Below are 112,887 nucleotides of genomic sequence, written 5' to 3'. Positions count from 1 at the left end.
GTTCGACCTTGGTTTCGATGACGCCACCAAGCTCGGCCTGTTTCTTCTTCTGCGCCAGGGCTTTCAGCACGGTCTCGATGCCGAACACGGCTTGCTGCGAACCGAACTGGTCGGCGGTAGCCAGCACGCGGCCATCGGCCAGCATCGGCTTGATGGCGTTGATGTTGTCGTAGCCGACGACGAGCACTTTGCCCGTCTTGCCGGCCGCCTTGATGGCGGAAATGGCGCCGATGGCCATGTTGTCGTTACCGCACAGCAAAGCCTTGATATTCGGGTTGGCGTTCAGCATGGCTGCCGCCACCGTGTTGGCAGGGGCGATTTCCCACTGGCCCGATTGCACGCTGACAACCTTGGCACCGGCCGCGTTCATGGCGTCCTGGAAACCCAGGGTGCGCTGCTGCGCGTTGTAGGTGGTGGAGACGCCTTCGATGATGCCGACCGGATCGCCCTTCTTGATCTGCTTGGCCAGGTAGTCGCCGACCACCTTGGCGCCCTTGCGGTTGTCCGGGCCAACGAACGGTACGCTGATGCCCTTCTCTTTCAGGGCGCCTTCGTCGAGCTTGTTGTCGATATTGACGACGATGATGCCCGCGTCGATGGCTTTCTTCAGCACCGGCACCAACGCTTTCGAGTCGGCCGGGGCGATCACCAGCGCGTTGACGCGCGAGACGATCATTTGCTCGACCAGCTTGATCTGGCTCGACGTATCCGTTTCATCCTTGATGCCGTTCGACAGCAGGTCGTACTTGGCGGCATTGGCCTTCTGATGCGCCTTGGCGCCATTTTCCATGGTCAGGAAAAATTCATTGGCGAGCGACTTCATCACCAGCGCCACCTTTGGTTTGGCTGGCGTCTGCGCCATCGCCGGCACGGCGGGCAAGGCACACACGAGGACAGCGGCGGCAATCATTTTCAGGCGAATACGGGATGTCATGGGCGTCTCCAGAGTTGTTGGTCAAGCACGTGTACTGCATGCTTTTTAGGAAATTCGTTGCGCGCAAACGTTTGCGCGAAGCGAATAGTGCCTCAATGCCCCATATCAGTGCAAGCAAAACTGTATGTGCGGTGCAGCAAAAAGAGAGCGCCCAGAGGGAAACATCCAGGCTGATGCGATCAGCCTGGCGAGGGGAAATACGTGGATTCAGGAGTTTGTTGCGGGACGGGCGCTGGCCCACTGCACCGCCAGCACGCTGGCCAGTACCAGCAGCAAGCCCAGCATTGACCAGCCCGTCATGGCCTGGCCCAGCAAGGCCCAGCCCAGCACGACGGCCATCAGGGGACTGAGCAGTCCCAGGGAAGACACGGCCACGGGCGACAGCCTGGCGATGCCGCGGAACCACAAGGCGTACGCCAGCAGGGCGCCGGCCAGGCACAGGTAGGCGTAGGCCAGCACTTGCGGCAGGGACAGCGCCGGCAAGGGCGCATCGGCCAGCCAGGCGACGGGCGCCAGCATCAGGCCGCCGAGCAACAATTGCCAGCCTGTCAGCGCCAGCACGGGCAAGTCTGGCTTCCAGCGCCGCGTCAGGTAGGTGCCGGCCGCCATGCAGGCCGTGCCGCCCAGCGCGGCAGCGATGCCGATCGGTTCCCATACCGTGCGCGGCGACAACAATAAAACGCCCATGCCGGCCACGCCCAGCACGCTGGCACCCAAGGCCAGGCGGGCCGGACGGCGCCCTTCCACGCCCCAGGCCAGGCCCATCACCAGCAGCGGCTGGATGGCGCCCACCACGGCCGCCAAGCCACCCGGCAAGCGGTAGGCGGCCACGAACAGCAGCGCCTGAAATACGCCGATATTCAACGCGGACAGGATCAGCACGCGAATCCAGTCGCGCCGCACGGGCAGGCGCCGCATGACCAGCAGCAACAGCAAGCCGGCCGGCAGCACGCGGATCAGGGCCGCCGTGAAGGGCCGGTCCGGCGGCAGCAGTTCGGACGTGACGATATACGTGGAACCCCAGATCAGGGGCGCCAGCGCCGTGAGCAGAATATCGCCCCAGGCGGGGCGGGCAAAAGAAGAGCTCATGCAACTATCTCGATATCAAGATAAAAAGCCAGTGTGGATGCAAACTATCTTGATGTCAAGACAAATGGGCGTGCACACCGCTGCCTGCGGACGTAAAAAAACCCGGCATGGCCGGGCTCGGGGAAGCAGATCAGGCGGCAAGCTGCGCCGCCTGGATCGTCGCTTAATCGCGCATGCGCCGCAGGGTCGTCACCCGCATGCCGCCCATGCTGATCTGCGCCGTGCTGCCATCGTCGCTGACGATAATGTCCATGGCTGCTTCGCCCGCGCCTTCCGGCGCGATCGTCACGGTATTGCCCTTGGTGGTGAAGGTGGCCTTGGTCGACGTCCCGTTATTGATCACGCTGTCACTTGTAAATTCCAGGACATTGCCCATCGCCGCCTGCCATTTCCCCACCGCCGGGTGGCCGCCAAAGCGGAACGCGCTCTTCAGCTTGTCCAGCATGCCCGCGCCCTGCCCGGCTGGCGCTTTGCCGATCACACCGGTCATGGCCGCCTGGCTCATCTGCGCTTCGTCGATGACTTGCCATTGCTTGTCGACCAGCGCCAGAGGCAACCGCACTTCCATGTCGCCATCCGGCAAGCGCTGCAGGATCAGCGCCCGGTCCGCCGACTTGGCGAACCACGCTGCCTCATCGGTCAATGCCAGGGTGGCCTTGGCCATCGCCACGTGCTGTGCGCCCAGGTCGCGCACCTGGTCGTAGCCGCTGACCTTGGCCACTTTCAAGCCCTTGGCCACGCACAGCTTGTCGCCGCGCAAGGCCGCCTTGCCCGGAGCGGCCAGCGCGTAGACAAATTGCGATTGCGCAACCCAGCCACCGCTGCTTTGCTCCACGGGAGCGCTGTACAGTCCGCTACGCACGAGGATATCCAACCATTGCCGAGTGGAACTGTCGTACGACGCCACGCGGATCTCTTCCTTCTGGTACGGCAAGTTGGTAAGGCACAGCAACTTGTCGCGCGCCGCCTCGTCTGCTGCCAGATGGGCATCGATGGCGCGGCTGAAACTGCCGGCCGAGGCCGCCTCTGGCGCCAGCAGCCACGCCAGCGCGCCACCGGCCACGATGACTGCAGCCAGCACGCCGCCGGCGATCACCACATGGCGCCGCTTCACGCCGGACAGCGCCGGCGTCGCGGCTGGTGCGGATGCCGGTACAGGAGAGGGCGCTGGCACCGGTGCAGGGTTGACGGCCTTGCCGCATTCATCGCAGAAGCGCGCGCCGGGAACATAAGCGGTGCCGCATTTGGTGCAGAAGTGAGCCATGGCGTGCCTTACTTGAGTTTATGCGCGCATTCGCCGCAGAACGCATCGTCGGATGCGACCGGCGCCTTGCAGCTCGGGCATTGCAGGCTGTCAGCCGGCGCAGCGGCAGCGGCTGGCGTGGCAGGGGCAGTCGCCTGCTCGGCCAGGGCACGCGCGCGCTCACGCGCTTCCTCGGCTTTTTTCTTGACCGTGGCCAGGCCGTCGTTCAGGCTCGCTTCCGAGGCGCTGAAATCGACATTGCGCGTCGCGTTCAGGTAAATGATGCACACGCCCTTGGTAAAGATCAGGCCAGGCACGACGGCCGCGGCCGCCAGCAGCAAGCCGCCGCCCAGGCCTGCTGCGATGATGTAGCCGGAGCCGCCGCTCAGACCCGAAGCCAGGGAATACATGTTCATCTGGCCGCCCAGGCCCAGGATGCCAGCGGACATGCCGCTGGTCAGCGACACGCCGGTACCGACCACGCCAAAGATCAGCAGCGCCACAAACGTCGTGATCAGGAACAGCAGCACTTCCAGCAGGATCACGGACACCAGCTTGGTGCGCACGATCAGGTTCAGGCGGGCAATGATCTGGAACACGGTGGCGCCCGACCAGGCGGCAGGGCCGGCCAGCGGCAGCATCACGTAGAACAGCGCAAACACCAGCACGCCCAGCACGATGGCCGACAGCGGGAAGACGAGCGTGTACAGCACGGGGCCGAGCACAGGGATCTTGCAGACGAACAAGATGATGGCGATGGCGATCATGGCCGCCAGCACGATCAAGAATTCAAGGAAGACGACCGCGATCAGGCGGTGGCTCGTGACCAGCGAAACGAGCACGGCATCAACCAGGCTCATGCCAGGCTGGCCTTGCGCGTCGCGCATCAGCATGATGCCCACGGCGTTGGAACCGTAAAACATCACAAGGAAGGCCATCAAGCCACCGAAAAAGGCCAGCAGCGGACTGCTCATGCCGCCGGCAAGCATCGTCAGCACGCCACCGACGAGCACGGCGCTGATGAAGGTCAGCGCCAGCAAGGCAATCGCGCGGAAGTTCTTGATGGCATCGGTCGCTTCGATCAGCGAGCCCACGGCGGAGGAAAACGGAAGAGGTTGAGGTGCTGCGGTGGAAATGGTCATGTCTAGCCTGGATGGGGATAAATCGGGGAACGGGACGGCCGGCATGGCCGCCCCGTGGCAATCAGTGTCAGTAGGCACGCGCCAGTTGCAGCTCGCTCGCGGGCGCCTGGCGCTGGACGATCTGCAGCTTGACGTCCTGGCCACCGACGCGCTTGCTATTCAGGTACAGGGCCGTGCGCACCGGGTAAATGCCCTGCGGTACGCCTTCCGGCATGGGAATCGAGAAGCCGCCCTTGTAGGCGCCGCTGCCGTTATTGCTGCTGACCACCTTGCGCACGGTTTTGATCAAGTCGCCGTTTGGCTTGTACAGGCTCAATTCCTCTTCCACCAGCGGGTTCGGATCGCGCGTGCCGGCCGCCACTTCGATATACGAATTGGTCTGTGCCTTCTGGCCCGGACGCACGGAGGACGGCGTGAAGCCCGTTTCGTATTTCACCAGGGTCGACTGCTCGGGCAGCTTGCCCTTGTTGGCCACCTTGTAGTCGGTCTGCACCTGCTGCGCCGTCTTGACTTGCTGGCTTTGATAATTCAGGGCCACGCAGGCGAGCGCGCCCAGGCTGGCGCCCAGGGCCGCGCCGCGCACGGTGTTGTTGCCACCGCCCAGCAAGCCGCCCACGACGGCGCCGATGCCGGCCAGCATGGCCGTATTGCATTCGCCGCTCGCCGCTTCCGTGCCTGCGGTGGGGGTGCCGGTAGCGCCAGGGCCGCCCGGTGCGGCGCAGCCGGCCAGCATCGAGGATACGACCAGCATCGCCACCAGGGGCTTGGCCATTTGTTTCAAGTTTTTCATGTCATTCTCCAGGAGGGTCGAAATATGAATGGAAGGCAAGCAGCGCCGCTTACTCGATCTGGATCTGCGACAGCGCCTTGTCCTGCGCTTCTTTCGCCTTGCGCTTGATGTCCTGCGCATGGCGGTTGCCCGTGTCCATGCGCAACACGGCATTCGCGTTGGCAATGGCACAGTCGTATTTGCGCTGGCTCATGCAGTGGCTCGCTTCCGACAGGCTGTCCGTGATCACGCTTTCCAGGCCGGTCGTCTGTTTGACAGGCGCCGGTGGCGGGGTCACCTTGACGGGCTTGGCCGGTTTTTCCACGACAGGGGCTGGGGCCGCTGCTGGAGCCGGCTCGGGTGCCGGAGCAGGAGCTACTGCTGGCTCAGGCTCGGCAGCAGGTGTCGCGGCAAGGTCGCCCGCCGTGCCGCCATCGAGCGCAGCGTCATCGATGGCCAGCGGCTGCTCGGCGGCAGCCGTCGCGTCCTCGGCAGCAACCGTCGGTGCGGGGACTGGCGCGGGCGCGGAAGGCTTGCCTGACAGGTAATAGTATCCCCCTGCGGCAGCCACGACCACGACCACCGCGACGGCTGCGGCGATCAGTTTCATGCGGTTGCCACCCGTTTGGCTGTCAGCCGGCGTGTCGGGCACGCTGGCGGGTACGGCAGCAGGTTCTGGCGCCGGTGCAGGGACTGGGTCGGCACGGCGCTTTTCCAGCACGGGCGGCGGCGGCGCAATAGGCTCAGCCACGGGCAGGGGTTCAATGACGGGTTCAATGACGGGTTCAATCACAGGCTCGATGATGGGTTCTGGCAGCGGCGGCGGCACCGCTGCGGCAACGGGCGCCACGGCAAAGCTGAACGCGCACTTGGGACAGAACTTGGCATCTGGCTTGCAATCATGGCCGCACTGGCCACAGGATTTGCCTGGCAGCGGGGCGGCGGCGAACGTGGTGCCACAGGAAGAGCAGAATTTTGCGCCCGGCTTATTCTCGGCCTGGCAGGAAAGGCAGTTCAATTGGCATCTCTTTTCATCTAAACGCTGGGAGTCGCGTACGCTGGCGCTTGCCAGAATGGCAGCATTGTTGCCGTACGGCTAAATATTCAACGAGTATATTTTCAAACACCAAGTTGCCACAAGGGAAAATTGCCTTTTGCTCTATTCAATTTTTAAATATTGGTAAAAATCCTGCTGTTCCCTCATTTTTTGCGCTCCATCCTGGTGCGCAGATGGCAAAAAACCCGGCAACGCTGTATGCGTTGCCGGGTTTTCAGTCGATGCAGGGGACAGTGCCGCTGGCTTACTTGCGTCCGCCCCGTGCCGGTGCGGCATGAGCGCCCTTGGCTGGCGGCTTGCTGCCACGGCCCATCGGCACGGCGGCCGGCTTGGCCTTCGTTTTGATGGTCGACAGGATCGATGGACGCACTTTCGATTCGACGGCGGTCGCCTTCGGCGCGGCGGCCGTGCCGCCCAGGGCGATGCGGTTCTTGCCCGGCGTGACCTTGAACTTGTCCGGCGTGCCGGCGCCATGCGTCTGGCGGCTGCGTTCGCCTGCGGCCAGACCGCCCGACTCGGACGAGGTCCAGGCCGGAATCAAATGCTTGTCGCCATTGCCGATCAAGTCGCCACGGCCCATGTTGACCAGCGCTTCGCGCAGGATCGGCCAGTTGGCCGGGTCCTGGTAGCGCAGGAACGCTTTATGGGTGCGGCGGATCTTGCCGCTGCGGGCCGTTTCCACCACTTCCGAGTCTGCCGTAACCTTGCGCAAAGGATTCTTGCGCGTGTGATACATGGTCGTCGCCATCGCCATCGGCGTGGGCATGAAGGTTTGCACCTGGTCCAATTTGAAATTGTTTTTCTTCAACCACAGGGCCAGGTTCAGCATGTCCACGTCCGTCGTGCCCGGATGGGCGGCGATAAAGTAGGGGATCAAATACTGCTTCTTGCCTGCTTCCAGCGAGAAACGGTCGAACATTTCCTTGAACTCGTCATACGCGCCGATGCCGGGCTTCATCATCTTCGACAAAGTGCCCTCTTCCGTGTGCTCAGGAGCGATCTTCAGCAAACCACCGACGTGATGCGTCACCAGTTCCTTGACGTACTCGGGCGAACGCACGGCCAGGTCGTAGCGCAAGCCCGAGCTGATCAGCACTTTCTTGATGCCGGGAATGGCGCGCGCCTTGCGGTACAACGAGATGAGCTTGCTGTGATCCGTACCCAGGTTCACGCAGATCGACGGGTACACGCAGGACAGGCGGCGGCACGACACTTCGATCTCTTTTTCCTTGCAGGCGAGGCGGTACATATTCGCCGTCGGGCCGCCCATATCGGAAATGGTGCCCGTAAAGCCTTTGGTTTTATCGCGGATATGCTCGATTTCGCGCAGGATCGACGGTTCCGAACGGCTCTGGATGATGCGCCCTTCATGCTCCGTGATCGAGCAGAAGGTGCAGCCGCCGAAGCAGCCGCGCATGATGTTGACGGAGAAGCGGATCATTTCCCAGGCGGGGATGTGCGCCTTGCCATAGCTCGGGTGCGGCGCGCGCGCGTAATTCATGTCGTACACGCCATCCATCTCGTCCATGGCCAGCGGCAGCGGCGGCGGATTGAGCCACACGTCGCGTTCGCCGTGCGCCTGCACCATGGCGCGCGCATTGCCGGGATTCGATTCCAGGTGGAACACGCGCGACGCGTGCGCATACATGACGGGGTCATCCTTGACGACGTCATACGCAGGCAGGCGCACGACCGTCTTGTCGTGCTTTTCCTTGGCCATGGCCAGGCGCTCTTCGCGGCTCATGATGCGGATCGGCTTGATGACTTCGGCCGATTTCGACGCATTTTCCGTGGCGCAGGCGGTCTTGTCTTCCTGCACCATCTCGTACGGGCTGTAATGCGGGTCGACCTTGCCGGGCACGTCGACGCGGGTGGAATTGTGCACGCCCCAGTCGTCGCCTGGCAGCCAGCCGGCCGGCACCATGAAGGCCGTGCCGCGCAAGTCGCGGATATCCTTGATGTGTTCGCCGGCAGCCAGACGGTGCGTCAGGTCGACCAGCGCCCGTTCGGCATTGCCGAAGATCAACAAATCAGCCTTGGAATCGGGCAAGACGGAACGGCGGACCTTGTCCGACCAGTAATCGTAATGGGCGATGCGGCGCAGGGACGCTTCGATACTGCCGATCACCACCGGCACGTCGGGATACGCTTCGCGCGCGCGCTGCGCGTACACGGTGACGGCGCGGTCCGGGCGTTTATTCGGTTCCGCATTCGCCGTGTAGGCATCGTCGGAGCGGATCTTGCGGTCGGCCGTGTACTGGTTGACCATGGAATCCATGTTGCCGGCGGTAATGCCGTAGTACAGGCGCGGCTTGCCGAGAATGCGGAACGCTTCGGCCGACAGCCAGTCCGGCTGGCTGATGATGCCGACGCGGTAACCCTGCGCTTCGAGCAGGCGGCCAACCAGGGCCATGCCGAAACTCGGATGGTCGATGTAGGCGTCACCCGTGACGAGGATGACGTCGCACTGGTCCCAGCCCAGCGCGTCCATCTCGGCACGCGACATCGGCAGGAAAGGCGCCACGGCAGCGCGGGCAGACCGCTTGGGAACGGTCGCAAATAAATTGGTAGGGGAGCTCATAGGGTACGGATTGTACCGGAATTGGCCATTTCCAACCTGACGGCCTGCTTTTTACTGTTGGATTTCAGTACAAAAAACGTTTATTTTTCAATCACTTGGGGAAATGAGGCCCTTCCCCGCAGGAACGGGCCCGACATTTTTCAAGCCTTGCTTAAATGCCCATGTTGGCGAGAATCTCACCGAGCTCACGCAACGCCGGTTCCAGTTTCGGATGCTTGACAGCAAATTTGGCCGACAATTCCTGGCTGCGCTCGGCCAGGCCATAGGTGGTCGACTCTTCTTCCTGTTCCTGCGCGGCGCGCTTTTCCATCAGCAACTTGATGTCGACATCGAGTTTTTGCAGCAAACCATGCAGTTCTTCATCGACGGGGCCGCTGGTTGCTAGTGTCGATTGCAGTTGTTGCAGCGATTCCTTGAGTTTGCTATCCATGTTTTTTCCTGTCAGTCAGTAAATTGCGTGTCCAGGTACAGCTGTTCCACCTTGCTCCTGGCCCACGGGGTCTTGCGCAAAAACTTCAGGCTCGACTTGATGCTGGGATCGCTGATGAAGCAATTGATATCGATGTGCTTGGCCAAGCCGTCCCAACCATAGTGGGCCTGCAGGCGCGTCACGATACCTTCCAGGGTAATGCCATTCAAATCTTGCTGACTCATATACTCTTTCGACTGCCTTCTTGTTTACATCTTACTCAATTCTACGCCGCCGGCACAGAAAGCTTGCGTGCGCCATGTCAACGCAACGCAAGCTTCTGCTGAGGACGTCTTACTTGGCGTTCAAGCCGCGGCGTTCCAGCAATGGTTCCACGGTGGCATCGCGGCCGCGGAAGTCGCGGAACAGCTGCAGCGCATCGACGCTGCCGCCGCGCGACAGCAATTTGCTGCGGAACCAGTCGCCATTCTTGCGCGTCAGGCCGCCGTTTTCCTTGAACCAGTTGACCGATTCCGCGTCCAGCTTTTCCGACCACAGGTAGGCGTAATACGCCGCCGAGTAGCCGCCCGAGAAGCTGTGCGAGAAGTAACTGGTGCGGTAGCGTGGCGGCACGGGCGCGTAGTCGACGCCCGCGTCTTTCAACGATGCCGCTTCAAAGGCCAGCACGTCGGTCGGGATCTGGCTCGGCGCCAGCTGGTGCCAGCGCTGGTCCAGCAAGGCCGCCGACAGGTATTCCGTCGTCATGAAACCCTGGTTGAATTTCTTCGCCGCCGTGACCTTGTCGAGCAATTCCTGCGGCATGGCCGCGCCGCTCTGGTAGTGCTTGGCATAGTTTTGCAGCACTTCCGGCCAGACGGCCCACATTTCATTGACTTGCGATGGATACTCGACGAAGTCGCTCGGCACGCTGGTGCCGGCAAAACGCGGATATTTCACGTTCGAAAACATGCCGTGCAGCGCATGGCCGAATTCGTGGAACATGGTCGTCACTTCATCGAACGTCAGCAAGGTCGGCTGGCCGGCGGACGGCTTCGGAATGTTCAATTGGTTGGCCACCACCGGATGCGTGCCCATCAGCATTGACTGCGACACGTATTCATTCATCCACGCGCCGCCATGCTTGTTGCCGCGTGCATAGAAGTCGGCGATGAACAGGGCCAGCGGCTTGCCGTTGGCATCGAGCACGTCATACACGCGCACGTCCGGGTTGTACACCGGTAGATCAGTACGTTGCTTGAAGCTGATGCCATACAGTTTATTGGCGGCAAAGAAAACGCCATTGTTCAGCACGCTGTTGAGTTCCAGGTACGGTTTCAGCTCGTTTTCATCGAAATTGAAACGTTGCTTGCGCAGCTTGTCCGTGTAGATGGCCCAGTCGGCCGCCGCTACCTGGAAACCGCCCTTCTCGGCATCGACCACTTGCTGCAGGTCGGCCGCTTCGCGGCGCGCGTTGGCGACGGCCGGTTTCGCCAGTTCCGACAGCAGGGTGTTGACGGCCGTCGTAGTCTTGGCCGTCTGGTCTTCCAGCGAGTACGCGGCGTAATTGGCGTAACCGAGCAGGGTGGCCCGTTCGGCGCGCAGTTTGGCCAGCTTCAGCACGATGGCGCGGTTGTCGAACTCGCCGCCCTGGCTGCCCCGGTTCAGCGACGCATCCATCAGGCGCTGACGCGTCTTGCGATCCGTCAATACCGCCAGTGGCGGCTGGCCGCTGGTGTTGACCAGGGCAATGACGAACTTGCCCGTCAAGCCCCGTTCCTTGGCGGCCGTGGCGGCCGTATCGATATCACTGTCCGTCATGCCGGCCAGTTCAGCACGCGTGTCGACGACGATGCTCTTGGCATTCGTTTCCTTCAGCACGTTTTGCGCGAAGGCCGTTTCCAGGCCCGCCTGTTCGGCGTTGTAGGCTTTCAGTTTTTCCTTGTCCGCATCGGACAGCTTGGCGCCGGCGCGCACGAAATCCGTGTGGTAGCGTTCCAGCAAGCGCAGGGATTCGGCATCGAGGCCCAGCTTGTCGCGCTTGGCGTACAGCGTGTCGATGCGGGTAAACAGTTTCGGATTCAGGGTGATCGCATCCGCATGCGCGGCCAGCTTCGGCGACACGTCCACTTCCACCGCTTCCAGCACGGCGTTGGTATTGGTCGACGTCATGTTGCTGAAGATGCTTTGCACGCGGTGCAGCAGCTGCCCCGTGCGCTCGAGGGCCACGATGGTGTTTTCAAACGTGGGCGCCTGGCGGTTGCTGGCAATCGCGTTGACTTCGGCCAACTGGCGTTTCATGCCTTCGGCAAACGCCGGCGCATAGTGTTCATCCTTGATCAGGCCGAACTGCGGCATCTGGAATGGCAGCGGGCTCACTTTGAGCAGGGGGTTCTGGGCGCTGACGGCAGCGGCAGGCGCGGATTTTGCAGTGGCGGCAGCCATGGCGGATGGGGCGGCGTGGGCCAGCATGACGCTGGCGGCGATGACGAGCAGTTGTGGACGGATCATGACATCTTTCAGGAAGCGCGGGAAGAACCGCGATCGCGTCGCGGGCCAGTGGCAGATCATAGCAGTCTGTCACACAGGCGTCATCCAACATGGGCGATCCTGTGGTGCATGACGCCAACTGCGCGGTTTACCACGGTTTTCAAGCGGAATCGCCAAATAAAAATGGCCACCCATTGCGGGGCGGCCATTGATGTTCAGCACCAGCGAGGCCAGTGCTGGGAAGAAATTACTTGCCGTTCAAGCCACGGCGTTCCAGCAACGGCTCGATCTTCGCATCGCGGCCACGGAAGTTGCGGTAAATGTCGAGCGCATCGGCGCTGCCACCGCGCGACAGCAGTTTAGTCCGGAACCAGTCGCCGTTCTTGCGCGTCAGGCCGCCGTTTTCCTTGAACCACTCGACCGTGTCTGCGTCGAGCTTTTCCGACCACAGATACGCGTAGTAGCCGGCCGAATAACCGCCCGCGAACGCGTGCGAGAAATACGTGGTGCGGTAGCGCGGCGGCGCCGGCGCGAAATCGACGCCCGCATCCGTCAAGGCGGCTTTCTCAAACGCCAGCACGTCGGTCGGGATCTGCGCCGGGGTCAGCTGGTGCCAGCGCTGGTCCAGCAGGGCCGATGCCAGGTATTCCGTGGTTTTATAGCCCTGGTTGAAATTGTCGGCCGCCGTCACTTTCGCCAGCAACTCGGCCGGAATGGCCGCGCCCGTCTGGTAGTGCTTGGCGTAGTTTTGCAGCACTTCCGGCCACAGCGCCCACATTTCATTGACTTGCGACGGGTATTCGACGAAGTCGCGCGGCACGCTGGTGCCGGCAAAGCGCGGGTATTTCACGTTCGAGAACATGCCGTGCAGCGCATGGCCGAATTCGTGGAACATGGTGTTGACTTCGTCAAACGTCATCAGGGTCGGCTGGCCCGCTTCCGGCTTCGGAATGTTCAGGTTATTCGCGATGACGGGCTTGCGGTTCAGCAAACTCGACTGGCCCACGTAGGCATTCGCCCAGGCGCCGCCGCGCTTGTTACTGCGCGCGTAAGGGTCGAGCGTAAAGATGGCCAGTTGCGTGCCGTCTTCATTGAAAACGTCGTACACCAGCATGTCGGCCGTGTAGACTGGCAAGTCGGTGCGCTGCTTGAAGGTCAAGCCATACAATTTGCCAGCAGCAAAGAACACGCCACGGGTCAGCACGCTGTTCATTTCAAAGTACGGTTTCAACTGAGTCTCGTCGAAGTTGTAGCGTTCGGCGCGCACCTTGTCGCTATAGAAGGCCCAGTCGGCAGCGCCCACTTTGAAGCCGCCTTTGCCTGCATCGATGACCTTCTGGATATCGTTCGCTTCACGGCGCGCATTGACGACGGCCGGCTTGGCCAGCTCGCCCAGCAGGGCGTTCACGGCGGTCGTGTCGTGCGCCGTCTGGTCTTCCAGCGAATAGGCCGCGTAGTTCGGGTAGCCCATCAGCGCGGCACGTTCGGCGCGCAGTTTCGCCAGTTCCAGCACTTCCTGGGTATTGTCGAACTCGCCGCCACGGCTGCCGCGCGCTTGCGAGGCGGCCATGATGCGTTCGCGCACGGCGCGGTTGGTCAGCAGCGACAGCGGTGCCTGGCCCGTCGTATTGACGAGGGCGATCACGTATTTGCCATCGAGGCCGCGCTTCTTGGCCAGGCCGGCGGCCACTTCGATGGCAGCCGACGACAGGCCGTCGAGTTCTTCGCGCGTATCGACAACGACGGCCGAAGCGTTCAATTCCTTCAGTACATTCTGCGCAAACTTGGTCGACAAGGCGGCCAGCTGGCCATTGTAGGCGCGCAGCTTTTCCTTGTCCGCCGCCGACAGCTTGGCGCCGGCGCGCACGAAGTCCGTGTGGTAACGCTCGAGCAAACGCTTCGATTCCGCATCGAGGCCCAGCTTGGCGCGCTTGGCGTACAGGGTGTCGATGCGCTTGAAGAGTTTGTCGTTGAGCATGATCGCGTCGCTGTGGGCCGCCATCTTCGGCGCCAGTTCGCGCTCCAGGCCCTGGATCGTGTCATTCGTGTTCGAGCCGGACATCACGGAAAACACGGTGCGCACGCGGCTCAGCAGCTGGCCCGAGCGTTCCATGGCGACGATGGTATTGTCGAAGGTCGCTGGCTGCTTGTTATTCGCAATCGCGTTGATTTCCGCCAGGTTGGCGGCCATGCCTGCCGTAAAGGCGGGCGCATAGTCTGCATCCTGCACCTTGTCGAACGGCGGATAGTGGAAGGGCAGGCTGCTGGCCTGCGCAAACGGGTTCGAAGCAGGCAGCGCTGCGGCCGCGGTGGCGGCAAAAACGGCGGCGGCTGGCGCCAGCATCAGGCTGGCGGCGATGACGAGCATTGTTGGACGGGTCATGTCTACTTTCAAGGAACGCAAGAGAGCCGCGATTGTGTCGCGGGCCAGCCTGAAATAATAACAGCCTGACACACTTGCGTCACCAGCAACTACCGATGGTAGCGCGCCAGCCAGTAATGAACGGTTTTCATGCGCCCCGCGTCACGATGCCGATTCAATAATGCGGCGGACGTTCGTTGACCAGCCCGCCATTCGCCTGCTGCGCCCCGTCGCGTACGTGTTCGCCCAGCTTGTGCAGCATCGCTTCGAGCTGGTCGATGCGCTTGCCCTGCTGGTACACCATCTGGTTCAGCGACTCGACCAGGTCTTCCTGCTGCGCCAGCTTGATTTCGATATCGACGAAACGTACTTCCATCTGTTCTGCATTGTCCATGATGCTCACGGTGACTCCTGACTGAAAGCGGCATTTTACCGCCGCAGCGGCGTGAGCCAGGACAAACAAGCGGCATTCTTGCCGAAGCGGTGCCGATTTGTGCCTATTCTCTCCGTATGCCTGAATCAAACCGCTTGACGAATGAGAACAAACGATTACAATGGACGTATCCACTTTGCCTGACCTGATCGACACGCGCAAGACGGCTGAATACCGGCGCTGGGAAGACTCGCTGCATGACGTGGCGGCGGCCGCCATCGATGCGCGCATCAAGCATTTGCAGCACGGTAAAAAGGGCGACTGGCGGCCTGTGGGCGAAGGCGTGTGCGAGCTGCGTTTTTTACAGACGGGACCCGGCTGGCGCGTGTATTTTCACGAGACCAACCTGGGCACCCTGATCTTGCTGCTGTTGGGTGGCGACAAGTCGAGCCAGCGGCACGACATCAAGCACGCGCAAGCGATACTCAAGGACTTGAAAGCCCGGCAGGCGGCCCTGAAGAAAGCGGCGGCGGCATCCACAGGAGCACGAAAAAAATGCACCAACATATCGACCATGACACCTTCGACCTCGACGACCTGGAAGCATTAGGGCTGAGCAAATTCGACCCGACGCAACACCTGACCAGCAAGGCCGCCGTGGCCGCCTACATGAGCGAAATCGTTGCCACCGGCAACGCCGAACTGTTCCAATCCGCCATGAACGACGTGGTGCGCGCCTACGGCATGGGCAAGGTGGCGGCCCGGGCCGACATCACGCGTGAAGGCGCCTATAAAGCCTTGCGCGAAGGCAGCAAACCGCGCTTCGAAACCATTTTGAAGATGCTCGATGCGCTGGGCATGCAGCTGGCCATCGTGCCGAAAACCACGCCCGACGGCGCCGTGGAAGCGTGAACGCCGCTTAGCCCTTCGGCGCGGCCAGCAAGGCTTTCATGCGCGCCAGACGTTCTTTCGGCGAAATCACTTCCGCCTCCGTCGGCACGGCGTCGCCCACGTCGAGTTCCATTTCCTTGATGAAGCGCGACGGGTCGCAATGGACTTGCTCGCCCGCCCGCTTGCGCTTCTTGCACCAGGTGATGTGCAAGGTGCGCTGGGCCCGCGTAATACCCACGTACATCAGCCGGCGCTCTTCCTGGATGCGTGCGGCGATGGTTTCGGCCGGCGCGTCGGGGTCGCCCTTGTGCGGCAAAATCCCCTCTTCCACGCCGACCAGAAACACGTGCGGAAACTCCAGGCCTTTCGACGCGTGCAGGGTCGACATGCGCACGGCATCCTGCTCTTCGTCCTTGCCCTCGAGCATGGTCATCAGGGCCACCATCTGCGTCAATTCCAGCACGTTCTTTTCTTCGCCATCGCGGTCCTTGCCGCCCCGGCCCCGTTCCTTGAGCCAGTTGACGAATTCCAGCACGTTCTGCCACTTGCTTTGCGCTTGGCGTTCCTCGAAAGCATCGTACAGATACGATTCGTAGTGGATTTCCTTCATCATGTCGTCCAGCACTTCGGCCGCGTTGTCGCCGCTGCCGGCCGCACCGGGACGGCTGGCGCGCGATTCGAGGTCGTTGATGAAATTGCAGAAGTCGCGCAGCGGCCCCAGCTGGCGGTCCGTCAGCTTGGCCTCGATGCCGCCTTTGAACACAGCCTGGAACAGCGAGCACTGCCACTGCCCCGAGAACGCGCCCAGCACTTCCAGCGTCGATTGCCCCACGCCACGGCGCGGCGTCGTCACGGCGCGGATGAAGGCCGGGTCATCGTCTTCGTTGGCCAGCAGGCGCAGATAGCTGATGATGTCCTTGATCTCGGCCTTGTCGAAGAAACTCTGGCCGCCCGAAATCGTGTACGGGATGCGTTCCTTGCGCAGACACTGCTCGATGATGCGCGCCTGGTGATTACCCCGGTACAGAATCGCGTAATCGGAAAATTTGTTCTTGCGTTCAAAATGGTCGGCCGAAATCATGATGGCGACCTGTTCCGCCTCCTGCTCGTCCGTCTGCATGCCCAGCACCTTGATCGGCTCGCCCAGGCCATGTTCCGACCACAGCGACTTTTCAAACAGCTTCGGGTTGTTGCCGATGACGGCATTGGCCGCGTTGAGCACGCGCATGGTGGAGCGGTAATTTTGCTCGAGTTTGATCACGCGCAAATCGGGGAAATCCGTTTCCAGGGTCTTCAGGTTTTCCACGGTGGCGCCGCGCCACGCATAGATTGCCTGGTCGTCGTCACCCACGGCCGTAAACATCGGCTTCTTGCCGATGCCCGTCACCATCAATTTCACCAGTTCGTACTGGCACGTATTCGTATCCTGGTATTCATCGACGAGCAGATAGCGCAGGCGGCGCTGCCACTTGTCACGCACGGGGCCGTTGTTGCGGAACAGTTCCACCGGCAGGCGTATTAAATCGTCGAAATCGACGGCCTGGTAGGCGGACAGGGTGGCCACATAGCTGCGATAGATGCGCGCCGCGTTCGCCTCGTCTTCATCCTTGGCTTGCGCCAGGGCCATGTCCGGGTCGATCAAGCCGTTTTTCCACAAGGACATGGCGTTCTGGATGCCGCGGATCACCTGTTTATCCGTGGTAATGGCCAAGTCTTGCACCAGCGAAAAACAATCGTCGCTATCCATGATGGAAAAGCGGTCTTTCAAGCCCACGCCATTGGCTTCCTGGCGCAGGATCTTCACGCCCAGCGAGTGGAAGGTCGACACCGTCAGCTGCTTGGCCTGGCGCGGCTGTTTCAACAGCTTGGCGATGCGTTCCTGCATTTCCAGCGCCGCCTTGTTGGTGAAGGTCAGCGCGGCGATGGTGCGCGGGTCATAGCCCCGGTCTTCGATCAGATGAGCGATCTTTTGCGTGATCACGCGCGTCTTGCCCGAGCCGGCGCCCGCCAGCACCAGGCAAGGGCCGTCGAGGTAGGTAACCGCTTCGCTTTGGGGCGCATTCAGACCGAACTGTGGTGCTTTGGACATCAGGGTATTTCCGCAGGGAACAGCAGCCCATTGTAACAGCGTCGCGCCCGCCTTTTGCACGATGGGCCATGCCTGAAAAACAGGCAATGGCATTGATATATCACCATATGCCGCCATCTTGGCCGATGCAATGCGTGCGGCGATGCCACGCCTGGAGTACCATTCCGCCTATATCGCCCGTGCGCGCCCACTTACCGAATGGCAGTCCCATGAAATTTGAACACCTGATTGAAATCAACGATCCCTTGAACCCGCTGATCGACACCTTGAGCCTGGAACAGGTCTGGCGCGGCCTCGTCTTGCGCGCCGAGTCGCCCAAGCTGTTCGTGCCGCACCTTGATGAATGTCAGATCAGCGAGCGCAGCGATGCCGGTTTCGCGCGCAGCCTGCGCTATGGCGAGCTGGTCATCAACGACAGGGTGGTGCTGATACCGCAACTGCAGGTGCGCTACGAAGTGCCGGCGCAAAAGGACATCAGCGCCTCGTCATTGATCATGACCATCGAGATGCCCGACGAAGCGAGCCTGTGGGTGCGCTTCCAGTACGACGACGGCCACGACGCGGCCACCGATGCGGCCAACGCCCTGTACGACGACTTCCGCCGTTCCGCCTACAAGGAATCCGACATCGACACCGTGCGCATCATGCGCGAACTGGCAGTCGAAGGACGGCTGGATGCGGGTCTGCTGAACTAAATCAAACTCTGGCGCTGCGGCCCCACAGCTGATCAGGGCGAAACTGCAGTCCCGCCTGCTCCGCACTGAGCACTTCGCGGATGGCGTGCAAGTCCACGCGCGTGTCGCGCCGCAGCGGCACCTCGAGGCGCGCGCCACGCGGGCCGATCAGCGACTGCACATGCGGCGTGGTGGCATTCAAGCCCTTGCGCGTGACGACGCCGATTTCCCCATTCAACAGTTTGACGAAGGTGCCGACTGGGTAGATGCCCAGCTCGCGCACCAGCAGCGACGCCAGCGGCGCATCAAGGGTGGCCTTGTCGGCCATCAGCATTTCGCGCAGGGCCATGTTCGGCAGCAAGGGCTGGCGGTAGCTGCGCTTCGAGACGCGCGCGCAATAGCGGTCGGCCAGCATGATCAGGCGGGCGCCGATGCCGATCGCCTCGCCTTGCGTGCCCAGCGGATAGCCGCTGCCATCGATATTTTCATGGTGCTGCAGCACGGCCTGCAGCCAGACGGCGTCCGTCACGCCCGCCGCGCGCAGCAGGTCGACACCGGCTTGCGGATGGGCGCGCAAATAGGCCCGTTCCTGGGCGTCCAGCGGACCCGCCTTGTGCTGGAAATCCGCATGGCGTTCCAGCATGCCCACATTCATGCTCAGCGCGGCCAGCACCACGCTGCGCACGACGGCGTCGTCGAGTTTCAGGGCGCGCGCCAGCAAGGCCGTGATGACGGCCGTGTCGACGCTGTGGCGCACGGCAAAGTCGCCCGCGCCCTGGTTGTGCAGGATGCAGGCCAGCGCCACGTCGGCGTCCAGTGCAACGGCCTCTTCCACCAGCTGCGCCAGCGCCGGCAGGGACAGGGGGCTGTCCGCCTGCCCGGCGGCAATGGCCGGCAAGACGAGGCCCAAGCCTGCCGTGACGAGGTTCAGCATGCGCAGGGCCGATGGCGCCTCCGTGGCCGTGCGCGGCACGTCCGCACTGGCATCGGCGATGACGCCGCGCGCCAGCAGCAATGCGATCTGGTTCTCGCTGCTGATGACATGGCCCAGCCTGGCCAGCAAGCCGCCCGTTTCGCCATGCACGTCCCAGGGCAGAGCCACGCCGAGGGCGAGTTCTCCCGCATAAATGCGCCGAATTTTCACATCGTCTCCGTCATCGCTAGCCGCTACCCTTTTTACCATCAGGAAGTCGTGGGCATGAACCAATTGAAATATTTTTTGCTTTTAATCAATATTTCAATGTGGCAGCGATGATCGCGCAATCATGTGCGCTTGTCTACAAAATTGTTTAAATACAAAAATTTCATCAGACGCCAGGCGAGCAATCGGCGCAGCCGGGCGCGTGTTCCGGGTCTTTTTCCAGGTGCAGCGCCAGTTCGCGCAAGGCCGTGCGCACGCCTTCCTCGATGACGGGGTGGTAGAACGGCATGTCGAGCATGGCCGGCACCGTCAGCTGCGCCTGGCACGCCCAAGCCAGCAAGTGGCCCAGGTGTTCCGCCCGTGGGCCGATCAGCTCGGCGCCGAGAAAGCGCTTGCTGCCAAACTCCGCATACACGCGCAGCAAGCCCTGGTTTTGCAGCATCACGCGGCTGCGGCCCTGGTTGCCAAACGACACGGCGCCCACGGCGAAACGGCCCGCATGGCTCACGCACAATTGCTGGTACGTGGCGCCCACAGTGGCGATCTGCGGCTCCGTGAAGGCAATCGTCAATGGCGTGCGGCGCAAGCCAGGTTTGACGTCAGGAAAGCGCGCCGCGTTCTCCCCGGCGATGCGGCCCTCGTCGGCCGCCTCGGGCAGCAGCGGCAGTTCGTTGTCGGCGTCGCCGGCGATGAAGATGGCGCTTTTGCCGCACTGCATGGTGTGCGGGTCATGCAGGGGAATGCCGTGGCGGTCGAGCTCGATTTGCGCCGTTTCCAGGCCGATCTTGTCCACGTTCGGCGCGCGGCCGATGGCGGCCAGCACATACTCGAACTGCTCGGTTTTTTCCACGCCGGCGCCATCGCTGCTGGTCAGCAGGATGCCGCTGCCGTCAGGCGTTTTTTCCACGTGCGCGACCTTGGTCATGAACCGGATATCGAGTTCGCGCGCCAGCACGGCATCCGCCTCGCGCAGCACCAGCGGATCCGTCAGTTGCGCGACTTTATTGCCGCGCGCAAACAGGGTCACGCGCACGCCCAGCCGCGCCAGCGCCTGGCCCAGCTCCAGACCGATCACGCCGCTGCCGACCACGGCGACCGATTGCGGCAAGTCCGTCCACTCGAACACGGCGTCGCTGGTGATGACACGCTCGCCGGCCGCCTGCCACTCGGGCGGTACGCTGGGCGTGGAACCGGTGGCGATCACCACGCTGCCAGCTTCAACGATGGTGTGTTCATCCACCTGCAAGGTGCCGGGAGAAATAAAACGCGCGTGGCCGCGCAGTTTTTCCTCGTCGGGGATGGCGTTGACGCCGTCGAGCACGAAGCCGACAAAGCGGTCGCGCTCGCTACGCACCCTGGCCATCACTTGCCGGCCATCGATGCGCACGGGGCCCGGGTGCACGCCGAAACCGGGTGCGGCAGCCACGGCATGGGCCGCCTCCGCCGCCGCGATCAAGAGTTTGCTGGGCATGCAGCCGACCCTGGCGCAGGTCGTGCCGTACGGTCCGCTTTCGATCATCAGCACGCGCTTGCCCTGCATGCGCGCCGCCTTGTGCGCCGTCATGCCGGCCGTGCCGCTGCCGATCACGGCCACATCCACTCGTATCGTCTTCATCGTGCTATCCATCCACTGAGGTTGCTCACAGCGTTCGATACTACCCGTTTGCCGAAAATAAGGTTTTACTTTGCAGCAATATATGCATTAGTATAACTAATCATTTTCAAAATTTATAAGCTGAGCTAATGGGATCACTCGATTATCGCGCGCTGGCCGTGCTGGACGCCGTCGCCAGCCATGGCAGTTTCGACAAGGCTGCCCTGGCGCTGGGCATCACCCAGTCGGCCGTCTCGCAGCGCATCAAGGCGCTGGAAGACGCCAGCGGGCGATTGCTGATCATCCGTGGCCAGCCAGCCGTGCCGACGGGCCTGGGCCAGCGCCTGATCGTGCACCACCGCAACGTCAAGCTGATGGAAGCATCGCTCGACATCGACCTGGGCAACAGCGTCAGCATGCCGGAAATCGCCATCGCCATCGATGCCGACAGCCTGGCCACGTGGTTTCCCGACACCTTGTCCGCGCTGCTGGCGCCGCCGCGCTGCCAGCTCGACGTGCGCCTGGCCGACAGCGACAGCGCCTTGCAAATGGTGCGCGACGGCTCCGTGTTTGGCTGCGTGGCAGCCGAGTCCGGCACAGCGATCGACGCGGCGGCCGCCACCAGCGTCACGCCGCTGGGCACCTTGCGCTATGTGTGCGTGGCAACACCCGTGTTTGCCGGCCACTGGTTCGGCGATGGTTTTATTGCCGAGGCAGTGCAACTGGCGCCGGCCGTCGTGGGCCAGCACGGCTTGCTGGCGCGTTTCCTCGCTGAACAATTGAACCTGCGCGAACCGTTTCCGCACCATACTTTACCGGTGGAAGCGGCGCGCCGCGGCTGCGTCCAGGATGGCCTGGCCTACGGCTTGATGCCGCAGCGCCTGGCCGCCCAGGGGCTGGCAACAGACCGTCTCGTGGAGCTGATGCCGGGCAGCACCCTGGATGTGCCGCTGAGCTGGCATGCGTGGACCCTGGACACGCCGTTTACCAAGCTGCTGTCCGAGCAGATCGTCAAGTCGGCGCGCGACTATCTGAACTAACTCAGTGCATTAATTCAAATATCCAGCGGGTCCACTTCCAGCGACCATTTCACGCGCGTCTTCATGGCGCGCAGTTCCGCCAGCCATTCTTTTAAAAACGCCTGCAGGGCCGGCCGCGAGGGCGATTCCAGCAGCAGCTGGGCGCGGTCCACGTTGTAGACGCGCGTCATGCTCATGGGAATCGGGTCATTGATGGTCACCTGCGGGTGTGCCATGCACTCTTTCGCCGCCTGCAGGAACTCGATGGCCGTCGCCAGCTCGGGCGCCTCGGCGCGCAGCAGGGCCTGGAACAGGTAGGGCGGCAGCGCCGCCTGGGCCCGCTCTTCCAGCAAGGTCGTGGCGAAATGGTCGTAATCGTGGTTGACGACGGCGTCGTACAGCGGATGGCGCGCATAGCGCGTCTGGATCAGCACCTCGGATACGCTGCCCCCTTCCGTCTGCGCGGCCCGCCCGGCCCGGCCCGCCACCTGCATCAACTGGGCGAACAGGCGTTCGCTGGCCCGGTAATCCTGCGAAAACAGGGCCGTGTCCGGATTCAGGATGCCGACCAGGGTCAGCTTTTTGAAATCGTGCCCCTTGGCCACCATCTGCGTGCCGATCAGAATATCCACTTCGCCCCGGTGCACGGTGTCGAACGCTTCCTGTGCGCTCCCCTTCTTGCGCGTGGAATCGGCATCGATGCGCAAAATGCGCGCCTCTGGAAACAATTGCTGCAAGCCCTCTTCCACCCGCTGCGTGCCGCGTCCCAGCGGCTGCAGGTCGACGTTGCCGCAGGTGGGGCAATGGCGGGGAATGCGCAGTTCCAGGCTGCAATGATGGCAGCGCAAGCGGTGTTCCGGCTTGTGCAGCACCATGAACGAGGTGCAGCGCGTGCAATTGCTGATCCAGCCGCACGATTCGCAGCAGATGACGGGCGAATAGCCGCGCCGGTTCAGGAACAGCAGCGACTGCTCCCCGCGCTCCATGCGCAGTTTCAAGGCGGCTACCAGATGCGAAGTCAGGCCATCTTTCGGCTTATCGCGCTCCATGTCCAAAATCTTGACGCGCGGCAATACCGCGTTCTTGACGGCCCGCTCGCGCAATTCCAGCTTGCGGTAGCGCCCCGTCTGTGCGTGGTGCCAGCTTTCCAGCGAGGGCGTCGCCGAACCGAGCACAATGGGAATCTGCAATTGCCAGGCGCGCCACACGGCCAGGTCGCGCGCCGAATAGCGCAAGCCTTCCTGCTGCTTGTAGGACGGGTCGTGTTCCTCGTCGATGACGATCAATTTCAATTTCGGCAAGGACGCCAGGATGGCCAATCGCGTGCCGAGCACGATGCGCGCCTGGCCCTGGTGGGCGGCCAGCCAGTGCAGCATGCGCTCGCCTTCGGACAGGCTGCTGTGCAGGGTCGCCAGCATGACGCCGGGAAAGCGCGCGCGGATATTGCCTTCCAGCTGGGGCGTGAGGTTGATTTCCGGCACCAGGATCAGGATTTGCGCATCGTCCTCGCGCGCCAGCACCTGGGCGCAGGCTTGCAGATACACTTCCGTCTTGCCGCTGCCCGTCACGCCATACAGCAGGGTCGGCTTGAAACCCCGGGCGCCGCCGATGGCGTCCGCCGCTTCTTGCTGGGCGGCATTCAGGGCTGGCATGTTCAGCGGCGTGCCGTCATGCGCGTCGGCCAGCTTGCCCAGCTTCTTGATGGCGCGGTCGAGCGCCACGGTGGTCAGCACGCGCAAATTCTTCGGCAGACCCGGCAAGGCCACTTCACCGAGCGGACGCTGGTAGTAATCGGCGGCAAAGGCGGCCAGCGCCAGCCATTGTTCCGACAACGGCGCCAGCTGGCTGCGCACGGCCAGCACATCCTTCAGTTTCGCGGCGGGCACGTCCGTGCTGTCGGACACGCCGACGATCAGCCCCATCACTTCGCGCCGGCCGAACGGCACCAGCGCCAGCTGCCCCACTTGCGGCAACGGCGCGGCAGCGTCCGCGCCGGCGTCCGCGTCTACCGCCGCCGCGTTCCAGCGGTAGTCGAACAGGGCGTTCAAGGGCGTGTCGAGCGCGATTTTCAGGATGCACGACGTCAAAATGCACTGCGACATGGGGGGTGGGCCTATCTCAATAAAAAAGCGCGCCGCAGGGTAAATGGCGCGCGGGATGTCCGGCATCAAGCCAGCGGGCCATGATACTTGTTTCATCCCTCAAACGCCTAACGGCAGGCAGGACAGCGTGTCATCGTGCCTGAAGAAAATTCTGTGGATAACTTTGTGGACAAAGCAAAATTAACTTTCAGAAAAATGTGGATAGAAAATTTCGATCGCCGTCAAGAGCGGCACGCAAGAAAAATTAACCATTTAAAATCAAAGGCTTAAAAATTGATGCCCGGGAGGCTGGAAAACCGGGGGGCATTTCCGCCGCTGTGCATAACTGAACCATTTGTAATTTATTTATACAGAAATCAGCGCCATTTTGAGGCGCCCGAGCGGGAAAAATACCGGTGGCATGCGGCAAAGTTGACAATTGCCGGGCAAGCGTTCGTTTTTACGCACTGAGCGGCGAAACATTGTTCAATTATCATGCAGTGCAACATGCACTTCAGGTGAAACCTGAACATCGGCGCTAAGTATCGGTTAACAAAATACTTTTCAATTTTATCCACAGAATCTGTTGATAACTTTGTGGACAATGAAGGAATAAGGCAGGCAAACGAAAGAATAACCTTATCAATAGCAACAAAGTCCGCCGGACAAGGTATTTTTTATTTCTTAATAATCAAGCACTTGCAGAGCATCCCCGGGCATGGCTTTTCGACTGCCTCTTATTTCCGCAGCAAAAAAAATTGTGCATAAGTCGGTATTTCTTGCTGGGGCGCAGCAAAGAAAAAGGCAGGCTTCCGCTGGAAAGCCTGCCTTTTCCGCCCCTGCGCCAGGGGAAAACGGATACTTACTGGCCGCTACGCATGGCGCGGCTCATGCTGTGCACGGCTTCCACCATGGCTTCCACGGATTCCGGCGGCGTGAACTGGGAAATGCCATGGCCCAGGTTGAATACGTGGCCCGTGCCGGCCGAGGGCGCGCCAAAGGCGTTGAGCACTTTCGCCACTTCGGCGCGGATCTGCTCAGGGCTGGCGAACAGGATGGCCGGGTCGAGATTGCCCTGCAAGCCCACTTTATGGCCCACCAGCTGGCGCGCGCGCGTCAGGTTGACGGTCCAGTCCAGGCCCACGGCATCGGCGCCGATGTCGGCGATCTGCTCGATCCACTGGCCGCCGCCCTTGGTAAACACGATGGCGGGAATCTTGACGCCATCCTTGTCGCGTTTCAATTGCGCCACCACTTGCTGCATGTAGGCCAGCGAGAATTCCTGGTAGGCGCCATCGGCCAGCGCACCGCCCCACGAGTCGAAAATCATCACGGCTTGCGCGCCGGCATCAATTTGCGCGTTCAGGTACTGCGCCACGGAGGTGGCGTTGATCGCCAGGATGTGGTGCATCAGGTCCGGGCGGTTGTACAGCATCTTCTTGATGGTATGGAACTCTTTCGAGCCGCCGCCTTCCACCATATAGCACGCCAGGGTCCACGGGCTGCCGGAAAAACCGATCAGCGGCACGCGGCCATTGAGTTCCGTACGGATTTGCGTGACAGCCTTGAAGACATAGTCGAGCGATGCCAGGTCAGGTACTTGCAAGGCCTTCACGTCCTGTTCCGTGCGCAGCGGGCGCTCGAACTTCGGGCCTTCGCCATCGGCGAAATACAGGCCCAGGCCCATGGCGTCCGGCACCGTCAGGATGTCGGAAAACAGGATGGCCGCGTCGAGCGGGAAACGCTCCAGGGGCTGCAAGGTCACTTCGGTCGCGTAATCGGGATTCTTTGCCAGGCCCAGGAAGGAGCCGGCCCGCTCGCGCGTGGCGCGGTATTCGGGCAGGTAGCGGCCCGCCTGGCGCATCAGCCAGACGGGAGTGTGCTCGGTCGGCTGGCGCAACAGGGCGCGCAGGAAAGTATCATTCTGGAGCGGAGCAAATTGTGGCATGGAAGGCAATCAATAGCTTGGAGAAGCGGTATTATCGCATCCAATCGCCGCCATTTCATTGATTCCGGTGCCGCTTTGCAGCAATTGCCGCGCACAGCGATGACTTTCGTTGTGCCTGCCCTTCCATTATGATGATGCACGCCGCCGCGCGCCCTGACCCTGCCTGGCGGCCCTTGATCCCCTCACTATACGGAGCCCGCATGACCTCGACCGCATCCAGCACCCCTTATGGCATTTGGCCATCGCCGATCAGCGCGGCCATCGTGGCCGCCGGCGCCTCGCCGCTGACGCAGCTGGCCTTGGGCGGTGCGGATGGGACCGACGTGTTCTGGCTGGCCGGGCGCGCCAGCGAGGCGGGCCGCAACACCCTGCTGCGCCAGCGCGGCGCGCGTGTCGATGAATTGACGCCGGCGCCCTTCAATGTGCGCACCCGCGTGCATGAGTATGGCGGAGGCGCGTATGCCGTTGCCGGCGATACCGTGTATTTCTCGCATTTCGCCGACAACTGCCTGTACCGCGTGGCCGGCGACGACGCACCCGAAGCGTTTACCACGGGCGGCAGCACGCGCCATGCGGACTTCGTTGTCGATGCGGCCCGCTCCCGCCTGATCGCCGTGCGCGAGCAGCATCCGGAAGAAGGTCATGCCCTTCCGGAAAACTGCCTGGCCGCCGTCGGCTTCGACGGACGCGAAACGGTGCTGGCGCGCGGCCACGACTTTTATGCGGCGCCGCGCCTGTCGCCGGACGGCAGCCAGCTGGCCTGGATCAGCTGGGACCACCCGCGCCTGCCGTGGCAAGGCACGGAACTGTGGCTGGCCGACGTGCACGCGGATGGCAGCCTCGGTTCGCCACGCCTGATCGCCGGCGGCGCGCGCGAGTCGATTTGCCAGCCGGAATGGTCGCCGAACGGCTTGCTGCACTTCGTTTCCGACAGCAGCGGCTGGTGGAATCTGTACCGCCTGCACGGCGCCAATATCGAGGCGCTGTGCCCGATGGAAGCGGAATTTGCCACGCCGCACTGGACCTTCGGCGGCAGCATGTACGGTTTTCTGTCCGACGACGAGATCGTCTGCACGTATATCCAGGCCGGCATCAGCTACCTGGCGCAGCTGAACGTGGCGGCGGCCAAACTCGAGCCGATTCCCCACCCCTACCAGGAAATCCGCGAACTGCGCGTGGGCCCCGGCTTCGTCGCACTGCTGGGCGGCAGCCCGACCATTGCACTGGAACTGGCGCGCATCGATTTGGCTAATCATGAGCTGGAAGTGCTGGCGCAGTCGATCACGGCGCTGCCCGCGCTCGCTTATCTGTCCGTGCCGCGCAGCTTGAGTTTTCCTAGCAGCAATGGCCGCACGGCGTACGCCTTCTTTTATGCCCCCACCAATGGCGACGTGCAGGCGCCGGCAGGAACCTTGCCGCCCGTCATCGTCATCAGCCATGGCGGCCCCACCAGCATGGCCAGCAATACATTAAAGCTGGCGACGCAGTACTGGACCAGCCGCGGCATCGGCGTGCTTGACGTCAACTATGGCGGCAGCAGCGGTTTCGGCCGCGAATACCGCGACGCGCTGCGCGGGCAATGGGGCATCGTCGACGTGGAAGACTGCATCGCCGGCGCGCGCTATCTAGCCGCCAACGGTCTGGCCGACCCCGAGCGCCTGATCATCCGCGGCGGCAGCGCCGGCGGCCTGACGACCCTGTGCGCGCTGACCTTCCACGACGTCTTCAAGGCGGGCGCCAGTTACTATGGCGTGTCCGACCTGAAGGGCCTGGACAACGATTCGCACAAGTTCGAATCGCGCTACACGGACTACCTGATCGCTTCGCAGCCGCAAGCCGAGGCGCTGTACCTTGAGCGCTCGCCCATCCACCACACGGATAAACTGTCGCGCCCGATGATCTTCTTCCAGGGCCTCGACGACAAGGTCGTGCCGCCACAGCAGTCGCAGCTGATGGTCGACGCCTTGCAGGCGCGCGGCGTACCCGTCGCGTATGTCCCGCTCGAAGGCGAGGGCCACGGCTTCCGCAAGGCGGAAAACATCGTGCGCACCCTGGACGCGGAACTGTATTTCTACCAGCGCGTGTTCGGCCTGCCCGTGGCGGCCGGCGAGCCTCCCGTGCATATCGCCAATTTGCCCGCATGACCGAGCAGCACGCAGAGCAGCACCTGCTGGACGAGTTCGCCGCACTGGAGCAGCATGAACAGATGATCCTGGCCTTGCTGGCGATCACGGGCGAACCGGTGGGCAAGCATGCCGTGTATGAACACTTGCAGCGCGCCAATGTCGTCGAGCCGGACGGCACGCCGTTTTCCCTGCTGGTGGTGACCAACATGCTGCAGCGGCTGACGCGTCTGGCGCTGGCCAGCGAGGTGGTGGGACGGGGCTTTGCCTGCGAAGCGAGGCTGCGCTGGCCTGCCATGCGCGCCGCCATCGAGCACCTGGTGTTTCGCGACCTGTGTCAGGCTATCGAGCTGATCAACCCCGTGCGCCGCAACTGGGATGGCTATGTGGAATTGCGCAGCTACCGGCAAGGCGTGGCGCGCCTGCGCATCGCCCTCTTGCGCAATGACGAGGTGCGCCACGTGGCCGCCATCCTGGCCGCCTGCATGGCGTGCTATGAAGCGCAGCAGCTGCATCCGCTGATCGAGATTTTCGGCCGCCCGTTCGAACCGGAAATGTTGTCTTTCGTCATGCCGCAACTGCAGGATGACATCCTGGCCATACTGCTGGGCAATGCGCCGCGCGAGCCGGCCACGGCGCACGCCATCCGCACGTACGCACGCGCGCACCACGCACGCCAGGCGGCCGCCGGCGACCATATCGGCGCTGCCTTGCCGCTGGCCCTGGCCGAAGATGCCCTGCTATGCGGCGAACTCGACGCGGCCGCCCGCTACCTGGCGGGCCAGCAAGGGCCGCAGGCGCTGTTTGTCGACAGCAGCATCGCCCTGTTGCGCGGCGAACACGCGCACGCCGTGGCGGGCTTCGAGACAGCCTTGAAAGGACTGCGCAAGGAAGCAGGCAAGCGCAAGCTGTGCTTTACGGGCATCGGCGGCCACCTGTATGTACTTGCACTGCTGCGCGGCAACGACGCCAAGCTGCTGAAAAGCGCGGAAACCTATCTCGATATCGCCCTGCACGCGCAGCCGAACCACGACAGCATCGTCTACCAGCAGCTCAATACCTTGCGCCTGTTGCGCGCCGGCGTGCAGCTGGCGGAAAGCATCCCCACGCGCAGCTGGGAAACGGCACTGCAGGCGCAACTGTTCCAGGGCTTGCTGTACTACTGGCTGGCGCTACCGCAATTGAGCGAACGCAAGGACCAGCTGCGGTCGCTGGTGCAGCAAGCGGACGCGGCCGGCTACGACCTGATCGCCGCGCAAGCGGCCGGCTTGCTGGGCTTGATGGGCGACCCGCAGCAGGAGCGTTATGCCACGGCAAAACGGGCGCAACATGGCTTGACGGACATGGCGCCGTGGTTCGAGCGCCAGGAAGCGTGGCAGCGCCAGTTGAGCGCGCTGATCAACCTGCAGCAGAACGCGCCCGCCGAAGCGCTGGGCGGCGTCTCGCGCCTCGTCTGGCTGGTGGCGTTCGACCCGCGCTTCGGCCTCACGGCCGTGGAAGTGCGCGAGCAGAAACGCGATGCGCGCGGCGGCTGGAGCAAGGGCCGCGCCATGGGCCTGAAACGCCTGGCCGAAGAGGCGGGCGACATCGATTTCCTCACGCCGCAGGACGCGCGCGCGGCGGGCAGCATCGCGCCTTTTAAACAATACTATTCGTCGGCACCGCGCTATGAAGTCGAGCTGGACAAGGCTGCCATCTTGCTGGTGGGCCACCCGCTCGTCTTCTGGCTCGATCACCCCGACACAAGAGTGGAACTGATCGCCGGCGCGCCGGAACTCCTGATCAAATCCCACGAGGGGCAGCTGTGGCTGGGCATGCAGCCGCCCCTGCCCGACAACGGCAGCAATGTGGTGGTGCAGCGCGAGACGCCGACGCGCTTGCGCGTGGTACATATCCTCGATGAGCACCGGCGCATCGGCGCCATCGTGGGCCTGGGCCTGTCCGTGCCCCTGCATGCGGAAAAACAGGTGATGCAGGCCATCGGCGCCATCTCCTCCATGGTCACGGTGCAGTCCGATATCGGCGGCGGCGCCGGCGACGCGGAAGCGATCACGGCCGACCACCGCCTGCACGTGCACCTGCTGCCCTACCAGCAAGGCCTGAAAATGCAGATCTTGGTCCGCCCGCTGCTCGACAACGGCGCCTATTACGCGCCCGGCAGCGGCGCCGAAAGCGTGTTTGCCGACGTGGCGGGCCGGGCCGTGCAGGCGCGGCGCGACCTGAATGCGGAACGCGAAGCGCAGCGTCAGCTCATCGGGAAATGTCTGGTGCTGGAAGAGGCGGAAGAAGAGCATGGCGAGTGGCTGCTGGGCCAGCCTGCGCTGGGCTTGCAATTGCTGGTGGAGCTGCAGGCGCTCGATCCCGCCGGCATGGTATTGGCGTGGCCGGAAGGCGAAACCATGCGCGTGTCGAAACGCATCGACAGCGGCCAGATGCGCCTGAACATCAAGAGCGAAAAAGACTGGTTTGCCGCCAGCGGCGAAGTGCAGATCGACGAAGACAAGGTGATGGATTTGCGCGCCCTGCTCGATTTGATGCAGAACAATAAAAGCCGCTTCGTGGCCTTGGGCGACAACCAGTTCCTGGCGCTCAGCGACGAATTGCACCGTCGGCTGTCCGAGCTGGCCGCGTATGGCGAAGCACATGCCGATGGCGTGCACATCCACCCACTGGCCGCCTTCGCGCTGGAAGAGCTGGCCAACGATGCGGGCGGCGTGAAGGCCGACAAATTGTGGCGCGAACACTTGCTGCGCCTGCGCGCCCTCGACGATTATCAAACGCAGCTGCCCAGCACCTTGCAGGCGGACTTGCGCGACTACCAGCTGGCCGGCTACGAATGGCTGGCGCGCCTGGCGCACTGGGGCGTGGGCGCCTGCCTGGCCGACGACATGGGCTTAGGTAAAACCTTGCAGGCGCTGGCCCTGATCCTGGCGCGCGCGCCCAACGGCCCCACCCTCGTCGTCGCCCCCACGTCCGTGTGCATGAACTGGATCAGTGAAGCGCAGCGCTTCGCGCCCACCTTGAACATCAAACTGTTCGGCAGCGGCGACCGTGCCGACATGCTCGACACCCTGCAGCCCTTCGACGTGGTGGTGGCCAGCTACGGCTTGCTGCAGCAGGAAGCCACTATGTTTGCCGGCGTGCGCTGGCATACGATCGTGCTCGACGAAGCGCAAGCGATCAAGAATGGCGCCACCAAGCGCTCGCAAGCCGTGATGGCCCTGCAAGGCGATTTCCGCATGGTGGCCAGCGGCACGCCGCTGGAAAACCACCTGGGCGAACTGTGGAATCTGTTCCGCTTCATCAATCCCGGTTTGCTGGGCACCCTCGACCAGTTTAATTTGCGCTTCGCCGGTCCCATTGAGAAAGATCAGGATAAACGGGCGGCGGCCGGCGCGCGCCTGCGGCTGCGCCGCCTGATCGCGCCCTTCATCCTGCGCCGCACGAAGACGCAAGTGCTGTCGGAATTGCCGTCGCGCACGGAAATCGTGCTGGAGGTGGAATTGTCGCCGCAGGAAACGGCCCTGTACGAATCCTTGCGCCGCGAAGCGCTGGAAAAGCTGGCCATGGTGGAAGGGCCGGCGTCAAAAAAAGCCATCCAGATCCTGGCGGAAATCATGAAGCTGCGCCGCGCCTGCTGCAATCCGCAACTGGTGGCGCCCGAGCTGGGCCTGGCCAGCAGCAAGCTGGCCGCGTTCGCCCAGTTGCTGTCGGGCTTGCTGGAAAACCGCCACAAGGTGCTCGTCTTCAGCCAGTTCGTCGACCATCTGACCCTCATTCGCCAGCACCTGGAGCAGCATGGCGTCAGTTACCAGTATCTCGACGGCAGCACGCCGATGCAGGAGCGCAAGCGCCGCGTGGATGCTTTCCAGGCAGGCGAAGGCGATGTCTTCCTGATCAGCCTGAAGGCGGGCGGCATGGGCATCAACCTGACGGCGGCCGATTACGTGATCCACATGGACCCGTGGTGGAATCCGGCCGTGGAAGACCAGGCATCGGACCGCGCCCACCGCATGGGGCAATTGCGTCCCGTCACCATTTACCGGCTGGTGGCGAAACACACGATCGAGGAAGGCATCGTCGAATTGCACCAGCACAAGCGCGACCTGGCCGACAGTTTATTAGAAGGCAGCGACGCGGCCGCGCGCATGTCGGCCAATGACATGCTGGGCATGCTCCAAGAGGGGTTGAAAAAATGAACGGCGAAGCCGCGTTCCATGCGATGATCCATTTTCCCTGTTGCTCTCCCACGCCATGACCGACTATATCGCCACCAGCGCCGGCCAGCGCGCCACCTTTTTGTGCGGCAAATCCTGGACCGCCTACGTCAGCACTTTCATGATTGCCGTGCTGCTGTTTTTTGCCGCCCTGCCGCTGGCCTTCAAGTACAACGCGCGCGCCGCCTTCGTCGTGCTGATCGGCTCGGCCCTGATCGTCGGCTACCGCCTGCTGACGATACGCAGCTACCAACTGTACTACGACGAGGCGGGCGTGTGGCTGGCCTCAGGTATCTTGCCGTGGAAAAAGAAACTCACGGGCGTGAAATGGCGCGACATGGATGAAGCCGTCTATGAAACGAACTTCTGGAGCTGGCTGTTCCAGTCCTATACGGTGCGCGTCAGCCAGCGCTACACGCAAGATATCGAAATCCACGCCACCGGCATGGCGCGCGGCAAGGATGCCGTGGCGGCCATCAATGCGCACCATCAGGAACTGCTGCGCGACAGCGCCATCGTCGTCTAGCGTCGCGCGCTCCGGCGCAAAAAACTGCGCAGCGACGGCAATTAATGCTAATCTTTGGGCCACCCAGGTAAGCAAGGCCAACCTTTCAATAGTTGTTTGTTACTTGTATTATCAGTTTATTATTCTCTGATGAGGACAAACGGCAAAATATTCAAGAGATAAACTATGCTGATAAAAAATAAAGTTGCGCTCGCCGCATTGATGATGGCATTTACCCTGACACCGGCCAGCGCCGCCAAGAAGCCGCAGAAAAACGGCAAGGCCAGCACCAGCAGCAGCAAGAAAAAAACCGTCGCCAAGAAGGCGGCCGTCGTCAGCGCCGCCACGGCAGCCACGGTCGCGGCCGTCGCCAGCGAGAACAGCAGCGACCGTTCCATGAATAACCTCAGCGGCCAGTTCCTCACGGCCCTGTGGCGCCTGGATCCGGAAAGCGCGATTTCCGTCGGCAAGTACGATGGCGCCGCCAACCTGAGCATTCCCGACGCGGCCAGCCGCCAGAAGCAACTGGCTTTCATCGAAGAATGGCTGGGCAAGTTCGGCAAGCTGAATGCCAGCAAAATGTCGGACAAGCAACGTACCGACCTGGCCTTGCTGACGAATAAACTGCAATCGGACCGCTGGTACCTGACCACCTTCCGCGAATTCGAATGGAATCCCGCCCAGTACAACGTGGCCGGTTCCATCGACTTCATCCTGAACACGGAATACGCGGCCCAGCCGCAGCGCCTGCGCACCTTGCTCAAGCGCATCGCCACCGTGCCGCAATACTATGCGGCCGCGCGCGCCAGCATCGTCAATCCCACGCGCGAACACACGCAGCTGGCCATCGCCCAGAGCGCAGGCGTGCTCAGCGTGCTCGATGACTTGAACAAGACGGCACAGGGCTCGATCCTGACGCCGACGGAAAAACAGCTGTACAACGCGCGCATCGCCGCGGCCCGCACGGCCGTGCAAGGCTACGCGGCCTGGCTGACGGAACAGGATGCCGCGCTGGCGCAGAACGGCAACGCGCGCTCCTTCCGCATCGGCAAGGAGCTGTACGAACAGAAATTTGCCTACGATATCCAGGCCAGCGTGAGCGCCGAACAGATGTACCAGAAGGCCCTGGCCGCGCGCGAAAAGTTGCTTGAGCACATGGACAGCCTGTCCGACGAGCTGTGGGCGAAAACCATGGGCGCCACGGCCAAGCCGGCGGACCGCACGGCGAAGATCGGCATGGTGATCGACAAGCTCTCCAGCAACCACGTGGCGGCCGCCGATTTCGTGCCGGAAATCCGTCGCCAGATTCCCGAGCTGCAGGCATGGGTGACCAGCCACAACCTGCTGACGATGGATCCGAAAAAGCCCCTGGTCGTGCGTGAAACGCCCGCCTACCAGCGTGGCGTGGCCGGCGCCAGCATCGAAGCGCCCGGCCCGTACCGTCCGCAGGACCGCACCTATTACAACGTGACGCCGCTCGACGGCGAAACGCCGGAACAGGCGGAAAGCAGCTTGCGCGAATACAACCACTGGATCTTGCAGATCCTGAATATCCACGAAGCCATTCCCGGCCACTACACGCAGCTCGTGTACGCCAACAAGTCGCCCTCGCTGGTCAAGTCCATCTTCGGCAACGGCGCCATGATCGAAGGCTGGGCCGTGTATGGCGAACGCATGATGCTCGAATCGGGCTATGGCAATAACGCGCCGGAAATGTGGCTGATGTATTCGAAGTGGAACTTGCGCAGCGTCACCAACACCATCCTCGACTACAGCGTGCACGTGCTGGGCATGACGGAAGCACAGGCGCTCGACCTGCTGACCCGCCAGGCTTTCCAGACCCAGCGTGAAGCCAAGGAAAAATGGCGCCGCGTGCAGCTGAGTTCGGTGCAACTGACCAGCTATTTCAGCGGCTACAGCGAAATCATGGACTTGCGCGAACAACGCAAGCTGGCGCTGGGCAACAAGTTCGTGCTGAAAGATTTCCACGAGCAATTCCTCAGCTACGGCAGTGCCCCCGTGAAAGTCATCAAGGAACTGATGAATTAACTCGTACGCATCCTTTCCTTGCAAGGGGCGCCGCGGCGCCCTTTTTGCATGCGTTTGCGCTGCCGCAAAGCACCGGCGTGCCGGTCCACTAAGCTCATGGGAAGGCAGGCGCCATCGTACTCCTCACTGGCAATTGCCGATTTTCCTGCTAGGCTGGATATCAGGAGCGTCCATGCATATGCCCATCCAGTTCGACACCCTCGATGACGCCAAACGCTTCGCCTCGGCCGGCGTGCCCACGCAGCAGGCGGAAGCCCATACCACGGCGCTGGGTGAAGTACTGGGTTCGGCCGTGGTCGTGCATGGCGAGCTGGCGGCGCTGGAGCGCAATCTGCTGGGGGAAATCAAGCTGGTGGCGCAAAATGTCGATGCCAGAGTGGATGCGCTGGAACTGAAATTCGATACCAAAATAGATGCCCTGGAGCAAAAATTCGACGCCCGCCTGGAACGCCTGGACTTGCGCCATGGCGCCGACATGAAACACGTGTACTGGATGATGAGCACCCTGATCCTGCTCAACCTGGGCATCCTCAGCAAACTGATGCTGCAGTAAGCATTCACCAACTTCCCTGATGATAAAAAAGCCGCTGCTCCCGAAGGAGGTCAGCGGCTTTTGCTTGCCAGTATTGTAGACCGTCTAGGACGCTTCTTCCGGCGCCTGGGTTGCCTTGACGAAGATCGGTGCCACCAGCAGGCCCAGCTCGAACAACAGGCACATCGGGATGGCCAGCGAGAACTGACTGACCACGTCCGGCGGCGTGACGATGGCGGCAATCACGAAGGCGCCGACGATGATGTAGGGACGCACTTCCTTGAGTTTCGCGATAGAAACCAGCCCCATGCGCACGAGGATCACCACCACCACGGGCACTTCGAAGGTGGCGCCAAAGGCCAGGCACATCGACATGACGAAATCGAGGTAGTTTTCGATATCGGGCGTTACCGCGATCGACGATGGCGAAAAGTCGCTGATGAAGTGGAAGACGCGGCCAAACACAAAGAAATAGCAGAAGGCCACGCCGGCGATGAACAGCAGGGACGACGAAATGACCAGCGGCGCGATCAGGCGCTTTTCATGCGTGTACAGGCCGGGGGCAATAAACGCCCACATCTGGTACAGCACCCAGGGCAAGGCGACGATGAAGGCGATCACCAGGGTCACTTTCATCGGCACCAGGAACGGCGAGATGACGCCGGTGGCGATCATTTTCGAGCCGGCCGGCAGCGAGGCGATCATCGGCGCCGCAATAAAATCGTAGATATGCGAAGGGCCGGGCCAGTAGAACAGCACGGCGCAGACGATGGCGATGCCGATCGAGGCCTTGACCAGGCGGTTGCGCAGCTCGACCAGATGCGAGATAAAAGTTTCTTCCACCGGGGATTTGCTACTCATGAGTAAAAGGAGGAGGAACTGGCGCGCGGACGGAAGCGCGCCACGCGGGCGGCGGCCGATTGCACGTGCAGCTTGCCGCCATGGCGCTGCTTGTACCAGCCAGGGATGGCGGAATTGCGCACCAGCTTCTTGCGGCGGAATTCGCGCGCCTTGCGGGCCAGGTCATCGTTGGTGGCGCGCAGCATGGCTTCATGGGCATCGTGATGCCCCTCATACGAGCTGGCATCGCCGCGCCAGGCGTTTTCCACCTCGGCCAGGTTGCCGGAAATCGAGTTTTCCACGCCATGCATGGATTTCTCCACGCTTTGCTTGACGGAATGGGCCGCATCCTGCACTTCCTTCTGCAGGTTTTTCAGCTCTTCCATTTCAATTTCGCGCGACACTTCGGATTTCACCTGGTTCAGGTAGCGTTGCGCGCGGCCATACAGGGTACCGGCCATGCGCGCCACTCTCGGCAACTTTTCAGGGCCGATGACTATCAACGCAACCACGCCGATGATGGCGATTTTAGAGAGACCGAGATCGATCATAAGCGGACAAGGGCTGTTACCGGACGAGGCAAGCGCCCCGCCACGCTATCAGAACTTGCTTTTCTCTTTCGTTTCGACGTCGATGGTGCTTTTGTCGGCCACTTGCGATGGCGCAGCAGGAGGGGTATTGGCTGCCGGAGCGTCATCTTCGCCCTTGACGCCATCCTTGAAGCCTTTGACGGCCTTGCCGATATCACCGCCGATATTGCCCAGTTTCTTGGTGCCGAAGACCAGCATCACAATGACCAGAACGATCACCCAGTGCCAAATACTCAATGAACCCATCACATTCTCCTTGCGGGACGGTGCCCGAATAGCGTCGACCAATGCCGGTAGTATACACGTGAACCCGGCGCGCAGCGAAATCAGTGTTGACCGCGCCAGGGGCGGGGACCGCCGTACACATGCATGTGCAGGTGATACACCTCTTGCCCGCCGTTCGGGCCGCTGTTGATCATGGTCTTGAAGCCGCCGGCAGGCGTGCCATCGGCGTCATACGTGACGGCGCAGCCGAACTCGGCAGCGAGCTTCGGCGCCAGGCGCAGCAGCTTGCCCAGCATGTCCGTATGGCTGTCGTCGCAATCGGACAGGCTGGCCACGTGGCGCTTCGGGATCAACAGCAGGTGCACGGGGGCGGCCGGGTTGATGTCCTTGAAGGCCAGCAAGTCCTCGTCCTCATACACGATGGACGAAGGAATTTGTTTTGCAGCAATCTTGCAAAAAATACAGTTATCCACGCACGCTCCAGTAGGTCATTGTTTGTCTGTTTCGCCGGCGTCGCGCAACTCATCCTTGCGTGCCGCCTTTTCTTCCAGGCCGGACAGGCCTTCGCGGCGCGCCAGCTCGTCGAGCACCTGCTGCGGCGTCAGGTCGAACTGCGCCAGCATCACCAAGCTGTGAAACCACAGGTCGGCGCATTCGTACAGGACCTTCGACGGGTCGTTGTCGCGGCGCGCATCCTTGGCGGCCATCACCGTTTCCGTGGCCTCTTCGCCGATTTTTTTCAAAATCGCATCGTCGCCCTTGGCAAACAGGCGCGCGACATACGAGGTGGCGGGGTCGCCGCCGTTGGCCAGCTTGCGCGATTCGATCACGGCGGCCAGGCGCTTCAGGGTTTCACTCATTTGCTCTTGCTTTCCGCGTAAATCGTCTCAGGGTCTTTCAGGACGGGGTCGGTGACTTGCCATTCACCCGTTTTCTCGTCGCCTTCGAATTTCTGGAAGAAGCACGAATGGCGGCCCGTATGGCAGGCGATGCCGCCCGCTTGCTCGATTTTCAGCAAGACCACGTCTTCGTCGCAATCGAGGCGGATTTCCAGCACCTTTTGCGTGTGGCCGGACTCTTCGCCCTTGTGCCACAGTTTCTTGCGCGAACGGCTCCAGTATACGGCTTCGCCCAGCTCCACCGTGCGCGCCAGCGCGTCGCGGTTCATCCAGGCGAACATCAGCACGTCATTGCTGCCCGCTTCCTGCGCAATCACGGGCACCAGGCCGTGCTCGTCCCATTTGACCTTTTTCAGCCACTTGGCATTGCTTGCTACGATGGTTCCGTTTTGCATGTTCTTCTATCCTGCCTATATTTACTGCTGATATTTACGCCAGACGCATGGGAATGCCCTGCTGCGCCATGAACCGCTTGGCTTCCTGCACCGTGTGCTGGCCATAATGGAAGATGCTGGCGGCCAGCACGGCGTCCGCGCGGCCCACCTTGATGCCATCGACCAGGTCCTGCAAGCCGCCCACGCCGCCCGAGGCGATCACGGGAATGCTGACGGCGTCGGACACGCCGCGCGTCAGGCCCAAGTCGAAGCCGACCTTGGTGCCGTCGCGGTCCATGCTGGTGAGCAATATCTCTCCGGCGCCCAGGCTTTCCATTTTACGCGCCCATTCGAAGGCGTCCAGGCCGGTGGCCGTGCGCCCGCCATGGGTAAACACTTCCCACTTGCCGGGCGACACTTGCTTGGCGTCGATGGCGACGACGATGCATTGCGAGCCGTGCTTTTGCGACGCCTCGTACACGAGTTGCGGATTCGTCACGGCCGAGGTGTTGATGCTGACCTTGTCGGCGCCCGCGTTGAGCAGCCTGCGCACGTCTTCCACCACGCGCACGCCACCGCCCACGGTCAGCGGAATGAACACTTGCGACGCGACGGCTTCGATGATGTCGAAGATCAGGCCACGGTTGTCGCTGGACGCGGTAATGTCGAGGAAAGTGATTTCGTCGGCGCCCTGCTCATCATAGCGGCGGGCAATTTCCACCGGATCGCCGGCGTCGCGCAATTCCGTGAAATTGACGCCTTTGACGACGCGGCCATTGGTCACGTCGAGGCAGGGGATGATACGTTTTGCAAGCATGATGGTATCCAGATTGTCGCCAGGCCGGGCATGCACGCGCACACCCGGCCGGGCAGGCTTAAACGGCGGCGTCGGTCAGTTCGTCGGCGCGTTCCTGCGCCTGCGCCAGGTCGATCGTGCCTTCATAGATGGAACGGCCGCAGATCACGCCTTCGATACCTTCGGCCTGGACCGCGCACAGCGCTTCCACGTCGCCGATATTGTGCAGGCCGCCCGAGGCGATGACGGGGATCTTGACGGCTTGCGCCAGCTTGACGGTGGCGTCGATATTGATGCCGCCCATCATGCCGTCGCGGCCGATGTCCGTGTAGATGATCGATTCGACGCCGTAGGCTTCGAATTTTTTCGCCAGATCGATCACTTCGTGGCCCGACATCTTGCTCCAGCCATCCGTTGCCACTTTGCCATCTTTGGCATCGAGGCCGACGATGATGTGGCCCGGGAAGGCGCCGCAGGCGTCGTGCAGGAAGCCGGGGCTTTTCACGGCCGCCGTGCCGATGATGATGTAGGTGATGCCGGCGTCGAGGTAGCGCTCGATGGTGTCGAGGTCACGGATGCCGCCGCCCAGCTGCACGGGGATTTCCTCGATGTCATTTTCCACGGCGAAATCTTGCACCGCCTTCAGGATGGCCTTGACGGCGCCTTCGTTCTTCGGCTTGCCGGCAAAAGCGCCATTCAGGTCGACCAAATGCAGCCGGCGCGCGCCTTGCATCAGCCAATGGCGGGCCATCTCGGCCGGGTCTTCGGAAAATACGGTGGCAAGTTCCATATCGCCTTGTTTCAGGCGTACGCAGTGACCGTCTTTCAGGTCGATGGCGGGAATAAGCAGCATGGTCAGTGTGGTCTAGAGTGAGTGAGAGGCGGAAAAAAAGCCGGAGAGCTAACGTTAAGGTTGCCAGTGAACGAAGTTCTTGTACAGCTGCAAGCCAGCGGCAGCGCTTTTTTCAGGGTGAAACTGTGTCGCGAAAATATTATCACGGGCGACGGCGCAGGCGAACGGCGCGCCATAGACAGTCTCGCCCACCGTGTGCGCCGCCTCTTGAGGTTGAGCAAAATAACTGTGCACAAAGTAAAAATACGCGTTGTCGGCGATGCCATCCCACATGACATGGGACGCCGTTTGCCGCACCTGGTTCCAGCCCATTTGCGGCACCTTGAAGCGCGAGCCGTCTTCCTGCAACTGGCCGTCGAGCTGGAAGCGCACGACTTTGCCTGGCAGCAAGCCCAGACCGGCCGCATTGCCCTCTTCGCTGCCGTCGAACAGCATTTGCTCGCCGATGCACACGCCCAGCACGGGCTTGCTGTCGGCGGCGCGCAGCAGCGCCTCCAGTACGCCTGATTCGCGCAGGCTGCGCATGCAGTCGGGCATGGCGCCCTGGCCCGGCAAGACGATGCGGTCGGCGCTGTCGATGTCTTGCGCCAGTCCGGAAATGCGCACGTCGGCTTCCGGCGCTACGGCACGCAAGGCCTGCGCCACCGAGCGCAAATTACCCATGCCGTAATCCACCACCACAATTTTATTCATGTTTGATCTCGGAATCTACAGTGGTTCGCGGGCGCTTACAGGCTGCCCTTGGTCGATGGAATGATGCCGGCCGCGCGCTCGTCGAGCTCGGCAGCCATGCGCAGCGCGCGGCCAAAGGCCTTGAACACGGTTTCGCACTGATGGTGGGCATTCGTGCCTCGCAAGTTGTCGATATGCAATGTCACGCCCGCATGGTTGACGAAGCCGCGGAAAAATTCCAGGGTCAGGTCGACGTCGAAGCCGGCGATCATGGCGCGCGTAAACGGGATGTGGTATTCGATGCCCGGGCGGCCCGAGAAATCGAGCACCACGCGCGACAGCGCCTCGTCCAGCGGCACATACGCGTGACCGTAGCGGCGGATGCCCTTCTTGTCGCCGATAGCCTTGGCCACGGCCATGCCCAAGGTGATGCCCACGTCTTCCACCGTATGGTGATTGTCGATATGCACGTCGCCCGTCGCTTCGATATCCAGGTCGATCAAGCCGTGGCGGGCGATCTGGTCCAGCATATGGTCGAGGAAGGGCACACCGGTGTTCAGCTTTTGCTGGCCCGTGCCATCCAGGTTGAGGGCGACGCGAACTTGCGTCTCATTGGTGTTGCGCGTGATTTCTGCGGTGCGGTTCATGGGAGGCTCTGGCGATAGGCTAAACGAGGGATGCCTTGAAGGCATCGTAAAAAAGGGAATTTTCTTCCGGGGTGCTGACGCTGATGCGCAGGCAATTGGCCAGCGCAGCATGCATTTTACTCATATTTTTAATTAAAACCCTGCGGGCAAGCAGTTTTGCGCAAACATCGTCGGAATCAGCCACACGAATCAGAAGAAAATTTGCCTTCGAGGGGAAGACCGTTACGCCCGGCAATTCCGCCAGACGCAGCGCCAGATCGTCGCGCGCTCTGTTGAGCAAATCCGCCTGGGCATTCAACACATCGAGGTGTTCGAGCGCGAATTCGGCCGCCGCCTGGGTCAGCACGTTCACATTGTACGGCGGGCGCACTTTTTCAAATTGCGCCAGCAGGGCCGGCGCGGCCGACATGTAGCCGAGGCGGATGCCGGCCAGGCCCAGTTTCGACACGGTGCGCATCACTACCAGGTTTTCGAACTCGGGCAGGCGGCCCATGAAGCTGTGCTGCGCGAACGGTTCATACGCTTCGTCGACGACGGCGATGCCCGTGTCGCCGAGGGCCGCCAGGATGCGCTCGATGTCGGCAGTGGCAAACAGGTTGCCCGTCGGGTTGTTCGGATAGGCGAGGAAGACCAGCGCCGGGCGATGCTGTTCGATCGCCGCCAGCATGGCCGGCATGTCCAGGCTGAAGTCCGCCTGCAAAGGCACGCCGACAAAATCCATGCCGGCAAACTGCGCCGAGCGCGCATACATGACGAAGGCCGGCACGGGCGCCAGCAGCACGGCGCGCTGGCCCGGCTCCTGGTGGGCACACGCCATGGCCAGGATGGAAATCAGTTCATCGGAGCCATTGCCCAGCATGACGTCGTAACCGGCGGGCACGCCGAGTCTGGCGCAAATGGCCGCCTGCAGGCTGGCGTAGGACGGCGGATAGCGGTTCAGCGCCACGCCGGCCAGGCGCGCGCCCAGCTCCTCGCGCAGCTGCGGCGGCAGCGGATACGGATTTTCCATCGCATCGAGTTTGATGTAACCGCTGGCATCGGCTACCTGGTAGCTTTTGACGGCTCGCACATCGGAGCGCACGGTATTGCTGATTAACTGATCGAGGAAAGACATGCTGCAAACACTCCTGATGAAATTAAATGACGACGTCTTCCGGCACTGCGGCGCTGCGCGCCTTGCGGGCCGGTACTTTTTTCACGGCGGGCGGCTTTTTCACGGCAGCCGGCTTCTTGGCAGCCGCCGGTTTCTTTGCTGCCGCCCTGGCGGGCTTGTGCACGGCCAATGTGGCCGGTGCGGCCAGCTCCTGCGTCAGCGCCGCCAGCCGTTGTTCGATGATGGCGCAGTAATCGGGATTCAATTCAAAGCCGACGAAATCGCGCCCGCAGCGCTTGGCCGCCAGGGCCGTGGTGCCGCTGCCCATGAACAGGTCGAGCACCACGCCGCCGGGCGGGCACGAAGCCTTGAGCATGCGCTCGATGATTTCGAGCGGCTTTTGCGTCGGGTGGTCGGCCCGCTCCGGATGTTCCTTGTGCAGGCGCGACACGCTCCACAAGTCTTTCGGGTTGTAGCCCACTTCCAGCCATTTCGCGCCGATGAAGATCGAGCGCGAACGGGCTTTCTTGGTAGCCGCGTCGTAGGCGATGCGCACCGCGTCAAGGTCGAAGTAGTAATCCTTGCGCTTGACGAAGAAGCCGATGGTGTCGTGCACCGATGAAAAGCTGCGCACGCTGCCGCCCATGGACGGCACGCGGCGGTCCCAGATGATTTCATTCATCATCGCCATGCGCTGCTTCAGCATGACGAAGATCTCCGGCGAATAGCGCCAGGTCAGAAAGATGTACAGGCTGCCGTTGGCCTTCAGCTTGGGCAGCGCCGCATCGATCCACTGTTCCGTCCAGCGCAGGTAGTCGGCCACCGACTGCTGGTCCGAGGCATTGCCGTAATCCTTGCCCAGGTTGTACGGCGGATCCGTCAGGATCAGGTCCACCGAGCCATCGGGAATGCGCGCCAGCCCCGCCAGCGCATCTTCGCAATAGACCCGGTTGACCCAGTCCGGCTGCTCCGCCAACTTCGTCATGGCTGCGGCTTCAGGCGCAGTTCGGCGCTGCGCGCGTGCGCCTGCAAGCCTTCGCCATACGCCAGCGTTGCGGCGACACGGCCCAGGGTTTGCGCGCCCGCTTCACTGACGTAAATGATGGAGGAGCGCTTCTGGAAGTCGTACACGCCCAGCGGCGACGAAAAGCGCGCCGTGCGCGACGTTGGCAGCACGTGATTGGGACCGCAGCAATAGTCGCCCAGCGACTCGGACGAAAAGCGGCCCAGGAACATGGCGCCCGCGTGGCGGATCTGCTCGGCCCACTGCTGCGGGTTGTCCGCCGAGATTTCCAGGTGTTCCGCGGCGATGCTGTTGGCGATCTCGCACGCTTCTTCCATGCTGCGCACCTTGATCAGCGCGCCCCTGTCCTGCAGCGAGGTGCTGATGGTGGCCTGGCGCGGCATCGTCGGCAGCAGCTTGGCGATGCTCTCTTCGACTTGCGCGATGTAATCGGCGTCCGGGCACAGCAGAATCGCCTGCGCCAGTTCGTCGTGCTCGGCCTGCGAAAACAGGTCCATCGCCACCCAGTCGGGGTCCGTCGTGCCGTCGCACAGCACGAGAATTTCCGACGGCCCGGCGATCATGTCGATGCCGACGATACCGAACACGCGGCGCTTGGCGGCAGCCACATAGGCGTTGCCGGGGCCGACGATCTTATCCACGGCGGCGATCGTCTGCGTGCCATACGCCAGCGCGCCGACAGCTTGCGCGCCGCCGATGGTGATCACGCGCGTCACGCCGGCGATTGCGGCGGCGGCCAGCACCATCTGGTTTTTCACGCCATCGGGCGTCGGCACCACCATGATGATCTCGCCCACGCCCGCCACGTGCGCGGGAATAGCGTTCATCAGCACGGACGATGGATACGCTGCCTTGCCGCCCGGGACGTAGATGCCGACCCGGTCCAGCGGCGTGATCTTCTGTCCCAGCACAGTGCCATCGGGCTCGGTGTAGCTAAAGCCGCGCAATTCCTCGCGCTGGCGTTCGTGGAAGGCGCGGATGCGCTGCGCGGCGATCTGCAGCGCCTCGCGCTGGGCCGACGGCAAGCCGTTCAGGGCTGCCTGCAATTCGGCTTGCGAAATATCAAACGCCGCCATTTCCGCCGCGCCGCCATGCGGGATGCGGTCGAAAAGGTTGGTGTATTCCAGTACGGCGGCATCGCCGCGCGTTTTCACATCGGCCAGGATTTTTGCGACCGACGTTTCAATCGCTGCATCGGTGCCCGCCTCGAACGCCAGCAAGGTGTCGAGCGATTGTTGGAAACCATCCTGGCTTGAATCGAGCTTGCGTATCTGTATCGGCATAATCGGCTTTCTGCTACTGAATAAGTCTAGGCTTGCGAATTAGTTTGCGAAGCGCGTTCAAACGCCTCGATGATCGGCTGCAAGCGCTCGCGCTTGAGCTTGAGCGCAGCCTGGTTGACCACCAGGCGCGACGAAATTTCCATGATGTGCTCGACCTCGACGAGGTTGTTCGCGCGCAAAGTGCTGCCCGTGCTGACCAGGTCGACGATGGCGTCGGACAGGCCGACCAGCGGCGCCAGCTCCATCGAGCCATACAGCTTGATCAGGTCGACGTGCACGCCCTTGGCGGCGAAATGCTCGCGCGCCGTGTGCACGAACTTGGTGGCCACGCGCAAGCGCGCGCCCTGGTGCACGGCCTTTTCATAGTCAAAACCGGCCTGCACCGCCACCGACATGCGGCAGGCGGCGATATTCAGGTCGATCGGCTGGTACAGGCCTTCGCCGCCGTGTTCGAGCAAGACATCCTTGCCCGCCACGCCGAAATCGGCCGCGCCGTACTGCACGTAGGTCGGCACGTCGCTGGCGCGCACGATGATGACGCGCACGTTCGGATCGTTGGTGGCCAAAATCAGCTTGCGCGAAGTCTCCGGGTTTTCCAGCACCTTGATGCCGGCCGCTTCCAGCAGCGGCATGGTGTCCTCAAAAATGCGGCCCTTCGAGAGCGCCAGGATCAGCTGGGAGCTGTCACCGTTGTTCGATCCGTTCATGCTCGTTCCTTTTCTTGTTTTTACTTGATGCGCACGATGTTCGCGCCGACGGCCGACAATTTCACTTCCATGCGGTCGTAGCCGCGGTCGAGGTGATAGATGCGGTCGATCAGCGTTTCGCCATCGGCGGCCAGGGCCGCGATCACCAGCGACGCCGAAGCGCGCAGGTCGGTCGCCATCACGGGCGCGCCGCGCAGCTGCTTGACGCCGGCGATGATGGCCGTGTTGCCTTCGATGGTGACGTCGGCGCCCAGGCGGTTCATTTCCTGCACGTGCATGAAGCGGTTCTCGAAAATCGTCTCGGTGACGCGGCTGGCACCATTCGCGATGGTGTTCACGGCCATGAACTGCGCCTGCATGTCGGTCGGGAAGCCCGGGTATTCCGTGGTGCGGAAGCTGACAGGGTTCGGACGGGCCGACATCTCGGCGCGGATCCAGTCGGCGCCGAAGGTCATCGTCAGGCCCATGGCGCGCAGCTTGTCGAGCGCCGCGTCGAGGATATCGGTGCGCACGTTGCGCAGGGTGATATCGCCGCCCGTGGCCGCCACGGCGCACAGGAAGGTGCCCGTTTCGATACGGTCGGCGATCACCGCGTGCGAGGCGCCGTGCAGGGCGTCCACGCCCTGGATCACCAGGCGACTGGTGCCGATGCCGTCGATCTTCGCGCCCATGGCCACCAGCAGGTGCGCCAGGTCGGTTACTTCCGGTTCGCAGGCGGCGTTTTCCAGGATGGTCTCGCCTTCGGCCAGGGTCGCGGCCATCAGCAGATTCTCGGTGCCGGTGACGGTGATCATGTCGGTGACGATGCGCGCGCCTTTCAGCTTGGCGCACTTGGCGTAGATGTAACCCGCTTCGATGCGGATCTCGGCGCCCAGCGCCTCCAGGCCCTTGATATGCTGGTCGACGGGACGCGAACCGATGGCGCAGCCGCCCGGCAAGGACACCTTGGCTTCGCCGAAGCGCGCCAGCAGGGGGCCGAGCACGAGGATCGAGGCGCGCATGGTTTTCACCAGTTCGTACGGCGCTTCCAGGGTATCGATGGCGCTGCCGTTGAGGAGCACGCGGTCGCCGTCCTGCTGCACTTTCAGGCCCGTCTGGCCCAGCAGTTTCAACATGGTGGCCACGTCGTGCAGATGCGGCACGTTCGTCAGGTCCAGGTCGCCCGCGGTCAGCAGACCCGCGCACAGGATGGGCAGGGCGGCGTTCTTCGCGCCGGAGATGGCGATGTCGCCGTTCAGGCGGTTGCCGCCGTTGATGAGGAGCTTGTCCATGTGCTTATCCTTGGAATTCTTCAGGTGTCAGGGTTTTCATCGACAGCGCGTGGATTTCTTCGCGCATGCGGTCGCCCAGCGCCGCGTAGACGATCTGGTGGCGCTGGATCAGACGCTTGCCGGCAAACGCGGGCGAAACGATCACGGCCTGGAAGTGTTGGCCATCGCCCTCCACTTCGAGGTGCGTGCATTCGAGGCCGGCCGACAGGTAGCCGTGGATCAGTTCTGGAGTGGTGGTCACGATAAGTCCTTGATATTGAATAATGTAGTGATGTGATATGCCGCAATTAGTGGCGCAAACGATAGCCGCTCTTCAGCAGGCGAATCGATGCCAGCGCCAGGATCACGAGGAAGCCGGCGACGATGGAAAGACTGAGCCACGGGCTGACGTCGGACACGCCGAAGAAGCCGTAGCGGAAGCCGTCGATCATGTAGAAGAAGGGATTCAAATGCGACACCGTCTGCCAGAACGGCGGCAGCGAATGGATCGAATAGAACACGCCCGACAAAAAGGTGGCCGGCATGATCAGGAAGTTCTGGAAGGCGGCCAGCTGGTCGAATTTTTCAGCCCAGATGCCGGCGATCAAGCCCATGGTGCCCAGCATGGCGGCGCCCAGGAAGGCGAAGACGACGATCCACAGCGGCGCGACAAACGACAGGTCGGCGAACCAGCAAGTGATGGCGAAGACGCCAAAGCCCACGGCCAGGCCGCGCGCGACGGAAGCGAGTACATACGCCGAGAAGATTTCCCAGTGCGACAGGGGCGTGAGCAGCACGAACACCAGGTTGCCCGTGATCTTGGACTGGATCAGCGAGGACGAGGAATTGGCGAACGCGTTTTGCAGCACGCTCATCATCACCAGGCCGGGAATCAGAAAGGCCGTGTAGCTGACGCCGGGACTCGGCTCCACGCGGCCGTCGAGCACATGGCCGAACACCAGCAGGTACAGCATCGACGTGAGCACGGGCGCGGCCACGGTTTGCGTCGCCACTTTCCAGAAGCGCAGCGTCTCTTTGTAGACGAGGGTGCGAAATCCTGTCGAAATCATACGGTACCTTTATCCATGATCTGCAAGAAGATATCTTCCAGGTCGGCTTGTTGCAATTGCATTTCATCGATCTCGGCGCCCGCTTCGCGCAGGCGGGCGAGGATTTTCTCGACTTCGCTGTATTCGTTGACGCGCAGGCTGAACTTGTTCGGCGCCTGCTGTTCTTCCGGGTGCAGCACCAGGTGCTGCAGGTCGGCCGGCAGGGCGCCGTGTTTCAGGTGCACCTGCAGCTGCGAGCCGGCGATGCGACGGATCAGGGCCGACATGGTGTCGAGCGCCACCACCTTGCCGGTTTTCAGCATGGCGACGCGCTGGCACATGGCCTGCGCCTCTTCCAGGTAGTGGGTGGTCAGGACGACCGTGTGGCCGCCTTCTCGGTTCAGGCGCGAAATGAACTTCCACAGGGTCTGGCGCAGTTCCACGTCGACGCCGGCCGTCGGCTCATCGAGCACGATGACGGGCGGCTTGTGCACCAGCGCCTGGGCCACGAGCACGCGGCGCTTCATGCCGCCGGACAGCGCGCGCATATTCGTGTCGGCCTTGCCGGTGAGGTCGAGGTTTTCCATGACCTCGTCGATCCACTTGTCGTTGTTCGGCAGGCCGAAATAGCCGGACTGCAGGCGGAGGGTTTCGCGCACGGTGAAAAACGGGTCGAACACCAGTTCCTGCGGCACCACGCCCAGGTTGCGGCGCGCATTGCGGAAGTCCGTGACGACATCGTGGCCGTGGATCTTGACGGTGCCCGCGTCGGGGCGTATCAGGCCGGCGATGATGGAGATGAGGGTCGTCTTGCCGGCGCCATTCGGGCCGAGCAGGCCGAAAAATTCGCCTTCCTCGATGGCCAGCGACACGCCGCCCAGCGCCTTGAGCGATTTATAGCTCTTTTCTACATTCGTTATTTGAATTGCGGTCATGTGCTTGTTTCAAGTGTAATGCGTCTGGTGTGATGCGCCAGTTGCCGGAGACATCCAGGCCGGCAGGCCGGTGCAGGGCGCCGCCTTCAGGCGAGGACGGCGCAACAGTCAATTATAGTTGGAAAATTCGTGGAACACTTGGAGATCAATCCGGCGGCGCTGCTGGCCTGCCGGCTTGAAAGCTACTGCTGATGCGGGGAGTGGGACAGGATCAATGATGATGCAGGTCGGACGGGCTGCGTTCGGCGTGGCCGCCGGCGCTGGCGCAGTCGTCGGCGCTCAGGGTGCTCGAAACGAGCGAGCACACGCCATACAGCTTGGTGAGGTTTTTCAGGTTGTTCGGCAGGTTTTTCAGCTCCAGCACGCCGCCGGCATCCTGCGCGGCGCGTTGCCACGTCAGCATGACGGAGACGGCTGCCGAATCGACGGCCTTGACGTTGCGCAAGTCAAACTTCGTCTGCCCCGAGCGAATGGCGTCCAGACCCTGCTCCAATGCCGAAGTGGCATTGTGCACGGTCAGGGAAGTCAGGGACTGCAAGGTGTCGAGAGAGTCTGGCATGGCGTCGGGCTGCGCTGGTCTGGAACTGGGTCAGGAGCTATATGATAGCCGATTATTTGGCTTTGGCAGCGGGACGGCTGGCCAGGGCCTTGTTTTTCGCCGACAAGGTCTTGATCAGGCCATCGACGCCGCCCTTGCTGATCTCGCTGGCAAAGCTGCTTTTGTAGGTTTCCACCAGCCACGCGCCCAGCACGTTGATGTCATAGATCTTCCAGCCGGACGGGGTTTTCGCCACGCGGTAGTTCAGGGGCACGGGTTCGCCGCGCGCCACGTTCACTTGCGAGCGCACTTCCACTTCCGTGTCGCTAGGGTCGGCGCGCAGCGGCTTGAATTCCACGGTTTCGTTCTTGATCTGCGACAGGGCGCCCGAATACGTGTAGATCAGCAAGGTGCGAAATTCCGCGGCCAGCTGCTTTTGCTGGTCGGGCGTGGCATCGCGCCAGTGGCGGCCGGCGGCCAGGGCCGTCATGCGCTGGAAATCCACGTACGGCAAGATCTTGCTTTCCACCAATTCGGTGACGCGCTTGATATCGCCAGCCTGGATGGCCTTGTCGTTCTTGGCCGTGTCGATCACGTCCTGGCTGATGCGTTTGACCAATACGTCCGGCGCTTCCACGGCGGGGGCGGCCTGGACGGCGGTGGCAAAAGCGATGGTGGCCATCGCCAGCAGTTGTTTCATCAATTTCATGGTTCTACCTTTCATGGTGTTGCTATGCACCGGCTGGCGTTGATCGCAGCCGTGGTGTTCCTGTAGCGGAGTTTACTCCTGCGGCTTGGTCTCGGCGGCAACGGTATTGCTACCAGATGTTACGAGGTCCGCGGGTGTCACAACCGCGGCGGCCGTGGCCGCAGGGACGTCGCTGGCCGGTTGCGGTTTTGCCTCGTACTCCGGCTCATAATCGCTGGTGTCGTTTTTTGGCACTTTGCGGTCGCGGCGATCCGTATCGCCATCGAAAACCTTGCTTTCGCGCGCCTGCAGGAAGCCGTCGCGGATGAATTCATAACGGTCCAGCGCGGCCGCTTCCATCAGGTTGGTCGCGTCGAGCAGCGCGGCGCGCTTGTCGACCACGCGCGTCACCGTGCCGATATTGCGCACATTGACCGGATCCTTGTAGCGCCATGGGTCGCCCGTGATATCGAGCGGCAGGGCCACCGTGTCGCGCACGGTCGATGGGCCCAGCAGCGGCAGCATCACGTACGGACCAGGCTGGACGCCATACCAGCCCAGGGTCTGGCCAAAATCTTCGTTATGCTTGGGAATGCCCGCCTGCGACGCGATGTCGATCAAGCCGAGGATACCGAAAGTCGAGTTCATGCTGACGCGCACGACGTCTTGCAAGCCCGCCTCGCCCTTGCCTTGCAGCAAGTTGTTCACGGCGCTCCACACATCGGACAAGTTGCCGAAGAAGTTGCCCACGCCCGTTTGCACGAACGATGGCGTGACCGTCTTGTAGGCCGTGGCGACCGGTTTCAGGGCCACCTGGTCGACGGTGTCGTTGAACTTGAACATGGCGCGGTTGTAACCCTCGAGCGGGTCGCGCGGATTGGTGCCGGTGGCGCAAGCGCTTACGCTGGCGGCGATGGCCAGGGCCAGGCCGATACGCGCCAGGCTGCCTTGGGATTGCTTGGTCGACTCGCTCATTTGCTGTCCTTTCCTTCCGCTGCCTTGCTGTAGATGAACTGATTGATCAGGTCTTCCAGCACTGTGGCCGATTGAGTACGGGCAATCTTGTCGCCCTCTGCCAGGTTGGCCAAATCACCGCCTGCTTCCAGGCCGATATATTGTTCACCCAGCAAACCGGCCGTCAAAATCTTGGCCGAGCTGTCTTTCGGAAATTTGTAGCCATCTTCGATGTCGAGTTTCACCAGCGCCTGGTAGGTCTTGTCGTCAAAGCGGATCTCCGCCACGCGCCCCACCACCACGCCAGCACCCTTGACCGGCGCCTGCGGCTTGAGGCCGCCAATATTGTCGAACTTGGCCGTAATGGTATACGTCTTGCTGAAAGACAGCGAGCTCATATTGCCGGCCTTGAGCGCCAAAAACATCAATGCCGCCACACCCAGCAAGACGAACAAGCCGACCCAGACATCCAAAGATTTACGTTGCATAAACAATCCTAAATAATTTTTACTTGCTGCCGCCTGCGCAACATCTTGCCCAGGCCCGCTGTTTGTCGCTGATCGGCAATTACTTGCTAAACATCAACGCCGTCATCATGAAATCGAGCCACCACACCATCAACGACGAGATGACCACCGTGCGCGTGGTGGCGCCGGAGACGTCTTCCGGCGTCGGCTGTGCCTGGTATCCCTGGAACAGCGCGATGAAGGTCACCGCAATACCGAACACCAGGCTCTTGATGGTGCCATTACCCACTTCTTTCCAGACATCCACGCCGCCCTGCATCTGCGACCAGAACGAGCCTTCATCGACGCCGATCAGCACCACGCCGACCAGGTAGCTGCCGATGATGCCGACGGCCGTGAAGATGGCACCCAGGATCGGCATGGCGATCACGCCGGCCCAGAAACGGGGCGCCAGCACGCGCTGGATCGGGTTGACGGCCATCATTTCCATGGCCGACAATTGCTCGCCCGCCTTCATCAGGCCGATTTCCGCCGTCAGCGAGGTGCCCGCGCGGCCGGCGAACAGCAGCGCCGTGACGACCGGACCCAGTTCGCGCGTCAGGGACAGCGCCACCAGCAAGCCCAGCGACTGCTCGGCGCCGTACGTGGTCAAGGTGTAATAGCCTTGCAAACCCAGCACCATGCCGACAAACAGGCCGGAGACGGCGGTAATCACCAGCGAGCGGTTACCGATAAAAAACAGTTGCTCAATCACCAGGCGCGGACGGCGCCACAGGCCGCCCGACGAGGCGATGATGATGAAAAACGACCGCACGGCGAAGCCGAGGTCTTGTACCGAATTGCGCAACCATGCGCCGATCGCCGCCAGGAAACGCGCGATCATCGGCCGCCCCCCGTCTGCAGGCCCAGGTCGTCGGCCAGCGACTTGCCCGGGTAATGGAACGGCACGGGACCATCGGCCTCGGCATTGACGAACTGCTTGACGTACGGATGCGTCGACACGGCCATCTCGGCCGGCGTGCCGTGCGCCACGATCTTGCCCGATGACAGAAAATAGACATAATCAGCGATGGCGAAACACTCCTTCACATCATGCGATACCAGGATAGACGTGGAGCCCAGCGCATCGTTCAGATTGCGGATCAAATTCGCCGTCACGCCCATGGAAATCGGATCCAGGCCGGCGAACGGCTCGTCATACATGATCAGTTCGGGGTCGAGCGCGATGGCGCGCGCCAGCGCGACGCGGCGGCCCATGCCGCCCGAGATCTCGGCCGGCTTCAATTGCGCCGCATTGCGCAGTCCCACGGCGTGCAGCTTCATCAGCACCAGGGTGCGGATCAGCTCTTCATTCAAGTCCGTGTGTTCGCGCAGGGGGAACGCCACGTTTTCGAACGCCGTCAAATCCGTAAACAGGGCGCCGTGCTGGAACAGCATGCCCATCTTGCGGCGCAGCTGATATAGCTCGTCGGTTCCCAAGGTATGCACGATCTGGCCGTCCACATTCACGGAGCCGGAACTGGGGCGCAACTGCCCGCCGATCAGGCGCAGTACGGTCGTCTTGCCACTGCCGGAGCCACCCATGACGGCCACAACTTTTCCACGTGGGAAATCCATTTGAAGGCCCGATAAAATCGAACGTTCTCCATAGGCAAAGTGTAAATCACGGATCTCAACAAGATTTGGCACGACGAAGCTCACTATTTTAATGGCGTATTGTAGTGCAGAAACGCCAACCTCTGCTGAGACACCCCTAGGGACAGCCCCGTAAAGGGGAAGAATACAACACTAATGAATCGAAAGTCAGATATTGTAGTGGAAATTTGGCCCGCACATCGCGTCCCTGCCCGATCGCCTTCGCCGCTGTTGACTTGACAAGTAAAAATAACAAAGGCCACGTCGCGATCCGCGCCGTGGCCCTGGCAAAAAACGAACAATTGCTCGTTAATTAGCGCGGCAGCAGGGATGCCCCCATCAGGAACTCATCGACGGCGCGCGCGCACTGGCGTCCTTCGCGGATGGCCCAGACCACCAGCGACTGGCCACGGCGCATGTCGCCGGCCGCAAACACCTTGGCCACCGACGTCTGGTAGCAGCCAACGCCGTCTGTTGTTGCCTTGACATTGCCGCGCGCATCCGTATCGACGCCGAACGCTTCCAGCACCTGTTGCACAGGGGAAACAAAACCCATGGCCAGGAAGACCAGATCCGCTTTCATCTCGAATTCCGAGTTCGGCACTTCGCTCATCTTGCCGTCTTTCCATTCAACGCGGCAGGCGATCAGCTTTTCCACCTTGCCGCCCTTGCCTTCGAAACGCTTGGTGGCCACGGCCCAGTCGCGCTCGCAGCCTTCCTCGTGCGAGGACGAGGTGCGCAGCTTGGTCGGCCAGTATGGCCAGACGAGCGGCTTGTTTTCCTGTTCCGGCGGCTGCGGCATCAGTTCGAACTGGGCCACCGAAGCGGCGCCATGGCGGTTCGAGGTGCCGACGCAGTCGGAACCCGTGTCACCGCCGCCGATCACCACCACGTGCTTGCCCGTGGCCTTGATCTGGTCCTTGAGCTTGTCGCCCGCGTTGACCTTGTTTTGCAGCGGCAGGAAATCCATGGCGAAATGCACGCCTTTCAGTTCGCGGCCCGGCACGGGCAAGTCGCGCGGCTGCTCGGCGCCGCCGGCCATGATAACGGCGTCAAATTCCTTTTCCAGGTCTTCCGGGAAAATGGTTTCCTTGGCCCAGTTGTTGACGTGGGCCGGGAAATCCTTGCCCACCAGCACGCTGGTGCGGAACACGACGCCTTCGGCTTCCATCTGTTTCACGCGCAGGTCGATGTGCGACTTTTCCATCTTGAAGTCGGGGATGCCATAACGCAACAAACCACCGACCCGGTCGCTCTTTTCAAACACGGTGACGGCATGGCCGGCGCGCGCCAGCTGCTGCGCCGCCGCCAGGCCGGCAGGACCGGAACCGACGATGGCCACTTTCTTGCCGGTACTGAAAGGGGCCGGCTGCGGCGTGACCCAGCCGTGTTCCCAGCCCATGTCGATGATCTTGTGTTCGATCGACTTGATGCCGACCGGATCTTCATGGATGCCCAGGGTGCAGGCCGATTCGCACGGCGCCGGGCAGATGCGGCCCGTAAATTCCGGGAAGTTATTTGTCGAATGCAGGATGTCGAGCGCTTCGCGGTAGGCGCCGCGGTACACCAGGTCATTCCAGTCGGGAATGATGTTATTCACGGGACAACCCGTGGTGCAGAAGGGAATGCCGCAATCCATGCAGCGCGCGCCTTGCACGGTCGCTTGCGCGTCCGACAGGTGCAAGACGAATTCCTTGTAGTTCTTCAGGCGCGCGGCAGGCTCCAGATAGTGTTCGTCCTGGCGCTTGAATTCCATGAAGCCGGTAATTTTACCCACGATGTTTCCTTTGTATTTGGCTGGCGGGGAGCGGCTGGGCCGCTCCCTGGTCATTCATTTGGCAATGAGCTTAGCTGGCTCAGGCGGCGACGGCTTGCACTTCCATGGCGGCGTCAGCTGCCATTTCAATCAGTGCGCGCTTGTATTCGTTCGGGAAGACTTTCACGAACTTGCCACGCGCCGCTGCCCAGTCGTCCAGCAAGACGCGGGCGCGCGTGCTGCCCGTGTGCTTGAAGTGACGCTCGATCAGGCGCTTGAGGATGACCTCGTCGGCTTCCGGCACGCCATCGCGGTGCTGCGTATGCCAGGCATCGCGGTCCAGGTGCTGTTCACCGGCAGAAACCACCTTGTCCAGGCTGACCATGGCCGTGTTGCACTTGCTGGCAAAGTCGCCCGCCGGGTCATACACATAGGCAATGCCGCCCGACATGCCGGCCGCGAAGTTGCGTCCCGTATTGCCCAGGACCACGACCGTGCCGCCCGTCATATATTCGCAGCCATGGTCGCCCAGGCCCTCGACCACCGTGGTGGCGCCCGAGTTGCGCACGGCAAAGCGTTCGCCGGCCACGCCATTGAAGAAGGCTTCGCCGGCGATGGCGCCGTACAGCACCGTGTTGCCGATGATGATGTTGTCCACGGCCCAGCCACGGAATTCCGTATTCGGCCGCACGATGATGCGTCCGCCCGACAAGCCTTTACCCACGTAGTCGTTACCTTCACCCACCAGGTCGATCGTAATGCCGTGCGCCAGGAAGGCGCAGGCCGACTGGCCCGCCGTGCCTTGCAATTGAATGTGGATGGTGTCGTCCGGCAAGCCGGCGTGACCGTATTTCTTCGCCACTTCGCCGGACAGCATGGTGCCCACCGTGCGGTTCAGGTTGCGCACGGGCGAGATGAAGGAGACGCGCTCGCCCTTTTCCAGCGCCGCGCGCGCTTGCGCGATCAGCTTGTGATCGAGCGCCTTTTCCAGCGCATGATCCTGGAACTCCACGTGGCGGCAGGCTTGGCCGTCCGGGGTTTCCGGCTTGTAGAAGATGGCCGAGAAGTCCAGCCCCTGCGCCTTCCAGTGCGAAATTGCCTTCGATTTGTCCAGCAAGTCGACGCGGCCGATCAGTTCATCGTACGTGCGGATGCCCAGCTGCGCCATCAACTGACGGGCTTCTTCGGCCACGAAGAAGAAATAATTGACGACATACTCAGGCTTGCCCGAGAACTTGGCGCGCAGCACCGGATCTTGCGTGGCCACGCCCACCGGGCACGTATTCAAGTGGCATTTGCGCATCATGATGCAGCCTTCGACCACCAGCGGCGCCGTGGCGAAACCGATCTCGTCGGCGCCCAACAGAGCGGCGATGACCACGTCGCGGCCCGTCTTCATCTGGCCGTCGGCCTGCACGCGGATACGGCTGCGCAAGCCGTTCAAGACCAGCGTTTGTTGCGTTTCGGCCAGACCCAACTCCCACGGCGTGCCCGCATGTTTCACGGACGACAGTGGCGAGGCGCCCGTGCCGCCGTCATGGCCGGCAACGACCACGTGGTCGGCTTTCGCCTTGGTGACACCGGCAGCCACCGTGCCGATACCCACTTCCGACACCAGCTTCACGGAGATCGAGGCGCGCGGATTGGCGTTCTTCAAGTCATGGATCAGCTGCGCCAGATCTTCGATCGAATAGATGTCATGGTGCGGCGGCGGCGAAATCAGGCCCACGCCCGGCACGGAAAAGCGCAGGCTGGCGATGTATTCGGACACTTTATGGCCAGGTAACTGACCGCCTTCGCCCGGTTTCGCACCCTGCGCCATCTTGATCTGGATCTGGTCGGCCGAGTTCAGGTAGGCGGCCGTGACGCCGAAACGTCCCGACGCCACCTGCTTGATGCGCGAGCGCATGGAATCGCCTTCCTGCAGCGGAATGTCGACGACGATCTGCTCGGCGCCCACGACGGAGGCCATGGTGTCGCCCTGGCGGATCGGAATACCCTTCAATTCCTGCATGTAGCGGTTCGGATCTTCGCCGCCCTCACCCGTGTTCGACTTGCCGCCGATGCGGTTCATGGCCACGGCCAGGGTGGCGTGCGCTTCCGTGCTGATGGAACCGAGCGACATGGCGCCCGTGGCAAAACGCTTGACGATTTCCTTGGCCGGTTCCACTTCGTCGAGCGGGATGGCCTTGGTCGGGTCGAGCTTGAACTCGAACAGGCCGCGCAGGGTCAGGTGGCGACGGCTCTGGTCGTTGATGATTTGCGCATATTCCTTGTAGCTGGAGAAATTGTTGCTACGCGTGGAATGCTGCAGCTTGGCAATTGCATCCGGCGTCCACATGTGGTCTTCGCCGCGCACGCGGAACGCGTATTCGCCGCCCGCGTCGAGCTTGTCCGCCAGCACGGGATCGTTGCCGAAGGCCAGCGCGTGCAGGCGCAGCGCTTCTTCCGCCACTTCAAACACGCCGATGCCTTCCACGTTCGAGGCCGTGCCCTTGAAGTATTTGTCCACCAGCGACTTGTTCAAGCCGATGGCTTCGAAGATTTGCGCGCCGCAGTACGACATATACGTCGAAATGCCCATCTTCGACATGACCTTCATCAAGCCTTTGCCGACCGCCTTGGTGTAGTTGTAGATGGCTTTGTCGCCCGACAGGTCGCCCGGCAAGCCGTGTGCCATCTCGACCAGGGTTTCCATGGCCAGATACGGGTGGACGGCTTCCGCGCCGTAGCCGGCCAGCAGAGCGAAGTGGTGCGTTTCGCGGGCCGAGCCCGTTTCCACGACCAGGCCGGTGGAGGCGCGCAAGCCCTTGCTCACCAGGTGCTGGTGCACGGTCGAGGTGGCCAGCAGCGCCGGGATCGCCACCTGGTCCGCGCAAATGGCGCGGTCCGAGACGATCAGGATGTTGTGGCCCGACTTGACGGCGTCGACAGCTTCCGCGCACAGCGAAGCCAGGCAGGCTTCCACGCCTTCCTTGCCCCAGGCCAGCGGGTAGCAGATGTCCAGTTCGTAGGACTTGAACTTGCCGCCCGTGTGGGCGCTGATGTTGCGCAGACGGGCCATGTCGTCAAAGCCCAGCACGGGCTGCGCCACTTCCAGGCGCATCGGCGGGTTGACGTTGTTGGTATCGAGCAAGTTCGGTTTCGGACCGATGAAGGACACGAGCGACATCACCATCGCTTCGCGGATCGGATCGATCGGCGGATTCGTCACTTGCGCGAACAACTGCTTGAAGTAGTTATACAAAGGCTTCAATTTGTTCGACATGACGGCCAGCGGCGAGTCATTGCCCATCGAGCCCGTCGCCTCTTCGCCGGCCACGGCCATTGGCGCCATGAGGAATTTCAAGTCTTCCTGCGTGTAGCCGAACGCTTGCTGGCGATCGAGCAACGATGGCTGCTCTTTTTCGCCTTGCGCGCGGTCCAGCTTGGCTTGGCCTTCGGCCATCTTGATCTCGTCGAGCTTGATGCGCACCGAGTTGATCCATGCCTTGTATGGCTTGGCGTTGGCGTAGGTGTTTTTCAGTTCCTGGTCGTCGATGATGCGGCCCGCTTCCAGGTCGATCAGGAACATCTTGCCAGGCTGCAAGCGCCATTTCTGGATGATTTTCGATTCCGGGATCGGCAGCACGCCCGATTCCGACGCCATCACCACCAGGTCGTCGTCCGTGACGATGTAACGTGCCGGACGCAAGCCGTTGCGGTCCAGGGTGCCGCCGATGTGGCGGCCATCCGTAAACGCCATCGCGGCGGGGCCATCCCACGGTTCCATCATGGCCGCGTGGTATTCATAGAAGGCGCGGCGGTTGTCATCCATCGTCGTGTGGTTTTCCCACGCTTCCGGAATCATCATCATCATCGCCTGGGCGATCGGGTAGCCGGCCATCAACAGCAGTTCCAGCGCATTGTCAAAGCACGCCGTGTCGGACTGGCCCTCATAGATCAGGGGGAACAGCTTTTGCAGGTCGTCGCCCAGCACGGCCGACTTCATCACGCCTTCGCGCGCGCGCATCCAGTTGAAGTTGCCTTTCACCGTGTTGATTTCGCCGTTATGGGCGATCAAACGGTAGGGGTGGGCCAGCGGCCATTCCGGGAAAGTATTCGTCGAGAAACGCTGGTGCACCAGGGCCAGGGCCGAGATGCAGCGCGCATCCTGCAAGTCCTTGTAGTACACGCCCACCTGGTCGGCCAGCAGCAAGCCCTTGTACACAATAGTACGGGCCGACATCGACGGCACGAAGAATTCCTTGCCGTGCAGCAGCTTCAAGGCTTGGATGGCGTGGCCCGAGGATTTGCGGATCACATACAGTTTGCGCTCGAGCGCGTCGGTGACCATGATGTCCGGACCGCGGCCGATGAAGATTTGGCGAATGACGGGTTCCTTGGCGCGCACGGTGGGCGACATCGGCATGTCCGTATCGATGGGCACGTTGCGCCAGCCCAGCACGACCTGTCCCTCGATGCGCACGGCGCGTTCGATTTCCTGTTCGCAAGCGATGCGCGACGCATGTTCCTTCGGCAAGAAGACCATGCCCACGCCATATTCGCCAGGCGGCGGCAATTCCACGCCCTGCTTGGCCATTTCTTCGCGGTAGTACTGGTCAGGAATCTGGATCAGGATGCCGGCGCCATCGCCCATCAGCGCATCGGCGCCCACGGCGCCCCGGTGATCGAGGTTTTTCAGTATCAGCAAACCCTGTTCGACGATCGAATGGGTCTTGTTGCCCTTGATATGGGCGACGAAACCGACGCCGCAGGCATCGTGTTCATTGGCTGGGTCGTACAGGCCTTGCGCTTTCATGGGCTTCTCCGCTGCATATGACTATCGAAAAACTAGAGTAGTGCAACGCAACAAAAAACTCAACCAGAATAATTAGGGTCGGAGTCGAATTAAATTCGATTCCGTCGCTCTAAAAATTTAATAGGGACATAGTCGCGGCAATTTCAATAAAAGATAAGAAAGGAACCATTTTCTGTTTTAAATGCGAATGGGTTTCAATTAATGTCCGCCTCGGCCACGATTTTGCGGGGACGGCCCCGCTTGGCCGGCAGCACTTGCCGCTGCATTTTCTGCTCCAGCGCCTGCTTGAACGCGTCGGAACCGAGCGGCCAACCCTTTAATACAGCCTGTTCCACCACTTTCACCTGGCTGCTGCCCAGGCCTTGCTCGCACAGGTGCAGATAGGCCGCTTCGCGGTCGAACGGCGTGTTTCCCAGCGCCCAGTACAGCGCATGGTCGGTGATGACGGGATCGGGACGCACGCCCGCATGGTGGGCATAGCTGGACCAGTTGTAATCGAGCGCCTGGCCCGCCAGGCCCGTTTGCACGGGTACGCACTCCAGGTAGCGGCAGCACATGAGGAAGAAATTGTCGGGATCGATGACGGAAGTTTTGTAGCGTCCCTGCCACAAGGCGCCTTCGCGGCCGTATTTCTGGTTGAAATACGGGACGTAATAGCGTCCCAACCATTGCATCAGCTGCCCCAGGCCCGTCGCATCGGCTGGCGTGGCCAGCAAATGTAGCTGATCAGGCAATAAAACATAGGCGTGGATGGCCACCTTGAACATTTTCGCCCCCGTTTTCAGCCAGGACTGGAATTGCGCGTAGTCCGCCGCGTCCTGGAACACGGGCTGGCGGTTGCTGCCGCGCTGGATCACGTAATGGGGCAGTGCTGGAATGATGAGGCGGGGCAAACGGGCCATGGCAGAATCGGTAAAGATAGGCTAAGGCCTTGATTTTACACACTTACTGCACAAGGCGCGACTCTGACCCTGTTTTATTTGAAATACTAGGAAAACCGGTTTACTCTGTCCCTTTTATTGCGCCGACCACTTGCGGGCGGCGCAACAAGATCATCAGGACAGGTTGAAACTGGCCGACAGGCTGTAGCCCTCGCCATACGCGCTGCGCAGCGGCAAGTCCTGGCCGAGGCCCGTCTTGGCTTTCTTGCGCAGGCGGTACACGAGCATGTCGACGCGGCGGCCCGCATCGGGATCTTCGCCGCCCATGCCGGCCACGATGACGTCGCGCGGCACGGGGCGGGTGTTGATGGTCAGCAGGTGCAGGAAGTTGAATTCCTTTTCCGTCAGGGCAATGACTGAACCCATTAATTCAAGTTGGCGGGCGCTTACTTTCAAGGTCCACTTGCCTGGCTCGGGCACGGGATCTTGCGGACCGACGCGACGGTCGAGCGCTTCGATGTGGGCAGCCAGTTCGGGGAATTTGATCGGCTTGGTGAGATAGTGGTCGGCGCCCAGGCGCAAGCCCAGGATGCGGCTGTCGAAAGCGACACGCCCCGTCAGCACCAGCACGCCGATTTGCGGATACAGCTGGCGCATGCGGGGGATGACGTTGAAGCCATCCTCATCGGGCAAGCCCAGGTCCAGCACGACCACGCCGACATTGCCATGGCTGAGCGCAGTCCACATACCGCCAGCGGAGCTGGTGATATGGACTTCGTGTTCGAGCTCAACGAGGAACTCCGCCATGTCTTCGGCGTAGTCGAGATTGTCTTCGACGATCAGTATTTTCGTCATTGCTACGCCATTCTTCCGTTAGTGAGCACACCGAGGGCAAACCATGCCATGCACTTCTACACCATGATGGACGGCACAATAGGTTTACGTCAAGGAATTATCACGGTTGCCTTCAGCGGAAGCAAGGCTTTTCCTTGTCTAGACAGGAAGCGGCAGCCAAATCCGGAAAAGTGCCCCGCCTTCGGGCAGATTATGCCCCTGCAAACTCCCGCCATGCACGTCCACCACGGCGCGCGCCATGTACAGTCCCAGGCCCGCACCGGGATGCGTGGCATAGGTTCCACGGAAACCTTTCTCGAACAGCCGCACCAGTTCTTCTTCCCGCAAGCCAGGCCCCGCATCGCGCACGCACAGCGCCACGCCGCCCTCGGGCACCAGCCTGGCCGACAAGGCGATGGCGCTGCCCGGCGGGCTGAACTTGACGGCGTTGTCCAACAGGATTTTCAGGCACAGGGCCATGCCGGGCACGTCGCAGCGCAGCCGGGCCGGCAAGTCTTCGTCGAGTTCCAACTGCACGCGGTGGCTGGCCGGCACGGTGGCGGCCGCCTGCTGCAGCAAGGCCAGCGGCGCGATGCCGTCGGCGGCCCGCTCGCGGCCGATGGCCGCCATGCGTTCGGGTGACAGGTAGTCGTCGATCATGGACAACAAACGGTCGACGGCCATCTGGATTTTCACGTAGCGCTTGCGCGTGGCCTCGTCCGCTTGCGTGGAAGTCGAGACGAGCCGCTGGATGGCGCCGTCGATGGTGGCCAGCGGCGTGCGGAATTCATGCGACAGCATCGAGGCGAAGCGCTTCTGCTCCTTTTCCCGCTCCGCTTCCTGCGCCTGGACGGCGCTGACGTCGCGCACCGTGCCCGCCAAGGTCACGCCCCGCCCGGCCGCCGCGGGCACGATGCTCGAGCTGATTTCCAGCGCCAGCTGGTGGCCGTCGGCATGCGGCAATTCCACTTCACGCAACAGGGTCAAGCGGCTGGTATCGCCATCGCGCCAGCGCTGCAGCCGGGCCGGCACGTCTTGCGCCAGGCGCGCCGCGTGGCTCTGCAAGGCGGCCAGGTCATGGCCCGTCAGGCGCTGTGCGGCGGGGCTGATGTAGAGCAATTCGAGGGTGGTGGCGTCGAGCAGGAAAGCCGCGTCGCGGCCGTGCTCGGCCAGCAGGCGGAACTGCGTCTCGCCCGCCCGCGCGCGCAGCAGGGCGCGGCGCAACTGGACGAAACGCAGCGCCATGAGGATGACGCCGGCAAGCAGCAAAAGGAGAAAGGGCAGCATGCGGTATACCTGGCGAGAAAGAATCGCCAAGTATAAGCGCGCGGCGCCGTTAATCTTCCAGCGGGGCGAAAATCTGCTGCAAGTCTTCCTGCGTGAGGGCCATCTTCTGCGATTCGCCCTCGGCCAGGATCGATTGCGCCAGTTCCGATTTCTTTTGCTGCAGCAGCTGGATTTTTTCTTCCAAGGTGCCCTTCGCGATCAATTTGTAGACGAACACGGGCTTGTCCTGGCCGATGCGCCAGGCACGGTCCGTGGCCTGGTTTTCCGCCGCCGGATTCCACCACGGGTCGTAGTGGATGACCGTGTCGGCCGCCGTCAGGTTCAGACCCACGCCGCCCGCTTTCAGGCTGATCAGGAAGATCGGCACGGCGCCCTGCTGGAAGGCCGCCACTTGCGCGCCCCGGTCCTTGGTCTCGCCCGTCAGCAAGGCGTAGGGAATGTCGCGCGACTCGAGTTCTTCCTCGATCAATTCCAGCATGCTGGTAAATTGTGAGAACACAAGAATTTTGCGCCCTTCGTCGAGCAAGTCTTCCACCATCTGCATCAGGTCAAGCAGCTTGGCCGAACCGGCCGACTGCTTCTTCGCCGGCAAGGATTTCACCAGACGGGGATCGCAGCACACCTGGCGCAGTTTCAGCAGCGCTTCGAGGATGACGATCTGGCTGCGCGCCACGCCCTTCTTGTCGATTTCTTCGCGTACTTTTTGATCCATCGCAAGACGCACGGTTTCATACAGGTCGCGCTGCGGCCCCGTCAATTCCACCTTGCGCACCATTTCCGTCTTCGGCGGGAGCTCTTTGGCCACATTGTCCTTCGTGCGGCGCAGCAGGAAAGGCTTGATGCGGCGGTTCAACAGCATGCGGCGCAGCGGATCGTCCTGGCGCTCGATCGGATGGCGGAACTGGGTGTTGAACGTCTTCTCGTCGCCCAGCAAGCCCGGCAGCAGGAAGTGGAATTGCGACCACAGTTCACCCAGGTGATTTTCCAGCGGCGTGCCGGATAAACACAGGCGGTGGCGCGCGCGCAGCAGGCCCGCGCTTTGCGCCGCCTTGCTGCGCGTATTCTTGATGTAATGCGATTCGTCGAGGATGACCAGGTGGAAATCGTGCTCGCGCAAGGTTTCCTCATCGCGCGGCAACAGGGCGTAGGTGGTCAGCACCAGGTCGCATTGGTCGATCTGGTCGAATTGCTGGGCGCGGTCCTTGCCCTGCAGCAGCAGCACCTTCAGGCTGGGTGCAAATTTTGCCGCCTCGTCCTGCCAGTTGCCCATCAAACTCGTCGGTGCGATCACCAGCGCCGGATGCGTCAAACGGCCCGCTTCCTTTTCCACCAGGATATGCGCCAGGGTCTGCACGGTTTTACCGAGTCCCATGTCATCGGCCAGGATACCGGCCAGGTCGTGGTCGCGCAGGAATTGCATCCACGCCAGGCCATCGGCCTGGTAGTCGCGCAAGGTCGCCTGCAAGCCGGCTGGGGCCGCCACTTTTTGCACGGAACCGAACTGACTCAGCTTGCGGCCCATGGCGCGCAACTGCTCGCCGCCCGTCCACTGCATCTCCAGGCCGCGCGCCAGCTCTTCCAGGCGTGCCGCATCGAGGGTCGACATGCGCACGGCATGTTTGATCTTGTCGCTGAAATACAGTTCCCCCAGCGTGTTCAGGATGGGGCGCACACGGCCCCACGGCAGGGCCACGCGCGTGCCATCCGGCAAGGTCGCCAGCATCTGGTCATCGTCGGCATGCGCTTCGATGACTTTCGGGTTGAAATCGTTGGGCGCGTTGCGGATCAGCTGCACCAGCACGGGCAGCAGCGGCACTCTTTCGTGATTGACGACGATGCCCAGTTCCAGCTCGAACCAGGCGTTGCCACTGTCCGGGTCCTGGTCGTCGATTTCCGCATACCAGTCGCCCACGTCGCTCACGTCGTAGCGGTACTTGGCCGTCTTTTCCACGATCCAGCCCTGCTTCCGCAAGGCGTCGATGCCGGACTCCGCAAAACGCAGCCATTCCGCCTGGGAAGGCAGTTGCAGGGCCCCCTTCAAACCGCTCAAGGGCGCGGAGCCAGGCTTCTTGAATTGCAGCTCGGCCAGGGTGGCCAGCGCGCGCGCTTCGTCGACCGTATTTCTCTGGATAATTTCCGTCACCTCGCCCACTTGCCGCACCACGCGCTGCGACGGGTCGAACGAAACGCGTTCCCCATCGTAGTCGTAGGACAGCACGGCGAAGTCGCTCCAGCGCTGCGCGCTGCCATCGGCCAGCATGGCGCTGTCGAGCAGCAAGACCGGTTGCGCCGGCACATCCTTGCGCAAGCGCTGCGGCAGCGGCTGCGGCAGCGGCATCAGATGCTGCAAGCCCTGCGCCAGCAGCAGTTGCGACACGCGCACCTTGTCGTTCGCGTTCAACGGCGGCGCCTGTGCCACCAGCGCCTGCAAGTCGGCCAGGGAAATATCGGAGCCGCCCTGGTTCAGTTCCAGCACGCCGCACGACAGGTTGTCGATGTACCACGGCGGATCCGTGGGCAGCATGTAGTCGATCTGGTCAGCGCCATGGTGCTTCGCGCCTTCCGGCGGGTCCACTTGCCAGCCCAGGCGCATGGTCTTGCCTTCGTCGCGCCAGAACAGGCGCGCGGGACGCACGGGACCTTCCTTCAACGGGTACACGAGACCATTGCCGACGTCAGCCCAGGAATTGGCCCACAACAGTTTATCTTGCTCGGCCAGCATTTTCAGCAGGGCCGCGCCCACCTTGCCCTTCGGCTCCGTGGCGCTGCCCGTCTGCGAATTTTGCCCGCTGCGCATGGCCACGAAGAAACGCACGAGGTCTTCATCGGCCGGCGTCAGGAATGTGGGCGGCGCCGACAGCAGCGAGAAGATCTCGCTGATGGGACTGGCCGCCGCCACGTCGCCATTCGGCCGCAGCCGCGCCTTGTACAGGCACAGGGCCACGTGGCGGCCACCGCTGGTGGGCGCCAGCACGTAGATCAAGCGATGCGCGTTGAGTTTGGGGTCCGGCTCGGCAATCGTCAGCACGGCTTTCGGATGGGCGGCAGCCTCCACCCGCTGCAGCCAGGTGGCGACGGCATACGGCAAAGGCGCTCCCGGCGCACTGGCCGGGGCAACTGGGGTTTCACTGGTTTCGTCGCGGGTAAAATCCATGGGGCGCATTTTTGTGTAAAGGTCGTATCCAAATCGGCAACAGGCAATATTATCCGCCATACAGCCGTTGCTGGCTTGATTCACACACGCTCTTTGAGCAGTTTTAATGCGCGATGCCTAAAAAATAAGTATTTAATACGACACTTGGGACCCGCAGGCGGCAAAAAAGGCCCGTCACGGGCCTTTTTTCACCGCCATTGTTCCGCTTATCAGGCCGGCACAGTTTCTTCTTCTGCCACGCTGACGGCCTCGACTACCGGTGCGGTGCTCGTATCGGCCGGCGTAAAGTTGCGCAAAAACAAGAAGAACTGGCCCATCATCTGCGTCCACAGTTGCAGATTGATATTCAGGTACTCGCGGCTGACGCCACCGGCGACCAGCACATCCATTTCCAGCACGACGAAATCGCCATGCTGGGCCACGCGGGCAAAACGCTTGCTGCGGTGCCATTCGGCCAGCAAGCCGGACGGCAAGTCGCCGCCCTGCACGCGCAGCGGGCAGCTCAGGGTCAGATCCGCATACTGGCCAGGCGCTGCTTCATTGCCCCACAGCACCTGAAAGCCGATGCCATGGCTGGCGCTGTGCAGGCGCACGACGCCGTCGTGTTCGATGCTGGTCACGGCGCAGCCGGCCGCCTTGATGGCCTCGGCCGTTTGTTCCGCGTTCAGGGTGGTCAGCAAGTTGTTGGTGTGTTCCATCGTCATTCCATTCATTTCAAAATAAAATTATTGGGGGGCCGGCGCGGGCGCGGCCGGTGTTTCTGTTTGACGCGCATCAAAGCGGCCCTGGTACAGCTGGTCGCCATACTGCTGGGCGATTTGCTCGAGTTTTACCCGGCTTTGCGCGGCGAACGGCTGGCGCGCCTGCATGACGTCCAGCACATTGAGACCCTCATACGCTTGCAGGATGTCCTGCCCGGCCGCATACAGCTGGGCATTCTTGCTTTCGCAGCGCGCCAGGGCGCCACGCCGGGACGTCACTTCGCCGTCGAGACGCGCACGCTCCGCTTCCAGCTGCTTGCCCGTGGCGGCCAGCTGCTCGCTGGCCTGGCGGTACTGCGCCAGGTTGGCCGTTGCCTCTTGCGCGGCGACAGCGCTGCGCTGTTGCTGCTCGCCCAGTTTTTCCCGCTGCGCGCGCTCCTGCGCCAGTTGCGACTGGCTGCGCGCCAGCTCCTTTTTCAAGCCATCGCTGGCAGGCGCGGCGGCAGCGGGCGCCGCCTTGGCGGCCGGTGCGCCCTTGGCTTTGAGCAATTCCAGCTCGCCGCGCGTCTGCTGCAGTTGCGCCGTGACATTGCGCAACTCGGCGCGCAGGCGCTCTTCCATGCTCTGCCCCTTCTGTCCCTGCGCCTGGGCCGTGCCGGCGGCCAGCAAGCTCAGCAGCAGCAAAGGCAAGCGCATTTTGTTGGATATCAACATCGTGGCTCCTTAAAAACGCGCGTTCAATTCGATTTGCAGGGTGTCGATCGACAGCGCCGAACCGAACACTTCGCGGCTCGACGTCCAGCGGCCATTCAGCCAGGTATTCTTGTCGAGCGCGTACGCGCCGCCCAGGTAGTAGCCGCGCGCGTTCGTGCCGCCCAGGTGGAAAGTGGAATCGTTGTAGGCGTCAGGCAAGGCATCCGGTTCGATGCGCTTGTAGCCAAGTAAAACATTCCAGTCGCCGCGCGCGGCCGGGCTGGCCTTGCCCAGGGTCGCCTGCAGCATGTAGGCATTGCCGCCGCTCCTGAAATCGGCTTGCGACACGCCGCCCGTGCCGCCGAAGTTGTTCATGATGCCGCCCTTGGCGCGCGCCCACATTTCATTCTTGTCGTAAGCCATGTTGCGCACATAATCGCCTTCGATGCGCAAGTCCGTGCCGCCCGCCACCTTGCTATCCCAGCGCGCATTCAGGTTGGCCAGGCGGAATTTCGAGGCCAGGCCCACGAATTGCGGCTGCGGGGTATTGGCCGGGTCCAGCGGGTTCAGGGCGATATTGCGCAACAGCATCAAGCTATTGCCCTTTTGCATGCTCGACGGACGCGACCAGTCCGTGCTGCAGCCATCGGCGCCCGCGTACAGCGCACACGGCTGCGAATACTCGCCGCTGATGTTGCGGAAGTTGTAGTAGGCCAAGGCGCCGCGCAATTGATGGTCGCTATTGATCTTCCACGACGCGCCCACTTGCGCACCGAGCAGCCACTTGTTTTCGCTGGACATTTTTGCCTGGCTGCGGCTAGGCGCATTGTCGGACGAATACTCGAGCGGAATCAGGCCCAGGGTACCGAAGACGGTAACGTCCTTGCTGTCGCCGAGGGGTTGCTGCACCTTGGCGGCGATGCCGTCGAAATTGAGTTCGCTGGAGAACAGTTCGTCGCCAGACACGAACGGGTTATCGAAGCGGCCCGCCGTCAGTTTCAGCCAGGAAGCGGGCTGGTACGACAGCCAGGCCTGGTCCAGCCAGATGTTTTTCTTGCCCAGGCCGCCGCCGAGGGTTTGCGTGGTGGACACGGGGCTGTCGTCATTGCCGCTGGCCAGGCGGATGCCTGCTTGCGTGGTGTCGGAAATGTCGGCCAGGATGCCCAGGCGGGCGCGCGCGCGCAGCAAGTGCTTGCGGTCTTCGCGCGTGTTGAGCAGCGCCGGCAGGGCCAGGTTGGTGTTCGAATTGACGTCGTAGCCGCTGCCGCTGTTGAGCGAGCGCCAGTCGATCTCGATATTGCTGTTGGCCATGTCGTAGTAGCGCGATTCGTAACGCGCGCGCACATCCCCTTCCAGGCGGATGCGCTTGGTCCAGGCCGGCGTTTCATTCGGCGCCGCCCAGCCGCCCGCCTTCGCTTCAGCCATGACCTGGCCCTTGATCTCGTCGCGGATCTGCTCGCGCACGGTTTGCGAAATATACGGCACGCGCACGTCGCCCGGCTGTACCTGCGCCAGGGCCGCCGGCGCGGCAGCCGGACGGGCTTGCGCTTGCGCCAGTGCTTCGCTCTGCGCCTGCGCCAGCAGCGCCTCGCCGGCATCCTTGTTCAGGGCGCCGCTCTGGATCAGGCCGCGGATCAGTTTGACCATGGTGCTGTCGGCCGGTGCCGTCTGCGCTTGTACCGCGCCTGCCGCCACGCTCAGGGCCAGGGTAGCCAGCGCCAGCGGAAGGCGGCGCAGGTGCTGTGAGGGAGAAAATAAGGAATTCATCGCTTCTTTCGGTAAATGAGGAATTAGTTCATGCGCTTACGGGCGCCGACCTTTAATGGAAACGCGGGCCGGAAAACGCAGGGACGCCGGTGGCCGCTCGTCGGCGCGGAAATCGCGCACCATGGCCAGCACTTGCTCATCCGTCTGCGCATTGCCTGTGCCTTGCACCAGCTGCACCTTCGTCGTCTTGCCTTCCGTATCGAGCCACAGGTCGACGCGGATGTCGGCAAACGCCAGCTGGCGCGTGCGCGGGTCGCGGGCAAAGGCCAGCTGCAGCGCGTTGGCTACATAGCGGCCATACGATCCCGCGCCGAGGCCGCCGCCACCGCCGCCACCCGTCATGCCGCCGCCGCGCCCGGCCTGGATGCCGAAGGCGTCGCTGCCGGCCTGCGCCGCGCCGTCGATGGTGACGGGGTCGCCCTTGTCCGGCGACGGGCTTTCCGGCGCGTCATCCATGGGCTTGTCGGCCGGCGTCGGTTCCGGCTCCGACACTTCCGGCACCACCTTGTCCGGCGTCGGTTCCGGCAGTTTTTCCGGTTCCGGCGGCGGTGGCGGCGGTGGGGGCAGCATCAGCATGGGCGGGGCTGCCACTTCGCGCTTGGTGGCCGCCGTGTCCGACAGCAAATACCAGACCAGCGCGGCCAGCGCGCCGGCCAGCAGCGCGCCGCCGGCCACGCCGCCCCAGCGGCGCCACCACTGCGCCGCGCCCGACGGTTCCGAGGCGGCCATCTTCATCATGTCGTCACGCTTCACCTTGCGCTCCTCATGCCGGCTTGCCGGTCACCAGGCCCACCTGGTTCAGGTCTATGCGGCGCAGCAAGTCCAGCACTTCGACCACTTTCGCGTATTGCACGGCAGCATCGCCACGCACGATCACGGGGAAGTCGGGCGTCAGGGCCTTCTCCGTGCGCAAGCGCTCTTCCAGCTCGGGCAAGGTGACGGGATAGGCGTCGAGGAAGACCTGGCCCGCGTTGTCGATGGTGATGGCCTTGGTCTTCGGTTTTTCCAGCGCCATGGCCGAACTGGCCTTGGGCAGGTCGACCTTGATGCCGGGAATGCTGGCGTTGCTGGTCAAGATGAAGATCACCAGCACCACCAGCAGCACGTCGACGAAGGGCGTGATGTTGATGCCGCCGCTACGCTTGCGGGGGGTAAACTTGGCGGAGGTGGCCATGGTTATGCGCCCCTCACGCCTGTTGCAGCACGGGACGCATCTGGCGTCCGTCGCCCTGCTCTTCAGCCAGGCGCGTGGCGAATTCATCGACGAAGACGGCCATATCGGCGACGATGGCGTCCGAACGCGACGACAGCCAGTTGTAGCCGAACAGCGCGGGAATCGCCACACCCAGGCCGGCAGCCGTACACAGCAGCGCTGCCGCCATGCCCGGCGCCACCGAGTTGATATCCACGGCACCGGCCATGGCCGCCACGACGAACACCAGCATGATGCCGATCACGGTGCCGAACAGGCCGACGTACGGCGCGCCTTCGATGGTGGTCGACAACCAGATCATGCGTTTCGACATGCGTTCGCTTTCGCGCACCATCACGCCATCCATGGCGGCGCGGATGGCGCCGATGGTCGCGTTCGACACGGCGTTCAAGTCGTAGCCGCGGTCATGGCGGCGGCGCATCTCGTCGATGGCCACGTCATACAAACGCCACAGCGAGGAATCCGTCTTCACGGAAGCGCTCAGCTTGCCGTTGCGCGCCAGGTGGTCCAGCGGCGCGCCGGCCGCTTCGTGGAACGACAGCATGAATTGCGCATTGGCGCGCGAAATGGCGCCATAGCTGCGGCCCTTGCCGATCATGATGATCCACGACAAGACCATCATCAGGCCCAGCACGCCGACGACGATCCACGCGTCGAGCGGCATGGCGGCGATGATGAAGCCGAAATGGCTCTTGCCCGCTTGCTGTTCATCGGCGCCAAACACGGCCAGGCGCGATTCGGAACCTTGCGAAACGGCGTCAGCCAGCAGCAGGGCGTCGGCGCGGGCCGTGCGCGACAGGCGCAGCTCGTCGATGGCGCCCGTGAAATTGTTCAGGGTGGAAGTACCGGCAGCGACCGGCGGCGCATCGGCGCCCACCGAGGCGGCGGTGGTGAACGCTGGCAGCGCGGTGGCCAGCGACACGGCCGGACGGCCGCCCACGTACAGGGCCACGTTGTTCTTGTCGGCCTTGACGGCCAGGTGCGACCATTGCGCGGCCTGGATCGGCTGGCCGGGCTTGCTGCGCTGGCCATTCACCTGCACGAAAGGCACACCCTGGTCCACGCCGATCAGCAATTCATTGGCGCCATCGCGGCGTGCATACAGCACTTGCTGCGGGCCCAGGTTATCGGGACGTACCCAGGCGGAAAAGGTGAACGGCGCGCCGGCGGCCAGCGCCAGCGAAGGCGAGGCAGGCAGCATCAGAGGTGCCGTGCCCAGGCGGGCGCCCGCGCCGATGACGGAACCATCGAGCGCCGGCACGGCCGTCTGGGCATGGTTGCCGTAGGCAGTGCTGTCGCGCGAAGGCACGCCAGGCTCGGTGAAGTGGTACACGAGGCTGTAATCGGGGTCGAACGTGCGCTGGCCATTGCCGGAAGCGGGCGCCTTCGGATTACCGTAGTACATCCACAGCTGCTGCGGCGTACCGGCCGTCAGGGCCGGCACATCGACCCAGATCAGGGCGATGCCCAAGAGCGGGTTGAACTGTTCGATCTGGTGGTTCAGCACCGTTTTATCGTCGCCCGCCACGAAGCGCAGGTCGGCGCCGTTGTCGCTGACGCCTTCGAAGTTGAAGTTACCCGAATGCAAGCGCAGCAGCACGGGAATGCGGCCGGGATCGCCGCCCACGGCGCCCGCCTTCGGGCCCGCGTCGACGGTGACGGGTTTGCGGTAAGCCCAGTCGGGCTGCCACCAGGCATGCGCCAGGCCGGGAACGAGCGTGCCCAGGATCGTGAGCAGAAAAAGAAAACGTTGCATGACAGTGATTCTCCGAAGAAAAGTCTAAAAAAGTGCAGTGCTGGTGAGCTGGCCCGTCAGTAGCTGGCGGACAGGTTGAAATTGATGCGGCGCACGTGTTTGTGCGTGCGCGGGCCATCGCGCAACGGGTAAGCAAAATCGATGCGGCCATTCAGGTAGCGCAGGAACTGGAAGCTGCTGCCCACGCCCACGGAGGCCAGGCCGAACAGGTCTTTCTGCTCGATCATCGGATCGCGCAGGCGCAGGCGCGCGCCATCGGCAAAGGCAAACAAACGCCAGTTTTCCAGGCGGCTGAAATACGTCAGCTGGGGCGTGCGCCATTCGACCGTGCCCGACACGCCGTAGTCGCCCGTCGCTTCGGCCGACAGGTAGCCGCGCACGGAATTGGCGCCGCCGGCGGCCATCTGCTCGCCCGACACGAGCGCCGCATCGGCCAGCTGGCCCGACATGCGCCCATGCAGCTGCGCGCCGCTGCCCAAGGTATACGTGGCGTTGGCGTCGCCCTTCAGCACGAGGAAGCTGGGTGTAGCCTTGTAGCGCTTGTTGTCGTAGGCGGCGCTGTTGCTGCCGTAGCCGAACGCGGCGCGCGTACCGGCCACCAGCGACAGGCCCAGGCCGTAGGTAGCCGCATCCGTCTGCGCAAAGCCGTTGTAGGCCACGCTGAGCGGCACGTACTTGAGGGGAATGCTCGAGCCGGCGCCATTCAGTTGCAGCGCTTCCTGGTTATCCTTGAAATCGATGCCGGCGCTAAAGCTGTGCCACCAGACGCCGCTGTTGGGCACCGTGTAGTTGACTTTCATGCCCAGCGCGTGGCCCTTGCCCAGCACGCTGGTGCCGCCCGTGCTGGCCACATTGCTGTTCGACTGGTAGCCCGTCGCTTCCAGGCTCCAGCCCTGCGTGCCGATCGGCGCCACGTACGAGGCGGACCACACCTTGGTCTGGTTCAGGTCGCCCGGCGTGCCGAAAAAGCTGATGGTGGCGCTATGCCCCATCTGCCACAGGTTGTCGTGGCCGACCGACATGCTTGTGCGCAACTTTTTCGTATCGGCGCTGTAATCGTTATTCAAGCCCACGCTGGCGCGCCAGGGGCTGCTGTCCTCGACTTTCAAGTCCACGTCCATGGTGCCGGGCAGGCTGCCCTGCTTGACCAAGGGCATCACCTGGCGCTTGGGACCGCGGTTCAGGGCCGTCAGTTCCACCTGCGCCTGGGTAAAGTCGGGCACCTTGCCCTCCGTCAGTGCCGGCACTTGCTGGCGCACGTCGAGCGGCGAGTTGTATTGCGCACCGACCACGCGCAAGCGTCCCACCTTCGTTTCGCTCACCTGCAGCACCACCACGCCCTGCTCCACCTGCTGCTCCGGCAAGTCCACGTAGACGGACTGGTAGCCGCGGGCTTGATATGCCGCAACGAGGGCGTCGCGCGCCCCTTCCACGTCCTTCAGGGTGCGGCCCGGTCCCAGGAAGGGCGTGACCGCCTCTTCGATGGCACGCGCATCGAGCACGGTATTGCCACGCACCAGGTATTCCTCGATCGTCACCTGCCGTTCCGGCGCGGCCACGGGAGCGGCTGCCGGCACCGCGTCCTGCGCGCGCGCCATGCCGGGCAGCGCCAGCATGGCCAGGCACAGCATCGTCAAGGCGGTCGCGGGTGCCGCGGGTGCTGCCCCCTTGCCCTGTTTTTTCATCTCACGCATCTTCCATTCACCTTAAAATCAAACGGTTGCCCTGTGTTGCGGCGCTGGGCCGGCGTTTTTTTGTTGCTAATGCTGATCTACTGATGCCTAGACAGCCGCCGCGCGCGGCGACTGCCGAATGTCATCAAATGTTCATAAAACTCACGGTTGCAGGCCGCGCCGCTCGTTCGGCGTGAGCGCCTGCAGCTGCGGCGCCGTCAACGGCCCCGCGCCCAGCACCTGCACCACGCCGGCCGGCTGATAGCTGGACGCCTGCGGTTCGCCGCCCTGGTGCTTGCCAACACCGCCCTCGTCCGCCTGCTCGTTGCCAAAGCCCAGCACCTTCACCGTGAACAGCGACGGTTGCGCCTGGCGCGTGGCGGCCCGTTCGCGCTGCAGCACGTCCTGCGCCGCCGTCACGGCTTGCGTGGCGGCCGCGCTGGCATTGCTGAGCGCGCCCACGTTCACGGTGGCGACCACGGGCAGGCCCGCCGACTTGCCCTGCACCTGGACGTTTTCCGCATTGATCACCTGCAAGGCCGCCAGGTTGACGTTGCCCGAGACGCGGATGCCCGCCTCGCCCGCGTCGATGCTGCCCAGCGGGGCGATCAGGTCGATGTCGCCGGGCGGCACCTCCGGGATCGGGTTCAGGGTGGCGATGCCGGCGCCCGTCGTCGGCGTGCTCGGCGACAGGCTGACCAGGCCGATGCTGTCGTAGGTACGGCGCTGCGGCGTGTAGACAACGGTGGACTTGGTGCCGCGGCCCGCATTGATGTCGCCCGTGGCCGACCAGGCCAGGATGTTGCCGCCGAAGGTGGTGAAGATGCGGCTCTGGCCCAGCAGGATGCTGTCTTTCGCATACATCTGGATCTCGCCCTGTCCCTGTGTCAGCACGCCCGAGCCTTCGCCCGGCGCATAGCCGCCGTCCACGCCGATCAGCGCCCGCCCGCCCGGCACCGTGATGCCGATGTCGCCGCCGAAATCCGTGTGGATGCCGGTGTCGTTGACGGTCACGTAAGGCACGTTGTAGTCGGGACGGCCCGCCTCGGCCCATTCCTGCGGACTCAGGTAGCGCACGCCAGCGACGGGACGCTTGGTGTACACGCCGCCGTATCCGTTGACCGTGTACAGCGCGCTGCTGAACATCGTCAGGTCGCCCTGGTACTCGATCTTCTTGCCCGCCTTGTCCTGCGTCGGGAAGAGGGTGGCGATGGCTTCGCGGCCGCGCAGATAGCTGCCGCGGCGCACGCCGTCCGGATCGTTGTACTCGCGCCCGGCCGCCTTCAGCTCGGCGAAGTAGACATTGCTCAGGTAGACCTGCTGCTGTTCCTTCGGCAAGGCGGCAAAGAAGCTGCGCGCATCGGTGGCCGGGTCGTAGCGGATGCCCAGGCCGCTGTCGCCGCCAAAACGCGTCGTCAGCCAGTTCACCAGGTGCAGCTGGCTGACCTGCGCGTATTCGCGCGCCAGGTCGCGCCGCACGCCGCCCGTTTGCTGGCCAGCTTTCTCCAGCTCGGCCTGCTTCGTGCCGAGGAAGACGGCAGCGCCCGCCTCGTCGCCGCCGTAGGCGAACTGGCCGCGCAGCCAGTCGGCCAGGGTCAGCTTGCCGCCGTAGACGTACACGGCGCTGCCGGCCTGGTCGGCCAGCGGCTTGCCCGGGTCGGCCAGCCTGGCCGGGTCCAGGTAGCGCGCCGCGAAGGCCGCATAGTCGGGACCGTTGCGGCCCACGCCGGCGGCCACGCTGATGCCGGCGCCATCGCCGCGCTTGTCCTGGCCGACATGGACGATGGAGCCGAGGCTGCGCAATTCCGCCTTGTCGGCCATGTACAAATCGCGCCCGGCGCTCACATTGAGCTGGCCCGGCCCCGCCACATAGAAGGTGCTGTAGCGGATGTCGCGGCCGGCGCTGACGACGGAAACGTCGTCGGCATGGCGGTGCACGAACAGGTTGCCGCGCGCCGACGAGCTGCCGAAGACGACCGGCTTTTCCGGCAGCTCGGGACTGTTGGCAAAGGGCTGGCCGGTCCATCCCGCTGCGCCTTCCGGTACGCTCTCGACGTTGCCGAGCGGCGTGCCGGAGTTGACGATGTCGCGTCCGGCACGCACGGCCACGGCGCCGCCGCCCTCGTACCACAGGCCAAGGGCGCCGCTGACGCCCTTCAGGTTGCCCCGGTACACGATACCGCCCGTGCGCAGGCCGACGATGTCGCCGCTATTGGCATAGAAGTGCGCGGGCAACTGGCCTGCCGGCACATAGTCGGAGACCGTCGGCGGGGTCATGCTGAACAGCGGATACACTTGTTGATTGGCATCGCTGGCGCCATTCGACGACGTACCAAACCATTTCAATGCCCCCGGCGCCAACGCATCGGCGCTGACGTTATGCAGCGGCAGCAGGCCGAACCAGACATTGCCCAGCGCGCCGACGAAGCCCGGATTGAACGGATTCGGCAGCAGGCGCGGGTCGGCGCCCGATGGCGTGATCGGATAACCGGCCGCATGGATGGAGTCGGCGGCCAGCATTTCCAGCTGGCCCGTGCCCGTCCTGACAAATTGCGGCGCCACCGGCGACGGCGCCAGGATCACGCCGTTTTGCGGCATGTCCACCTTGCCGCCATCACCCAGCCTGCCCAGGCTGGCATTGCCGTAGTACAAGCTGCCGCTGGCGGCCACGGCGCGCAGCACGGACGGCATGACGAAGCGCCCGTCCGTCGGCGCATGGTTGTCGCCGGCCATCGCATTGATCCAGGACGAGGTGGGAGTCAGGTTGCCGCCCGCGCTGAACAGGTCGATGGCCGTGGCCGGCGTCCACAGCGAGAACCAGCTCCAGCCTTCGCCGGTGCGCTCCACGCCCTGGTAGCTGAACGGCGAACCATAGCCCAGTTGCTTCACGCGGCCCGCATCGGCCACGCCGCCCAGCACCACGTCGCCGCGCGCATCGATGCGCACGCCGCTGTCGCCCGGCACCAGGATAGGCCCGCCGCTGGCGATCGCCGTGCCCGCCGTGTAGGTTTCGTACGGCCGCGATTCCGTCGGATCGGCGCGGTCGAAGCGCAATTCGATGCCGCCCACGGCGCCCGCTTCCAGGCGCAGTGCGCCGCGCAGGTTGGTGAGCGTGCTGTTCAGGCCAGGCACCTGGCGTTCGAAACGCGTGTTCGGGTTCGGCCGGTCGCTATTGCTGTCGAAGCTGCGCACCTCGGCCACGGGGTTCAGCCCGCCGCCGATGCGGATATCGAGGTCGCCGCCGCCCGTCAGCAGCAGCTTGCCGTCCGGCGTCACCCTGCCCGTGCTGCCCACGGCCACGTTCAGGCCCTGGCTGCGCGGCGCGAACTCTCCGCCCGGATCGGCGCGCGAGGCCAGCATGCCGGCGTCGCCGCCCGCCTGCAGCAGCAGATTGCCGCCGCCCAGGGTGCCGATGCCCGTAAAGCCCGACAGCCCCGGCAAGCCCGAGAACAGGTCGACGCCTTCGGGACGCGCGACATAGGTGCCGAAATTGATCCACCATGCCGTCGGCACGCCGCCCGCCGTGCTGCCGCTGCCCTGGCGCCACAGCCAGGTGCCGATGTCGCTGGTGTCCTGCTGTGGACGCAGCCAGCCGATCGCGTCTTCGCGCCGGCTGACGGAGGCGGCCAGCGTGTCGCCCTTGACGTCGCCCTGGGCGCGCAGCAGCAGATTGCCGCCATGCTCGGGATACCAGGCGCGGTACAGGCTCTGGCTGCCGCCATTGACAAACGGCGTAAAGTCCGTGCCCAGCGCACCGAGCAGCTGGCCCTTGGCGTTCAGGCCGCGCGGCAGGTTGAACAGATCCTTGCCATTGACCAGCGGCGAGACCGACTGCGTGCCGGCCGTGTAGACGCCATACAGGGAACGCATGTCGAAGTCGCCCGCAGCCAGCAAATCGAGGTCGCCCGTGCCCGTGCGCAGCACGCTGAACAGAGGCTGGCGCGCCGGCGCAGTCACGTGCACGTATTGAGGCTCCGTGCCATCGGCAATCTTGACCACGATTGCGCCATATTCATTGAAGCCAAGCAGCACTTCTTCACTGGCAAAGTTGGCCAGGTCGATCGGCATGCCCGGTATCTCGCCAAACAGGCCGGCATCGTCGCCCCATACATACTGTGCGGGCAAGCCGGTGCCTGGAACCAGCTCGCGGACAGTGGCCATGCCGTAATGCGCATCGGCCAGCATCAGATGGGCGTCCTTCGCATGCGGTTTCAGCGCGCGCGTGTCGGCCGCCGCCGTATCGGCGCCGCCCACCAGGCGCAGCGACCACGCTTGCGAACCCTGGGCCAGCATGGGCGCCAGCGCCAGGTTGCGGCCCTGGCTGCCGCTGCCATCCGCGCTGCGCAGCGACACCATGGTGACGTCGCCCGGCAGCCTGACCACGGTGCCGGCGGGCAGCACGCTGCCCTTGTCCAGCGCCAGCGCCGAGGCCAGCACCACGCCATTGACGGCATTCGTGGCATCGGCCACATCCCACGGCCTGCCTTCGGGGAAAGGCAGGGCCACGTTCGCCGGCCACAGCATGGCCGCCACCCTGGCCGCGCCAGGCAGGCGCAGGCCGGCATCGAGCTGTATCCCGCTCGACAAGGTCAGCGCCTTTGGCAAGACCGTGCCGGCCGCGTACAGCACGCTGCCGTCGGCATTGCGCACGGCGCCGCCCAGCACGCTGCCTGCAGGCAGATTCAACTCCGCCGTCAAGGTGGCGCGCGCCGCCAGCAAGGTACCGCTGCGCAACTCCATGGCTTTCATCGGCACGGCGAAATTGACGCTCGTGCCCGATTTGAAATACGTGTCTTCGGCCAGGGTCACCAGGCCCGCTTGCGGCACGACGACTTCGCCGCCCCACGGCAGCCGACCTTTCACCAGCTGCCAGCCCTTGTCATCGACCGTGACTGGCAGGGCGCTGGTATCGAAACCATCGGTGATGCTGCCAAAGACGCTGAGCTTGCCACCGGCGCGCAGCACCAGCGCACCGGCCTCGCCCGAGCCGTACACGCCGCTCAGGCGCGCCAGCGGATTGACGCCGTCGTAGCGGTGGCCGGACAGGTCGATGTCGCCATCGATATGCAGGTCGCCGCCCGGCGTGGCGCTGACGATCTCGACGCCGGGGCGCAGGTGAAAAGCGTTGGCGTCGCCACGCAAGCCGCGCAGCTTGTTGTTCATCAAGTTGCCGTTGGCCAGCGCGTGGGCCATGAAGGCCTGGCTGTCCGCGTGTTTCTCGTCCAGATAGGCCTGGTTGATGCTCTGGTAGCTGCGGCCGTCCGCATCCTTGCCCGTGCCAGCCGGGGCATCCTTGTATTGCCAGAAGGCATTGACGTTGACCGTGCGCGCGCCGGCGATGTTCAGCGCGCCGGCCGCGTCGATGTCGATGTCGTCGCCCGTGGCGCCGCCCAGGCGGCGCGCGTTCAGGTCGATGCTGCCGTAGTTGCCACCCTTGTCTCCGCTGCGCAGGTCGAAACGCGCGCCGTTTTCCAGGGTCAGGCGGCCGCCTGGCGCGGCCAGTTCGATCACGGCGCGGTTCGGCGCCTCGATCACCTGGCCATAGCTGTCCGTGCGCAGCACCGTGCCGTGCGCATCGAGCACGGCGCCGGACTGGATGGTGACGCCGTCGCGGCCGGCCAGACGGATGCTGCCCACCTGCTCGCCGCTGGCGTCGATGCGGCCGCTCACCGTCAAGCTGCCGCCGTCGACGGAGACGCTCACTTCGCGCGCCTTGACCTCGTCGCCGATGGTCAGATTGCCCTGCTTGAGCTGGAAGCTGCGGCTGCCGAACACCTTGCCCGTGTTCAGGCGCTGGTTCAGGCCGGCGAAGTCGCCGATCTGTTGGGCGCGCACCTCCACGCCGCCCGCCGCGTAGGCTACCTGGGTGCCGCCCGCGTCATAATGGCCGCTAGCGCCGCCCAGCAGGCTGCCGCGCAAGTCGGCCGTGCCCGCCGCGTCGCCCGTGGCAACGACGCTCAGCTTGCCGGCGCGGTTATTCACGGCCGACACGTCGATCACGGAAGCGGCCGCCTGGCGCACATCGCCTGCGCGGCTGTCGAGGATCACGTCGCCGCCCCAGCTGTACTTGCTCGTGTCGTAGAAATCGATCTTGCGGCCTGCCAGGTCCAGCTTGGCCTTGTCGCCCAGCAATACATCGCGCTCGGCCGACAGGGTCAGCTTTCCGCTTGGCAGAACCACCGAGGTATCGACGCTGACGCTGTTGCCGCTGAGCGCCACTTCCGCGCCCAGGGCGCCGGCCAGCGCCGCATTCGTCGGCGCGGCGGGGGTAGCGCCGGCCGGCGCGCTCACCTTGAGGTCGCCGCCCGCCGTGATGCGGTTGACGGAACCGGCCGCTCCCGTCAACAGCGGCGTGTTGATCAGCAAATCGCCGCCGCTGTAACGGTAGCCATTGGTGGCCGTATCCCACGCGCTTTGCGACTGGTAGACGGACAGGCCGCCTTTGTTGTTGGCCGTCAGCTGTTCGCTGGCATTGAGCGCCACCTGGCCGAAGCCCAGCATCAGACGGTCGAGGTTATGGATGGTGTCGGGACGGCTGTCCGGCGTGAAGCCGAACTCGATACGCCTGGCGTCGACCTGCAAACGGCCGCTGCCCGTGCCGGGGCCATTGGCGACGACGGCACCGGGTGCATTCGTCGCGCCCTGCCACACGAGGGTGTCCGTGTGGATGCGCGCCAGCGCGTCCGTGCCGCCATAGCCGTAGATGGCCGGCGTATTGAGCACCAGGCGCGACAGCGACGACTTGCCCGTGGCCGCATCGATGGTCGACAGCTGCGACGAGTCATAGAAGTTGAAGGAATTGCGCGCCGTCAAACCCAGGCTTTCCAGCGCCGGTGCGCCCGTGCTGGTGTCGCCGCGCAGCAGGCGGTCGAGCACGCCCTGGTTCAGCGCCAGGCCGTCGGGCAAGGCGCCGCGGGTGCTGGCGTCCGCCAGGGACGCCTCGCTGCCGACATTGATGGAGCCCATGCCCAGCACCAGGTTGCGCGTGCCGTAGCGCACGTTGTCGCGCAGGGTAAACGCGCGCTCCGTCACGGCGGCGATGGTGCCCTCGGAATACAGCGAGGTGCTGCCGCTGCAGGCGCCGCCCGCCTTGGCGCAGGCGCCGATATCGATGATGCCGGGGCCATACGATTCGGACGACGGCGCCGCGGCCGGCAGCATGTCCAGCCAGCCGTTCGAGACGGCCAGCACGCTGCCCATGGGCTCGTACACATAGCCGTCGCGCGAATCCCAGGCGGCCTTGCCGCGGCCCAGCGTATTGATGCCGGAGCCCTGCTCCAGGATGATGCCGCCGTCTTTTCTCGCCGTCACCAGAAACACTTCGGCCGCCTTCAGCACGGCGCCGTCGCGCAGCACGATGCCGCCCGCCGATTCGTTGATGGCGGCGATATTGGCGCGCTGGTTGCTGCCCGTGCCAAATTCGCTGTAGTTCACGCGCGGCAAGCCGCCGATGCCCACGCGCTGGGCGCCGAAGGCGTTGATCTGCGACGCATGCACGGACACGCCATCGAAATCGGCCAGCGGCGCCGTGCCGTCGGCCAGCACTTCGTAGCGGGTAGTCGCATGGTTGCCCGAGCCCAGCAGCAGGGAGCCGCCGAAGCCGCCCTCGGCCGGCGCGTACAGGGCGCTGCCATCCATCATCAACGGCGTGTGGTTGTCCTTGACGCTGTGCACGGACGGGGCGATCAGCTGCACCCGCACGCCCTTGGCATCGCGCTCGAGCGCAGCGCGCGGCACGCCGTCGCGCGTGGCCTGCGCCACGGCGAAGGCGGCATACCCGGTCTCGTTGTATTGGGAATAGCTGCGCAGCACGGCGGCCGGCGTCAGGATGGCTTGTTGCGCCACCACGTCGCGGATCGCCGTGCCCGCCACGCCCGTCTGCGCCGCCGTGGCAAACGAGCCATTGCGCATGGCGATCGTGCCGCCCGTCTCGACGGCGCCGGCCAGGCCATTCAGTTCCACGCGGAAAGCGCCGGGCAGCAGGGCGAAATTCGACGGCAGCAGGGTGTAGGTGCCGGCCGCCAGGCCGGGCACGCCCGCGGCGATGGTGATCTGGCGCCCCACGGCGGGCTTGCCCGCGCCTTGCTCCGCCGTCAACGGCGCCACGTCCGGCTGTACCCCGGGAACGATGGCGTACACGGGGTTGGTGTTCAGGCCGGGCAAGGTGAAACCGCCGTTCGGCTTCATCTGCACCAGCGGATTGAGGCGCGCGTCGGTGGATCCGCCGCGTCCGGCCAGGAAGGCCGCGCCCGTCAAGGTGCCGCCGCCCGACATGTCGAGCACGGCGCCTTGTTGCACGTCGATGGCGGCGCCCGTCAAGGCGATCTCGGGGCCGTTGCCCACGCCCTTGAACACGACATCGTTGCCGTCATACAGGTAGCTCAAGCCATCGAGCGTGCCGCCGTACGGCATCGTCAAGCCTTTCGCACTGACCGAAGTCAGGCTGCCAGGCAACAGATTGACGCGGCCCGTATTGGCTTCAAAGCCTTCGGCGCCCAGGTTGATCTGGCCCAGCGGCGCGCGCAGCACGCCGTGCTGGTTGATGGTGGGCGCAACCAGGCTCAGGGTTCCGAACACGGAGAACGGCTGGTTCGGCGTGGCGCCGTCGCCGCTGCGCCCGATATTGAGCGTGCGCAGCGGATCGAGCGTGACGCGGAGGTTGCCGTATTCGTCGATGCCGCTCTGCTGGCCCACCGTGACCATGCCGCTGTCGCCCGTGGCCGGGTAGATTTGCGCGGCCACCAGGGTGGCGTTGCCGGGCTGGTACAGGGCGGCGCTGTTCGACAGGCGCATGTCGCCGCGGCTGTTCAGGGTCAGCTGCTCGAAGGCGTCGCGCTCGACCACCAGGTCGGCGCCGCTGCTCTGCGCAATGGTGCCGCGCGTACCCATGTTGACTTCGCCCGCGATATCGAGCATGCCCGCATCGATCTGCAGCAGGGAATCCTCGGCCACCAGCGGCACGCCCAGGATGCCGCGTCCCTTGCCCAGGTTCTTCGAACCTTTCACGGCATTGGGCACGATGTAATCGTCCTTCTGCGCACGCACGGCCGTACCCAGGCGCACATACGGCGCCGCCAGGTGCACCTGGCTGGCAAGGCTGCCCGCCTTGTCCTGGCCATCGGCATCCGGCTGCGGCTGCTGCTGGGCCAGCCCCAGCGAGGTGGCGCTCAGGCGCAGGCTCTGGCCCAGCGACAGCTTGACGTCGCCGTCAAAACTGAGCATGCCGTTCACATGCAGGGCCAGGTTGTCGAAACCGCCCGCCTGCACGCGGTCGGCGCCCAGGCGCGCGCTGCCGTAGCGCAGCGCCGCATCCTGCTGGCCGGCGCGCAAGTCCTCGGGCAAGGCGCTGTCGCCCTGCACCTGCGCCAGCTGCATTTCGCGCGGCACGCGCACCGCGTTGTCCACGTTGTCGCCCTGCAAGTTGTAGCGGTTGACCTTGCCATAATTGGGCGTGTCCAGCGCCAGCGCCAGGGTGCCGCCGGCAGCGCCGGCGCCACCGGCCACGGCGCGCAGAGTGCCGTCGGCAAAGATGCCGTTATACGAACTGAGCGAAATCAAACCGCCGTTGCCGGCCACGTTGACGGCGCCCTGGTTCGGCAAGTCCAGCGTGGCTTGCGCGCCGCTGGCGTCGAGCAGCGCGCCCGGACGCACGACGACAAAGGCATCGGCCGCGTCGACGCTGGCCGCATCAGCCTTGTAGCGGGCGCCGATTTCAATGCTGCCGCCCTTGTCGGCACGGCCATAGCGGTCGCCGCGCATGTCGGTGGCGACCGTGGCGCGGCCGGCGACATCGAGCACGGCCCTGTCGCCGATCCAGATCGACGTGGCTTGTCCCTTGCCGTTCGGTACATCCACATCATTGCCCGTGCCAAACGTGCCGGGCAGGACGGCGATCTTGCCACCCCAGGCTTCGAGCCGGCCATCGATGGTGATCTGCGCATTGCCCGTCAGGCTGATCTGGCGGCCCGGATCGACCGTGACGACGGCGCCTTGCGCCACCGCCAGATCCCCTTTCACGTGCGGGCTGCCGGCCGTCAGCGACAGGTCGGCGCCGGCGCGCTGCGTCAGACGGGCCTTGCGCGCATCTTCCTGGTACAGCTCCGGCGTCCACAGTTCCAGCGCGGCAGCCGGATCCGTGCCACTCGCCACCGTGTGGCCCGTGGCGGGATTGAAGCGCAGCACGGGCATCTTCACATCGACATGCGCATCCTTGACGACCACGACGCCATCGCGGCCCGTGATGGCGTAGTCGGCAAAACCGCTCTGGAACAGGCTGGCGCCCAGCGCCAGCATGGGCTGGACGGCAACATCGCGTCCCAGCACCATGCCAGCCGGCAACAGCATGCCGCGCGGCGCGCGCACGTCGTCGGCGGCAATGCTGCCGGCCGCATACTGGGTCGTCACCGGCTGGATCGGCAAGCCGTTCGGAAAGACCGCCGCCGAGACCACGAAGCCGGGATTCAAGCCATTGATGACCGTCAGCACGCTGCCGGCTGGAACGGTGGAGCCAGCCCAGACATACGTCTTGTTGTCGATGACGACGTGCGCGCCTGGCGGCAACAGCAGGTCGGCACCCAGGACCAGCGGTTTCTGCACCGACACATCCACCGTCACGGGTTTGCTCAAGACCTGGCCCGGCTTGATCAGGCTGGTACTCAGCGCAAAATCGAAGGGGATCTTCTCGCCCTTCGCGATCAGGAATTCATCGGCCAGGCGCAGGCCGATGGGGGCGCTGCTGCCACCTGGCAACACGTCGCCACCCTGCAGCTTGCCGCCGATGCTGACGGCCGCGCCGCTGTCGATCACCAGGCGTCCGCCGCCTTTCACGCCATGGCCGCGCAACTCACCGTCGAGCTTGAGCATGGCGCCCGTCGGCGCTTTCTCCGTCGGCAGATCGACCGCCAGGGTGATGTCGCCGCCGCGTCCGCCCTGCAGGCTGCCATTGCTCATCAAGGCCGCGCCGGACGAGACGTCGATGACGCTGCCGCCCGCCAGTTCGACGCCGCCCGAGCTTTTCAAGGTGACCTTGCCGCCATTCACATACGGCAAGCCGGCGACCGCGCCCGGATCGAGTTCCAGGTTGCTCCACAGGCCGCGCGCATCGAGGCGCACGCCGGGCGCCACGCGCACGCCGGCCGTTCCCGTGGGACGGTTGTCCGGCACCAGCTTGCCTTCGGCCCATACGGCGCCCGCATTCGCCAGATAGCGCGAAACGATGTCGCCGGCGGCGATGCTGCCGCCGCGCGCGCTCACGTTCGCCTTGATGGCAACGTCGGTGGCGTGCAGGGCGACGTCGCCGCCATCGGCCACGCGCACGTCCGCGTTGACGTCGAGCTTGTCGTAGGCGTAGATATTCAGGGCGCCCAGTTCCAGGCCATTGAGCCAGTCCGCATCGAGCTGCAGGGTCTTGCTGCGCGCGGCCGGCAAGGCTTCACTGAGCAGCTGGCCATCGGCGACGGGCGCCACCTTGCCGATCTCGACGTTTTCCAGCACGGCTTGCGGGCTGTCGCGCAGCTGGCCCGCCTTCGTATCGAAGACGGGCGTCATTTTGCCGACGATCAATTGACCGGCGCGCGCGGCCGACGTCTGCGCCTGCTTGTAGCTATCCATGCCGTCATCGCGCTTGCGCTGCTGGCGCTCGCCCTGGAACACGGACGTGTCGATATCGCCTTCCAGCACGGCCGCGCCCGTGGAAACGATCAGGCGGCCCGCGTCGCGGCCCACCGTGTAGCCGTTTTCCAGGCGTTCGCGCGGGCCGATCAAGGCATTCGCGTACGTCTCCGTCGTGTTCGCGCCCCAGCGCGCATGCGTGCTTTCATAGCCGCGGTACAAACCCGTGTACAGGTTGTCGCCGGGGGCAGTGCTGAGCTTGTACATCGCGCCATCGGCGCCCTTCAGCCACGTCTGCTTGACCATGCCCGTCTGCACGTCCAGCGAGCCGCCGGCGATGTTGATGCGCGAACCGGCCTGCGTCACCACTTCGCCGCCGCCAAAGCCGACGGTGCCGCCCTGGGCCGCCCACTCGCCGATGCCGTGGCCACTGGTATTGAGGTAGCCGCTCACTTCCAGCAGGCCGCCGGCCGTGTACCAGCGATCCGTGGCGTAGCCATTGGTGCCGGCCGGCACCAGCACCAGGTCGCGGCGGTCGACCCACACGTCGCTGTTGTTCAGGTATTTCGCGTCGCGGCTGCCCGGTGCGTCGCGCTGTTCGTTGCCCTGCACATTGATCAGCACATTGTTGCTGCTCATGTCGACCTTCACGCCGACGGCGCCGGATACGTCGATGGCGGCGTCGCGCGCCACGTGGCTGCGGCGGGCCGCGTCGACCAGCACCTGGCCGCCCGTGGCCAGGGTCAGCGAATCGCCTTCGAATTCCACGTTGCCGGCCGAAACGATGCGCACCAGCGACTGGTCGCGCCGGTCCAGCGGCGTGTCCGTGCCCTTGCCCGTGTCTTTCAGCAAGGTATCGCGCTGCACATCGAGCGCCGTGGCGCCGTTGTCGTCGATAAAAATGGCGCTGACGCTGCCGCGTCCCATGGTGACCTTGGCGTCCTCGCCCGCCGCCGACAGGTGGATGGCGCCGCGTCCGTTGACGGAGGTACTCGACAGCAGCATGCCGTCCTGGCGCAGCGTGTTGCCGCTCAGCGTGATGTCGCCGCCGGCCGACTGGATCAAGCCGCGGTTGACGACGGCGCCGGCGCCGCTGCCGGCCGTGCGCAGCATCTCGACTTCATTGCCGCGCGTGCTCGAATACTGGTTCTTGTCCGTGCCCTGGCCCGGGCGCACGACGATGGCGTCGCCGGCGGCCAGGGTGGTCTGGCCATTCGGCGTGGTGATGGCGCCCGCATTGTCGACGTTGCGGCCGGCCAGCAGCACATAGCCGCCGCCTTCCGTCACCGTTTGCGGCTTGCGCGTGTCGATGCGCGCGCCGGCGGCGACGACGACGTCGGCCTCGGCCTTGCCATGCGTAAAGGTATTCTGGCCCAGCAATAAATCATTCGCGAAGGTCGGCACGGTGCCCGCGCCCTGCGCCTTGCCGTACAGGCCGCTCTTGAACTGGCTGTCGCTCATGCCCATGGCGGCCGCCGCCAGGTTGCGCGTATCGACCTGGCTGCTTCCCGTAAATACGATGCCATTGCGGTTGACGATCATCACCGTGCCGTCGGCCTTGATCTGGCCCTGGATCTGGCTGGGGCGCGCCAGCGGATCGTTGATCCGGTTCAATACGGACCAGTTCGATTTCTGGTCGAACTGCAAGGTGGTGTTTTTGCCGACGTTAAAACTTTCCCAGTTCAGTATCGCCTTGTCATCCGTCTGCGCGACCTTCACGACGGTCTTGCCGTCGGCCTGGGTCTGCACGGGTCCCTGGGCATTGAGCCAGCCCGCCGTCAGGCTGTTGCTGTCGACCTGCAAGCCGCCCTTGACCAGGCCATCGGGCGCACCGCCCGCCGCCAGCGCCGCCTGGCGCGCAGCTGCCTGCACCGCCTGTTCGGCGGCGATGCCGCGCGCGGCCAGCAACAGGTTGTTCAGCGATTGCTGCAGCTTGCCTTCGGCCTTTTGCTGCTGCAGCAAAGGATTGTTCAGCGATGTGGCCGGCTGGCCATTCGGCAAGCGTCCCGTGGCTGCGGCCGTGCCCTGCTGCGCACCCTTGCCGGCAAACCACGCGCCGCTGAACGGCTGCTGCGCTTGCGCGCCGCCCGCCTGCAGCAGCATGGCGATGGCCAGCGCCAGCGGTTTCAATCGCACCGGGCGCCCGTTCCGGTTGCCCGCCATGGCGGAGGAGGATGCGTGTTTCGTGACCGACTTGCTTCGCTGCATGGCGACATTCCCTTTTCATGTTCCGTTGCTGACCGATATCGCGAGGCGGCGCGCGGCACGCACGGGGCGGGCGGCAGGCACTGATTCGCGGCTTCCAGCAGCATTGACAGGGAACAAGGTCCGGGACTGCAAAAGGTCATGAAAATGTCATAATTGGCTGAGCACCTCGGCGCGCCAAGGCGGGGCTCAGCCGAACAGCACGATGCCGCCCGGCAGCCGCGTCACGCGCGCGCCATACGCGTCCTGGATCAGGGCGATCACGTCATCGAGGCGGTCGAGCGAAAAGCTCGCTTGCACGCGCGTCAGTTTCAAGGCGTCGCCATTGAGGATCAGCTTGCCGGGACGGTAGCGGTTCACCTCGTCCACCACCTCGGCCAGGGTGCTTTGTTTAAAAACCAGCAGCCGGTGGCGCCACGCGCTGACGTCGGCCCTGGCCACGGCGCGGGCGATGCCGAAATGCTCGGGCCGGTAACGCAGTTGCTGGCCGGCCGCCAGTTCCGCGTCGTTGCCGGCCTGCGCCACGCGCAAGCGGCCCGCCAGGCACGTTACGCATACTTCCTGGCCGAATAACCGGATATTGAAGCGCGCGCTGCCGGCCGACACGGTGCCGTCGCCCGCCTGCACGCGCACCCGCGCCGCGCCGCGCAAGCCGGCCTGGAATTCCGCTTCGCCCGCCAGCAGCACCAGCGCCGCGGCGCCATCCTGCAGCGGCGCCGCATCGAGGCGCGTCTGCGTATTCATCTGCACCAGCACGCCGCCTTCAAACGCCACTTCGCGCTGCTCGCCCGTGCCGGTGGCATAGTCGGCACCGAGGCCCGCCACGGCCGGCCACAGGTCCGTCGGCGGGCGCAGCACCAGCAAGCCCAGCGAGGCAGCCACGGCGCCACCGAGCCAGGCGCGCCGCGCCATATTCACGGGCGCCTGCGCCCGCTTGACGGCGCGCGCGGCCGGCGCCATGGCGCCCCACACGGCGCGCGCCTCGGCAAACGCGTTGGCATGCTTGCGGCTGCGCGCGCACCAGTGGCGAAACACTTGCGCGTCGCGCTCGCTGACCTGGCCCGAGGCCAGGCGCACGACCCACGCCTGCGCTTCCTTCTGGATGACACCCATGTCGTCTTCCGCTTGTTCAGTCATGATGTTTAGACGTTTTTCCCGCGCCGGGACCGAAGCGCTGGATGAAATCGCGTCCCATGCGCTCGCAGCAATGTTCGAGACCGGCGCGCAATTCCTTCTCCACCGTGCGGGCGGAAATGCCGAAGCGCTCGGCGATGTCGCGGTGCGGCAACTGGTCGACGCGGGCGGCGATGACGATAGCGCGCCGGCGTTTCGGCAACTCCTGCAAGGCCCGCTCGAGCTCTTCCAGTTCGGCGCGCGCGCTGAAGGTGCGGGCCGGGTCGGCCAGCTCGTCGACCATCTCGTACAGATCGTCGATATCGGGCAAGCTGAGCAGGCGCGCATTGTCGCGGCGTTGATCTTCCGCAATGTTGATGGCAATGCGCATCAGGTAGGCGGACGGGTAGCTGATCGCTTCGGGCGCGTTCATCCGTTCCACCCGCAAATACGTTTCATGCAGCGCGTCATTGGCCAGGTCTTCCGAACCGAGGCGGCGCTGCAGATGGCGGCGAAACTGTCCGTAGCGTTCCAGGAACAGCTTGCGCAAGGTGGTTTTGAGCAGTTCCGGCATGCTCAGGGCGCCCCGGCCACGAGGTAAGGCGCGCAATCGGCATCGGGATCGGGCCGCGGCGTCAGTAAAATCGTCAGCGGCTGCGGCAAGCCCGCCGGCGGCGCGCCATCGATCAGCAGGCTGCGCAGGCGCTGCAGCACGGCGCGGTCGCGCTGTTCCACGCCGCTCGGTTCCAGCACATGCACGGCGCGCACCTTGCCCCGCTCGTCGAGCCACAGCTGGAACGCCAGGCGGTAGCGGCCGAAGGCCTCCGGATGCAAGCGGCACAGGGCGCGCGTGAGCGAACGCTGCAGGATGGCCGCATAGCCTTGCAATGGTGCGCTGGCGGGGGTCACTTCGGCCGGCACAGACGCCGGCGCCACGGGCGCGTCGGCCAGCGCCAGCAAGGTAAACGCATTGCTGCCGCTGAAGCGCGCGCCCAGCTGGGTGCCTGCCAGCAGGCGCTGCAGCGCTTCGGCCGGCGTGTAATCACCGCGCACGGGCGCTGCCACCCTGCCGGCCGCCAGCTGGCTGCTGACGAGCACGGAATACCCGGTCACTTCGCCAAACGCCACCAGGGCCGCATCGAGCGGCTGGGCGGGCAAGTCGAAGCGCAGGGGTGCGTGCGCGCCGGCGTCAGCACCGTCCGCGCCCGCAGCCGGCCGCACGAATGTCATCAAGGTCATCAATGTCATCAGCAAGCAGGCGGACAGGGCATTGCCCCTTGCGGCGCGGCGGTGGCTTAGTGTCATTTTCCAGGGGAAGCAACGAAAAATCCTGCTCATGAAGTGTCTTGACTGCAATGTTGTCTGCAGAATGGCAAGATGGTAGCTTCATAAAATGACAACTGCATGACATGGCGCCAGCCCGCATCCCCGCCTGTGTCATCGCCGCGACACATGGCCTTGCTATGCTGAACGCTTCATCCACCGCTCCGGGAGCCGTCATGGCACGCCTGTTCTCACTGTTGCTGCTGGCCTGCGCCGCCCTGCCTACGCAGGCGGACGAGCACACCGTCGTCGTGAAGGCCGCCGCGCCGCAGAAGGCTTGCGTGGAAGTGGAAGCCAATGGCCAACGGGCGCCATCGATGTCTTGCTTGAATGAAAAATTATTGCCAAATAGCAACACCATGAACCGGCCGCCGCCCGCCCTGTCCGGTGCGGAAGCAGTCATGCAGCGCCCGTCGAACCAGCTGGGCCTGTACAACCGCGCTGCCCTCGAACACCGCATGGGCAATGCCTTTGGCAAATCCGTTGTACCGCAGAGGCCGCCAACTCCCGTGCCCGCCAGCCCGCTGCTGCCGGCCCGCTGACGCTGTTGTCAACGCACAGTCCATTTGCGCTGTCAAGATTGCGCAATCGCGCCGATTGCGTATCATTCCAGGCTTGATCGCTCTGGAAACAACCATGCTGCCCACTATCGAACAACGTCTTGCCCTTGAACTTGCCGCCAAACCGGTGCAGGTTGCCGCCGCCATCGAACTGCTCGACGAAGGCGCCACCGTGCCCTTCATCGCCCGTTACCGCAAGGAAGCGACCGGCGGCCTCGACGATATCCAGCTGCGCCTGCTGGAAGAGCGCCTGCGCTACCTGCGCGAACTGGAAGAGCGGCGCGCCGCCATCGTGGCCTCGATCACGGAACAGAACAAGATGACGCCCGAATTGCTCGACGCCGTCATGTACGCGGAAGACAAGACGCGCCTCGAAGATTTGTACTTGCCGTACAAACAGAAGCGCCGCACGAAGGCGCAGATCGCCATCGAAGCGGGCCTGATGCCGCTGGCCGACGGCTTGCTGGACAATCCGGAACTGACGCCGGAAATGGAAGCGGGCAAGTTCCTGCGCGACGCGTTTACCAGTGCCGACGGGAATAATCCTGGCGTGGCGGACACCAAGGCGGCCCTCGACGGCGCGCGTCAGATTTTGATGGAGCGCTTCGCCGAAGACGCGACCCTGCTGCAAACCTTGCGCGAATACGTGCAGGAACACGGCATCGTCGAATCGAAAGTGGTGGAAGGCAAGCAGGACGAAGGCGAAAAATTCGCCGATTATTTCGCATACTCGGAAACCATTTCCACAGTCCCCTCGCACCGCGCGCTGGCGCTGCTGCGCGGCCGCCGCGAGGGTATCCTCGACGTCACTCTGCGCCTGGACACGGAAGCGGAAAAACCGAAATGGGATGCGCCGCATAACCCGTGCGAAGGCCGCATCGCCGCCCGCTTCGGCATCAAGCAACAAGGCCGCCCGGCCGACAAATGGCTGGCGGACACGGCGCGCTGGACCTGGCGCGTGAAAAGCTTCATGCACCTGGAAACGGAACTGATGGGCGCGTTGCGCGAACGCTCGGAACTCGACGCCATCAACGTGTTTGCCACCAATCTGAAAGCGCTGCTGCTGGCCGCGCCGGCCGGCCAGCGCGCCACCATGGGCCTCGATCCTGGCTTGCGCACGGGCGTGAAAGTGGCCGTGGTTGACGCCACCGGTAAAGTGGTCGACACGGCCGTGATCTACCCGCACCAGCCGAAGAACGACTGGGATGGTTCGCTGCATACGCTGGGCCGCCTGGCCGCCAAGCACAATGTGTCGCTCATTTCCATCGGCAACGGCACCGCGTCGCGCGAAACGGACAAACTGGCGCAGGACCTGATCAAGCAGCACCCGGAAGCGAAGATGACGAAGATCGTTGTCTCGGAAGCGGGCGCGTCGGTGTATTCGGCGTCCGAATTCGCGTCGAAAGAATTGCCGGACATGGACGTGTCCCTGCGCGGCGCCGTCTCCATCGCGCGCCGTCTGCAAGACCCGCTGGCCGAACTGGTGAAAATTGACCCGAAATCGATCGGCGTGGGCCAGTACCAGCATGACGTGAGTCAAAGCCAGCTGGCCCGCTCGCTCGATGCCGTGGTGGAAGATTGCGTGAACGCCGTCGGCGTGGACGTCAATACGGCGTCCGCTCCCCTGCTGGCGCGCGTGTCCGGCCTGTCGGCCAGCGTGGCGCAAAGCATCGTCACCTACCGCGACATGAAGGGCGCGTTCACCTCGCGCGCGGCCTTGAAAGCCGTGCCGCGCCTGGGCGACAAGACGTACGAACAGGCAGCCGGCTTTTTGCGCGTGATGGGCGGCGACAATCCGCTGGACGCCTCGGCTGTCCACCCGGAATCGTACCCGCTGGTGGAAAAGATCCTGGCCGATATCAAGAAGGATATCAAGGCCGTCATCGGCGAAACGGCGCTGCTGAAAACCCTCAGCCCGGCAAAATATGCGGATGAAACGTTCGGCGTGCCGACCATTTCCGACATCTTGAAGGAACTGGAAAAGCCGGGCCGCGATCCGCGTCCGGAGTTCACCACCGCCACCTTCAAGGAAGGCGTGGAAGAGATCCGCGACTTGCGCCCGGACATGATACTCGAGGGCGTGGTCACCAACGTGGCCGCCTTTGGCGCCTTCGTCGATATCGGCGTGCACCAGGATGGCCTTGTGCATATCTCGGCCCTGTCGAACACCTTTGTCAAAGATCCGCACACGGTGGTGAAAGCTGGCCAGGTCGTGCGCGTCAAGGTGCTGGAAGTCGATGAAAAGCGCAAGCGCATCGCGCTGACCATGCGTTTGACGGACAGTGCGCCGCAGCCGGGCAGCAAGCCGGAGCAAAAAGGCGACCGCAACGACCGCCGCAGCATGGCGCAACACCAGTCGCAATCGCGCAACGCGCCCGAGCCGGCCGGCAGCATGGCCGCCGCGTTCGCCAAGCTGCGCGGCTAAGTCCATGGCCGCCAGGCATGACCTCGTCATCCTGGCGGTGGATGCCGCCAGCGTGGAGGCGCAGCTGCTGCTCGACGAATTGTCGGCAGCATTGCTGCGCATCAATGGCGACAGCGGCCGTTCTTCCTTCGATGTCGAGGCGGCAACGCCGCGCGGCGGTTTTTATCTGGCCCGCGATGCGGCTGGAGAACTGCTGGGCTGCGCCGCCCTGCGGCCGCTGGGCGAGCCGGACAGCGCCATAGGCGAACTCAAGCGCATGTATGCGCGCCCCGGCCAGGGTGGCTTGGGCGTGGGCTCGGCCCTGCTGGCCCATGTAGAGGCGCAGGCGCGCCGGCACGGCTACCAGGCTCTGCACCTGTCCACCCGCGTGGCGAATACCCGCGCCGTGGCGTTTTATGCCAAACACGGCTATGCACCAGTCATTGCTTGGGGCAAATACGTGAGCGCGGCACAATCGACCTGCCTGGGCAAGACCTTATAAGCCCCAACGTGGCTGACTTGCCTAATTTATGACTTGAGCGCATACCCGTGCCGTCGTTTTCTTATAAAATGACGGCATCTATTTATTTACCCATCAGAGGCAGCTATGAGCGACGTACAAACCTGGATCAAAGAAACCGTGACGAGCACGCCAGTCGTGCTGTTCATGAAGGGCACGGCCCAGTTCCCGCAGTGCGGCTTTTCCGGCCGCGCCATTCAGATCCTGAAGGCCTGCGGCGTGGAAAACATCGCCACCGTCAACGTGCTGGATGACCCGGAAGTGCGCCAGGGCATCAAGGATTACTCGAACTGGCCTACCATTCCGCAGCTGTATGTCAAAGGCGAGTTCATCGGTGGTTCCGATATCATGAATGAAATGTTTGAATCGGGCGAACTGAAGTCCCTGCTGGATGCCTGATAGCCAAACGCAGCGGCCGCGCCGTATCGTCGTGGCCATCACGGGCGCCACGGGCGCCGTCTATGGCTTGCGGCTGCTGCAATTACTCGGCGCCATCCCCGGCGTCGAGACGCATCTGGTCTTGTCGGATGCGGCCGTACTGACCCTGCACCAGGAAACGGGCGTGGGGCGCAAGGACATCGAAGCGCAGGCGCACGTGGTGCACAAGCTGCGCGACATCGGCGCCTCTATCGCCAGCGGCTCGTTTCAATCGGATGGCATGGTCGTCGCACCGTGCTCGATGAAGACCCTGGCGGCCGTGGCGCATGGCCTGTCGGATAATTTGATCACGCGGGCAGCCGACGTGGTGCTCAAAGAGCGCCGCCGCCTGATTTTGATGGTGCGCGAAACGCCGTTCAACCTGGCGCACCTGCGCAATATGACAGCCGTGACCGAAATGGGCGGCATCATCTTCCCGCCCTTACCGAGCTTCTACCACCACCCGCAAAGCATCGCGGAAATGGTCGACCATACGGTGGCGCGCGTCATCGACCTGCTCGGCATCGAGCACAGCCTGGCGCCGCGGTGGAATGGTCTTAAAGCGTCAGAAACCTGACATCACCAACGCAATCAACTTATAAGCGGGGAAACCCCTACCAAGTCACGATGCCTGACAAAAGCGTAGCGAGCGGCAGTGATTTGTGGCCAAGAAGCGCAACCGTGCTCTAGCACGGTGAGCATCGCCGGCCGCAAAGCGCGACGCGCAGTAGCTTTGGTCAGGCATCCCTCATCTCTTGTCGAATTGGTGAGCACTTGCCTGCTTCAAATCCCTGGCTTCTTCAACCATCCTGCGGTGGGCGATCCGTTTGCGCATCACTTCCGCATGTTGCGCGGCAGTCATGGGGGGCACGGTCATCAAGTCCTTCAGCTGCGCGGTATTGCTGTAGTTACTTTTCATAAGACGGCTCAAATGCTCGGCTCCGTAGTGGATGAACTGGCTGCTTCTGATGTGATTATGCGCTGGTATTGGCCGCTGCGCCGCTGCGTGCGGGATTATTGTCAAATAATTCCGCTGCAGCGCAACATGCGAGGTCTTATTGTGCGGCAAAATCATGTCTCCAGTATGACCTTGCGCAAATAAAAGGACAGGGGGAGCACCGTCAGCGAAAAGCGGACGGCGCCGGCCGGGGAGGGCCTGAATGCTTACTTTTGGTAGTTGACTCTTACCAGCATGCGAATAAATTCTCGCGCGATTTGACGATGATGTTCATCCAATCTTTGCAAATCGGCAATTAATTTCACATCGGCGGACTCAAAACGCGACAAAGCGCTGCCCGCTTCACCATTCGGCGTGGCGCTTTCCGGGCCGCCAAAACGCAACCATTCCGCCGGAACGCCCAACCATTGGGCAATCATGCGCAATTTCTCTTGCGTCGGAATTGCTTCACCTACTAACCATTTCCTAGCTGCATGCACGGTAATCGGGCGCCCGTCGAAACGGATATTGAATTCCCGGGCCAGTCTGGTCGGGCTGTCTGGAGAATAATGGGCGTTTTTGAGAGCCAACTGAAGTCGCTGGCTGAAGCTTTCGCGTTCGTTAGAAGAATTCATAGGTGTACTATTTCATGTTGTAACATGAAAGTCAGTTTCTTGAATGACCATACAGATTGTTACATTTGAAAAGAGTATCAATTAACAATTAACACTCCGGCCGAGCTTTTCAAGTCAAAAAGTGGGCCGAATTTTCTCTTGCGATTCTGCGTGGCTTCGGGTCAAATTCGCGGCTAGCCTTGATTTTCGCACTGCAGCACGATTCAAAGCCTCGGTTTGGCATTACAACGTACGGTATCGGATAATGCCCTCCTCTACCGATGCGCGCAATGCCCATGTCATACAATTTCTTATAGACAAAGTTTTCAGAAGGGCCATTTTGTTTCCAACATGGAAACGATACAAACAGCGTGCTCATAGTGAAACGTTGTTTTTTGATCGTGCCGGCTGGAAAGAATCTGCGCCTGAAAATTTTACTGCCATCGCAGCGAAAAGAATGTCGCTGTTATGCCAGGAAAGCTCTTTTTGGTGTCATCTTGGCCACCAACTCTCGATCTTAAGCGCGTTTGCGCAAGAAGAATCAATTTATTTTCAGTAACTGTTGCCTTATTCGCCAAATTCCCCTGTCCAGCCCCTCTTTTTTCTTTGTTGCAGCACGGGCAGGGCACGCTACAATAGTATTGACGTTGACGTAAACGGCACTTTGCCATCCATTGCCTCGCAGCACCCATCCAGTGACCGACCACCCATGCAACCGATACCGCCCGCACCCATGACGACCTATACCATTACCGAACTGGCGCGGGAATTCGACATCACGGCGCGCGCCATCCGCTTCTATGAAGACCAGGGCTTGCTCAGTCCGAAACGCGAAGGCGCCGGCGGGCGCAGCCGCGTCTACACGCCGCGCGACCGCACCCGCCTGAAGCTGACCCTGCGCGGCAAGCGCCTGGGCCTGGCGCTGTCGGAAATCAAGAGCCTGGTCGACATGTACGAATCGCCGAAGGACACGCGCGCGCAGATGGACCGCTTCCTGGGCGTGCTGGCGCAGCACCGGCAGACCTTGGAACAGCAGCGCATCGATATCGAAATGGCGCTGGCGGAAATCAGCGCACATGAAGACGCTTGCGCGCGCATGCTGGCGGACTCGAACCTTGATAAGGCGCAAACAAACTAAAGGCGCAAGCAGCAGACCGCTGCCGCGCATCGGTTGACGTTTACGTAAACGTCACAACTGAGTATCATAGCTTCACTGACCCGGCATCCATGACCGCCACACTTATAACGACGACGAGGACGACATGCTCCATCTCCCAGGCTTGACCTTTGACCACGGCGACGACATCGCCTCCCTGCGTGAAGCGATCCAACAATTCGCCGCCGCCGAAATCGCGCCGCGCGCGGCCGACATCGACCGCACGGACCAGTTCCCCATGGACCTGTGGCGCAAAATGGGCGACATGGGCTTGCTCGGCATCACCGTCAGCGAAGAGTACGGCGGCGCCGGCATGGGTTACCTGGCGCACATCATCGCCATGGAAGAGATCTCGCGCGCCTCGGCTTCCGTCGGCCTGTCCTACGGCGCCCACTCGAACCTGTGCGTGAACCAGATCAAGCGCAACGGCACGGCCGAGCAAAAAGCCAAGTACCTGCCGAAACTGATCACAGGCGAGCACATCGGCGCCCTGGCCATGTCGGAGCCGAACGCGGGCTCGGACGTCGTCAGCATGAAGCTGCGCGCCGACTTCAAGGGCGACCGCTGGGTCTTGAACGGCACCAAGATGTGGATCACCAACGGCCCCGACGCGGACGTGCTGGTGGTGTACGCGAAAAACGACCTGGAAGCGGGTCCGCGCGGCATGACGGCGTTCCTGATCGAAAAGAATTTCAAGGGCTTCTCCATCGCGCAAAAGCTCGACAAGCTGGGCATGCGCGGTTCGCACACGGGCGAACTGGTGTTCCAGGATTGCGAAGTGCCGGCCGAAAACGTGCTGGGCGGCCTGGGCAAGGGCGTCAACGTGCTGATGTCGGGCCTCGATTTCGAGCGCACCGTGCTGTCCGGCGGCCCGCTGGGCATCATGCAGGCCTGCATGGACCTGGTCGTGCCTTACGTGCATGACCGCAAGCAATTCGGCCAGCCCATTGGCGAATTCCAATTGATGCAAGGTAAGCTGGCCGATATGTATTCGACCATGATGGCGTGCAAGGCCTATGTCTACGCCGTGGGCCAGGCCTGCGACCGCGCCACCACGCCGGAAGCCGTGCGCCAGTTGCGCAAGGATGCGGCCGGCGCCATTCTGTATAGTGCAGAGAAAGCGACCTGGATGGCGGGCGAAGCGATCCAGGCCCTGGGCGGCAACGGCTACATCAACGAGTATCCGGCCGGCCGTCTGTGGCGCGATGCCAAGCTGTATGAAATCGGCGCCGGGACCAGCGAAATCCGCCGCATGCTGATAGGCCGCGAACTGTTTGCGGAAACCAAGTAAGCACGGGCGCGCGACGATCGACTGGGTGATGAGCCATTCATGCGAGCACAACTATGACGCACATTGCCTTCCCCAAATTGCTCTCTTCCCAGATTGCATTCGATATCGCGCGCACCATCCGCGACGGCTTCGACAAGCATTACCGTTTGTTCCGCGAAACCAGCCGGCAAGCCAAGCAGTATTTCGAGCAAGGCGTCTGGAGCGCGGCACAGACGGCAGCCCGCGAACGCATCGACTTTTATGACAAGCGCGTGCAGGAATGCGTGCAGATGCTCGAAGATGAGTACGAAGAGTCGGAGTTGAGCGATGAAGTGTGGCGCGAACTGAAGCTGCACTACATCGGCATGCTGACGGAACACAAGCAGCCGGAACTGGCGGAAACCTTCTTCAATTCCGTCTGCTGCAACATCCTGCACCGCACATATTTCAATAACGACTATATTTTCGTGCGTCCCGTCGTTTCCACGGAATACATCGAAACGCAAGATCCGGCCCCCACCTACCGCGTGTATTACCCGGGCAAGGATGGCTTGCGCCACACCTTGACGCGCATGGTGAGCAACTTCCAGCTGAACTGCGCCTTTGCCAACCTCGAGCGTGACGTGGCACAAGTGGAAGCGCGTCTGCAACAGCTGTTCGGCGGCGACCGGCTCGAACCGAACCACCAGATCCAGGTCCTGACCAGCTTGTTTTACCGCAACAAGGGCGCCTATCTGGTCGGCAAGGGCATCAACGGCAACCGCGAATACCCGTTTGTCGTGCCGATCCTGCACAACCGTCACGGCAAGCTTGTGCTCGACACGGTGCTGTTCGAGCAGCAGCAGATCGCCGTGCTGTTTTCATTTACGCGCGCGTATTTCCTGGTCGATATGGAAGTGCCGTCGGCCTATGTGCAATTCCTGCGCAGTTTGCTGCCGCGCAAACCGCGCAGCGAAATCTATACGATATTGGGCTTGCAGAAACAGGGCAAGACCTTGTTTTACCGCGACTACCTGCAGCACCTGAAACATTCGTCGGACCACTTTGAAAGCGCGCCTGGCATCCGTGGCCTGGTGATGCTGGTGTTTGCCCTGCCCTCGTTTCCGTATGTCTTCAAGGTCATCAAGGATTTCTTTCCGCCCCCCAAGGAAACCACGCGCGCGCAAGTCCAGCAAAAGTATTTGCTGGTGAAACACCACGACCGGGTGGGGCGCATGGCCGACACGCTCGAGTATTCCAACGTGGCCTTTCCCCGCGCCCGTTTTGCCGAAGAACTGCTGGCCGAGTTGAAACAGTTCGCCCCTTCGCTGATCGAAGAAGACCACGAGCAGATCATCATCCGCCACCTGTACATCGAGCGGCGCATGGTGCCGCTGAACATGTGGCTGAGCAATGCCGAGAAGGAAGGCCGCGATGACCTGGTCGAACACGCCATCGTCGAGTACGGCAACGCCATCAAGGAATTGGTGGCGGCGAATATTTTTCCCGGCGACATGCTGTATAAAAACTTTGGCGTGACCCGTCATCAGCGTGTCGTTTTTTACGATTACGATGAAATCGAGTACATCACCGATTGCCGGTTCCGCGTCATCCCGCAAGCCCGCACGGAGGAAGAAGAAATGTCGGCCGAACCGTGGTATCCCATCGGCAAGCACGATGTGTTTCCCGAACAATTCGGCACCTTCCTACTGGGCAATCCCCGCATCCGCCGCTATTTCATGCAGCACCATGCCGACCTGCTGACGGCGCAATATTGGCAGGCGCGCAAGCAGCGCATCGAAGACGGCCATATCGAGGACGTCTTCCCTTATCCGCAGCACCTGCGTTTTTGTATGCAGTCACCATCCCCACCTTTAACCGGAGATCCAACATGAATGATCCAGTCGTAATCGTCGGTGCCGCACGCACCCCCATGGGCGCCTTCCAGGGCGACTTTGCCAACGTCACCGCCAGCGACCTGGGCGCCGTGGCCATCCGCGCCGCCGTCGAACGGGCCGGCGTGGCGCCGGATGCCGTGGAACACGTGTTTTTCGGCAATTGCCTGATGGCTGGCCAGGGCCAGGCGCCCGCGCGCCAGGCCTTGCGCAAGGCGGGCTTGCCCGATTCCACGGGCGCCGTGACCCTGTCGAAAATGTGCGGCTCGGCCATGCAGACGACCATGTTCGCGCATGACACCTTGCTCGCCGGCAGCGCCGACGTGGTGGTGGCGGGCGGCATGGAATCGATGACCAACGCCCCCTATCTGGTGCCGAAGGCGCGCGGCGGCTACCGCATCGGCCACGGCATGATCTATGACCACATGATGATGGATGGTCTGGAAGACGCCTACAGCCGCGATGAAAAGGGCAATGCCCGCTCGATGGGCACGTTTGCCGAAGAGTGCGCCAGCCAGTACCAATTCACGCGCGAAGCGCAGGATGCGTTTGCCATCGAATCCGTGAAACGCGCGCAAGCGGCCACCAAGGATGGCAGTTTCGAATGGGAAATCGTGCCCGTGACCGTTTCCGGCCGCGGCGGCGACACCATCGTCAGCATCGATGAAGGCCCGCAAAAAGCCCGCCTGGAAAAAATCCCGACCTTGAAAGCGGCGTTCAAGAAGGATGGCACCATCACGGCCGCCTCGTCGTCGTCGATCAACGATGGCGCGGCCGCCCTCGTGCTGATGCGCGAATCGACGGCGAAAAAACTCGGTTGCACCGTCATCGCGAAAATCCACGGCCATGCCACGCACGCGCAGGCGCCAAACGAATTCACCACGGCCCCCATCGGCGCGGTGAAAAAGCTGTACGCCAAGACGGGCTGGAGCAGCAGCAATGTCGACTTGTTCGAGATCAATGAAGCGTTCGCCGCCGTGCCGATGGCCGCCATGCACGACCTCGACATTCCGCACAGCAAGATCAACATCCACGGCGGCGCGTGCGCGCTGGGCCACCCGATCGGCGCCTCGGGCGCGCGCATCATCGTCACCCTGCTGGGTGCCTTGAAGAAAACCGGCGGCAAGCGCGGCGTGGCGGCCCTGTGCATCGGCGGCGGCGAAGCGACGGCGATGGCGATCGAACTGGTATAAGCTGCGCTGTTGACGACAGGCGCGCGCGGCGTGGTCACGTTCGCTGCGCGCCTTTTCATTGATTTCACCCAGGGAGAAAAGACATGCCTACCGCATTGATCATCGGCGCCTCGCGCGGCATCGGCCACGAAATCGTCCGTCAATACCGCCACGATGGCTGGCGGGTGATCGCCACGGCGCGCACGCAAGACGCTTGCGACGCCCTCGCGCAACTGGGCGCGGAAGCGCACCAGCTCGACGTGACGGATGTGGAGGGCTGTGCCGGCCTGGGCTGGAAGCTCGACGATGAAAAACTCGACGTGGCCATTCTCAACGCGGGCGTGTACGGCCCCCGTCACGACGGTACCCCCACGCAAGAAGATTTCGATGCCGTCATGCACACGAACGTGCTGGCGGCCATGCGGCTGCTGCCGCTTCTGGCGCCGCTGGTGGCCAATGCCAAAGGCAAACTGGCCGTGCTGTCCTCGCACATGGGCTCCCTGAGCGAGCGGGGCAACCCCAGCGGTTCGCTGTACCGCGCCAGCAAGGCGGCCTTGAATTCCGTGCTGATCGACACGTCCCTCGTGTACGGCCCGCAAGGCGTCAGCTGCGTCGCCTTCCACCCGGGCTGGGTGCGCACGGACATGGGCGGCGCCGGCGCCGATATTTCACCCGAGCAAAGCGCTGCCGGCATCCGCGCCACCCTGGCCAGCCTGCCGGCCACGGACAAGGCCGTGTTCCGCAACTATGATGGCAAGCCCATCGCCTGGTAATTCCTGCCTCCACTATAAAAAATACGAGACGACGTCCCATGATACTCAATGAAGAACAATCAATGATCCAGGAAGCGCTGCGCAGTTTTTCGCGCGAGCGCCTGGCGCCCAACGCGGCCCGCTGGGACAAGGAACATCATTTCCCGAAAGAAGAATTGCAGGAACTGGCCGCGCTGGGCGCCTTTGGCGTGGCCGTGCCGGAAGCGCTCGGTGGCGCCGGCCTCGATTACGTGTCGCTGGCCCTGGTGCTGGAAGAAATTGCCGCCGGTGACGGCGGCACGTCGACCATCATTTCCGTGAATAATTGCCCCGTGTGCAGCATCGCCATGATGTATGCCAACGACGCGCAAAAGGAACAATGGCTGCGCCCGCTGGCGCAAGGCACGATGCTTGGCGCGTTTTGCCTGACGGAACCGCACACGGGCAGCGACGCCTCGGCCCTGCGCACGACGGCCACGCTCGACGGCAATGAATACGTACTCAATGGCACCAAGCAGTTCATTACCAGCGGCAAGTATGCGGACGTGGCCATCGTCATGGCCGTCACCGACAAGGCGGCCGGCAAGCGCGGCATCAGCGCCTTCTGGGTGCCGACGAACACGCCAGGCTACATTGTGGCGGGACTGGAACAGAAGATGGGTCAGCATTCGTCGGACACGGCGCAAATCCTGTTCGACAACTGCCGCATCCCGGCGGCAAATCTGATTGGCGAAGAAGGGCAAGGCTACAAGATCGCCCTGTCCGGCCTGGAAGGCGGACGCATCGGCATCGCGTCGCAAGCCGTGGGCATGGCGCGCGCCGCGTATGAAGCGGCCCTGAGTTATGCGCGCGAGCGCGAAAGCTTCGGCAAACCCATCTATGAACACCAGGCCGTGCAATTCCGCCTGGCCGACATGGCCACGCAGATCGAAGCAGCGCGCCAGCTGATCCGCCACGCAGCATCGATGAAGGATGCGGGCTTGCCGTGCTTGAAGGAAGCGGCCATGGCCAAGCTGTTTGCGTCGGAAATGGCGGAAAAAGTGTGCTCGGACGCCATCCAGGTGCACGGCGGCTACGGTTATGTGTCCGATTTCCCCGTCGAGCGCATCTACCGCGACGTACGCGTGTGCCAGATTTATGAGGGAACCAGCGATATTCAGAAAATTCTTATCGCCAGAGCCTTGTAAAAATATCTAGAAGTAGCGGTCTCAGCGCTTTTAGAAACCGTAGCGAGCAAGCCCGCTATCGGATTGAGTAACGCAGCCGTACTTCGGTACGGCGAGTAACGCCAATTCGATAGCGGGCTGCGCAGTAGGTTTATAAACGCGCCCACCAGACGAAAAAAAAGCCCGCTAGCGCGGGCTTCGTTCCAATGTATTACCAATGCTTTAATCGTGTCATGGACGCCAGTGCTATCTGCAAAGTGCCTCCTGATTTTCGGACTCCCATGCTATCTGCATGGTGACTCCAAGTGTAAATCGACCATCGTATCCGGAATTACAAAATCCATTTCTTCGCACTGTCACGCCATCGACATTACACCTGTCGGTCGCCGCGCTGAAACTGGATGGTGAGATGATTTGCTGCCAAATCTCAATCACTGAACGGAGTATATCACAGATTTTTTGTGCGGTGCAATAAATATTTAAAATCAAGTCCTTAGCGCCAGCGGCTTGTCCTCTTGCCCGCCACGCGCCACCCTTTCGTACTCGGAAATCACTTGCGCGCCCAGCAGCAGCAAGGTGGCGCCGATTTCCAGGCTGAACATGACGACGATGGCTGTCGTCATCGAACCATACACGACATTGACCTGTGACAAGGTGGAGAAATACCAGACCAGCACGTGACGGGCGATTTCCCACAGCAAGGCCGCCGTCACGCCGCCGATCAGCGCATGCGTAATCGATAATCGTCCCACCGGCATGACCAGGTAAATCGAGCTGAGCACCAGGATTTCGCCCGCCAGTCCCAGCAGATACAGCAGCACGCCGGACACGCCTTCCAGGCCCCAGTCGTGGCGCAGGAAGCGCACGCTTTCCTCGCCCATCACTTGCAGGCTGCCCGCCACCAGGGTGATCAGCAAGATCCCCACGCCCAGGCACAGGATGTAGCAATACGGCAGCACGGCGGAAATGAGGAAATGGCGGCGGCGGATGGCCACGCGGTGAATAAAGATCACGCTCATGGCGTTTTCCAGCACGGTAAACGCCAACGAGCTGAAAAACAGCATGGTCAACAGCAACAGCCAGCCGATCACGCCCCGGTTGTTGAGGAAATGCGCGACCTCGGCCACGATGGCCTTCGATTGCCCCGGCACCAGCCATTCCAGGTAATGACCTATGGTTTGCAGCAATTCATCCTGCGCGATCACGTGCGACAGGGCCACCACCACCAGCATCAGCAGGGGCACGATGGACAGCAGCGAGTAATACGCGACGGCGCCCGCCAGCAGCAAGCCCTGGTTGGCGCGAAAAGCCTTCAGCACCTGCAGCACGAAGGCCAGCGGGTGGCTGAGGATGTAGGTACTGGCGTGGCGGTTGATCATATCGGGTGCGGTGAAGAAGGCGGCGCGGCCTCGTGCCACGCCTTATCACACTAGCATACTGACAATCACCCTGCTGCACCGTGCGCTAGCAGACGGCCGGCTCCAACAAGGTCAAGGTTTGCCGGTCCGCATCCAGAGTGGCAAGGATGCCCATCGGTATCGTGAACTGGTGGCGGATGTGGCCAAACGAATAGCCGCTGACGGCCGGCACCGTCAATGGCTGCAGATGCTGGTCCAGGGTGTCATTCAGGGTCAGCGCCGTGTCGCCCTCGGCCGCCTCGCAATGCTCGAAAATGCCCAGCATCAGCGCCGCCGCCTTGGAAAACCCCACGGACAGGTCGAGCTGACACAGCATGCGGTCGATGCGGTAAGGCACTTCATTGATTTCTTCGAGGAAAAGGATGTGCTCGCGGAAATCGGCCGCATACGGCGTGCCGGCCAGCGCGCTGACCAGGCACAGGTTGCCGCCCGTCAAGCGTCCCGTCGCCTGGCCGCCATGCACGGTGCGGATGGCGAAGTTCGGCTGCGTCTGCGCGCGGCGGTGGTTGTCCAGCGCCATCGGGATCGTGTAGCTGTCTTGCGGTGTCATCAGCACGTTGCGCAGCTGCGTCACCGTGTAGTCGGAAAACGTGGACGAGGCCACGGGACCGTGGAACGTCACCAGGCCCGTCTGGCGGCCGATGGCCAGGTGCAGGGCCGTGATGTCGGAATAGCCGATCAGCACTTTCGGGTTACGCTGGATCAAGGCGTAATCGAGCAGCGCCAGCAGTGAAATGCAGCCGGAGCCACCGCGGATGGCCCAGATGGCCTTGACTTCCGGGTCGCGGAACGCGGCGTGCAGGTCGTCCAGACGCTGCTGCACCGTGCCCGCATAGTTGCCGTGCACGGCGCGAATATTCGCGCCCAGGCTGGAACGCAGTCCCAGCGATTCGATATTGCGCTGGGCCTTGGCAATGGACTCCTCATCCGTAAAGCCGCCCGGTGCGATGATGGCGACCAGGTCGCCGTCGCGCAGGCGCGCCGGTTTGATCAATGCGTGTGGCTGTTGCATGCGTTTGCCCTTCCCTTGCGTGGCCGCCGCCCACGCCGGTGTGCCTGCCGCCCCGAAGCTGGCGGCCAGCAAGCCGCCGAAGCGGCGCCGGCTGAGATTGGTCTGACTGGACATGCGGCCCTTTCCTGAAATAAAAAACGGCGACGCCAGGCGCCGCCGCACGAGGTTAGCATGCCAGCGGGATCACCGCCGGCATGGCCGCCTTACATGAACTTGTACTTCAGCTGGAACGACAGCGAACGGCCGCGTGGATCGGCCACGCGCGGGTCCCAGCCAGCGCCCACCACTTCATCCACGTTGTGCGCGGTGAACGGCGGATCGCGGTCGAACAGGTTCTGGATGCCCACGGTAATCGTCGTATTTTTGAAGCCCGTGTACGTGCCCGACAAGTTATACGTGGTGTAGCTGGACACATCCGGCTTGAAGCCCGGCGGCGGCGCGCCCTTGCCGCCATTCGGCACCTGATCCTTGTAGCCGGAAGCAAAACTCTGGATCAGCAAGCCGCTCCAGTCGCCGCGCGACACGCCGAAGCTGGCGTTGTGTTTCCAGCGCAGGTACAGATCGCGCGTATAGAATTTGCCGACCAGTTCCTGGTATTCCTGGCCTTGATATTCCGCAAACTTGAAGCTGTCCATATACGTGCCGTCCAGGGTCGCCGTCCATTTCGCGTCCCGGACCTTGCCTTCGCCACGCAAGCCCACGTCCAGGCCACGCACGCGGCTGCCTGCCGCATTGATCCAGCCCGCCTGCACGTACTCGATGGTACCGTCCGGATTGCGGTGGATGTACTGGTTCAGCGCCTGGTAGTTGGTCAGCACGATTTGCGGCGTGCGGTTCAGGATGCGATCCTTGGTATTGATGGCCCAGTAGTCGAACGAGGCCGAATAGCCCTTGAATGGTTCGATGACAAAACCGACGCTGCCCTGCTTCGACGTTTCCGGCTTCAGGTTGACATTGCCGCCCGTCTTGTAGTCGAGGCGGTCAATGGCGCAGTACTCGGGCACGCCCGGATGCTTGGCGCAGCCTTCCTGATCGATCACGCCGTTCGGCAATTCCTGGCTCAGCGAGCCGGAATACAGTTGCTGGAAGCTTGGCGCGAGGAAACCCTTGCTGGCCGAACCACGGAACAGCAGGAAATCGGTCGGCTGGTAGCGGAAGGCCACTTTCGGATTCGTCGTCGCGCCCACCAGACTGTAATCGTCACGGCGGATGGCCAGCTGCATTTCCAGGTCCTTCGTGACCGGCACCAGCAATTCGGCATACACGGCCTTGACGGTACGGCTGGCATCTTTCAATGCGGCATTGCCTGGCGCCAACAGGATCTGGATGGCGTCGACGTCTTGCCCGAAGCTGTAACCTTCGCGGCGCAAATCAAAACCGGCCGCCATGGCCAGCGCACCGGCCGGCAGCTGGAACAGCTCGCCCGAAACGGAACCGTCGATCTGCGTCAGGGTCGTCTTGCCATGCTGGAAGTCGCCCCGGAACTTGGTCGATTCGATCAATTGCTTGGCCGCTTCCGTCTGGCTCTGGCCGGCGCCCACCCATGGATTGATGATGCCGCTGGCCAGTGCCGCGTACAACTTGTCCGTGTAGGAATAGCCATCCGTCAGCTTGGTCTTGGTCGTGCTTTCGGCGCGAGAAATGCCAGCCTTGTAATCCCACTTGCCGAAGTTGCCTTCAAAGCCCACCAGCACGCGGGCATTGTCGGTCGTGTTTTCCTGCGTGCGGTTGCCCACGTCATTGGCGCGCCATTTGTAGGAAATCGGCTTGGTCTTGTCGAATGAGGGGATGTAGGCCGACAGATCCTGGTAATACGCGCCGCCGACCGGATACAAATTCTTGTTGGCAACGGTCGCCTGCACCTGCATCGGCGTCAAAATCGCCGTGGCCTTGGTACGCGAACCGAGCACTTCGACAAACATGCGGTGGTCGGGCGCCAGCTGGAAAGTGCCTCGCGACAACAGATTGGCCCGTTCAACGGGGAATTGCAGCACATAGTCGGCGCCATAGTCATAGGCGCAGGAATACTTGGTGCGCAGCGGCGAGGTCACGTCTTTCCACAGCTCCGTCTGGTACTGCGACATGCCAGCGATGCTGTCGCACTTGCCCTGGAAGCTCAGCGGATTGGCTTGCAGGTATTTATTCGCGTCGCCAGGCAGCTGGAACGAGGCGCCCAGCGCCGTGCCGGCACCCGCCATCTGGTTGGCGAACGGCGTGCCCGTGGTATCGGGCGACAAGCCACGGCCCGGCTGGTAGCCGTTGACGAAGGAGCGGTCGCTGCCGTTCAGGCGCTGCGCCTTGTCGACAGTCAGGCTGGCCATGATGTTATAGCGATCGCTTTCCAGCGAGCCCGTGCCGGCCAGCAGCGAAGCGCGGCGCGTGGCGCCGCCGCCTGCCTGCGTATCGTTGGTGGAAACGGACGCTTCCACGCCGCTGTAATTGGTTTTCAGAATGAAATTGATCACGCCGCCGATGGCATCCGTGCCGTAGATGGCCGAGGCGCCATCCTTGAGGATTTCCACGCGCGAAATCGCACCCAGCGGAATGGAGTTCAGGTCGACCGACTTGCCGCTGGCGCCGTGCGTGGCGATGCGGCGGCCGTTCAACAGCACCAGGGTGCTCGACGGTCCCAGGCCGCGCAGCGAGGCGAACGAAGCGCCGCCGCTGACACGGTCGGCATCGGCGCCAAAGACGTTATTGCCCGAAGTCATGTTATCGGCGCCCGTGCCGTTTGCCGACAGGGTGCGCACCAGTTGCTCGGTCGTCGTGATGCCCTGCTTTTCGATCTGTTCAAACGAAATGACTTGCACCGGCAGCGCGCCTTCCTTGGCGACGCGTTTGATGCTGCTGCCCGTGACTTCGACCCGTTGCATTGCTGGCGCCGCCGCTTCCTGTGCCATCACTGGCCCCACCACCCCCATCAATGCCACCAATTGCGCTAGCTTCTTCAATTTCACGGGTCTCTCCTTTATTTGGGCAATCGAAACTTGAGTTCTCAAGTCAGGCTGTTTTTTTCACGTCGCAACTGTCTGTCTCGCAGTACATTTTTTTATGACATTTGCGCATGACTTTATTTGTTTTCATTTTCAGAGTAGCGCGATGCATCCGGGCCCAGCCAATGAAAAATGCTTTCCTAACCATAACTTTTTGGAATGAATGCCCTTTTCAGCGACATGGTCACTTGCCTGCGGGGCTACCCTTGTGCATATCGACGTCCAGATAGCGCCAGGACGTGAATTCCACGGGGTGGCGCCTGTAGTTTTTTAGCCACGGTTGCTGCAGGTCGGCAGAGATGGGATGCGTCAGCAACACCCACGGCGTGTAAGCGTGGATCAGCTGAAACAGGTCGAAGTACAGACTGCGTCGGCGCGGCGTATCGGATAGCAGGCGCGCCTCCTCATAGCGTTTATTGTAATCGGGCAAGTTGAAGCGGGCATAGTTGGCGCGGCCAACGTTGCCGCCGTACAACAATTGCATAAAGTTATCGCCATCGGGGAAGTCGGCGATCCAGTTGGTCTCGAACATCTGCACCTTGCCCAGGCGCGAGGCCTTGATGATTTCCGTCTTCTTGTCGCTTTTAAATTCCACGCGCACGCCGATGGCATTCAGGTTGCGCCGCCACAATTCGTCACGTAAGCGTCCCACCGTGCTCGGCTCCGTATGCATGGTAAGGATCAAGGGCGTGCCGTCCGGCTGGGTGCGGAAGCCATCGGGCCCTGCCTTGTAGCCGAAGCGCTCCAGCAAGGCGCGCGCCAGCACGGGATCGTAGCCGACGGGGCTGCGGTAGCTCTTGTCGTAACCGAGCACATTCGGCGGCAGCGGCGATTGCGCCGGCAAGGCCAGTCCCTTTTTTAATAATGCGATGTCTTCGCGGCTGTTGTAGCTGAGGGCGATGGCGCGCCGCAGGGCCAGCTTGTCCTTGCTCGTGCCGCCCAGCACGGGGTCGTCCATATTCATCCACATGTAATACGTCTGCAGCACGGGAAAGCGCGTCAGTTGCAAGCCCTTGGCGGCCAGCGCCGGCTTCAGCGCGCCATTTTCCAGCACCATGTCCGTCATCGATTCGGGTACTTGCTCCAAGTAATCAAATTCGCCTTTCAAGAATCCCAGCATGCGCGATTGATATTCTTCAACGATGCGCACCTCGATGCACCCGATCAGGGGCAGACGCTGGCCTTCCAGTGCGGTGGCGATGGCGCGCGCGTCCGGCGGCAAGGCGGCCAGCGCCTTGGTTTCCGTATGGAACACAGTGGGACGGAAAGTCGGATTGGCCTGCAGCACGATCTTGTCGCTGCGCTTCCACTCCTTCACGAGGAACGGCCCCGTGCCCACGGGGTGATTACCGATCTGTCCTGCCGCCGGGTACGCTTCAGCCACTTCGCGCGCCACCACCGCTGTCGCCGGCATGGCCAGGTAAAACAGGAAGTTCGGGTCGACGCCGTTCAGGCGGATGCGCAGGGTGTATTTGTCCAGCGCCTGCAAGCCGGCGATCGGCGTGTCGTAGCTGAATTTTGTTTTCAGGGCCGCATCGCCCACCAGCTTGTCTTCCAGCAAGAACAGCCACGGCGACTTCAGGCTGGGGTCATACAGCCGTGTCAGGCTGTAGACATAATCCTGCGCCGTCACTTCGCGCGGCTGGCCCTTGAAGGCGGGATCGGGCGTAAAAAAGATACCTGGCTGCAAGTGAAAAATATACGTGCGCCCGCCATCTTCCACGGTGGGCAAGCCGCGCGCCGTATTGCCCTGCAACTGCACCGGGCGCGCCAGGTAGTCATAGCGCAGCAGCGGATCGAAGATGTTTTCCATCAAGTTCAGGCTGGCCAGGTCGGACGCCACGGCCGGGTCCAGGCCCGTCTCGCTAGTGCTGAGAAACAAGTGCAAGGTTTTATTCGCGCGGGCATCGGTGGCGGCGTGGGCCGCTACAGTGAACAGCGTCAACAAGGCCAGTCCGGCGGCGCAGGCGGTTTTGCGTAAAAACATCATCAGTGATCCAGTGCAGACAAAGGTAAGGAACAGCGGTAAGCAACAGGCATGCCCCACACTACGCGGGCAAGCGACGGGGCGCCAATGAAAACAGGCTGCCAGCTTATAACTTTTTGGCATGCGATTGCTGCATTCTTTCATCAACTCGTATCGGGCTGCCCCTATACTTTGTTTGCAGACATTTTTCACTCCCGACACACAGAACTGATCGCATATGGCACTTAATTACATCTGGTCCGGCTTTTTCCTCGTTGGCTTCCTGGCCGCAGTGCTGCAGTGGCTGTTTCTCGGCGATACCGATATCTTCAAACGCATCATCGACGGCACCTTCGAGACGGCGCGCATGGGCGTGATGGATATCGCCCTGCCGCTGGCCGGCGTGATGACCTTGTGGCTCGGCATCATGAACATCGGTGAAAAGGCGGGCATCGTCGGCTGGCTGGCGAAAGTCATCGCACCGTTCTTTTCGCGTATCTTCCCGGAAATTCCGAAAGACCATCCCGCGACGGGCCACATGGTGATGAATTTCTCGGCCAACCTGCTGGGCCTGGACAATGCGGCCACGCCGTTCGGTCTCAAAGCCATGGAAAGCCTGCAAACCTTGAATCCGAACAAGGAAGAGGCGACGAATGCGCAAATCATGTTTCTGGTGCTGCACACCTCGGGCCTGACCCTGATTCCACTGGCCATCATGGCGCAGCGCTCCATCCTCGGCGCGGCCGACCCGTCCGACATCTTTATCCCCTGCATGATCGCCACCTATGTGGCCACCGTGGTCGGCATCATTACGGTGTCCATCAAGCAACGCATCAACTTGCTCAACCGGGTCGTGCTGGGCTGGATGGGCGGCATGACGAGCGCCATCGTCGCCATGATCTGGTACTTCACGCAATACCTGACGAAGCAGGAAATCGAGCTGGTCTCCAAGGTGGTCAGCAACCTGGTGTTGATCAGCGTCATCGCCATTTTCATCATCGGCGCCCTGCGCAAGAAGGTGAACGTGTATGACGCCTTCATCGAGGGGGCGAAAGGCGGCATCCAGACGTCAATTACCGTGATTCCCTACCTGGTCGGCATGCTGGTGGCCATCAGCGTGATCCGCAACGCGGGCGTGTTCAATTTCCTGATGAGCGGCATGAACTGGTTCTTCGCCAACCTGGGCATCAATACGGACTTCGTGCCGGCCCTGCCGACGGCCATGATGAAGCCGCTCAGCGGCTCCGGCTCGAAAGCCATGATGATCGACGCCATGAATACCTACGGCGTCGACTCCTTCGTCGGCCGCCTGGCCTGCGTCTTCCAGGGCTCGGCCGACACCACCTTCTATATCGTGGCCCTGTACTTCGGTTCTGTCGGCATCCGCAAGACGCGCTATGCGATCACGGCAGGCCTGATCGCCGATCTGGCCGGCGTGATCACGGCCGTCTTTGTCGCCTACGTCTTTTTCCACTAAGGAGCACCATGTTACGTCCTGTTCTGATGGCTGCGCTGTTGGCGGGTCTTGGCCTGTCGACTGCCCACGCGCAATTGCCCGAATCCGTCAGCCTGCTGCTGCGCAGCGCGAATATCCCCGAAGACGCCATGGGCGCCATCGTCTTGCGCGGCAACACCACCGTGCTGTCGCATGGCGCCGAGCGCAGCATGCAACCGGCCTCCACCATGAAGCTGGTGACGACGGCCGTGGGCCTGGAGCAACTGGGCCCCATCTTCCGCGGCCGCACGGAGTTGCGCACCAGCGCCGACGTCATCAATGGCGTGCTGAAGGGCGACTTGATCCTGCGCGGCGGCGCCGACACGGATTTCAATGCGGACGTGCTGGCGCACATGCTGCAAACCCTGCGCAACCAGGGCATCGTGAAAATCAAGGGCGACCTGATCCTCGACCGCCAGTTGTTCCAGCCGGCCCGGCCCGATATCGGCGCAGCGCCGTTCGATGAATCGGCCGAATTCCGCTACAACGTCATTCCCGATGCCTTATTACTGAACACCAATCTGATCGATATCAACATCAGTGCGACGGAACGGCAATTGAACTTCCAGATGCAGCCGCCGCTCGAGAACGTCAGCATCACGAGCGACATGAAACTGGTCAAGGGCAGTTGCGCCAGATGGGAAGATGGCTGGCGCCCGCCCGAATACCGGCGCGATGCGAGCGGCAAGCTGCAGGTGATCTTGCACGGCACCTTCCCGCAAAATTGCAGCAAGGCCACCAGCATCAATGTGCTTGATCGCAACGATTATGCGGACCGCTTGTTCCGCGCCACCTGGAAACGCCTGGGCGGCACTATCACGGGCACGGTGCGCGAAGCGCCGGCAACTGGCTTGCCGCCGACGGCCGAACCGGTCGGTACGCGCATGCTGGCCGACCATGTGGCGCGCGCCTTGCCTGAAGTCTTGCGCGATATCAACAAGACATCGGATAACACCCTGGCCCGCACCCTGTTCCTGAGCCTGGGCAGCTTGCAAAGCGATGGCTGGCTGGGCAGTCGCCCCGTGGCCATGGCGGCGCCGGAAGACACGGCCACGCGCGCGCGGCTAGTCATCCAGGAATGGTTCCAGCGACACCATATCGACACCCAGGGCATGCTGGTCGACAACGGTTCCGGCTTGTCGCGCACAGGGCGCATTGCGCCAGCGCAAATGGCTGGCGTCTTGCAGGCGATGCAGCAAAGTCCGTGGGCGCCCGAGTTCCAGTCCAGCCTGCCCATCGTGGCGCTCGATGGCACCATGCGCAAGCGCCTGTTGAACAGTCCGGCCGCCGCGCGCGCCCGCATCAAGACGGGAACGTTAAAGAATGTGGTCGCCATCGCCGGCTACGTTCCCGACGCCAACAACCAGCTATGTGTGGTGGTCGCCATGATCAATAGCGACCTGGTGGGTAATGGCAACGGCCGCGCGGCCGTCGATGCGCTGATCGAGTGGGTGGCCAGGAGCGGCGTCACGCCGGTGGTGGCTGGCCAATAAAAAGGAAGTAAAGGTAGAAAGGCAGCGCACAGCGCTGCTTTTTTTCGCCTGTCTGTCTGACAAGACAAACCAC

At 62.9% G+C, this 112,887-nt stretch carries 87 protein-coding genes and 1 pseudogene; 23 read left to right on the top strand and 65 right to left on the bottom strand.

Annotated elements, in window-relative coordinates:
* The 13 genes and pseudogenes from SJI03_RS28005 to SJI03_RS27945 all read right to left on the bottom strand — a co-directional run.
* A partial coding sequence (locus SJI03_RS28005) for a sugar ABC transporter substrate-binding protein (protein WP_416208795.1) occupies positions 1-934 on the bottom strand: 934 nt, incomplete at its 3' end.
* Between the two features lie 207 nt (positions 935-1,141).
* Positions 1,142-2,023, bottom strand: coding sequence for an EamA family transporter (locus SJI03_RS28000; RefSeq protein ID WP_322429351.1), 882 nt, complete (start codon positions 2,021-2,023; stop codon positions 1,142-1,144).
* A gap of 163 nt (positions 2,024-2,186) precedes the next feature.
* A complete protein-coding gene (locus SJI03_RS27995; RefSeq protein ID WP_322429350.1) occupies positions 2,187-3,287 on the bottom strand; it encodes a zinc ribbon domain-containing protein in 1,101 nt (366 codons plus the stop codon).
* An 8-nt stretch (positions 3,288-3,295) separates the two neighbouring features.
* Positions 3,296-4,408 (bottom strand): zinc ribbon domain-containing protein, encoded by a 1,113-nt coding sequence (locus SJI03_RS27990; protein WP_158301279.1) that lies wholly within the window; start codon positions 4,406-4,408, stop codon positions 3,296-3,298.
* A 67-nt stretch (positions 4,409-4,475) separates the two neighbouring features.
* A complete protein-coding gene (locus SJI03_RS27985; RefSeq protein ID WP_099379232.1) occupies positions 4,476-5,198 on the bottom strand; it encodes a hypothetical protein in 723 nt (240 codons plus the stop codon).
* Positions 5,199-5,247: 49 nt separating this feature from the next.
* Positions 5,248-5,928 (bottom strand): hypothetical protein, encoded by a 681-nt coding sequence (locus SJI03_RS27980; protein WP_322429349.1) that lies wholly within the window; start codon positions 5,926-5,928, stop codon positions 5,248-5,250.
* A gap of 174 nt (positions 5,929-6,102) precedes the next feature.
* Positions 6,103-6,195: pseudogene (locus SJI03_RS28965) on the bottom strand (zinc-ribbon domain-containing protein); the annotation flags it as partial.
* A gap of 283 nt (positions 6,196-6,478) precedes the next feature.
* Positions 6,479-8,740, bottom strand: coding sequence for a YgiQ family radical SAM protein (locus SJI03_RS27970; protein WP_233516245.1), 2,262 nt, complete (start codon positions 8,738-8,740; stop codon positions 6,479-6,481).
* A gap of 226 nt (positions 8,741-8,966) precedes the next feature.
* Positions 8,967-9,245 (bottom strand): DUF4404 family protein, encoded by a 279-nt coding sequence (locus SJI03_RS27965; protein WP_099379230.1) that lies wholly within the window; start codon positions 9,243-9,245, stop codon positions 8,967-8,969.
* A gap of 11 nt (positions 9,246-9,256) precedes the next feature.
* Complete coding sequence (locus tag SJI03_RS27960; RefSeq protein WP_034780902.1) at positions 9,257-9,469, bottom strand: VF530 family DNA-binding protein; 213 nt, start codon at positions 9,467-9,469, stop codon at positions 9,257-9,259.
* Between the two features lie 109 nt (positions 9,470-9,578).
* Positions 9,579-11,732, bottom strand: coding sequence for a M3 family metallopeptidase (locus SJI03_RS27955; protein ID WP_322429347.1), 2,154 nt, complete (start codon positions 11,730-11,732; stop codon positions 9,579-9,581).
* A gap of 226 nt (positions 11,733-11,958) precedes the next feature.
* Entirely contained in the window at positions 11,959-14,094 is a 2,136-nt protein-coding gene (locus SJI03_RS27950) for a M3 family metallopeptidase (RefSeq protein WP_322429346.1), read from the bottom strand.
* Between the two features lie 154 nt (positions 14,095-14,248).
* Positions 14,249-14,467 carry a SlyX family protein gene (locus SJI03_RS27945; RefSeq protein WP_034753936.1) on the bottom strand — a complete coding sequence of 73 codons (219 nt, stop codon included), beginning with the start codon at positions 14,465-14,467 and terminating at the stop codon, positions 14,249-14,251.
* A 160-nt stretch (positions 14,468-14,627) separates the two neighbouring features.
* Between SJI03_RS27945 and SJI03_RS27940 the strand changes: the two genes are divergently transcribed.
* Together SJI03_RS27940 and SJI03_RS27935 are read left to right on the top strand one after the other, a co-directional pair.
* Positions 14,628-15,056, top strand: coding sequence for a type II toxin-antitoxin system RelE/ParE family toxin (locus tag SJI03_RS27940; RefSeq protein ID WP_322429345.1), 429 nt, complete (start codon positions 14,628-14,630; stop codon positions 15,054-15,056).
* On the top strand, positions 15,002-15,358 hold the full coding sequence (locus SJI03_RS27935) for an addiction module antidote protein (RefSeq protein WP_322429344.1): 357 nt from the start codon (positions 15,002-15,004) through the stop codon (positions 15,356-15,358). Before SJI03_RS27940 ends, SJI03_RS27935 begins: the two co-directional genes overlap by 55 nt.
* A gap of 7 nt (positions 15,359-15,365) precedes the next feature.
* On the opposite strand, the gene SJI03_RS27930 is transcribed toward SJI03_RS27935, so the two are convergent.
* Positions 15,366-17,426, bottom strand: a complete 2,061-nt coding sequence (locus tag SJI03_RS27930) for a UvrD-helicase domain-containing protein (RefSeq protein ID WP_051991465.1) — start codon at positions 17,424-17,426, stop codon at positions 15,366-15,368.
* Positions 17,427-17,635: 209 nt separating this feature from the next.
* On the opposite strand from SJI03_RS27930, the gene SJI03_RS27925 reads away from it, so the two are divergent.
* Positions 17,636-18,121 carry an SRPBCC family protein gene (locus tag SJI03_RS27925; protein WP_322429343.1) on the top strand — a complete coding sequence of 162 codons (486 nt, stop codon included), beginning with the start codon at positions 17,636-17,638 and terminating at the stop codon, positions 18,119-18,121.
* 1 nt (position 18,122) lies between these two features.
* Here the strand turns inward: SJI03_RS27925 and SJI03_RS27920 are convergent, their stop codons facing one another.
* Both SJI03_RS27920 and SJI03_RS27915 read right to left on the bottom strand, forming a co-directional pair.
* Entirely contained in the window at positions 18,123-19,244 is a 1,122-nt protein-coding gene (locus tag SJI03_RS27920; RefSeq protein ID WP_322429342.1) for an HD-GYP domain-containing protein, read from the bottom strand.
* A gap of 163 nt (positions 19,245-19,407) precedes the next feature.
* Entirely contained in the window at positions 19,408-20,856 is a 1,449-nt protein-coding gene (locus tag SJI03_RS27915; RefSeq protein ID WP_322429341.1) for a dihydrolipoyl dehydrogenase, read from the bottom strand.
* Positions 20,857-20,984: 128 nt separating this feature from the next.
* Here SJI03_RS27915 and SJI03_RS27910 point away from each other — a divergent pair, with 128 nt between their 5' ends.
* Entirely contained in the window at positions 20,985-21,875 is an 891-nt protein-coding gene (locus SJI03_RS27910; protein ID WP_322429340.1) for an ArgP/LysG family DNA-binding transcriptional regulator, read from the top strand.
* A gap of 14 nt (positions 21,876-21,889) precedes the next feature.
* Here the strand turns inward: SJI03_RS27910 and SJI03_RS27905 are convergent, their stop codons facing one another.
* Positions 21,890-23,956 carry a primosomal protein N' gene (locus SJI03_RS27905; RefSeq protein WP_322429339.1) on the bottom strand — a complete coding sequence of 689 codons (2,067 nt, stop codon included), beginning with the start codon at positions 23,954-23,956 and terminating at the stop codon, positions 21,890-21,892.
* An 841-nt stretch (positions 23,957-24,797) separates the two neighbouring features.
* Positions 24,798-25,883 (bottom strand): uroporphyrinogen decarboxylase, encoded by a 1,086-nt coding sequence (gene hemE / locus SJI03_RS27900; protein WP_034780918.1) that lies wholly within the window; start codon positions 25,881-25,883, stop codon positions 24,798-24,800.
* Positions 25,884-26,083: 200 nt separating this feature from the next.
* Between hemE and SJI03_RS27895 the strand changes: the two genes are divergently transcribed.
* The 5 genes from SJI03_RS27895 to SJI03_RS27875 all read left to right on the top strand — a co-directional run bounded on the left by SJI03_RS27895 (position 26,084) and on the right by SJI03_RS27875 (position 35,330).
* On the top strand, positions 26,084-28,027 hold the full coding sequence (locus tag SJI03_RS27895) for a prolyl oligopeptidase family serine peptidase (RefSeq protein ID WP_322429338.1): 1,944 nt from the start codon (positions 26,084-26,086) through the stop codon (positions 28,025-28,027).
* Positions 28,024-32,205, top strand: coding sequence for a DEAD/DEAH box helicase (locus SJI03_RS27890; protein ID WP_322429337.1), 4,182 nt, complete (start codon positions 28,024-28,026; stop codon positions 32,203-32,205). The genes SJI03_RS27895 and SJI03_RS27890 overlap by 4 nt, the downstream gene beginning before the upstream one ends.
* A gap of 55 nt (positions 32,206-32,260) precedes the next feature.
* On the top strand, positions 32,261-32,749 hold the full coding sequence (locus SJI03_RS27885; protein ID WP_322429336.1) for a hypothetical protein: 489 nt from the start codon (positions 32,261-32,263) through the stop codon (positions 32,747-32,749).
* Between the two features lie 168 nt (positions 32,750-32,917).
* The gene (locus tag SJI03_RS27880; protein WP_322429352.1) at positions 32,918-34,777 is read left to right on the top strand and encodes a DUF885 domain-containing protein; all 1,860 of its coding nucleotides are present in this window, start codon (positions 32,918-32,920) and stop codon (positions 34,775-34,777) included.
* A gap of 172 nt (positions 34,778-34,949) precedes the next feature.
* On the top strand, positions 34,950-35,330 hold the full coding sequence (locus tag SJI03_RS27875) for a hypothetical protein (protein WP_322429335.1): 381 nt from the start codon (positions 34,950-34,952) through the stop codon (positions 35,328-35,330).
* Positions 35,331-35,414: 84 nt separating this feature from the next.
* On the opposite strand, the gene tatC is transcribed toward SJI03_RS27875, so the two are convergent.
* From tatC to SJI03_RS27670, 41 genes are all read right to left on the bottom strand, one after another.
* Positions 35,415-36,170, bottom strand: coding sequence for a twin-arginine translocase subunit TatC (gene tatC, locus SJI03_RS27870; RefSeq protein ID WP_322429334.1), 756 nt, complete (start codon positions 36,168-36,170; stop codon positions 35,415-35,417).
* Positions 36,167-36,700: a Sec-independent protein translocase protein TatB gene (tatB, locus tag SJI03_RS27865; RefSeq protein ID WP_099379216.1), complete on the bottom strand. Its 534-nt coding sequence runs from the start codon at positions 36,698-36,700 to the stop codon at positions 36,167-36,169. Before tatB ends, tatC begins: the two co-directional genes overlap by 4 nt.
* Positions 36,701-36,748: 48 nt before the next feature.
* Positions 36,749-36,985, bottom strand: a complete 237-nt coding sequence (tatA, locus tag SJI03_RS27860) for a Sec-independent protein translocase subunit TatA (protein WP_034780931.1) — start codon at positions 36,983-36,985, stop codon at positions 36,749-36,751.
* An 80-nt stretch (positions 36,986-37,065) separates the two neighbouring features.
* Positions 37,066-37,437 carry a histidine triad nucleotide-binding protein gene (locus SJI03_RS27855; RefSeq protein WP_099379215.1) on the bottom strand — a complete coding sequence of 124 codons (372 nt, stop codon included), beginning with the start codon at positions 37,435-37,437 and terminating at the stop codon, positions 37,066-37,068.
* Between the two features lie 15 nt (positions 37,438-37,452).
* Positions 37,453-37,824 carry a phosphoribosyl-ATP diphosphatase gene (locus tag SJI03_RS27850; RefSeq protein WP_322429333.1) on the bottom strand — a complete coding sequence of 124 codons (372 nt, stop codon included), beginning with the start codon at positions 37,822-37,824 and terminating at the stop codon, positions 37,453-37,455.
* A complete protein-coding gene (gene hisI / locus SJI03_RS27845) occupies positions 37,821-38,258 on the bottom strand; it encodes a phosphoribosyl-AMP cyclohydrolase (protein ID WP_034753847.1) in 438 nt (145 codons plus the stop codon). Before hisI ends, SJI03_RS27850 begins: the two co-directional genes overlap by 4 nt.
* Before the next feature lie 34 nt (positions 38,259-38,292).
* Positions 38,293-39,054, bottom strand: coding sequence for an imidazole glycerol phosphate synthase subunit HisF (gene hisF, locus SJI03_RS27840; protein ID WP_034753845.1), 762 nt, complete (start codon positions 39,052-39,054; stop codon positions 38,293-38,295).
* A 58-nt stretch (positions 39,055-39,112) separates the two neighbouring features.
* On the bottom strand, positions 39,113-39,886 hold the full coding sequence (hisA, locus tag SJI03_RS27835) for a 1-(5-phosphoribosyl)-5-[(5-phosphoribosylamino)methylideneamino]imidazole-4-carboxamide isomerase (protein ID WP_230542019.1): 774 nt from the start codon (positions 39,884-39,886) through the stop codon (positions 39,113-39,115).
* Between the two features lie 54 nt (positions 39,887-39,940).
* Positions 39,941-40,579, bottom strand: a complete 639-nt coding sequence (gene hisH / locus SJI03_RS27830; RefSeq protein ID WP_322429332.1) for an imidazole glycerol phosphate synthase subunit HisH — start codon at positions 40,577-40,579, stop codon at positions 39,941-39,943.
* A gap of 35 nt (positions 40,580-40,614) precedes the next feature.
* Positions 40,615-41,205, bottom strand: a complete 591-nt coding sequence (hisB, locus tag SJI03_RS27825; protein ID WP_010402123.1) for an imidazoleglycerol-phosphate dehydratase HisB — start codon at positions 41,203-41,205, stop codon at positions 40,615-40,617.
* A gap of 19 nt (positions 41,206-41,224) precedes the next feature.
* A complete protein-coding gene (hisC, locus tag SJI03_RS27820) occupies positions 41,225-42,319 on the bottom strand; it encodes a histidinol-phosphate transaminase (protein WP_322429331.1) in 1,095 nt (364 codons plus the stop codon).
* A 22-nt stretch (positions 42,320-42,341) separates the two neighbouring features.
* Positions 42,342-43,283 carry a site-specific DNA-methyltransferase gene (locus SJI03_RS27815; protein ID WP_322429330.1) on the bottom strand — a complete coding sequence of 314 codons (942 nt, stop codon included), beginning with the start codon at positions 43,281-43,283 and terminating at the stop codon, positions 42,342-42,344.
* On the bottom strand, positions 43,280-44,605 hold the full coding sequence (gene hisD, locus SJI03_RS27810; RefSeq protein WP_099379211.1) for a histidinol dehydrogenase: 1,326 nt from the start codon (positions 44,603-44,605) through the stop codon (positions 43,280-43,282). Before hisD ends, SJI03_RS27815 begins: the two co-directional genes overlap by 4 nt.
* 26 nt (positions 44,606-44,631) lie before the next feature.
* Positions 44,632-45,312 (bottom strand): ATP phosphoribosyltransferase, encoded by a 681-nt coding sequence (gene hisG / locus SJI03_RS27805; RefSeq protein WP_099379210.1) that lies wholly within the window; start codon positions 45,310-45,312, stop codon positions 44,632-44,634.
* A 20-nt stretch (positions 45,313-45,332) separates the two neighbouring features.
* Entirely contained in the window at positions 45,333-46,583 is a 1,251-nt protein-coding gene (gene murA / locus SJI03_RS27800) for a UDP-N-acetylglucosamine 1-carboxyvinyltransferase (protein ID WP_322429329.1), read from the bottom strand.
* A gap of 4 nt (positions 46,584-46,587) precedes the next feature.
* Complete coding sequence (locus SJI03_RS27795) at positions 46,588-46,824, bottom strand: BolA family protein (protein ID WP_034753824.1); 237 nt, start codon at positions 46,822-46,824, stop codon at positions 46,588-46,590.
* 46 nt (positions 46,825-46,870) lie between these two features.
* Positions 46,871-47,632 carry an ABC transporter permease gene (locus SJI03_RS27790; protein WP_099379209.1) on the bottom strand — a complete coding sequence of 254 codons (762 nt, stop codon included), beginning with the start codon at positions 47,630-47,632 and terminating at the stop codon, positions 46,871-46,873.
* On the bottom strand, positions 47,629-48,546 hold the full coding sequence (locus tag SJI03_RS27785) for an ABC transporter ATP-binding protein (RefSeq protein ID WP_099379208.1): 918 nt from the start codon (positions 48,544-48,546) through the stop codon (positions 47,629-47,631). Before SJI03_RS27785 ends, SJI03_RS27790 begins: the two co-directional genes overlap by 4 nt.
* A 211-nt stretch (positions 48,547-48,757) precedes the next feature.
* Positions 48,758-49,105, bottom strand: coding sequence for an STAS domain-containing protein (locus SJI03_RS27780; protein WP_034780949.1), 348 nt, complete (start codon positions 49,103-49,105; stop codon positions 48,758-48,760).
* A 52-nt stretch (positions 49,106-49,157) separates the two neighbouring features.
* Positions 49,158-49,793 carry an ABC transporter substrate-binding protein gene (locus tag SJI03_RS27775; protein WP_322429328.1) on the bottom strand — a complete coding sequence of 212 codons (636 nt, stop codon included), beginning with the start codon at positions 49,791-49,793 and terminating at the stop codon, positions 49,158-49,160.
* 72 nt (positions 49,794-49,865) lie between these two features.
* The gene (locus SJI03_RS27770; RefSeq protein ID WP_322429327.1) at positions 49,866-50,747 is read right to left on the bottom strand and encodes a VacJ family lipoprotein; all 882 of its coding nucleotides are present in this window, start codon (positions 50,745-50,747) and stop codon (positions 49,866-49,868) included.
* The gene (gene mlaD, locus SJI03_RS27765) at positions 50,744-51,214 is read right to left on the bottom strand and encodes an outer membrane lipid asymmetry maintenance protein MlaD (protein WP_070219660.1); all 471 of its coding nucleotides are present in this window, start codon (positions 51,212-51,214) and stop codon (positions 50,744-50,746) included. The genes SJI03_RS27770 and mlaD overlap by 4 nt, the downstream gene beginning before the upstream one ends.
* Positions 51,215-51,293: 79 nt before the next feature.
* Entirely contained in the window at positions 51,294-52,076 is a 783-nt protein-coding gene (gene mlaE, locus SJI03_RS27760) for a lipid asymmetry maintenance ABC transporter permease subunit MlaE (protein ID WP_034780952.1), read from the bottom strand.
* Positions 52,073-52,882, bottom strand: a complete 810-nt coding sequence (locus SJI03_RS27755) for an ABC transporter ATP-binding protein (protein WP_034781028.1) — start codon at positions 52,880-52,882, stop codon at positions 52,073-52,075. Before SJI03_RS27755 ends, mlaE begins: the two co-directional genes overlap by 4 nt.
* A gap of 259 nt (positions 52,883-53,141) precedes the next feature.
* Positions 53,142-54,605, bottom strand: coding sequence for a glutamate synthase subunit beta (locus SJI03_RS27750; protein ID WP_099379205.1), 1,464 nt, complete (start codon positions 54,603-54,605; stop codon positions 53,142-53,144).
* Positions 54,606-54,684: 79 nt separating this feature from the next.
* Positions 54,685-59,385 carry a glutamate synthase-related protein gene (locus tag SJI03_RS27745; RefSeq protein ID WP_099379204.1) on the bottom strand — a complete coding sequence of 1,567 codons (4,701 nt, stop codon included), beginning with the start codon at positions 59,383-59,385 and terminating at the stop codon, positions 54,685-54,687.
* A 194-nt stretch (positions 59,386-59,579) separates the two neighbouring features.
* A complete protein-coding gene (locus tag SJI03_RS27740) occupies positions 59,580-60,287 on the bottom strand; it encodes a transposase (protein ID WP_322429326.1) in 708 nt (235 codons plus the stop codon).
* A gap of 153 nt (positions 60,288-60,440) precedes the next feature.
* Positions 60,441-61,121 carry a response regulator transcription factor gene (locus tag SJI03_RS27735; protein WP_034780956.1) on the bottom strand — a complete coding sequence of 227 codons (681 nt, stop codon included), beginning with the start codon at positions 61,119-61,121 and terminating at the stop codon, positions 60,441-60,443.
* A 138-nt stretch (positions 61,122-61,259) separates the two neighbouring features.
* Positions 61,260-62,387 (bottom strand): PAS domain-containing sensor histidine kinase, encoded by a 1,128-nt coding sequence (locus SJI03_RS27730; protein ID WP_322429325.1) that lies wholly within the window; start codon positions 62,385-62,387, stop codon positions 61,260-61,262.
* Positions 62,388-62,436: 49 nt separating this feature from the next.
* Entirely contained in the window at positions 62,437-65,541 is a 3,105-nt protein-coding gene (locus SJI03_RS27725; protein ID WP_322429324.1) for a DEAD/DEAH box helicase, read from the bottom strand.
* 209 nt (positions 65,542-65,750) lie between these two features.
* Complete coding sequence (locus SJI03_RS27720) at positions 65,751-66,239, bottom strand: YbjN domain-containing protein (RefSeq protein WP_322429323.1); 489 nt, start codon at positions 66,237-66,239, stop codon at positions 65,751-65,753.
* 27 nt (positions 66,240-66,266) lie between these two features.
* The gene (locus tag SJI03_RS27715; RefSeq protein WP_322429322.1) at positions 66,267-66,956 is read right to left on the bottom strand and encodes a hypothetical protein; all 690 of its coding nucleotides are present in this window, start codon (positions 66,954-66,956) and stop codon (positions 66,267-66,269) included.
* A gap of 9 nt (positions 66,957-66,965) precedes the next feature.
* Complete coding sequence (locus tag SJI03_RS27710) at positions 66,966-68,702, bottom strand: putative porin (RefSeq protein WP_322429321.1); 1,737 nt, start codon at positions 68,700-68,702, stop codon at positions 66,966-66,968.
* A 36-nt stretch (positions 68,703-68,738) separates the two neighbouring features.
* Complete coding sequence (locus tag SJI03_RS27705; RefSeq protein ID WP_289914063.1) at positions 68,739-69,455, bottom strand: energy transducer TonB family protein; 717 nt, start codon at positions 69,453-69,455, stop codon at positions 68,739-68,741.
* A gap of 10 nt (positions 69,456-69,465) precedes the next feature.
* The gene (locus SJI03_RS27700; RefSeq protein WP_034753784.1) at positions 69,466-69,876 is read right to left on the bottom strand and encodes an ExbD/TolR family protein; all 411 of its coding nucleotides are present in this window, start codon (positions 69,874-69,876) and stop codon (positions 69,466-69,468) included.
* A 13-nt stretch (positions 69,877-69,889) separates the two neighbouring features.
* Complete coding sequence (locus SJI03_RS27695) at positions 69,890-71,671, bottom strand: DUF2341 domain-containing protein (RefSeq protein WP_322429320.1); 1,782 nt, start codon at positions 71,669-71,671, stop codon at positions 69,890-69,892.
* A gap of 56 nt (positions 71,672-71,727) precedes the next feature.
* Positions 71,728-73,365, bottom strand: a complete 1,638-nt coding sequence (locus SJI03_RS27690) for a ShlB/FhaC/HecB family hemolysin secretion/activation protein (RefSeq protein WP_322429319.1) — start codon at positions 73,363-73,365, stop codon at positions 71,728-71,730.
* A gap of 141 nt (positions 73,366-73,506) precedes the next feature.
* The gene (locus tag SJI03_RS27685; protein WP_322429318.1) at positions 73,507-87,162 is read right to left on the bottom strand and encodes a filamentous haemagglutinin family protein; all 13,656 of its coding nucleotides are present in this window, start codon (positions 87,160-87,162) and stop codon (positions 73,507-73,509) included.
* Between the two features lie 186 nt (positions 87,163-87,348).
* Positions 87,349-88,296 carry a FecR family protein gene (locus SJI03_RS27680; RefSeq protein WP_322429317.1) on the bottom strand — a complete coding sequence of 316 codons (948 nt, stop codon included), beginning with the start codon at positions 88,294-88,296 and terminating at the stop codon, positions 87,349-87,351.
* Positions 88,289-88,846, bottom strand: coding sequence for an RNA polymerase sigma factor (locus SJI03_RS27675; RefSeq protein WP_322429316.1), 558 nt, complete (start codon positions 88,844-88,846; stop codon positions 88,289-88,291). The genes SJI03_RS27680 and SJI03_RS27675 overlap by 8 nt, the downstream gene beginning before the upstream one ends.
* Positions 88,847-88,848: 2 nt before the next feature.
* Positions 88,849-89,511, bottom strand: coding sequence for a secretin and TonB N-terminal domain-containing protein (locus SJI03_RS27670; RefSeq protein WP_322429315.1), 663 nt, complete (start codon positions 89,509-89,511; stop codon positions 88,849-88,851).
* A gap of 260 nt (positions 89,512-89,771) precedes the next feature.
* Here SJI03_RS27670 and SJI03_RS27665 point away from each other — a divergent pair, with 260 nt between their 5' ends.
* The 5 genes from SJI03_RS27665 to SJI03_RS27645 all read left to right on the top strand — a co-directional run bounded on the left by SJI03_RS27665 (position 89,772) and on the right by SJI03_RS27645 (position 94,073).
* Positions 89,772-90,137, top strand: coding sequence for a hypothetical protein (locus tag SJI03_RS27665; RefSeq protein ID WP_322429314.1), 366 nt, complete (start codon positions 89,772-89,774; stop codon positions 90,135-90,137).
* Positions 90,138-90,231: 94 nt separating this feature from the next.
* The gene (locus SJI03_RS27660) at positions 90,232-92,580 is read left to right on the top strand and encodes a Tex family protein (protein ID WP_322429313.1); all 2,349 of its coding nucleotides are present in this window, start codon (positions 90,232-90,234) and stop codon (positions 92,578-92,580) included.
* 4 nt (positions 92,581-92,584) lie between these two features.
* Positions 92,585-93,061, top strand: coding sequence for a GNAT family N-acetyltransferase (locus SJI03_RS27655; RefSeq protein WP_322429312.1), 477 nt, complete (start codon positions 92,585-92,587; stop codon positions 93,059-93,061).
* Between the two features lie 105 nt (positions 93,062-93,166).
* Entirely contained in the window at positions 93,167-93,478 is a 312-nt protein-coding gene (gene grxD / locus SJI03_RS27650; RefSeq protein ID WP_010402157.1) for a Grx4 family monothiol glutaredoxin, read from the top strand.
* Positions 93,471-94,073, top strand: coding sequence for a UbiX family flavin prenyltransferase (locus SJI03_RS27645; RefSeq protein WP_278317336.1), 603 nt, complete (start codon positions 93,471-93,473; stop codon positions 94,071-94,073). The genes grxD and SJI03_RS27645 overlap by 8 nt, the downstream gene beginning before the upstream one ends.
* A 171-nt stretch (positions 94,074-94,244) precedes the next feature.
* Here the strand turns inward: SJI03_RS27645 and SJI03_RS27640 are convergent, their stop codons facing one another.
* Both SJI03_RS27640 and SJI03_RS27635 read right to left on the bottom strand, forming a co-directional pair.
* Positions 94,245-94,571, bottom strand: a complete 327-nt coding sequence (locus SJI03_RS27640) for a hypothetical protein (protein WP_092801601.1) — start codon at positions 94,569-94,571, stop codon at positions 94,245-94,247.
* An 89-nt stretch (positions 94,572-94,660) separates the two neighbouring features.
* On the bottom strand, positions 94,661-95,068 hold the full coding sequence (locus tag SJI03_RS27635; RefSeq protein WP_034753756.1) for a hypothetical protein: 408 nt from the start codon (positions 95,066-95,068) through the stop codon (positions 94,661-94,663).
* 244 nt (positions 95,069-95,312) lie between these two features.
* Between SJI03_RS27635 and SJI03_RS27630 the strand changes: the two genes are divergently transcribed.
* The 7 genes from SJI03_RS27630 (at position 95,313) to SJI03_RS27600 (ending at position 102,458) form a co-directional block, all read left to right on the top strand.
* The gene (locus SJI03_RS27630; RefSeq protein ID WP_158301276.1) at positions 95,313-95,606 is read left to right on the top strand and encodes a hypothetical protein; all 294 of its coding nucleotides are present in this window, start codon (positions 95,313-95,315) and stop codon (positions 95,604-95,606) included.
* A gap of 174 nt (positions 95,607-95,780) precedes the next feature.
* Positions 95,781-96,185: a MerR family transcriptional regulator gene (locus tag SJI03_RS27625; protein WP_099379188.1), complete on the top strand. Its 405-nt coding sequence runs from the start codon at positions 95,781-95,783 to the stop codon at positions 96,183-96,185.
* Between the two features lie 124 nt (positions 96,186-96,309).
* Positions 96,310-97,494: an isovaleryl-CoA dehydrogenase gene (locus SJI03_RS27620; RefSeq protein WP_086137446.1), complete on the top strand. Its 1,185-nt coding sequence runs from the start codon at positions 96,310-96,312 to the stop codon at positions 97,492-97,494.
* 53 nt (positions 97,495-97,547) lie between these two features.
* On the top strand, positions 97,548-99,347 hold the full coding sequence (gene aceK, locus SJI03_RS27615) for a bifunctional isocitrate dehydrogenase kinase/phosphatase (protein ID WP_322429311.1): 1,800 nt from the start codon (positions 97,548-97,550) through the stop codon (positions 99,345-99,347).
* Positions 99,344-100,540: an acetyl-CoA C-acyltransferase gene (locus SJI03_RS27610; protein ID WP_099379186.1), complete on the top strand. Its 1,197-nt coding sequence runs from the start codon at positions 99,344-99,346 to the stop codon at positions 100,538-100,540. The genes aceK and SJI03_RS27610 overlap by 4 nt, the downstream gene beginning before the upstream one ends.
* Positions 100,541-100,623: 83 nt before the next feature.
* Complete coding sequence (locus tag SJI03_RS27605; protein ID WP_219311988.1) at positions 100,624-101,292, top strand: SDR family oxidoreductase; 669 nt, start codon at positions 100,624-100,626, stop codon at positions 101,290-101,292.
* Between the two features lie 38 nt (positions 101,293-101,330).
* Positions 101,331-102,458 carry an acyl-CoA dehydrogenase family protein gene (locus SJI03_RS27600; protein ID WP_099379184.1) on the top strand — a complete coding sequence of 376 codons (1,128 nt, stop codon included), beginning with the start codon at positions 101,331-101,333 and terminating at the stop codon, positions 102,456-102,458.
* 464 nt (positions 102,459-102,922) lie between these two features.
* Here SJI03_RS27600 and SJI03_RS27595 read toward each other — a convergent pair whose 3' ends face one another.
* The 4 genes from SJI03_RS27595 to SJI03_RS27580 form a co-directional block, all read right to left on the bottom strand.
* Entirely contained in the window at positions 102,923-103,816 is an 894-nt protein-coding gene (locus SJI03_RS27595; RefSeq protein ID WP_099379183.1) for a YihY/virulence factor BrkB family protein, read from the bottom strand.
* 85 nt (positions 103,817-103,901) lie between these two features.
* Complete coding sequence (locus SJI03_RS27590) at positions 103,902-104,981, bottom strand: LD-carboxypeptidase (RefSeq protein WP_322429310.1); 1,080 nt, start codon at positions 104,979-104,981, stop codon at positions 103,902-103,904.
* 89 nt (positions 104,982-105,070) lie between these two features.
* A complete protein-coding gene (locus SJI03_RS27585) occupies positions 105,071-107,824 on the bottom strand; it encodes a TonB-dependent receptor (RefSeq protein WP_233516231.1) in 2,754 nt (917 codons plus the stop codon).
* 220 nt (positions 107,825-108,044) lie between these two features.
* The gene (locus SJI03_RS27580) at positions 108,045-109,847 is read right to left on the bottom strand and encodes an ABC transporter substrate-binding protein (protein ID WP_416208796.1); all 1,803 of its coding nucleotides are present in this window, start codon (positions 109,845-109,847) and stop codon (positions 108,045-108,047) included.
* 217 nt (positions 109,848-110,064) lie between these two features.
* Between SJI03_RS27580 and SJI03_RS27575 the strand changes: the two genes are divergently transcribed.
* Both SJI03_RS27575 and dacB read left to right on the top strand, forming a co-directional pair.
* On the top strand, positions 110,065-111,303 hold the full coding sequence (locus tag SJI03_RS27575) for a nucleoside recognition domain-containing protein (RefSeq protein ID WP_035823177.1): 1,239 nt from the start codon (positions 110,065-110,067) through the stop codon (positions 111,301-111,303).
* 8 nt (positions 111,304-111,311) lie between these two features.
* Positions 111,312-112,814 carry a D-alanyl-D-alanine carboxypeptidase/D-alanyl-D-alanine-endopeptidase gene (gene dacB / locus SJI03_RS27570; RefSeq protein WP_322429308.1) on the top strand — a complete coding sequence of 501 codons (1,503 nt, stop codon included), beginning with the start codon at positions 111,312-111,314 and terminating at the stop codon, positions 112,812-112,814.
* Positions 112,815-112,887 lie beyond the last annotated feature (73 nt).

Source organism: Janthinobacterium sp. GMG1, from assembly GCF_034427795.1.
Classification (GTDB): Bacteria; Pseudomonadota; Gammaproteobacteria; order Burkholderiales; family Burkholderiaceae_D; genus Janthinobacterium.
This window is presented reverse-complemented; position numbering and strand designations above follow the sequence as displayed.

Bases quoted from the DNA above. Each gene is read 5' to 3' on its own strand.
- SJI03_RS27635 (WP_034753756.1), bottom strand. From the start codon at position 95,068: ATGAATTCTTCTAACGAACGCGAAAGCTTCAGCCAGCGACTTCAGTTG.
- SJI03_RS27960 (WP_034780902.1), bottom strand. From the start codon at position 9,469: ATGAGTCAGCAAGATTTGAATGGCATTACCCTGGAAGGTATCGTGACG.
- tatA (WP_034780931.1), bottom strand. From the start codon at position 36,985: ATGGGTTCATTGAGTATTTGGCACTGGGTGATCGTTCTGGTCATTGTG.
- SJI03_RS27775 (WP_322429328.1), bottom strand. From the start codon at position 49,793: ATGAAATTGATGAAACAACTGCTGGCGATGGCCACCATCGCTTTTGCC.
- SJI03_RS27670 (WP_322429315.1), bottom strand. From the start codon at position 89,511: ATGACCTTGATGACATTCGTGCGGCCGGCTGCGGGCGCGGACGGTGCT.
- SJI03_RS27730 (WP_322429325.1), bottom strand. From the start codon at position 62,387: ATGCTGCCCTTTCTCCTTTTGCTGCTTGCCGGCGTCATCCTCATGGCG.
- aceK (WP_322429311.1), top strand. From the start codon at position 97,548: ATGACGCACATTGCCTTCCCCAAATTGCTCTCTTCCCAGATTGCATTC.
- SJI03_RS27885 (WP_322429336.1), top strand. From the start codon at position 32,261: ATGACCGACTATATCGCCACCAGCGCCGGCCAGCGCGCCACCTTTTTG.
- SJI03_RS27945 (WP_034753936.1), bottom strand. From the start codon at position 14,467: ATGGACAATGCAGAACAGATGGAAGTACGTTTCGTCGATATCGAAATC.
- SJI03_RS27970 (WP_233516245.1), bottom strand. From the start codon at position 8,740: ATGTCGCGTGCCGAGATGGACGCGCTGGGCTGGGACCAGTGCGACGTC.
- hisH (WP_322429332.1), bottom strand. From the start codon at position 40,579: ATGAATAAAATTGTGGTGGTGGATTACGGCATGGGTAATTTGCGCTCG.
- SJI03_RS27605 (WP_219311988.1), top strand. From the start codon at position 100,624: ATGCCTACCGCATTGATCATCGGCGCCTCGCGCGGCATCGGCCACGAA.
- murA (WP_322429329.1), bottom strand. From the start codon at position 46,583: ATGGACAAGCTCCTCATCAACGGCGGCAACCGCCTGAACGGCGACATC.
- hisG (WP_099379210.1), bottom strand. From the start codon at position 45,312: ATGAACGGATCGAACAACGGTGACAGCTCCCAGCTGATCCTGGCGCTC.
- SJI03_RS27580 (WP_416208796.1), bottom strand. From the start codon at position 109,847: ATGTTTTTACGCAAAACCGCCTGCGCCGCCGGACTGGCCTTGTTGACG.
- SJI03_RS27610 (WP_099379186.1), top strand. From the start codon at position 99,344: ATGAATGATCCAGTCGTAATCGTCGGTGCCGCACGCACCCCCATGGGC.
- SJI03_RS27590 (WP_322429310.1), bottom strand. From the start codon at position 104,981: ATGTCCAGTCAGACCAATCTCAGCCGGCGCCGCTTCGGCGGCTTGCTG.
- SJI03_RS27990 (WP_158301279.1), bottom strand. From the start codon at position 4,408: ATGACCATTTCCACCGCAGCACCTCAACCTCTTCCGTTTTCCTCCGCC.
- SJI03_RS27950 (WP_322429346.1), bottom strand. From the start codon at position 14,094: ATGACCCGTCCAACAATGCTCGTCATCGCCGCCAGCCTGATGCTGGCG.
- SJI03_RS27815 (WP_322429330.1), bottom strand. From the start codon at position 43,283: ATGACGAAGTTGGCGGAGCAGCCGGACTGGGTCAACCGGGTCTATTGC.
- SJI03_RS27850 (WP_322429333.1), bottom strand. From the start codon at position 37,824: ATGAGTGAAACCCTGAAGCGCCTGGCCGCCGTGATCGAATCGCGCAAG.
- grxD (WP_010402157.1), top strand. From the start codon at position 93,167: ATGAGCGACGTACAAACCTGGATCAAAGAAACCGTGACGAGCACGCCA.
- SJI03_RS27940 (WP_322429345.1), top strand. From the start codon at position 14,628: ATGGACGTATCCACTTTGCCTGACCTGATCGACACGCGCAAGACGGCT.
- SJI03_RS27625 (WP_099379188.1), top strand. From the start codon at position 95,781: ATGACGACCTATACCATTACCGAACTGGCGCGGGAATTCGACATCACG.
- SJI03_RS28000 (WP_322429351.1), bottom strand. From the start codon at position 2,023: ATGAGCTCTTCTTTTGCCCGCCCCGCCTGGGGCGATATTCTGCTCACG.
- SJI03_RS27955 (WP_322429347.1), bottom strand. From the start codon at position 11,732: ATGATCCGTCCACAACTGCTCGTCATCGCCGCCAGCGTCATGCTGGCC.
- SJI03_RS27930 (WP_051991465.1), bottom strand. From the start codon at position 17,426: ATGTCCAAAGCACCACAGTTCGGTCTGAATGCGCCCCAAAGCGAAGCG.
- SJI03_RS27715 (WP_322429322.1), bottom strand. From the start codon at position 66,956: ATGTTGATATCCAACAAAATGCGCTTGCCTTTGCTGCTGCTGAGCTTG.
- dacB (WP_322429308.1), top strand. From the start codon at position 111,312: ATGTTACGTCCTGTTCTGATGGCTGCGCTGTTGGCGGGTCTTGGCCTG.
- SJI03_RS27910 (WP_322429340.1), top strand. From the start codon at position 20,985: ATGGGATCACTCGATTATCGCGCGCTGGCCGTGCTGGACGCCGTCGCC.
- hemE (WP_034780918.1), bottom strand. From the start codon at position 25,883: ATGCCACAATTTGCTCCGCTCCAGAATGATACTTTCCTGCGCGCCCTG.
- hisC (WP_322429331.1), bottom strand. From the start codon at position 42,319: ATGTCTTTCCTCGATCAGTTAATCAGCAATACCGTGCGCTCCGATGTG.
- SJI03_RS27685 (WP_322429318.1), bottom strand. From the start codon at position 87,162: ATGCAGCGAAGCAAGTCGGTCACGAAACACGCATCCTCCTCCGCCATG.
- SJI03_RS27630 (WP_158301276.1), top strand. From the start codon at position 95,313: ATGCCCTCCTCTACCGATGCGCGCAATGCCCATGTCATACAATTTCTT.
- SJI03_RS27740 (WP_322429326.1), bottom strand. From the start codon at position 60,287: ATGGCCCGTTTGCCCCGCCTCATCATTCCAGCACTGCCCCATTACGTG.
- SJI03_RS27785 (WP_099379208.1), bottom strand. From the start codon at position 48,546: ATGACCGCAATTCAAATAACGAATGTAGAAAAGAGCTATAAATCGCTC.
- SJI03_RS27965 (WP_099379230.1), bottom strand. From the start codon at position 9,245: ATGGATAGCAAACTCAAGGAATCGCTGCAACAACTGCAATCGACACTA.
- SJI03_RS27700 (WP_034753784.1), bottom strand. From the start codon at position 69,876: ATGGCCACCTCCGCCAAGTTTACCCCCCGCAAGCGTAGCGGCGGCATC.
- SJI03_RS27720 (WP_322429323.1), bottom strand. From the start codon at position 66,239: ATGGAACACACCAACAACTTGCTGACCACCCTGAACGCGGAACAAACG.
- tatC (WP_322429334.1), bottom strand. From the start codon at position 36,170: ATGAGTAGCAAATCCCCGGTGGAAGAAACTTTTATCTCGCATCTGGTC.
- SJI03_RS27690 (WP_322429319.1), bottom strand. From the start codon at position 73,365: ATGCGTGAGATGAAAAAACAGGGCAAGGGGGCAGCACCCGCGGCACCC.
- SJI03_RS27895 (WP_322429338.1), top strand. From the start codon at position 26,084: ATGACCTCGACCGCATCCAGCACCCCTTATGGCATTTGGCCATCGCCG.
- hisB (WP_010402123.1), bottom strand. From the start codon at position 41,205: ATGAACCGCACCGCAGAAATCACGCGCAACACCAATGAGACGCAAGTT.
- SJI03_RS27595 (WP_099379183.1), bottom strand. From the start codon at position 103,816: ATGATCAACCGCCACGCCAGTACCTACATCCTCAGCCACCCGCTGGCC.
- SJI03_RS27890 (WP_322429337.1), top strand. From the start codon at position 28,024: ATGACCGAGCAGCACGCAGAGCAGCACCTGCTGGACGAGTTCGCCGCA.
- SJI03_RS27790 (WP_099379209.1), bottom strand. From the start codon at position 47,632: ATGATTTCGACAGGATTTCGCACCCTCGTCTACAAAGAGACGCTGCGC.
- SJI03_RS27575 (WP_035823177.1), top strand. From the start codon at position 110,065: ATGGCACTTAATTACATCTGGTCCGGCTTTTTCCTCGTTGGCTTCCTG.
- SJI03_RS27660 (WP_322429313.1), top strand. From the start codon at position 90,232: ATGCTGCCCACTATCGAACAACGTCTTGCCCTTGAACTTGCCGCCAAA.
- hisI (WP_034753847.1), bottom strand. From the start codon at position 38,258: ATGCAAAACGGAACCATCGTAGCAAGCAATGCCAAGTGGCTGAAAAAG.
- SJI03_RS27695 (WP_322429320.1), bottom strand. From the start codon at position 71,671: ATGCAACGTTTTCTTTTTCTGCTCACGATCCTGGGCACGCTCGTTCCC.
- SJI03_RS27745 (WP_099379204.1), bottom strand. From the start codon at position 59,385: ATGAAAGCGCAAGGCCTGTACGACCCAGCCAATGAACACGATGCCTGC.
- SJI03_RS27655 (WP_322429312.1), top strand. From the start codon at position 92,585: ATGGCCGCCAGGCATGACCTCGTCATCCTGGCGGTGGATGCCGCCAGC.
- mlaD (WP_070219660.1), bottom strand. From the start codon at position 51,214: ATGCAACGTAAATCTTTGGATGTCTGGGTCGGCTTGTTCGTCTTGCTG.
- SJI03_RS27905 (WP_322429339.1), bottom strand. From the start codon at position 23,956: ATGTCGCAGTGCATTTTGACGTCGTGCATCCTGAAAATCGCGCTCGAC.
- hisD (WP_099379211.1), bottom strand. From the start codon at position 44,605: ATGCCGATACAGATACGCAAGCTCGATTCAAGCCAGGATGGTTTCCAA.
- mlaE (WP_034780952.1), bottom strand. From the start codon at position 52,076: ATGATCGCGCGTTTCCTGGCGGCGATCGGCGCATGGTTGCGCAATTCG.
- SJI03_RS27680 (WP_322429317.1), bottom strand. From the start codon at position 88,296: ATGACTGAACAAGCGGAAGACGACATGGGTGTCATCCAGAAGGAAGCG.
- hisA (WP_230542019.1), bottom strand. From the start codon at position 39,886: ATGCTGCTTATTCCCGCCATCGACCTGAAAGACGGTCACTGCGTACGC.
- SJI03_RS27770 (WP_322429327.1), bottom strand. From the start codon at position 50,747: ATGAGCGAGTCGACCAAGCAATCCCAAGGCAGCCTGGCGCGTATCGGC.
- SJI03_RS27725 (WP_322429324.1), bottom strand. From the start codon at position 65,541: ATGGATTTTACCCGCGACGAAACCAGTGAAACCCCAGTTGCCCCGGCC.
- SJI03_RS27735 (WP_034780956.1), bottom strand. From the start codon at position 61,121: ATGACGAAAATACTGATCGTCGAAGACAATCTCGACTACGCCGAAGAC.
- SJI03_RS27675 (WP_322429316.1), bottom strand. From the start codon at position 88,846: ATGCCGGAACTGCTCAAAACCACCTTGCGCAAGCTGTTCCTGGAACGC.
- hisF (WP_034753845.1), bottom strand. From the start codon at position 39,054: ATGCTTGCAAAACGTATCATCCCCTGCCTCGACGTGACCAATGGCCGC.
- SJI03_RS27925 (WP_322429343.1), top strand. From the start codon at position 17,636: ATGAAATTTGAACACCTGATTGAAATCAACGATCCCTTGAACCCGCTG.
- tatB (WP_099379216.1), bottom strand. From the start codon at position 36,700: ATGATCGATCTCGGTCTCTCTAAAATCGCCATCATCGGCGTGGTTGCG.
- SJI03_RS27665 (WP_322429314.1), top strand. From the start codon at position 89,772: ATGGCACGCCTGTTCTCACTGTTGCTGCTGGCCTGCGCCGCCCTGCCT.
- SJI03_RS27875 (WP_322429335.1), top strand. From the start codon at position 34,950: ATGCATATGCCCATCCAGTTCGACACCCTCGATGACGCCAAACGCTTC.
- SJI03_RS27935 (WP_322429344.1), top strand. From the start codon at position 15,002: ATGCACCAACATATCGACCATGACACCTTCGACCTCGACGACCTGGAA.
- SJI03_RS27915 (WP_322429341.1), bottom strand. From the start codon at position 20,856: ATGAAGACGATACGAGTGGATGTGGCCGTGATCGGCAGCGGCACGGCC.
- SJI03_RS27995 (WP_322429350.1), bottom strand. From the start codon at position 3,287: ATGGCTCACTTCTGCACCAAATGCGGCACCGCTTATGTTCCCGGCGCG.
- SJI03_RS27645 (WP_278317336.1), top strand. From the start codon at position 93,471: ATGCCTGATAGCCAAACGCAGCGGCCGCGCCGTATCGTCGTGGCCATC.
- SJI03_RS27985 (WP_099379232.1), bottom strand. From the start codon at position 5,198: ATGAAAAACTTGAAACAAATGGCCAAGCCCCTGGTGGCGATGCTGGTC.
- SJI03_RS27710 (WP_322429321.1), bottom strand. From the start codon at position 68,702: ATGAATTCCTTATTTTCTCCCTCACAGCACCTGCGCCGCCTTCCGCTG.
- SJI03_RS27640 (WP_092801601.1), bottom strand. From the start codon at position 94,571: ATGATTTTGCCGCACAATAAGACCTCGCATGTTGCGCTGCAGCGGAAT.
- SJI03_RS27780 (WP_034780949.1), bottom strand. From the start codon at position 49,105: ATGCCAGACTCTCTCGACACCTTGCAGTCCCTGACTTCCCTGACCGTG.
- SJI03_RS27600 (WP_099379184.1), top strand. From the start codon at position 101,331: ATGATACTCAATGAAGAACAATCAATGATCCAGGAAGCGCTGCGCAGT.
- SJI03_RS27620 (WP_086137446.1), top strand. From the start codon at position 96,310: ATGCTCCATCTCCCAGGCTTGACCTTTGACCACGGCGACGACATCGCC.